Genomic DNA, 115,343 nt, shown 5'->3' with positions numbered 1-115,343 from the left:
TATGTATTGACTACAATTGATAGTTCGTTGCCTTATGACCCGTGGGGAATTGGAGAACAAATTGATGAACGTGATGGTGGGTTAGCTCCGGGCGCAGCTGGATCTACTGCTTTGCGTTGGATGGATGATCCAAAAGCAAATACAGATCCCGACAGTTATGGAGGTAAATTTTGGTCTGACCCACAATGTGTACAACCTAGCTTAGCGAATGACCAATGCGGAGTCCATAGTAATAGTGGAGTTCTAAATAAATGGTATTATTTATTAGTAGAAGGTTCTGGAAAGAGTTTTACTCGTGGGAAAGCTAAAGCGGCTGCAGATGATCAAATAAATGATGCTTTGAAGGTCTACAGTGTCAAAGGTTTAGGTTTTCTTATTGCTGAACAGATTACTTTTAAGGCCGAAGTGCTACTTACTCCAAACGCTACTTTTCAAGAGATGAGAGATGCAAGTATACTTGTTGCAGGACAAGAATATGGAACGTTTTCTAATGAAGTGAAACAAGTAACGAATGCCTGGTATGCGGTTAATGTAGGGAATGAATTTATTGCGCCTGATCCAAACCAACTTTTCTTTGAATCGGCTAATGTTTCTGTAGTCAACGAGCAGACAGCAACACAAGGGTGTGCTGTTTTTAATACAATAGAGGTTAAGGTTACTGGGGTAAACATCACTTCTCCTCAAACCATTAATTTAGACTTCTCAGGTTCTACAGCAACTATTAATAAAGACTTTACTACATCAGCAACTAGTTTGTCTTTTGATAAAGATGGGACTAAAACAATTTTACTCAACATTTTTAATGATGGTATAGTTGAAGGTGTAGAAAATATTATAATCAAGTTTAATGTAAATACTCCTGTAGCGCAATCTAGAATTCAAAACATCACAATTGTTGATAATGATTATGTACCAGCTATTGGTATAGGTACGGTAGAGATTTTTAAAGAAACTTTTACTACTTCAAATATTCCATCTGGTTGGGAAACTAAAAGTGTAATAGGATTGGATCCCAATGTTTGGCTTTTTAATGGGCCAAATACTTTAGGAAAAGCATACGTTTCAAATGGCACTGCATCTCAAGGCGCCACTTATGATTCAACCCAAAACGGAAATCTACTTCTCATAAGCAAATTGATTGATACAAAAGGGATGAGCGATGTTACTGTAGCTTTTGACTGGGAAGCAGGAGGAGAAACGGACCAAGTAGATAATACTGCGTTGTTTGATTATGGTGAATTTGTATACTCTTTAGATGGCGCTAATTATAATTCTTTAGCCTTTTTTGCAGGTACAGCATCAGGAGCTGTTATGTCTTCAGGTAAGTATAATAAAGCGACACCGGCATTAAATAACACACAATTTCATTTAGCTTGGAGATGGTATAATGATGCTTTGCTAGGTACTGCTTTTAGTTTTACTTTAGACAACGTTGTAGTAAGCGGAACACCGGCTTCAGTAGAATCTGATTTGATGCAATTTGATAGTGAAACCGTGAAAATTGGAAATCAAGTATACTTTTTGAGCGATCAGGATGGAGATGTCATTGGGATGATAGAAAATGCGACTAAGGATCTGGGTTGTGTTACGCTAACTATTAGTGAATCAGGTAGTAAATCTAACTTTACTAATATAGCAGGATCTCATTCAGGGAAAGTTATCAAAGTAGAAGCAGATGGATTGAATGCACCAACAGCTTCCTATGACTTAACACTATTCTTTACAGATGCTGAAACAAGTGAGTTTTCAGACCCTAGCGGGTTAAGAGTTATAAAAGTAAATAGCAACTCTATCAATGATGCTAAAAATTACCCTAAGAATTTTCAAATAAACGGAGGGTTAGGTGCTGCATATTCTGCGGAGCAATATCGTACTTATAAAGGAAATCATACCGGATCTGGAACTTTTGCTTTGGTAACACAAGCGACTTTATCTACGCAAAAAATTAATGGGGAAGAATTTAAAATATACCCAACTGTTTTATCGGCTGATAAAGTAATTACAATTTCCAGTGCAAGAACTCCAATTGATCGAGTTGACATTTATACCCTAAATGGAGGTTTAATAAGCGCTTTGCAATTAGAAAGTAGTAATGAAGCTAAAATACCTGTTAGTAAATTATCCAGCGGAATGTATTTTCTTGTTATAAATGGTAATAAATCAGATACATTTAAGTTTCTGATGCAATAAATAATTGATTCAAAATCCCCCATCGTAGAAATGCAATGGGGGATTTATTTTTTACCTAAATTTAAAGATAATGAATACTAAAAATAATTTTCTTTTACCCCTACTGTTTTGTTTTTCCTTAAGCATATCATGGGGGCAGAATAAAAGTGATTGGACCGCTTTATCCGAAAACAGTCGGCTCAAAATTAATAATATTAGTTTTGATAAAGAAAAAATGCCTACAAAATTCAAACTTTATACCGTTGGTATAGCCTCTGTTAAAAATAAACTACAGAATGCTCCTAAAAGAGGTGTATTTTTTGGGACTTCTCAAAACATAATTAATGTGCCTAATGAAGACGGTTCCATTGAAAATTATCAAGTTTTAGACGCCCAAATTTTGCATCCGGATTTGGCTGCAAAATTACCAAATATTAAAAGTTATGCCGGAAGTTCATTAGTACATCCTGGTAAATATATTCGGTTTAGTTTATCGCAAGCCGGATTTCATGCTCAGGTTTTTGAAGCTGGAAAATCAACTTATTTTATAGATCCCTATACAAGTGATAAGTCAGTATATATTGCTTACAACAGAGATGATCTAGTCAATAATTCATCTGATGTTTTTACTTGCGAGACTGATAATTCACTTTCTAAAAAAACTGGAAATACGCAAATAAATAAAACGATAGGTGCTACTGATGATAGTAAAATTCGGTTGTATGAATTAGCAATGTCGTGTACAGGAGAGTATGGTGCCTTGTTTATTGGTAATGCTACTACCGATTTTGAAAAAAAATCAAATATCATGGCGCAAATGGTTGTCACAATGACACGAGTAAATGGTATTTATGAGAAAGAATTAGGTATCACATATCAGTTTGTACCTAAGAATTTTGATGTAATGTATTATGATGGAACTACTGACCCTTGGGGTACAGAATATAATAAGCAAACTCAATTGACCATAGATGCTAATATTGGAGACGCAAACTACGACATAGGGCATAATTTTAATACAGCTGGCGGCGGTAATGCAGGTTGTATTGGTTGTGTTTGTAATTCCGGAAATAAAGGAAGCGGTATGACTGGTAGATCAAATCCTACTGGAGACTCTTTTGATGTTGATTATGTAGCACATGAAATTGGACATCAAATGGGAGGGTATCATACCCACAATGGGACAACTACCTGTTTGAAAAGTGGAAATAATACCGAAGTGGAACCCGGAAGCGGATCGTCAATAATGGGGTATGCCGGAATTTGTACGGGGCAAAATGTACAGGAAAATTCGGATGATTATTTTAATTATGTAAACATACGAGACATAAGTGCTAACATTCAAGGGGGTGTGAGTTCTGCCTGTTTTGATGAAATCAAGGTTAGCAACTTACCGCCAAAAGCCAATGCGGGAGCTAATTATAGCATTCCTGTAGGTACCGCATTTCAGTTGTCAGGAACAGGTTCTGATCCTGACTCAGGAGATCTTCTTACTTATACGTGGGAACAAAATGACAATGAAGAGATGCAAAGTCCTGTTCAGCCTGTCCCAACGGCTATTCAAGGTCCTATGTTTAGAACCCGAAGAGGAACCACAAAACCTAATAGGTATTTCCCCCAATTAACTGATATTTTAAGTAATAATCTGATGCCTACTTGGGAGGTAATTTCCCAAGTTCAACGGAGTTTTGAGTTTGCTTTTACGGTTAGGGATAATGTTGTTTATGGCGGACAAACGGCAGCTGATTTGATGACGTTAAATACAATCCAAACGGCAGGACCCTTTAAAGTTTCAAGTCAAAACTCAAACACGACTTGGATACAAGGTGAAACTCAACTGATAACTTGGGATGTTGCGAATACCAATTTACTTCCGGTAAACTGTTTGTTTGTAAATGTTTTATTTTCGGCTTTAGGGGATTTACCGATACTATTATATTAGCGGATAAGGCTTTAAATAGTGGTTCTAAAAGCATCATTGTACCCTCTTCTTTAACGGAATCAGGGCGTTTAATGATAAAAGCGGCTGACAATGTTTTCTTAGATGTAAATGACGCAACTATAATAATTAAGCAAGTTACAACTCCAACATTCTTTTTGACAGCGCTTGAAGTCTCAAAAATCCAATGTGCTAATGATAATAAATCAACTTTTAGTTTTGATTATATTCCTTCTGCGGGTTTTACGGGGGTAGTGAGATTTGCTGCGACAGGTTTACCATCTGGTTCCACAGCTAGCTTTACACCAACAACAGCAAGTACCTCAAAAGAAACAATACTAATGACCGTTAGCGGATTTTCTAATTCAAACCCTAAGGATTATTCTATCACTTTCGCGGGTACTTCTCCGTCAGAAACCAAAACTCAAGTTGTTGTATTAACGCTAAAGGGAGGTGTTTTTTCGGAGCCTGTGCTGAGTAGTCCAGCTAATACAAGTGTGAAACAATCAACTTATCCATCCTATATCTGGTCTAAAGATGGGAATAACAGTGCTGAATTTTTTGATGTGGAAGTTGCTTCTGATTCAAATTTTCAATCTATAGTAGAAACCGCAACTGTCTCAAAAAATGGATATAATCAAAATAAAGGGTTAAGCGAAAATACGTTATATTATTGGAGAGTTAGGCCTAAAAACGAATGTGCAAACGGTGTTTTTAGTAGGCCAAGTAGCTTTACAACTGGTTCAAACAAGTGTTTTAGTAGGACTAACACTAATCCTTCTGTAATAGTATCAACCTTAACGACAACAAGCACAATAAATATAGCAACTGATATCCCAATTTCAGATATTAATGTTTCGATGAAAATTACCCATAGTTATATAGGAGATATAGTTGCGGTACTGACAAGTCCATCAGGGACCAATGTTTCACTCATAGCTAGTAAGTGTGATTCTAATCCAGATTTGAATGCTACTTTTGATGATCAAGGGTTGGCTGTAATAAACTGTTCTTTAACAAGTCCAGCAATCTCTGGTGTTTTAAAGCCGGCGCAACCGCTTTCTGCTTTTAATGGAGAAAGTGCTAAAGGCGAATGGAGACTTAATATAACGGATACAGGATTAGGGGATGATGGTATACTGACATCATGGGCAATAGCGTATTGTGGAGTAGAAAGCTTAAGCCTTAGCGCTAAAAATTTTGATACTTCCCTAATTCAGGTCTATCCAAATCCTGCAAAAAACAGCATTACGGTTCAATTTGAAAAAACACAGCACTTAGATGTTGCAGTATTTGATTTGTTAGGAAGACAGATTTTAAGTACAGTACTAAAGTCTTCTAGTAATACAATAGATGTTTCTTCTCTTTCGTCTGGAACGTATATCATGCAGCTAATTGATGATGAGAATAATAAAACCAGTAAAAAAATTATTATTGAATAATTTCAAAATGTGATAAAAGCGTTATGCTGAAGCATTATTGATTTTCTCAATTATTATAAATAAGTCGAAAGTTTAAAAGTCGTAAAGTCAAAAGAATTAACTTTAAGTAAAGCAGCTTTAAATCAGATTGTTATGTAATTTTATCTTGATTTTAAAATACGACATTATACCATGGTTATTACTTAGTACCCATTTCAATTATTATTGGAATGGGTATTTTGTTTTAATTTAAAATTAGAACAAATAGTGAACTGTTTGGTGGTAAATATTAAAAACAACTTAGTGTTGATTTATTCTAAGGTTCTGCATAAAATATAGAGATTCAACACAAAGTAAAAAAACGCGGGTAAAGAAACCAATAAAGAATCTTTCATCTTTATTCTTACCCCTGTACCAAGAAGCATAAGCAAAGCTAGGCCTCCGGAAGCAAGAACTAAAACAGTATGATTTTGAAGCCCAATAAATAAACCGATAGCCCCTGCCAATTCTAAAACAGCAATTAATGGTCCAAATTTTTCAAGTCCAAAGCGTTTAAATTCATTTTTCATATTCGACGAGGCAAAATACGCCATTCCATAGATAAGAAAGGAGGTTGCCGAAAATAAAATAAGTAAATGCAATAAATTCATGTTTTGATTATTTGGAAGCGCATAATGCAACAAAAAGAGATAATGCTAAAAGGAATAAAGAAGGAAGGTGTTTAGACCATGGGTTTTTTGCTTTAAAATGAAAAAATTGTGCGCTTATCATTAGAAAGGCCATTATAAGTGCCGGTATAAATACTAATTCAGGATACCAAATTCCTGTTATTAACAAGGTTGATAAGGCTATTTTTGTGGCTCCAACAACATTTCTTGTCAAATCCGATATGCCGTATTGTTTAAATTCGTTAACAATGTTATCAAACCTAAAAATCCATACGTAACCTACGGACACTGCGATTACAAGCTGAGCGATAATAGAATAAGTATTCATGGTTTTATAATTAAAGGGTTTTATCTTTTGTTGTGATATACAAATTAATTAGCAGCTGTATGTCTCTTAGAATTTATGTTATTCAAAGATACCATAAACTTATATTATTATAAGGACTACCGAATTGATTTATTTGTAAATCGAGAGGTTTCTTTATTATTCTATCGGATTAGCTCTCAATTTGAAACTAAAACAGGTTGGTTTTTTTGGGTCAAAAATGCATCAGAATTTATCAGGCGTTTTGCGTTGCATATTTTGCCTTAACGGTTTGTCAAAATCCGGCATTACGATTTTTTGAGTAGCACTTGTAAGCCCTAGCTGTTAGCGGCAGTTGTTATTTTTAGTTAATGTATAATTTAGCAATTTCTTCTATAAAAGCTTGAGGATGAGAACCCATTAAATTTGTCAAAATTACTATTGAAACATTTTTATTAGGATAAATAAATAATGCATTTCTTGCACCACCCATTGAAGCAATTATTGGATTTTCAGCTCTTGAACTTAATGAAAAACCAATTGAAGTTCTGTCGAGCAAACCATTCTCTTCATATGGTTTTCCGTTTTCTAATTCAATAGGTTTTAAAAGAATTTTAAGATTTTCAGCATTAATTAATTGATTAGTTTGTAATGCAATTACCCATTGTGCCATTTCGGTTGCTGTTGCATATATCCCACCTGCAGGCAATAAATTTGAAGGCATTGGTTGATAAACATTAGTTAGAACATTATTTCTAAAATAAGTATATGGTCTTGATGAGTTATTAATAATGTTATAAAAATCCCCAATTCCTGCCTTCATGGCGTTTTTCATTCCTGCTTTTTTGAATTGGTTTTCCATAATAAATTTTTCAAACGACTGTCCACTAATTTTTTCTATAAGCATTCCTAGAAGCATGTAATTTGCCAAGCCTTCTCTCACATGTTTTCCAGGTTCAAAAGCAAGGGGTAGCTTTTTGACGTTTTCGAACAAAATATTACCATCCTCGGAAAGCATATTGCCTTGTGAATCCCAAACATCAGGAAGTCCCGATTTATGGGTTGCAAGCTGTTCTACGGTAATTTTTTGCCAAGTTTGGGGTAATTTATCTAAATAATTTGAAATAGGTTCTTCTAGATTTAATTTTCCGTTTTCTACTAATTGCATGATTGCAACTCCTGTGAATGCTTTGGTAATAGAATTAATGCTAAAAACGGTTTGACTATTTACAGCAATTGAATCTTGAATATTGGCGAATCCATAATGACTTGTTTTTACAATAACATTTTCTTTAATAACCGATAATTGTAAACCGACAATTTTATTTTTTTGAATAAGTTCTTTTATTGCAAGATCGACTTTGTCTTCTTGTGAATAAGTATTATTAAAAACCGTTAAAAGAGCGATTAAAAGCAATGTTTTTTTCATGTTTTCTTTTGTTTGATTTTACGGTTATAGTGGGTGCGATTCCCGCTAACGTCAGTTCGTCTAAAAACCTCCAAGGGAACTGTATTTTGTTAATCATTGAGTAAATATATGTTATTTAAACTACAATTAAAATTCGTTCTGGCAAAAGTCGCTGATGATTATTAAAATAAAACAGTCCGTATAAAGGGTTAAAATTGCTCTTAACATCACAAAATACAACGCCAGTATTCTTAGATACTGTTTTAGTAGATTGTGATCAATCAGGTTGAAGATTCGGCGCAGGTTGTAGGCTGTAAAAATCAATCCAACATCAGCTGCGGCGCGTTTTATGGTTTTCGTTGCCATGATATAATAAAAATCCCATTGCCGCTTTATTACTCTCTTGCAAAGAGCGGGACAGGCTGCCGGATGTTTGACGATGGCTTGTCGTCTGCGGTATATTTTATAATTATTTTGGATTCTGACTTTATTTTGATAAATAAAATCGGCATATTGGAAGCGTTCAATGAGTCTGCCTTTGGCATTTTTGGTGCATTTTTTAAAAGTTCACAACTCAGACAAGCACTAGATTTATAATGCTTCATCTGGCTTATTGACGTGCCGTTCTTTTTGGCGTACCAATTTCCATTGGTCGTTGGGGTTTCATTAGCAGGGCACGTATAAGTATCCGACCCGTAGTTTTTGCGAAGGGTCACGGCCAAAAACAAAAAACCCTTGCTCCTGAAACTTCGGGACTGCAAGGGTTTGTATTATAATAGTGAGAATTGCTTCGTTTCCTCGCAATGACTCGACTAGTATCTGTAATATTCTGGTTTGAACGGGCCTTCAACTGGAACGCCAATGTAATCCGCTTGATCAGTACGTAACGTCTCTAATTCAACACCCAATTTAGCTAAGTGTAACATGGCTACTTTCTCATCAAGATGTTTTGGTAACATGTACACATCATTGTTGTATGCCGCACTGTTTTTCCATAATTCGATTTGAGCCAGTGTTTGGTTAGTAAAGGAGTTACTCATTACAAAACTTGGGTGACCTGTAGCACAACCAAGGTTTACCAAACGGCCTTCAGCCAATACAATAATATCATTTCCAGCAATAGTGTATTTATCAACTTGAGGTTTGATTTCGATTTTTGATGCACCGTGGTTAGTGTTCAACCAAGCCATATCAATTTCGTTGTCAAAATGTCCAATATTACAAACGATAGTTTTGTCTTTCATTTTCTCAAAATGAGAACCCAAAACAATATCTTTATTTCCAGTAGTGGTAATGATAATATCAGCAGTTGCAATAACTGTATCTAATTTTTTTACTTCAAAACCGTCCATCGCTGCTTGAAGCGCACAAATTGGGTCAATTTCAGTAACCGTAACAATAGAACCAGCACCTCTAAAAGAAGCTGCTGTCCCTTTACCTACGTCACCGTATCCACAAACGATTACTCTTTTTGCAGCAAGCATCAAGTCAGTTGCACGACGAACTGCATCAACTGCTGATTCTTTACAACCGTATTTGTTGTCAAATTTCGATTTAGTAACCGAGTCATTCACGTTGATTGCCGGCATTGGCAATGTTCCTGCTTTTACTCTTTCGTATAATCTGTGTACTCCAGTGGTAGTTTCTTCAGATAATCCTTTGATTCCTGCAACTAATTCTGGGTAACGGTCTATAACCATATTGGTCAAATCCCCACCGTCATCAAGAATCATGTTCAATGGTTTTCTGTCTTCACCAAAAAATAATGTTTGCTCAATACACCAGTCAAAATCAGGTTCGTTCAACCCTTTCCAAGCATATACCTGAATTCCAGCAGCAGCAATCGCTGCAGCAGCCTGATCTTGTGTAGAGAAAATGTTACAAGAACTCCAAGTCACCTCAGCACCAAGAGCGATCAACGTTTCAATCAAAACTGCAGTCTGGATTGTCATGTGCAAGCATCCCGCAATACGAGCACCAGCAAGTGGTTGTTCGTTTTTGTATTCCGCACGAAGCGCCATTAAACCTGGCATTTCAGCTTCTGCTAATTCAATTTCTTTTCTTCCCCAAGCCGCCAGGGAAATGTCTTTTACTTTGAAAGCCACAAAAGGCATAGTTGTAGTACTCATTTATAGTATATTTGTAATTACTTCGTCCGTTCGCCTTTCAGGCTCGGGTGAAAATTTTTTGCAAATTTACGCAATAACTTTAGAATTTTACGGTTTTCCAGAAGATTTATGAATTGTTTAATTCGCTAATCTTTTGAACATTAACTAAATAATTTCTTTAAGCTGAACTTGTTTCAGTTTCTGGAGCTATTTCCCGTTATTCGCTATATCTTTTTACACGCAAAAAAGCGTGAAAAAAGGATATCACTGCTACCGGGGCTAAAAATCAAGATCACAACACGATGCCACTTTATAAAATCATACGTCCTAATGCCGCCACCCAAATTTTAATTTGGAAAATAACGGAACCTTTCTCCGAATTAAACCAGCAGATTGTTCTTAATGTAAACAATCAAAATCGACTGGACGGAATGAAATCCGAAATGCACCAACGCGCCTTCCTGAGCGTTCGTAAGGCATTGCAACAAGCCGGATATACTGATTTTGATTTGTATTATGACACCTTCGGAAAGCCCCATTTACACGATGGAAAGCACATTTCCATCACACATTCTCATGAGTTTTCGGCCATTATAATCAGTACTGAAACCGTGGGAATCGACATTGAATTGCAACGAAATAAAATCATCAAAATAGCACATAAATTTTGTGATAGCGAGTTTCAATTCTTGGATATGGACAGTGAAGAATATATCCGAAAATTAACGGTTATTTGGGGTGCCAAAGAGGCTATTTTCAAAATTAGAAACGAAAAAGGAATCAGTTTCAAAGACCATATAAACGTTCATTCATTTGAATTAAATACTAAACAAAATAAAGCTAAACTTCATTTTAATAATGTATTGAAGGATTTCAATATTCATTTTGAAGAAATACAAGATTTTACGTTAGTCTATGCTTTCGAAAAATAGTACACAGTATTTCATCGCGCAGTTTGTCATTGCTTTGCCCGTACTGGTTAAGCAATGAAAAGACAATTAATAAGCAACAATATAAAGTATCAGAAATCCGTTTAAATCCACAAAATCCGCGTTATCTGCGTACCAAAAATGACAAACATTTATAACGAAATCATCCAATCTAAAGTCGAATGTCAAAAGCTCCTGGCGATTCTTCTGGATCCTGATAAAATAGTTTTGGAAAATTTACCTAGTTTAATTTCAAAAATCAATCAATCACCCGCAACACATATTTTCATTGGCGGAAGCCAGGTTGAAAACAACATTTTAGACGAATTAATTATAGAAATAAAAAAAAGCAGCACATTGCCTATCGTTTTATTTCCTGGAAACCCATCTCAGATTTCAGATAAAGCCGATGCAATTTTATTTTTGTCTTTAATTTCTGGTCGCAATCCTGATTTTTTAATCGAACACCAAGTAAAAGTGGCACCCATTTTAAAACAAACCCAACTCGAGATCATTTCTACCGGTTATATTTTGATTGAAAGCGGCACTGAAACCGCAGTAGAACGCATTAGTAAAACAAAGCCTTTAGATAGAAATAATCTGGATTTAGCATTGGCTACGGCACTAGCGGGAGAAATGTTAGGTAATAAACTGATTTATCTCGAAGCGGGAAGTGGCGCTAAACAAGCTGTTCCGTTAGAAATGATTGCATTAGTTACGCAAAATATTGAAATTCCGTTACTTGTTGGTGGTGGTATTGTAGATTTGCAGGGAATTCAAAACGCGTATGCTGCCGGAGCCGATCTAGTAATTATAGGAACCGCTTTTGAAAAGGATATTAATTTTTTTAACCTTAATTAATGATAGACTATTTTTTTTCGCAGTACAGCGAGTATTCAACATTAGATATTATCTTGGAAATTATAGCTGTCATTTTTGGACTATGGAGTGTTTGGTACGCCAAAAAAGACAATATTCTGGTTTTTCCAACCGGATTAGTGAGTACGTCCATATTTGTGTATTTGCTCTGGAAATGGACCTTGTGGGGTGACATGATGATTAATGGCTATTATTTTGTAATGAGTATTTATGGCTGGTACCATTGGACCCGAAAAAAAGGCGATACGGAAGAATTCCCAATTTCAAAAATTTCAAGTTCTGAAAAACGAATTGCGATAATTCTTTTTATATTTACGGTCGCTTTTGTGGTTTCAGTATATCACTATTTTGGTAAATTTACCACTTGGTATGCCTATGTAGATACATTTATTACAGGGATTTTCTTTGTGGGAATGTGGCTCATGGCCAAAAGGAAAGTCGAGAATTGGGTGTTTTGGATTATTGGAGATGTAATTTCCATTCCGTTGTATTTTGCCAAAGGCTATACCTTTACCAGTTTTCAATACATAGTATTTACAATAGTTGCCATTTTTGGCTATTTAGAATGGAAGAAAATCTCAGACAGCTCTCAAACGGAGTTACAAAAATAATTAAAATAGCTTTATTTGGTCCTGAAAGCACTGGCAAAACTACCTTGGCCAGACAGCTTGCAGACTATTATAAAACGGAATGGGTTCCGGAGTTTGCACGTGATTACCTGCAAGAAAAGTGGGATTCAAGTCAGCAAATATGTACCGTTGATGATATGCTGCCCATTGCTTACGGTCAAGCTAAATTAGAAAATGAACGAACGCTGATTGCCAATAAATATCTTTTTTGTGATACGAATCTAATGGTGACCAAAGTTTTTTCGGAGGTGTATTACAACTATTGTGATCCTTTGTTGCATGAAGCAGCTCGCGCACATGAATACGATTTGTTTTTTCTGACAGATATTGATGTACCCTGGGAAAAAGATGATTTGCGAGACAAAGCAGAAGGAAGAGAATCTGTTTTTGCCGTGTTTAAACAATCTTTAATCGATAATAATAAACCATTTATAACCCTTTCCGGAGACCAGGATTTGCGTCTCAAAAAGGCAATTGCAAGTGTTGATGACTTAACTTTAGCAAGGGAACTCGGGTTTTCCTCGGATGATTTTCTGTATATTCAGGAGTATGGAATCTCAATGAAAGACATTCAAAAGCAATTGAATTTTTTTAAAAACGGTATCCCCAAAGCAGATTTGGTTCGTCCGGCAACAGTGTCTAATGGTATTTTAAAGCTATCTGAAAAAGATTTTCAAGAAAAATCCCTTTTTTTTGATACCCATAAATCAAATCTGAAATTACAGAAATTTGTGCCTGCTTCCGGAGCAGCCAGCAGAATGTTTAAGTTTTTGGCGGAATTTATAAATGAATTTGATGTTGAAAATGAATCAATTAATTCCTATATCAACCGAAAAAAAGCAAATAAACTTGCTGTTTTTATCGTGGGAATGGAAAAACTTCCCTTTTTTGAAGCAATCGATAAACGACTCAGAGCCGAGTATGCCGCTTTTGATACTTTAGATCCAAGTTTGAAAAATTATTATTTTATAAAATTCATTTTATCATCTGATTATTTTGACTTTGCAAATCAGCCAAAAGGGACTCTTCCTTTTCATAAATACAAAACCCATATTGCAACTCCTGTGGAAGAGCATTTACAGGAATGTACGCATTATACGAGCACTAATAACTGTTCTTATTTGCATTTTACAGTGTCAGAATCCCATCAAAAAAAGTTTGAAAGCCGCATTGATGCAATTAAATCTAAAATTGAAAAGCAATCGGGTGTAACAATACAGGTTAGTTTTTCCTATCAAAGCAAGCGAACTGATACACTTGCGGTTACTATGAAAAACAAGCCGTTCCGAGATGAAAAGGGACAATTAGTTTTCAGGCCCGGAGGACACGGTGCTTTGATTGCCAATTTGAATGATTTAGAGGCTGATATAGTATTTATCAAAAACATTGACAATGTAATTCAAAACAATTTAGAGAAAATTTCTTTGTACAAAAAAGGGTTGGCGGGAATTTTGCTGGCAATACAGCAGCAGGTTTTCAGGTATTTAAACGCCTTGGATACTGTGGCAATTGAGTCCGCGTTTGTAGATGAAATTATTCTTTTTTTGAAGGAAAAATTGAATACTACAATGAAGGACGGTTTTCATACATATACTCTGGACAATAAAATCAAGGAAATAAAAGCGATTTTAAACAGGCCGATTCGCGTATGCGGAATGGTAAAAAACGAGGGTGAACCCGGAGGAGGGCCGTTTTGGGTCCGGGATCTTCAAGGAGGAATTTCATTGCAAATCGTAGAAGGTTTCCAAGTCGATTTGGCAAACGACAATCAAAAGACAATTCTGGATGCTGCTACCCATTTTAATCCGGTTGATTTAGTCTGTAGCCTAAAAAATTATAAAAAAGAGAAATTTGATCTCACTCAGTTTGTGGATTATAGTAGTGGTTTTATTGTGGAAAAAAATGTAGCGGGCAAAAACATCAAAGGGTATGAATTGCCTGGTTTATGGAACGGCGCAATGGCTAAATGGCTGACTGTGTTTGTTGAGGTGCCTTTGATTACTTTTAATCCGGTCAAAACGGTGAATGATTTGTTGAAACCGGCACATCAGTTCTAAAATTTACGCATCAATGGAAATAGAAAAAATCGTATCCGAATTAAGTTTTAAAGCAGTCCGGAGCAGTGGAGCCGGCGGTCAGAACGTAAATAAAGTATCCTCTAAAGTGGTGTTGACTTTTGATCTGCACCATTCTCTGGCTTTAACGGACGAAGAAAAACTTTTGATTGCAACTAAATTATCGTCCAGACTTACCACTGATGCTGTTTTAATTTTAAATTGTGAGGAAGACCGAAGTCAATTTAGAAACAAAGAACTCGTAATCAAACGATTTTTGGAATTAATAAAAAATGCATTGCTTGTTCCAAAAGAAAGAAAACCCACCAGAATCCCTAAATCAGTCATTAGAAAAAGAATAAAGGATAAAAAGACTATTTCTGAAGTCAAGAAAAACAGGAGAAAACCAAATTTAGAATAAGATTTTATTTTTTATTTTCTAAAATTCGAACAAAAAAAACTACTTTTGCGCTGTCTCAAAGGGGTGCTCTAAATAACGAGCTGAGATCATACCCAACGAACCTGGGCGAGTAATGTCGCTAAGGGAAAAAATGACAAAGAAAATAGCGTGCACACTATCTATTTGTCATAGGAAACAATCATTTATTAATTTAACAAAAGGAATAATTCCCCCTTTTATTCGTAATCTTATTTACGGATGAATACTATTTTAGTCTCAAAGTCTCAAAGTCTTAAAGTTTCAAAGTCCAAGAATCTGACATATTTTATGTCTTCTGTCTTTCTCTTTACATCATTTATCTCTTTTTCTCAAGTTAAAGACACTACGAAAGTAAACCAACTTGATGAAGTCTTGGTTTCGGCGGTGCGGGTCACTACTAAAACGCCGGTAAGTTTCAGTAATTTGGACAAAAAGGAAATCAAATTCCGAAACTTAGGACAGGATATTCCTATTTTAATGAATTATTTGCCGTCAGTTGTGACGACTTCTGATGCGGGAAATGGAGTAGGGTATACCGGAATTCGCGTACGTGGTAGCGATGCAACAAGAGTGAATGTCACTATCAACGGAATTCCTTACAATGATTCTGAAAGTCAGGGAACCTTTTGGGTAAATATGCCAGATTTTGCTTCATCATTAGAAAGTTTGCAATTGCAACGTGGCGTAGGAACGTCTACGAATGGAGCGGGTGCTTTTGGGGCGAGCTTAAACATGTTGACGGACAATTTTGCCAAAGAAAGCTCTGGTGAAATATCGAACTCTGTGGGTAGTTTCAATACCAGAAAACACACCGTAAAATTCAGTACGGGTTTGATGAACGACCATTTTGAAATCGCAGGAAGGTTATCAGCCATCAAGTCTGACGGGTTTGTAGATCGTGGCGCTTCTGATTTGAAATCCTATTTTCTGCAGGGAACGTATGTCGGCAAAACGACTTTGATAAAAGCATTGGTTTTTGGAGGTACTGAAAAAACGTACCAGTCTTGGAACGGAATAGATGCAGAAACGCTGCAGAATGACCGAGCGTTTAATTCATCAGGTGCTTTTACGGACGAGCAAGGAAATGCTCGTTTTTATGATAATGAAACGGATAATTACCAGCAAGATCACTCTCAATTGCATTGGAACGAAAAAATATCTGAAAACTGGAGTACTAATTTTGCTTTGCATTACACCAAAGGAAAAGGATTCTATGAAAATTATAAAGAAGATGCTAAATTTTCCAGCTATAACTTGACGCCAATTACTATTGGAGGAACAACAATAAATAGAACGGATTTAGTGCGTCAAAAATGGTTGGATAATGATTTTTACGGTACTACTTTTTCTGCTAATTATAAAGAGGAAAAACTGGATGTAATTTTTGGTGGTGGATGGAATAAGTATGAAGGCGACCATTTTGGAAAAGTGATCTGGGCACGAAATGCTTCACAGAGTGAGTTAGGAGATCGCTATTACGATGATTATGCCAATAAAACGGACGGGAATATTTTTGCGAAAGCCAATTACCAAATCACAGAACAGCTAAGTTTATTTGGAGATTTGCAATATCGTTCAGTGAATTACAAGGCTAATGGTGTTCAACCAACACTTGTGGATGATACGTTTAATTTCTTTAACCCTAAAACGGGATTGACCTATACGATCAATTCCGGAAATTCCGTGTATTTGTCTTATGCCAGAGCCAATCGCGAACCGAATAGGAGTGATTATGAAGGCGGAAACGTAAAGCCAGAGAAACTAAATGACTTTGAATTGGGGTGGAGATATGTTGCGGAAAAAGTACAATTTAACTCGAATGTGTATTATATGGCCTATAAAGACCAATTGATTTTGACAGGGAGTTTAGACGATGTAGGTGCTCCGATACGTTCGAACAGCGAAAAAAGTTACCGCTTAGGACTGGAAATAGATGCTACAATAGCGTTGACAGACCAATTGATTATTCGTCCTAATTTTACCTTGAGTGCCAATAAAAATATTGATTTAGCTGTTGAAGGTCAAAATTACGGAACTACTGAAATTGCGTATTCACCATCAATAATTGCGGGAAATATTTTGGTTTATACGCCCATTGAAAATCTTCATATTTCATGGTTGCAAAAATTCGTTGGGGAACAATACATGAACAACATCGAATTACCGGCTGCAAAGTTGGCGGATTATTTTGTGAATGATTTGAATGTTGCTTACACTTTTAAACCTAAAAACATCTTCAAAGAAATCGTATTGACCGGTTTAGTGAATAACTTTTTAGATAAGCAATACGTTTCTAACGGATACATGTATGACGTTTATCCATATTATTACCCACAAGCGGGAATTAATTTCTTGGTGGGATTGACGTTGAAGTTTTAGCAATAGTTCGTTAGTTCTATTTTTTTTAAATCCTGATGGCTTAGCTATCAGGATTTTTTGTTGTGTGTTTTTTGCGATGAATTCTGTTCTCAATCTAATGGAACTTTATTGTTTTTTTTTAAACAGGAATAGTTTGTGTAATCTTCGGGAATCCCTAGTGGTGTTAGCGAATTGAAATTTAGGGGGTTTGGTCAAGTGCTTTGTTTTTAAGTAATTATGGTTTTTATTTTAAAAAACACCTTGTTAAAGTGTAGTTAAACAATTCTTAAAAATAGTGTGAGGCATTTTAATTTTGTCAAGTTTACTATGGTTAGCCACTAAATATTTTATTAATTTAAACAATATTAAAAATGAAAAAATTATTATTTTACCGCTCTGGCAGTGGTAGCGTTTAGCGGAGTTGCAATGGCAGGAACTCATGAAGTTAAAGAAATGGAAGTATTGTCAGAAGAATGTTATGTAAAAGCTGCTGATTATGTAGACAATGAGTATGACCCTAATGGCACGCACACTGATGCACAAAATGAAGCTGCTTATCAGGGGTATTACGATGCTTGTGAAGCTAATAAAACACCTCGTATAACCGAAAATTAATGTAGTACTTATAACTAGCAAACAAAACTAAATTTTAGTTTTGCTTGCTTCTACAATGAAAACAATGAAAAAAGTAATAATAGGATTCTGTTGTTTGTTATTTACAGTGACAGTTGACTGCTACAGTCAATCAGTTTCAGGAAAAGTGATTTATAAAACTCAATTAGCTGGGTACGGTAGCGGTAATAAAAATTCAAAATTTCTTCCACTAAATGAAGCTATAATCAAGATTGCAAACAAGCAAACCCTTACGCTAAATTTTAATAGCGGGCAATCGAGTTCTGTTTTGGATAAATATTTAATTTCTGACGCGGACGACAATGAATTAAATAAAATGGCGAGGTCGTTGGCTTTTGTGGTAACTAACGGTAGCGATTATTTTTTTGAAAAAAGCACTAATACGGCTGTAGAGCGAAAAGACAACGGAAGTTTAACCAAGAAAATACATAAAAAATTAGAATGGGACATCACAACAGAAAGTAAGATGATTGGTGATTATTTGTGCTACAAAGCGATCTATTTAGAAAAATTTATCAATAGATTCGGTAAAAATACTAGTGTTCCCATTACCGCATGGTTTGCACCAAGTTTACCTTACGCTTATGGTCCGAAATATTTTAATGGTTTACCGGGGCTTATTTTAGAATTGGTGGATCGTGAGACTACTTTTTATGCCACATCAATAACGATTTCAAAAGATAAAGAATTAGTAATAGATTTTCCAAAAGGGAAAAGTATTAAGGAGGAAGAATATACTAAAAAAGTGATACCAATTAAATAAATGAATAGTATTTACCTCTTCCTTTTTTTTTACAATAGTAACCTTTTCACAATCCCACACCATAATTGGTGTAGTCTCTGACGATAGAAATAAACCGTTAGAATCCGCTAATGTAATTGCTAAACCGCAGCAAGAAGGAGCAAGCCTTAAATTTGCCATTGCGGATAACAAAGGGCGTTACCGCTTAGAACTGGATAAAGAAGAGTTACTTTTTTAGCATCTAAGATAACCACTTGTAACGAAAGTGAAGCAACCATCGATTTTCCAAAAGGAAAAATCACTCCAAAAGAAGAGTACGACAAGAAGATGAAATCTCAATATTAAATGTAATAGTGTAACTATGAAAAAAGCAATAATAACAGTAATGTTAATCGCCTTTGCAGCAGTGCAGGACTGTTACAGTCAGTCTCTTTCGGGGAAAGTGATTTATAAAATTCAATTGATAAATAATCAAGTAGACCTCAAAAACTCACCAGATAGAGAATTAATTGAGAACACAATTGAAATTGCTAACAAACAAACTACCACACTGCTTTTTAATAGGACGCAATCTAGTACTATTTTAGATCAATATTTGATCCAAGATACTGGCGGCAACACCGGTTTAAGGAAATGGGCCCAAAAAATGGCTTTTATACAAACTGTCGGGAGCGATTATTTTTACGATAAAGTTAGTAATACAGCTGTAGAACGAAATAATAGTGGGACGTTAGTTAAGAAAACAAACAAAAAATTAGAATGGGACATCACAACAGAAAGTAAGATGATTGGTGATTATTTGTGCTATAAAGCGATTTATTTAAATAAATTTATTAATAGATTAGGTAAAAACACTAGTGTTCCCATTACCGCATGGTTTGCACCAAGTTTGCCATATGGCTTTGGCCCAAAATATTTTAATGGATTACCGGGACTTATTTTAGAACTAGAAGACAGAGAAACCACTTTTTTAGCCTCATCTATAATTATTTCTAACGAAAGCGAAGCAACCATCGATTTCCCAAAAGGAAAAACAATCACAAAAGAAGAATTCGAAAAGAAAATGAAATCTCAATATGGATCCTAAGATCATAAGAAATTAAAAGCAAATCTCTATGTTGACGATAAACATCAAATACCTAGCACTCTTTTTTTTGATGTTATTTATCTCTCCGGCAGGCTTTTCACAATCCCACACCATAACCGGTGTAGTCTCTGACGATAGTAATAAACCGTTAGAATCCGCTAATGTAATTGCTAAACCACTACAAGAAGGAGCAAGCCTGAAGTTTGCCATTGCGGATAATAAAGGGCGTTACCGCTTAGAACTGGATAAAGAAGTAGCGTATGAAATCACGGTTTCCTATATTGGTTTTGTCGAGGAAATGCTTTTTTTGGACCCCAATTCAGTAATTGCTAACTATGATTTTAAACTCAGACCTACCGGTGTAACACTCAAGGAAATTGTCATCAAGCACGAGTTTAAACCCATTATTATCAAAAAAGATACGCTGATATTTGATGTAAAAAGTTTTGCTAATGGGAACGAACGGAAAATGAAGGATATTCTCGAAAAACTTCCAGGTGTAGAAGTCGATAAAAACGGTGGAGTAACAGTTCAGGGAAAAAGAGTTACTCAAATGCTTATCGAAGGGAAATCATTCTTTGGTGGTGGATCAAAGTTAGCAGTCGAGAACATTCCTGCTGATGCGCTGGACAAAATTGAAGTCATTGATAATTTCAATGAAGTGGCATTCATGAAAGAGGTTTCGGATAGCGATGAACTCGCGATAAATGTAAAATTAAAAGAAGATAAGAAAAATTTTGTTTTTGGAGATGTCGAAGCCGGTGCCGAAGTAGGAACTGAAGACAATGGTTTTTATCTGGCACATGCGGCGTTATTTTATTATGCGCCAAAAACCAATTTGAGTTTTATTGGGGACATAAATAACATAGGTAAGAGTACTTTTACGTTTGATGATCTCACGCGCTTTGGTAGTGGAGCAAGTGCGTTTTTGACGGGCAGGAGATCGTTATCTAATTTGTTTTCTTTTGCCAATGATAATAGAGATGTGGTTCAGAATAAATCGCAAGTTGGCGCTTTCAATTTTAGTCATGATACTTCCTCAAAGCTTTCTATTTCTGGTTTTTCTATTTTTTCGAAAGTATTGACGGCTACACGAACAGAAAGCGCTAATGAATACTTGCAAAATAGCGCTATCGCCTTTGAGAATAAGTTACAAAATGGGGACAATCGCTCGGTTTTGGGAATTGCCAATGTAAAACTGGATTATTCGCCCAGCGCTAAAGAAAAATGGTATTATAACGGACAATATCAATCGAGTACTAATAATTTTTCAAGTACCATTAACTCTATAACCAATCTTAATGCTAGTATTTTTGAAACCATTAACCAAACGGATAATGTAGCAATAAAACAATTTATTGAGTGGCATAAAAGTTATAATGCACATCATACCACCACATTTGTAGTCAATCAGTCGTATGATTACAACACGCCACAAACACAATGGTTTACGGATCAGCCTTTTTTGACAGGACTGATTCCACTGCAAGACGATGATTCCTATACCATTGAACAAATCAAGAAAGCCAAAAATAATAGTGTGGATGCGTTGGTTAAACATTATTGGGTCATTGATAATTTCAATCATTTGTATACTAATGTGGGAAATAATTATGGAACATCTCGTTTTGAAACTTCAGAGAAACAACTATTGACCAATGGAACAGTTAATGATTTTGCGTTGGCTGGTTTCGGGAATGACGTTAAGTACCAATTGAATGATGCATATATTGGAGTCGAATACAAATTCCGTATTGGTAAATGGACTAATAAACCTGGTTTATACATGCACTGGTACCATCTACAGACAGAACAGCAATTAGGAGTGCGGACATTGTCTAAAACACTCTTGCAACCGCAGTGGGACAGCGAATTTGAATTTAATAAATCAGAAACGGTAACTTTTACGTATAAACTTGAGAATAGTTTTCCGCAGGTGAGCCAAATGGCGGATCAGTTTAGCTTGCAAAATTATAATTTGGTGTACAGAGGAAATGCGTTGTTGCAAAACGAGCGCTATCATTCGGCAAATTTGCGGTATTCAAAAATTAATAGTTTTAGAGGCATTAGGATGGATGCCACAGCTAGTTTTAATAAAAAAGTAAAAACGATTCGGAACGAAATCCTATTAGATGGAATCAATCAATTTAGCACACCCATTCTAAGCGATAATCCTGAAACGAATTACAATGTACATGGTTCTATATCTAAGCAAATATACCGTTTCAGTTTGCGTTTCAATACGAGTTTGCGTTGGTTTAATTATTTACAAACATTGAATAATGTATTAACGGTAAATGACAGAAACAATCAAAGAATGGGTGTTTCCTTTCGGACAGCCCATAGGAAATGGCCTAATTTGAGTATTGGTTACACTAAAGGTTTTAGTCAGTTCTCCGGTTTGACTCAATCGAATTTTCAGACGGATGCCTTAACTGCTAATGCTGACATAACCTTTTTTAAATTTTGGACCTGTAAATTTGAATACGAAAATCTCACGAATACGAATAACAACAATCAAAGTAATTTTTATGATATTGCTAATACATCATTGCGATATCAAAAGAAAAATAGTCCTTTTGGCTTTCAATTGACTGTCAATAACCTATTTGATATCAGAGTGAAAAATGATTATTCATTCTCAGACTTTTTAATCAGCGAGCGAACTACTTTTGTTTTACCACGAGTGTTTTTATTTTCAGTGAGTTATAAATTGTAGTTAATTATAAACACAAATCGGTTTATAAATTAATTATTTTGACCGGTTTAGTGAATAACTTTTTAGATAAGAAATACGTTTCTAACGGATACATGTATGACATCTATCCGTATTATTATCCACAAGCAGGAATTAATTTCTTAGCGGGATTAACGTTGAAGTTTTAGTATAATGATTATAATTGACAAAAAACCATCACGAGCAATTTTGATGGTTTTTTTGGTTCTATTATAAAGGATTACTTTTCTGACTTTCTGATTCAAATAAATATTTACTATTCCAGTATCTATAATTAAACACTAAAACCCCAAAAGCTCAAAACTGAATTGATTAATTTTGTATTATAAAATTAATTTTTGAATTTAATTAAAGGAAAATGGGAAATACATTAAAAATACAAATCTGGTCGGATATCATGTGTCCGTTTTGTTATATTGGAAAAAGAAGAATAGAAGGTGCTTTACAGAATTTTGAGCATAAAGATGCAGTTGAAATTGAATGGAAAAGTTTTCAGTTAGACGCCGGCTTTGTTGCTTCTCCAGAGGATGATATGGTTGAGCATTTGGCCGAAAAATATAGAAAAGATAAAGATTGGGCACAAGAGATGCTGAATAATATGACTGAAAATGCTAAAAATGCAGGATTGGATTTCAATTTTGAAAAAGCGGTTATGGCCAATTCGCTGCATGCACATCGCTTGTTGCATTTGGCTAAAAAATATGATTTGGCAAATGACTTAGAAGAATTACTGTTCAAAGCCTATTTAACGGATGGTAAGAATATTAATGATTTGGATACATTGAAAGCGTTAGGACTGGAAGTAGGACTGAATGGCGAAGCTATTGATGAAGTGCTAAATTCTGATGCGTACGCAAATGAAGTGCAGCAGGATATAAATGAGGCGCAATCTGTCGGGGTTCAAGGAGTTCCTTTTTTTGTTTTCGATAATAAATATGCAGTTTCGGGTGCGCAACATGTGGAAACCTTTGTGAAAACACTTGAAAAAGTATGGGAGGAAGGCAAATTTGATTCGAAAGTCACGGTATTGAATACCACCGATGGAGACAGTTGTGGAATTGATGGTTGTGAGTAAAACGAGAATTTCAAACGATAAGCAATTAAGTTCCATCCAGCGTTTTATCTACAAGAAGCATAGTTTCTTTCTGGTTAACTATTACGCAAAACAGTCGCAGTAGCGCACAATCGTCTGAGACAATGAAAAATTATCATTATGAGTGAACCTACAAAAGTAATCCGCTGGGGAATATTAGGCTGTGGCGATGTTACCGAACTGAAAAGTGGTCCTGCGTACCAGAAAACGGATGGTTTTCAAGTGGTAGCAGTAATGCGAAGAGATGCGGTTAAGGCTGCGGATTATGCTAAAAGACACGGAATCAGCAAATATTACACAAATGCCGATGATTTGATTAATGATCCTGAGATTGATGCGATTTATATTGCCACGCCTCCGGATGTGCATAAATTGTATGGACTCATGGTGGCTGCAGCCGGTAAAATATGTTGTATCGAAAAACCTTTGTCTCCAAATTATCAAGACAGTCTCTCGATTTGTACTGCTTTCGCAGCAAAAAAAATTCCGTTGTTTGTAGCCTATTATCGCCGAACATTACCTCGTTTTGAACAAATAAAAGCGTGGCTTGATACCAATAGCATTGGTGACATCAGACACATAAGATGGCATTTGAGTAAACCTGCAAGTTCTACGGATTTATCAGGCGAATACAATTGGCGAACTGATGCGTTGATTGCTGCAGGAGGTTATTTTGATGATTTAGCAAGTCACGGCCTGGATTTATTCACGCATTTACTGGGAAATATAAAAGAAGTTTCGGGGCTTAGTATTAATCAACAGGGATTGTACGCTGCTAAAGATGCCGCGACTGCCTGTTGGTTGCATGAATCTGGAATTACAGGTACCGGAAGCTGGAATTTTGGGTGCTATGAACGGGAAGATAAAGTGGTCATTTATGGAAGCAAAGGAAAAATAACGTTTTCTGTATTTGAAAACGATCCTGTAGTGCTTTCGAACGCACAAGGACAAACAGAAGTACTCATTGACCATCCTGAAAATATTCAGTTGTATCATGTACAGCAAATGCGAGAGGACCTTCTTGGGCACAGTACACACCCTTCTACAGGTTTGACAGCAACGCATACGAGTTGGGTTATGGACCAAATTATGGGGAATTTGTAGTGTTTTCAATTGTTCAAACAAAAATCCCGTTGATACGAATACCAACGGGATTTTTCAAACAAACCATTTATAACTAACAAACTATCTTCTATTGATTACGATGGCTAGGCGACCGGTTCCTTTCGTTTTTTCAATTTTTGCTTTGGGACCATTTGTTCTGTAATAGTAAGAGTCGTCGTCCTCTGAGTTTTGGTTGCCACCAAAATCATTGTCGTAATCACGATCATTTCTGTTTTGACCGTATTGGTAACTTCTACCACCTTTTACAGCGCCAACAGTTTCAACAATCTGGCCATGACGGTTGTAGATTATTTCTAAACCTCCTACGCGTTCCAATGCAAATCGGTTGTAGGTCATATACACGGAACCCACTCGTTTGATGCGGTCATTTGAATCATAGTTGATAAACACATTTCCTACTTGTCTTACTCTCCCCATATTATCGTGTGCTACTTTTACCCCATAATTCCCGTTTCGCACATTGCCTGGCGCACCATAGGTTTTGTTTACCCCATTTTTTCGGCTTGACTTATAATAGATATCCCGTCCAATTGTAGGACGTGTATTAAAATCTAATTGTCCGTCAGGGAAAATAAAAAACTCAATTCCTCTTTCTGTGAATACAATTGGGTCGGCATCTCTAAAATCTACTGGAGATCTTCTTTCTACAGAAAAATCGATTTTTTCTGTGGCATTCGCTATACTACCTCCCAATATGAAGATACTAGCTACTAAAAAGGTAATTTTTTTCATGATACAGTTCTTTTGAATTTTGCCTACTCTTGAGCTTTTCGGCTTTCGCTTTTTGTGTTATTTGATAAGGGATATTCAAGGAGCATGCCAAAATTTTTAATCAAGGGGTTGTGTCTTTAAAGTACGGCCTGATTTTGTAGACTTAATCCACTTAAAATCAGTACTTTAATTTGAGTGAAGGACAAAAAATAATTTTATTGAAAAGCAATTATTATGATTTTTTTTCATAAAATTACTGTACCTGTTGATGTTTTTCATAAAAGAAGAATGCCAGTAAAGGAGCATTAGCTACTTTTAAATCCTTTTCACTACAAAAACTACTTATCAACAGTGCTTAAAATTAACTGTTGTTACGAACTCGCTTCAACTGATATTGAGTAATTTTGCAACATGTATGCTTTAGTTGATTGTAACAATTTTTACGCTTCCTGCGAACGTGTTTTTCAGCCGAAATTCAACGGAAAGCCGGTTGCAATATTATCAAATAACGACGGTTGCGTGATTTCCAGAAGCAATGAAGCAAAAGCGGCCGGGATTCTTATGGGTGCGCCGGCATTTCAGATTAAGGAATTGGTAAAAGAGAAAAATATAACATTATTTTCATCCAATTATGCACTGTATGGAGACTTGAGCAATCGGGTGATGGCTATTTTAGGGCAGTTTACACCAAATCTAGAAATTTACAGCATTGATGAAGCCTTCCTGAATTTTGATGGTTTGACGATTTCCGATTATCATGAGTATGGAATCCAAATGAAAACCCGGATACGAAAATGGGTAGGGATTCCGGTTTGCATTGGCTTTGCCGAAACCAAAGCATTGTCTAAAGTAGCCAATAAAATTGCCAAGAAATTCCAAGACAGAACGCAAGGCGTTTACGTTATTGATACGGAAGAAAAACGAATCAAAGCCTTGAAATGGACAAAGATTGAAGATGTCTGGGGCATTGGTTACCGGATGAATAAAAAGATGAAAGCTAAAAATATTGTGACCGCTCTGGATTTTACGGCACCACAACACGAAGCTTGGATCAAAAAAGAAATGGGTGTGATTGGGATGCGTTTAAAATATGAACTCGAAGGAAAATCAGTATTGGATTTAGAGCCCATTGTTGACCAAAAGAAAAGTATTGCTACGACCAGAAGTTTCCCAAAACAAATTGCTGATTTTGATTTGCTGCGCGAACGTGTAGCAACTTTTGCCGCGGTTTGTGCAGAGAAATTACGCAAACAAAATTCCTGCTGTCATACCATTATTGTAATGTTAGTGGTGGATAAACATACGGTACAAACCTCAAAATATTATTTTAATATGGCGATTACATTGCCGTATGCGTCAAATTCTACATTGACAATTTCTAATGTTGCTATCGCAATGTTGAAGAAACTGCACCAAGGAAATGAACATTTGAAATTCAAGAAAGCGGGAGTGATCGTCACGGAATTGATTGATCAAAACAAGAAACAATTGCAGCTGTTTGACGAAGAAAACCCAAAACATTTGCTGCTGATGAAAGTGATGGATGGTCTCAATAACAAAATTGGAGACAAGAAAGTAAAGTTGGCTACCCAAAATTTAAGTCTGACCTGGAACATGAATCAGAACCATTTGTCACCCGGATACACCACTAATTTTAAAGACATACTCGAAATCAAATGCCAATAAATAACGGACAAAAACTAATGTTCTTTCTACCTGATTTTGAAAGTGAATTGCAAATTCCTTTCATAAACGAAGGGGTTTCGGCGGGATTTCCATCACCGGCCGCAGATTTTATGGAAATGAGCATTGATTTGAACAAGCAATTGAGTGAAAACCCATTAGCTACTTTTTACATCAGAGTCAAAGGAAATTCTATGATTGATGCTGGAATCAATGATAAAGATGTTCTTGTTGTGGATAGAAGCTTGGAGCCACAGAACAATAAAATTGCAATTTGCTTTATCGATGGAGAATTTACGGTGAAACGCATACAACTGAAGAAAGACTGTTTGTATCTGATGCCTGAAAATCCCAATTATGCTCCGATAAAAGTCACGGAAGAAAATCAATTAATCATCTGGGGAATTGTGACCTATGTGATTAAGAAGGTGTAAAAGCCAGTTGTTGCTATTGTTAAAATTGAATTCTTAATGGATTTTTAGCCATAAAAAAACCTGTTCAAACTAATGAACAGGTTTTATCTTTTATAATAAATTCAGATTTTAAACGGTATGTTTTGGATTAAATCCATCTTCACTTAGTTCTTTATGCTCATAATCGGCAACCATTTCAGCTTCATAATCAACTTTTTCTCCTTTCGAAAGTCTACTGATGGCTTTTTCCATAATTTGGTAAATTACCGGAACTACTACTAAAGTCAAGAATAATGAGGAAATTAATCCCCCAATAATTACCCAAGCCAAACCGTTTTTCCATTCCGCTCCAGCTCCAGAGGCTAGCGCAATGGGGAACATACCAAATACCATCGCGATAGTGGTCATCAAAATTGGACGAAGACGCGCATGATTTGCTTGGATTAATGCTGTTCTGACCGTTTCGCCAGCTTTACGCCTTTGATTGGTATAATCTACAAGCATAATCGCATTTTTACACACCAGACCAATAAGCATGATGATACCTAAAATGGTAAATATATTCAGTGTATTATTGGTTAAAGCCAAAGCCAACATTGCACCAATAAAGGAAAGCGGGATGGCAAACAATACCACAAATGGATGTACAAAACTGTCGTATAACGAAACCATTACCAGGTAAACCAAGACAATCGCAGCTAATAGCGCAATTCCTAATGTACCAAAACCTTCGGACTGGTTTTCCTGATCACCACCCCAAATATAATTTACACCGGTTGGTTTTTTTAATTTTTCAATTTTTTCTTGCCATTGTGTTACAATAGTTCCTGAAGCCACACCCACATTTTGGCCTTTTACAGTTACCGATGCTGATTTGTCTCTTCGTTCTAATTCACTTGGACCGGAACCTTCGGTTACGGTTGCAAATTGATTCAGTTTTATTTGTTGACCACTATCGTTTATGAAAATTAAGTTTCTGACATCTGCGATACTTTTTCTGTCGAATGCATTGTATTTAATATTGATGTCATATTCGTATTCACCAGCTCTAAATCTACCATCAGTATTTCCGCTAAAAGCAGTTTGCATGGTCATACCTACTGTTTGCAAACTCAATCCTAAAGCGGCCATTTTATCTCTATCGACTTTTACGTTTACTTCTGGATTTCCATCTTCTACAGACAATTCGATTTCTGTTGCTCCAGGAATGGTACGTAATTCTTTTTCAGCTGCTTTTGCAAATTGCATGGCGCTTTCTACATTTGGCCCCGTTACAATTAATCCTAAAGTAGCATCTTCTGCAGTTCCTAAAATACCAACTGGAACTGTTTTTACTTTGGCACCAACTAGTATTTTTTCTAATTTGCGTTTGGTTTTTGCAGCATACACATTTGCAGGTTCATTACGTTTGTCTAATCCAACCATTTTTACGTTTATCTCCGATTTGTAAGCAGTGGCTTGCGAAGCACCAAGACCTTCACTGGTTTGACCAATCGTTGTAATTTGACTAAAAACATACTCTTCTTTCTGCAAGAATGCTTCTGCTTTTTGCGTCATGAAATTGGTTTGCTCTAATGAAGCATCTTTTGGCATTTCTATCTGAACTAAAAACTCACCACTATCAGACGCGGCAAAGAATTCCCCACCAATAAATCCACCGCCAAATAAACTAATCATCGATCCAAAAAAGAGTACTAAAACGATAGCTAGTGTTTTAAAATAATGATCCAAACACCATTCCAATAATCTGGAGACCCAATTTGTAAATCGTGTTAAATAGCTTTCAAATCCAAGGATGATTCTTCCAAAAAGATTTTTACCTTGAATGTGTTCTAATTTCCCGTATCTTGAAGATAACCATGGAATGATTGTAAATGAAGCGACTAATGACAGCAATGTTGAGATAATAACAGTTACACAGAATTGTGTAATAATGTTAGAAACCAATCCGGTACTCATTGCAATTGGTAGAAACACTACTACAATTACTAAAGTAATCGATACAACAGTTCCACCAATTTCTGCAGTTCCATCATAAGCAGCTCGAACTTTATTTTTACCCATTTCCATGTGCCTGTAAATATTCTCGAGAACTACAATGGCGTCATCCACAAGAATACCCACCACAAGAGAAAGTCCTAATAAACTCATTAAGTTTAAGGTATACCCCATCAAATAAATTCCAATGAACGTAGCAATTAATGAAGCAGGAATAGAAACCATTACAATCAATGAGTTTCTAATGCTGTGCAAGAAAAACAACATCACAAGAGCCACTAAAAGTACCGCAATTAGTAAATCATGCACAACAGCATCGGCAGCTTCTAATGTGAAAATAGTACTGTCTTTTGCTATTTCAAGTTTTAATCCGTTAGCTTTATAATCCGTTTCCAGTTTAGCAATTGTTTTAACTAACTCTTCACTTACCGCAACCGCATTGGCATCCGATTGTTTGATGATTTGTAAAATAATAGCACTTTTTTGATTGACACGCGCTATTTTTTCAGGAATTTTTTGAGTATCCTGAACATCAGCAATAGCATCTAAACGAACTTGTATTCCGTTTTTAGAAGATACAATTAAGTTTCTTAATTCATCAACAGTTTTATATTTTCCGGCTAAACGGATTAGTATTTTTTGCTCACGAGTTTGAATGTTTCCTGTTGGAAAATCCAAATTAGAAGATAAAATAGTTTGTTGCACTTGCGGAATCGAAAGTCCGTAGGCTTGCATTTTTACCGCATCAAGATTTACTTGAATTTCTCTTTCTTGTCCGCCAATAATATTTACTTGTGCTACACCTTCTACTCGAGAAATAACGGGTGCTAATTTTTTATCAATTAAGTCGTAAAAAGCAACTTCATCCATTTTTCCGTTGGCACCAATAGTCATAATTGGTAAATCGCTTAAAGAAAATTTAGTCAATGAAGGCGTTTCAACATCATCAGGCAAATCACTAAGAATAGCATTTATTTTACGCTGCGCATCGTTCATGGAAATATTAACATCAGCCGAAGACGTTAATGTAATGGACACTGTTGATAAACTTTCGTAGGACTTCGAGTCTATTTTTTTAATATTTTCTAAGGATGCAATGGCATCTTCAATTTTTTTGGTAACCGTATTTTCTACCTCACTTGGTGATGCACCCGGATAAATAGTGGCAACAGTAATTACATTGGTTTCGAATTTTGGAATCAATTCGTAACCCAATTGGCTGTAACTGAACAGTCCACCAAGTGTTAGAATCGTAAACAATACAATTACTAACGAAGGACGTTTTATGGATATTTCTGCTAATTTCATATATTTATATTTTTAGGTCTTAACGTATAAGGTCATGCCGTTTTCTGCTTTTGACCTTTGGCTTTACAACTTTCGACTATTTAATGACATCCACTTTAGATCCGTCCTGAAGGTTGATTTGACCTGTGACAATTACAGTTTCGCCATTTGAGAGTCCGTTTAGAATTTCTACTTTGTCCCCAAGAATTCTTCCAGCTGTAACTGTTTTCAATTTGGCAGTTCCGCTTTCAATTACAAAAACCTGATTGCTGCTTACACCTCCTACAAAAGCATCTCTAGGAACAATCATCAACGATTGTTTTTGTTGTTTCGATGCAAATTCAGCGGTTCCGTACATACCCGCTTTTAAACCGTTGGAAGCGTTGTTTGTAATTTCAATCTCGATGGGGAAATTTAAAATTTCGTCCGCTTTTGAGGCGATAAAAGTGATTTTCCCTGAGAAAATTTGGTCTGGATAAACGCTTGCTACAACTTTTGTGACGGTACCTACTTTTAAACTGGCCACTTGGCTTTCGTTAACGTTAACTTTTAGTTTTAGTTTGGAAACATTTACAATATCAAACAATTCCGTAGCAGGTGTAGCAGAAATGATTGATCCAACCTCGATGTATTTCTTATTGATAAACCCACTAATTGGCGCTTTGATTCTTGTATCTCCAACATTGATATTTGCTTGTGTTAACTGGAATTTAGCATTTACCATTGCTAGTTTTACCTGATCTACTTGTTGTTTAGTTACGCCGCCTGTTTTGTATGCATTTTCAAATCGGGTGTAATCAGCCACCGCATTTTGATACACCGCATTAGCGTTTTGCGCATTTACGTTTATAACATCGCTTCGTACAATGGCAAGTGTTTGTCCTACTGAAACATAATCGCCTTCTTTTACAAGTATCTTTGTTATTTTACCTGATTTTTCAGCAGAAAATTTTAATTCTTGTATGGGTTCAAAATTTCCATTGGATGAGAAATCTAATGAAACAGCTTCGGTTTTTACGGTTTCAACTCTAACAGAAACGGAGGCGTTTTTCTCCGCAACAATAGTTGTTTTGGCTTCGTTTTCTTTTTTATTATTGGTTAACACGTAGGCAATTAGTCCTAAGGATGCTACAATTACTACTACTGTTATTATTATTTTTTTCATTTTGATTATTTATTGGTTAGTGTTTTTAATTCCCCTTTGGATTTGACTAATTGTATTTCTGCCAGTTTGTACTCTAATATAGCTGATGTGTAGTTGTTTTGAGCTTCGGTCAATGAGTTTTCAGCATCCAGTAAATCAGTCAGTGTGGTTAATCCTTGTATATAGTTGTTTCGGGTGTTATTTAAAACCTCTTTGGCTAATTGGGCATTTTCTTTCTGATTGTTGATTGTGGTTAAGCTGTTGTCAATTTGCGTTTTTGCATTGGCAAAAGCCAGGTCAAGTGACAACTTGGTATCAACCAACTCTTCGTGGATAGTTCGTAGGTCAACATCGGCTTGTCTCACTTTTGCACGAGTGCCAAATCCAGTAAATATCGGTACTTTCAAATTCAAGCCAATCGAAGAGAAATCAGACCAGTACACTCCTTTAGAAGGTTTTCCGCCCAAAGGCATTACAGGACCCTGACCAATATAATTGTACCCGGCATTCAGTGATAATGTTGGGTAATAAGCAGCTTCAATAGCCTTTTTTTGATAAAATAATAGTTGTTCTTGTTTTTTCAAAAGCAAGTATTCCGTTCTGTTTGCCGTATTTGGAATTTCAGACAATGCTTGTGGCCCTACTTCAAAGGCAGTTTGTGGAATCTCGATTTGGGTTTCTATGGGCATTCCCATATAAAATTTCAAGGTATTTTCTTGTATTTGTACGGCATTCAGTACCTGTTGACGTTGTGTATTAATGTTTGAAATTTTTACTATAATTCGATCCAAATCAATTTTCTTGGCTAGACCATTGTCATATTGTCCTTTGATGATGTTTCTTACTTTGGTGGTATTTCTTAAAGTGCTGTCAATCACCGTTAGTTTTTGTCGCTGCACATAGACTTGGTAATAATTATTGGCCACACGCTCAATTACTTGCTCTTCTGTTAGTTGATTGTTGATCTGGTAAAATTCTCTGGTAGATTTTGCTGCTTTTAGGCCGGTAAAAACGGTTTGGTCGAAGATAGCCTGTGTCAGAGAAACTCCGGCAGTTGAAATCCATGGTTGGCCAAAAGCGGCTTGGATGGTAGTTCCCGGAGCGCCAAATCCTGCTCCGTCAATAACAGTTGTTTGTATTACAGGATTGTACGTCAAATTGCCATTAGCTGAAATTTGAGGCAATGCTCTGGAGCGTATTTCCTGAATTTGGTACTCACTGTTCTCTACTTGTAATTTTGCTTTTTTGGCATCTGCTTTGTTTTCTAAAGCATAGTTGATGGCTTCCTTTAGCGTAAGTGTTTGTACGGGACTTGTATTTGCGTTGCCAATTTTTTGTGATTGAGCCGAAATCCCATAGGTTAGGACGGCTAGTAAAATTATAGTTTTCATTTTGTAATATAGTTAAGTAAATGTTTTTCAAGTTCAATTATCCCGCTGGGTGTTGCCATAGCTCTGGTATGGTATTCTAAAATCTCAAGTTCTATCTTTTGCGCTTCTTTTTCGGAACTGGTACAGCCCTTTATACTGAAAATTAAATAATAATAAAATCGCGTGTAACTTTCAATATTTATATTGTCGCGGTAAAAACCTTGTTCGATTCCTTTTTTTATGTTTTGTTCAAAAGTGGTGTTGCATTCATTGATTTCTCTTGTCATCACTTTCTCATAAATTTCAGGATAATGTTTTTTTAATTGGTAAATGGGGGAGTCGTCTGAGGATTGAAACATTTCTTTAAACATTTTTCGTATTTCAAAATTTTCTGCGATAGCATTATAATTCTGGGCAATAATACGGTCAATAATTTGATGGATTTGTTTGTGAATTGCAGTGGTGCTTTCCTCAATAAGTAATTCTTTATTGCAGAAATATTTATAAATCGTTTTTTTAGAAATACACATTTCTCCTGCAATATCATCCATGGTGATGCTCTTAAAACCTAGTTTTAAAAACATCTCACTTGCTTTAGTTATAATTTTTTCTTTCATTTTTAAGGCTGAAATGGTTTCAGTATTTTTTAATTAAATTCAAATTTGTTGATTTGAACGATTAATTTCGAGTGCGAATATAAGACGGAAACTTTAAACACCAAAATAGTTTCCGATGTATTTTGGTTTATTTAACATTTGAAGGTAAAACGATGTTTGTAATACAATTTGAATAGAGTAAATTAGCCAAAAATTTATTTTATGCATTCCATTTATCAATATCAGGGGTTTCTTTCGGAGTATTTGCAGGCACAATATGAAACCAAAGAACCAAGAAATTTGTACGAGCCCATCCGGTATATTTTAGACCTTGGCGGAAAAAGAATTCGTCCGGTACTGACCTTAATGAGTGCCGAAATTTTTGATGCGCCGTATCAAAAAGCATTGCCTGCCGCATTAGCCGTTGAAGTTTTTCATAACTTTTCGTTGGTTCACGATGATATTATGGATGATGCGCCACTACGAAGAGGAAAAGCAACGGTTCATGAGAAATGGAATATAAACACCGGAATTTTATCTGGGGATGCGATGCTGATTTTAGCCTATCAATATTTTGAACAATATGAGCCCGTTATTTTTCGGGATTTGGCCAAGTTGTTCAGCAAAACAGCGCTTGAAGTTTGCGAAGGGCAGCAATGGGATGTCGATTTTGAAGAACGCAATGATGTTACCATTCCAGAATACCTGATGATGATTCAATACAAAACGGCTGTTTTGGTAGCAGCAGCCATGAAAATGGGAGCGATTATTGCAGAAACTACCGAGGAAAACGCAAATCTGGTGTATGATTTCGGCCTCAATTTAGGCTTGGCTTTTCAATTACAGGATGATTTCTTGGATGCTTTTGGGGATCCAGAAACCTTTGGAAAACAAGTAGGCGGTGATATTATAGAAAATAAAAAAACGTATTTGTATCTAAAAGCAGTAGCTTTTTCAAAAGAAGAGGAAGCTAAAGAATTGCGGTATTTGTTTTCTGTTCAGCCGGAAAATAGTACGGATAAAATAGAGACGGTGAAAGCACTTTTTAATAGTTCTGGTGCGGCTACGGCAACACAGGAAGCAATACAAGATTTTACTTTTAAGGCGTTTCAGACCTTGGATAAAATGAATATTAGCGCCGATAAAAAAGCAATGTTGAAATCTTTTGGGGAGAATTTAATGGGCAGAAAAGTGTAATTCAATTTCAACATTGACTTTGAAAGTTTATATTTAAAATTTAACAAGAAGTATAGTGTATAATAATAACAATATTGAAAATTGACATTCATATTGCCATTGATATTTAAAGATATGTTTATAGTTCCAAAAAATACCGATTTACTACTTGCTGAAGCCGCGGGTGAAAACTTATATTTGAAATTAATCGAACAAATGAATAAGGATTTCAATCTCGCTAACGAAGCAATTGATTTTCCGTTGGGTATTTCTCCCAGTGAATTGAAGTTGCAGCTTCACGAAAAAATATATCGACTTATTCAATACAAATTTGCTGAATACCTCAATTTATTATACATAATTGATGTTTCCGAAGAAGAAATAAAAAAACTAGACGGATCTGATTTAGTAGTTCTGGCAGAACAAGTCGCTTTTTTGATCCTAAAAAGAGAATGGCAAAAAGTGTGGTTCCGGAATAAGTATTAGTTATTGTAAGTCTTTTTTTAAGATTGTTTTATTCCATAATTCAGTTCCCGCAGTATCAAAAACAGTTAGTTTTATTTGGCGGTTTTCCTTTGAACCCAAGAATGAAATCATACCAAAATTATGTTGCGTAATTAAACTGCCTTTGGATCTGTAAATATTGTTTTCCTTTAATGCCCCTTCAGCGGCAACACCGGAAGTTAGCGGTGAAACGGTCCAGTCAAATAAAGAGTAGGCATTCTCGCGGGGAACTTCGGAAAATTCAGTAAAATGCCTATCACCGCTTAGGAATAAAACGCCCTTAATTTTATTATCAAGAATTTCTTTTAGCAATTTTTCTTTCTCTTTGGGGTAGTTGCTGTAGTTTTCCTTTTCCGCTACGGAATTTAATACTTGTACGCCCATTACAATTATTTTAAAACTGGCTTTAGAGGAACTTAGTGCGTTAATCAGCCATTCTAATTGGGTATTTCCTAAAACCGTTCTTTCGCCCGTAATTCTGTTATTTGGGGTCTTGAAAAACCGATCGTCCAATAAAAAAAACTGTGCATCACTCCAGCTAAAGGTAGAATAAATACCCTCGTTTTGTTCAGCATTCATACCGTAGCTTTTATTTGCCCAGAAATCTTTAAACGCTTTTTGAGTTAGAAATTTGTTATAAAAACTGCCATCGCTATCATCCGGACCAAAATCATGGTCATCCCAAATGGCAAAATTTTGAGTTTTTGCCAGCAAAGGCTGAATTTCTTTTACCGACCTTGAATGCGTATACCGATGATAAATCCCGGTTTTACTATCCCAGTCCGCTTCTCTGAGATAAATATTGTCACCACTCCATATCATGATTTCTGGATTTTTTTTGGCAATACTTTCAAAAATGCCATACTCACTTCCGTAGGCTTTTCCTGGTCTGTCCAGCGGAGTTTCATTAAAATAGGAACAACTTCCAATGGCTACTGTGAAATCAGGAGCATCTTCGCGCCATTCCCAAAGTTTCTTTGATGAAAAAGAAGTCTCGTAGGGCAAGATGATTTTTTTGTCATTTATGAAAACAGCATACGTATATTTTTTTCCGGGTTCTAATTGATCTAAAATAATATGATGCGTGAAGCCAACTTCTTTTGAAGATGAATACACGTCGGAGTAGAATATATTAGTAGGATTGTCAAGGGCAAAATAAGCTATTTTCACCGAAGCTTTTTTGTTGGTTTGCAACCAAATCATCGCTTCGGTCATTTCGCAATACCCCACCATGGGCCCAGATTGTAAAATATTGTTTTGAGCAAAACTGTAACTTATAAATAAAATACAGCATAATTGAAAAGTTTTTTTCATCGCAGATAATTAAAAATACACTCTAATAAAAGGCATAAAGGCACTGCCGTAAATGTTGTTTTTGTCAGTCAAAACATTATATCGCCCACCAATAGTGGCGTTTCCAGATCTGTAACCAAGGCCGATGAATAAACCGGTATTCCAGTAGTTTTGAGAATTGCTATTGGATCCATCCAGATTTACATTGACTCTTAATTGTTCCAGTTCCGTCGAAAGTTGGATTTCGGGGATTGGATTAAATAATCCTATAACACTACCGCCATACAAATGAGAAGCAAAAAAATCGCGTTGCTTCAAATATTTATACTGCACTCCCAGTCCCAAAGCCACATATTCATTAAAATTATAAATGGCACTTGGCGCTAACGAAATGTCCGTGTAGCCGGAACCAAAGCCTAAACCCAGTCCACCTCCAAATTGTACATTTCTCCAAAACTGGTTTGGCATAGTGGTATACATTGTATTTTGTTGTGCAAACAGAGCACTTGCAAAAAACAAGGCAATAAGTACTAAAAACGATTTGGTAACCTCGAAAAAGCGCTTTTTTGCCATAAGTTTCTAGATTTTTAACAATTTAAGATGTAAAAGTATCTTAAAATAAATTATAAATTTATTGTATTATTGTACTTTTGCCAAACTATTTTAATCAAAAAGGTATATTCACTAAATATTATGGATAGGTTTTCATTTTTAAACGCAGCACATACAGAATTTTTCGCTCAATTATACGATCAATATATAGAAAATCCAGACAGCGTTGAGCCTAGTTGGAGAAGTTTCTTTCAAGGTTTTGACTTTGGGATGAGTTCTTACGGCGAGGATCATAAAGTCGAGCAAATTGCAAATTTTGCGGCTAATAATACAGATATTAGCTTGGTTTCTGACAAGCTTCAAAAGGAGTTCAATGTATTAAAATTAATAGATGGATACCGCTCTCGCGGTCATTTGTTTACTAAGACAAATCCGGTTCGAGAAAGACGAGTATCATCACCAACTCTAGAAATCACAAATTTTGGACTTTCATCAGCAGACTTAAATACTGTTTTTGATGCAGCCAAGGTTATGGAAATACAGCCTTGTACGCTTCAGGAAATCATAACGCATCTTGATACAATATACTGCCAGCACATCGGGGTGGAATATATGTATATCCGTAAACCGGAAGTAGTGGAGTGGATTCAGAAAAAATTAGGCTACAATGACAATCAGCCTAAATTTTCATTGGATGAAAAAAAATCCATTCTTAATAAATTAAACCAAGCCGTTTCTTTTGAGAATTTTTTGCACACTAAATATGTAGGTCAAAAACGCTTTTCTCTAGAAGGTGGGGAATCAATTATTCCTGCATTAGATGCTTTAATCGAGAAAGCAGCTGAAAAAGGAGTTGAGCAATTTGTTATGGGAATGGCACATCGTGGTCGTTTGAATGTGTTGGCAAATATTTTTGGCAAATCGACCCAAGACATCTTTGGAGAGTTTGACGGCAAAGATTACGATCAAGAATATTTTGACGGCGATGTAAAATACCATTTAGGACTTACAGCGGATAAAGTGACCAGTACCGGTAAAAAAATTAATATCAATTTAGCTCCTAATCCGTCGCACCTTGAAACAGTAGGTGCAGTAATCGAAGGAATCACAAGAGCCAAACAAGATAAATATTTTCCTAACGATTTCTCAAAAGTATTGCCAATCGCCGTTCACGGAGATGCTGCAATTGCGGGTCAGGGAATTTTGTATGAAATTGTGCAAATGGCACAATTGGATGGTTATAAAACGGGAGGAACTATACATATTGTTATCAATAATCAAGTAGGTTTTACCACCAATTATCTGGATGCTCGTTCCTCTACCTATTGTACTGATGTTGCTAAAGTTACCCTTTCGCCCGTTTTGCATGTCAATGCAGATGATGCTGAAGCAGTAGTTCACGCGATGTCCTTTGCATTGGACTTCAGAATGGAATTTGGTAGGGATGTGTTTATTGATTTATTGGGATATAGAAAATATGGACATAATGAAGGCGATGAGCCTCGTTTTACCCAACCCGTATTGTACAAAATCATTGCAAAGCATAAAAATCCAAGAGACATCTACATGGAGAAATTGCTTGCCGAAGGAGTTGTTGACAGTACTTTTGTAAAAGGATTAGAAAAAGAATACAAATCAAATCTAGAGGTGAATTTAGAAGCCTCCCGTAAAAAAGATTTGACTATTATAACGCCATTCATGAAAAACGAATGGAAAGGTTTTGAACAGGTTTCGGATGTTGAAATGCTCAAAAAAGTAGACACTACTTTTCCAGTAGCCGGACTTACTGAGGTTGCAAACGTAATTTGTAACTTACCTGCAGACAAAAAATTTATCAGCAAAATAGAAAAACTGGTCAAGGATAGAAAAACAATGTTTTTTGAAACCAACAAGCTGGATTGGGCCATGGCAGAGCACTTAGCCTATGGTTCACTTTTAAAAGAAGGATATGATGTTCGTATTTCGGGACAAGATGTAGAGCGAGGCACGTTCTCTCACCGTCATGCCGTTGTAAAAGTAGAGGATTCAGAAGAAGAAGTGACTTTGTTGAGTACTTTAGAGGGCGCAACAGGGAAATTCAATATATTCAATTCGCTGTTGTCTGAATATGCTGTTTTAGGGTTTGATTATGGGTATGCTTTAGCCAACCCAAATACATTAACCATCTGGGAAGCACAGTTTGGGGATTTTAGTAACGGTGCCCAAATTATAATTGATCAGTATATTTCTTGTGGCGAAGATAAATGGAACAATCAAAACGGAATTGTTTTATTGTTGCCGCACGGATACGAAGGACAAGGAGCGGAGCATTCATCAGCCAGAATGGAGCGATACTTACAACTTTGTGCCAGACACAATATGTATGTGGCAGATTGTACTACACCAGCCAACTTCTTTCACTTATTGAGAAGACAAATGAAAACAACGTTTCGTAAACCACTTGTTGTGTTTACGCCTAAAAGTTTGTTGCGGGATACAAGGGTAGTATCTACCGTTGAAGAATTTGCAACAGGGAGTTTTCAAGAAACATTTGATGATGAAACAGTGAATAAAGCGCATGTGAAAACGCTGGTTTTCTGTACCGGAAAATTCTATTATGACATTACTGCCGAAAGAAAAATTCTGGACAGAAATGATGTGGCTGTAGTTAGAATCGAGCAATTGTTCCCATTACCGGTAGAACAATTAAAAGCCATTATCGCTAAATACCCTAATGCAGATGATTATGTTTGGGCACAAGAAGAACCAAAAAACATGGGAGCTTACAGCTTTATGCTAATGAATTTTGATTTAGTAAAATGGAGATTGGCTTCACTAAAAGCGTATGCGGCACCGGCCTCAGGAAGTTATACAAGAGCAAAACGCCGTCAGGCTGATGCCTTGCGAATGGTTTTTGATAAAAATTTATACCGATAATAAGGAGCTATTTCCTGCTGTACGCTATATCTTTTCCTAGCTAAAGAAGCTAGAAAAAGGATGTCGCTGCCATCAGGGCTAAAAAACAATACATCTAACACACATAAGTTGTTCAAGAACAATTTAAAACTTAAAATTCATAATTTAAAATAATAGAACATGATTTTAGAAATGAAAGTCCCATCACCAGGGGAATCTATAAAGGAAGTTGAAATCGCAACTTGGTTGGTAAAAGACGGAGATTATGTAGAGAAAGACCAAGCCATTGCTGAGGTTGATTCTGATAAAGCAACATTAGAATTGCCAGCAGAAGCCAGCGGAATCATTACTTTGAAAGCGGAAGAAGGAGATGCAGTTGCAGTAGGAGCAGTAGTTTGTCACATTGATACGGACGGCGTAAAACCAGCAGGCGATGCGCCAGTTGCTGAAGCTACAAAAACAGTTGAAGCGCCAAAAGTGGAAACTAAAACAGAAGCACCAAAAGCCGCACCAGCAGCAGCAACTTACGCTTCAGGAACTCCATCTCCGGCAGCACGAAAAATATTAGACGAAAAAAATATAGCAACAATTTCAGTAACAGGAACTGGAAAAGACGGAAGAATCACTAAAGACGATGCCGTACATGCGGCGCCTTCAATGGGGACGCCTACCGGTGGATCTCGTGGATCCGAACGTTCAAAATTATCAATGTTGCGTCGTAAAGTGGCAGAACGATTAGTGGCTGCTAAAAACGAAACAGCCATGTTAACTACTTTTAATGAAGTAAACATGACGCCAATCAACTTGATTCGGAATGAATACAAAGACGCATTCAAAGCAAAACATGGCGGAATTGGTTTAGGGTACATGTCTTTTTTTACTAAAGCAGTGACCAGAGCATTAAAATTATTTCCAGATGTAAACTCAATGATGGATGGGGATCATAAGATCGCTTTCGATTTTTGCGACATTTCTATCGCAGTTTCAGGACCAAAAGGATTAATGGTTCCTGTAGTTCGTAATGCGGAGAACTTGACTTTCCGTGGAGTTGAAGCCGACATTAAAAGATTAGCCCTTAAAGCGCGTGACGGACAAATCACAGTGGATGATATGACTGGTGGAACGTTTACGATTACTAACGGTGGTGTTTTTGGAAGTATGTTGAGTACGCCAATTATCAATCCGCCACAGTCAGGAATTCTTGGAATGCACAACATTATCGAGCGCCCAATTGCCGTAAACGGAAAAGTAGAAATTCACCCAATGATGTATGTGGCGTTGTCTTATGACCATAGAATTATTGATGGTCGTGAGTCTGTTGGTTTCTTGGTGGCCGTAAAAGAAGCCTTAGAAAACCCAATGGAATTATTGTTAGAGAACAATCCTAAAAAAGCATTAGAATTGTAATTGAATTAATTCATAAAATAAAAAATCCGTTTAGTTCTAAAACTAAACGGATTTTTTATTTTTTTATTAAAATTCCTTTGAATTCCACAACATCAAAAAGTGCGTAATTTTGGCTTTTCGGAATGTGGTCGCCTATAAATTGTAAATTTTCGACACTGCAATAGATGTTAAATTTGGTGTTTTTACCATAATTAAGTCGGACACTTGCCATAATTGCATCATTGATTTTCCAACTTACATTGTATCGCCCATTAGAAGTAAGGGATAATTGTAGTGTAAGATTATACCATTGTCTTCTTTTGATTTTCCTTTGAACAGATTGGAACGGATTGCCCTGTGAGATCATGTATACGATAAGATCGTCTGGTTCTGCTGCTAATTGATTTCGAATGGCTTGTGATCCATAGCCAATCTCAAAATCAAGTTCGTGTGTGTCATTATTATATAAAAAAGCTCCAATGCTAGCCATGTCACCAACGCCCATTTCGGGGATATAAACATTCCAGCTATAGGTTCCAGCGGCAAAACTTGAAATCGTTTTTACTTTTGATCTTTCCCACGTATTTGGATTTGTGAAAATACGTAAATTCCCATTTTCAATCCAGTAATTTGGATTGCCAACTTGAGTAGCATCTTCCCATTCCGTTAAATTATCGAAGTCCCAAATTTTTGAATAGCTGGTTTTTAAAATACTGAGATTGTTGGAATCTGAATTAGTTATTGTTTCATCTTCGTTAGTTAAGTCGGCGGGAGAACAAGAAAATAAAAGTAGTCCCATAAATACCAATAATTTTTTGAAAATATTTTTCATGTTTCTTTAAGGTTTTAAGGTCGTTTTTCTATTGTAAATATAAGCAATAATTAAAATAGTCCACGATTCCTTTTCCTTTCATTAAAACATCGGCTCCTATGATTCCATGAACGGGTTTTGATTTGTGTTGTGTTAAAGCTTCGTTTATATGAGATAAATCGAAAATTACGACGTCAAAAGCACTGTCTTTCCAAGTGCCTAGTTGCAATTGATTTTTTGTAGCTATTTGTGTCAACATTCCGGAAGCTCCAGCTCCTGAAGCTTTAGTTTTTGATTTTTTAGCTTCCAATAGAAACAAATCAACACATTCAAATCCGATACAACTACTTGAAGCACCTGTATCTAAAATGAAATTTCCTTTGATACCGTTGATTTTGGCTTTAATCAAAAGGTGTTGGGTTTTAGTAATCTTAAATTTTACTTTTTTGTAGTTTTCTTTTTTAAGGATTTTGTGGAGGTTTTTCATCTAGGCAGAATTTGTTTTCGGAATTATAGTGTCCCTTTTACAAAGATACAAGTTGTTGTATGCAGTTTTGGAATCTTTTTTCTGTCGCAATCTTTGTTAAACCATTTTTTTGACTAGTTTAATTCTTGTAATTTTGTATTCTTAAAAGACGACACTTGGAAACAAAAGTAATAATTACCGATACCCATACTCATTTATATTCTGAGGAATTCAATCAAGACCGAGATGAAATGATGAAGCGCGCCATTGGAGCGGGTGTGTCGCGTTTTTTTATTCCGGCAATCGATTCGACGTGCACGGAATCCATGTATACTTTAGAAAAAAAGTATCCTGAAAACGTATTCTTGATGATGGGCTTGCATCCCACGTATGTGAAAGAGAATTATCTGAAAGAATTACAGCATGTGGAAAACGAACTGGCGAAAAGAAAATTCTACGCTGTTGGTGAAATTGGGATCGATTTGTATTGGGATAAAACCCATTTGCCTCAGCAACAAATTGCTTTCAAAAAGCAGATTCAATTGGCTAAAGAATATAAGTTACCTATTGTGATTCATTGTCGGGATGCATTTGATGAAATTTTCGAAATTCTGGAACAAGAAAAATCGGATGATTTATTTGGTATTTTTCATTGTTTTTCTGGAACGTATGAACAAGCTTTAAGGGCAATTTCGTATAATATGAAGCTTGGAATAGGCGGGGTTGTTACTTTCAAAAACGGAAAAATCGATCAATTTTTGAAACAGATCGATATAAAGCATCTTGTTTTAGAAACAGATTCCCCATATTTAGCCCCAATTCCTTTTCGTGGAAAAAGGAATGAAAGTAGTTATATAGTCAGCGTAGTCGATAAGTTAGCCCAGATTTATGGCCTTTCAACACATGAAATAGCAATGCGAACCACCGAGAATTCTAAAGCTATTTTTGGGATTTAAAGTAGAATTCACTTTATTTTGACTTTTTTTTTGTTCATTTGCCCACACAAATATAGAAAAATCAACAATGCAGAAATTTGACGCTATTCGGCCATTTTATGATTCCGAAATAAACGAAGCACTTCAAGATGTGATTAATCACCCAATGATGAAAGCATTGATGAACTTTACTTTTCCGGGTGCTGCTGACGAAGTTTGGAAAGAACAACTCAGGAAAACGCACTCCATTCGGGATTTTCAATGTAATTTTATATACCAATCGGTTCAAAGAATACTAGAAAAAAGTTCAGAAGGAATGACCACTTCCGGTTTTGAAAAGTTAAAGAAAAACACTTCTTATTTGTTTGTCTCAAATCATCGGGACATCCTTTTGGATACTACGTTATTAAACACAGCTTTATTTGAACATGGGTTAGTGATGACAGCCTCAGCGATTGGGGATAATTTAGTAAAAAAATCGTTTCTGAATACCTTGGCAAAACTGAACCGTAATTTTTTAGTACAACGGGGATTGACTCCAAGAGAAATGCTGCAGAGTTCAAAACTATTGTCGGAATATATAGGGAATTTATTGCTTCATGAAAACCGTTCTGTATGGATAGCACAGCGAGAAGGAAGAACGAAAGACGGCAAGGATGAGACCAATCCGGGTGTTTTGAAAATGGTGGGTATGGGTTCTGATGAAAAGAATTTAATGGATTATTTCAAGAAAATTAAAATTGTACCCGTATCTATTTCGTACGAGTATGATCCTACTGATGCTCTGAAAATGCCACAATTGATGGCTGAAGCCAATAATGAAGTGTATGTCAAGGAAAAGAATGAAGATTTCATGACGATTCTGAGTGGTGCTCTAGGGCAAAAGAAGAGAATACACATTCATGTTGGGAAAGTTTTAGATATTGAAATTGATGCCATTATTACAGAAAACGAGAACTCAAATAAGCAAATAGTAGCTTTGGCACAAGTAATTGATAATGCCATATTGAGTAATTACAAATTATGGCCAACGAATTTTATTGCTTTTGATATTGTAAATAAGACCGATAGATATTCCCATTTGTATACTGAAAATGAAAAATCATTGTTCGAGCGCAGACTGGAAATGCGAATTGATCATGACAATCCAGTGGCTCTTGAAAGTTTTTTGGCCATGTATGCAAATCCAGTTGTGAACAAATTAAAATACCACGATGTTGTATAAAGCCAAAATACTTTTAATATATACCGGAGGAACTATTGGTATGCGAAAAGATTTTGAAACAGGAGCCCTCAAGGCATTCAATTTTAGTAAATTGTTACAGCGAATTCCAGAATTGAAACAATTGGATTGTGAGATCGAAACCGTTTCTTTTGAAAATCCTATAGATTCCTCGAACATGAATCCTGAAAAATGGGCAAAAATGGCTATAATTATTGCAGATAATTATACTTCATTTGATGGATTTGTTGTGCTTCATGGATCCGATACTATGTCGTATTCTGCTTCAGCGCTGAGTTTTATGCTTGAGAATTTGTCAAAACCAGTTATTTTTACCGGTTCACAATTACCCATAGGGGATTTGCGTACCGATGCTAAAGAAAACCTGATTACAGCCATTCAAATAGCTTCTCTGCAAAATAATAATCATCCGGTTATCAGTGAAGTGTGTCTTTATTTTGAATACAAATTATACCGAGGCAATAGAACTACAAAGATTAATGCGGAACATTTTAAAGCATTTACGTCTCCAAATTATCCTGAATTGGTGGAGTCTGGGGTGCATTTAAAGTTGAATCCTGAATTGTTTTTGCCTAAAAAAGGAACGGAGGAATTCAAAGTGCATAAAAATTTAGACAATAATGTTGCCATTATAAAGATGTTTCCTGGAATCAGTGAAGCAGTTTTATCCGCTATTTTAAATATTCCGAATCTTAAAGGTGTTGTTTTAGAAACCTACGGAGCTGGGAATGCACCTACAGAGGATTGGTTTTTAAACCTCTTGAAAAAAGCGATTGCCGGCGGGTTACATATTGTTAACGTTACCCAATGTTCTGGCGGGAGTGTCAGTATGGGGCAATACGAAACCAGTACCGGACTGAAAGAAATTGGTGTGATTTCCGGAAAAGACATCACCACCGAGGCGGGAATCACAAAATTGATGTATTTATTGAGCAAAAAAATAGCCCCAAAAGACTTCAAAACTATTTTTGAAACTTCTTTACGAGGAGAAATGACATAATATTTAGATTTTACTTTTCTAACTCGTTTTTTTTCGTGTTCTTTGCAGCCGTAATAAAATAGAGAGGTGGCCGAGTGGCTGAAGGCGCACGCTTGGAAAGCGTGTATATGGCAACATATCGAGGGTTCGAATCCCTTCCTCTCTGCCAGTAGAAATACAAAATGAAAAAACCCCTCTAAATCTTATGATTTAGAGGGGTTTTTTCATTTACGGTAAATCAAATTATTCATTAAATCTCAAAACTTAGGTGTCTTTTGAGGTGTCACTGAAATTATATTTTTTAAGTGACACCTATCTCAAAAGATACCAGTTCAACATTTGTTCAAATACCTTTTCACTATTTGAACATCTTGTTTGGAAGAATTACAAAGTTTAAATTTAATAATAACTAAAAGGTCACCAACCATGAACACAGCCGTATCCGTTCTCTTTTATATAAAGAGATCAAAAGTCAATAATGATGGCATCTGCCCTATTTATGTACGTGTCACCGTACAATATGGGAATTTATAAATTTACATAATACAGTAAGATTAACATATTTGCATCGTTTTATTGATGTTCTATTTCCAGCTAATACTCCACAAACTGATTTAGTTGTTGAAGAATTACAAACTTGGCTAACTGGTTTAGAAAAACTATAATTATTACTGGAAAAAACACCCATTCCTACCCCAACATTCGTTTATAATGGAAAAAAAAGCCCGATAAATACTTTTTAGTGGAAAATAAAGTATAGTTTTACTTCAATAAAGCACCACTAATGGAAAATTTTGTCCCAACACACCTTCAAGAAATTATTTATTCATCGAGCGATAAAAAAGTAAGAAAACAAATTGCTTTGCTTGAAAGTACAGGTAAAATTAAAAAAATTGCTCCTCGTATCTTTACTTCCAATTTTATTGATACGGACGAGGTTATTATCAAAAGAAATATTTTTTCTATTCTGGGCAATTTATATCCCGGGGCATTATTAAGCCACCGTTCCGCAATAGAATTCAAACCAACTGCAACAGGACAAATATTTGTTACCTATACCTACACCAAAAAAATAGAGTTGCCTGGAATAACCATTCGTTTTATGGAAGGTATTGGAGCAATTGAAGGTGATAATTCATTTTCGGGGGAGTTATTTGTTTCACAACAAGAAAGAGCATTTTTAGAAAACCTACAACCGTCCAGAAAATCGGGTCCAGAATCTAAAACTATTTCAATTGCTGAACTCGAAAACAAACTAGAGAAAATAGTACAAGTTAAAGGCGAAGAAGGACTAAATCAAATTAGAGATAGCGCAAAAGTAATCGCCGATAAATTAAGAATGCAAAGTGAGTTTGAGAAATTAAACAAACTAATTAGTGCCTTATTATCTACACAGCCTTCCAAAATATTATCGTCTCCACGAGCCATTGCACGAGCATTTGGAAATCCTTATGACCAATCAAGAATAGATTTGTTTGAGATATTATTTTTAGAGTTAAAGCAAAGAGAATTCAAAAATGCGATAGATAGAAATACAACTAATACAGCTTTTCAAAATTTCGCTTTTTTTGAAGCCTATTTTTCAAATTATATTGAAGGAACTCGATTTGAAGTGATTGAAGCAAAAAACATTATCGAAACCGATACCCCAATGTTCAATCGTGATGAAGATTCACACGACATATTAGGAACGTATAAATTGGTCAGTAATAAAATCGAAATGAATGTTACGCCAACTTCTCCGGAAGAGTTCATTAGCATTCTTCAATACAGACATCGATTACTTTTGGAAGCAAGAATATCAAAAATGCCAGGCGTATTTAAAGATAAAAACAATCGTGCTGGAGAAACATTTTTTGTCGATTTCGAATTAGTAAAAGGCACATTAATAAAAGGGTTTGATTTCTACAAAGTACTAACAGACCCATTTGCAAAAGCAGCTTACATTATGTTTATGGTAAGTGAAATACACCCATTTTTGGACGGTAACGGAAGAATTGCAAGAGTAATGATGAATGCCGAATTGGTCAAAGCTGAACAAACAAGAATAATAATTCCAACAGTATATCGTGATGATTATTTAGGAGCTTTACGAAGATTAACAAGGCAACAAGATCCATTAGCCTATATAAAAATGCTACAACGAGCACAAGATTTTAGTGCAACATTAAAAGCAGATACTATGGAAGATTTAGAATTGCAATTAAACTCAAGTAACGCTTTCAAAGAACACGACGAAGCCAAATTAAAGATTATCGTATAAAAAGACACGGGCAATCCTTTCGATTGATTATGAAACAAATTTTAGTCAATTAAACCACATAAAAAAGACATCACTATTCCATGTGTCACTTTGTGACATAAATGGCAGAAATACTCATCATAAATAGAAGTAAATTGCCGCTTCTGAACGAAAGGAATTATTTACTATTTTTATTGAGTGCCAGAACTTGAATCATAGAGGTTTCAAGTTAGGCAACGCCCAATCAAAGCCATAGATAGAGTATGAGAACCGAAAACAAGAGATTGTGTATCTACCCGAAAGACATACAACGCATAACAGGAAAGAGTTATCGTCAAAGTATTAGACTGCTTCAAAAAATCAGACAAGACCTCAATAAGCTCCAAAATGAGTTTGTATCTATTGAGGAATTTTGCCAATACACCAGCCTAAAAATTGAACAATTTGAACCCTTGATAATTGGATAGAAATTAAATTTTAGGCAACTAAATTTTGAACTTTACCAGTTCAAAAAATATTGTCTAACCAGTTCAAATTATTATAATTAATCATTAATTCCAGCAAAAAAATCCTTATATTTGAATAATTGAAATTTAGAACAATTTGCTAACATATTGAGAGGTGTCAGTTGAGGTGTCACTTAAAATAAAAGCTTTGCAAAGCCTTATTTTAAGACACTTTATAAAAACAAACAACTCCTTCCTCTCTGCGATGAAATAATGCTTCCTAAAAGGGGAGCATTTTTTGTTTTAGGGCGTGGTCAATTTTTTAGTTTGTCAAGAGAGTAAACAAAAAAAGATCAGCAGGCAATACCAGTATTAATTTTTTGTGAGCCGTCCTTCCTTTAGGTCAACAAGGGTAGTTCAGTCCTTTCTGTCAAATAGAATTCCGTGGCTGCAAGAACTGTAGAGCGTTTTTATCTTTAAAGGTCTTAAAAAGGATTATTTGTGGTTGTTATTTATCACAAAACGATCAAAAGGGTATATTTGTATCGTTTTAATGAGAATTGGAAGCCAAGGGTGTTTGATAGAATCATTGAGCGATTTAAAACCAAAAAATTATGCGAATTTTTCTTAGTTGTTTTCTGCTGCTAATGGTTGCTACTGTTTTTTCTCAGGAAAATACACCATCACAAGATACTCTAATTATGAAAGTGGATTCCTTGTATCGTGAGGATCAGTTCTATTTTGGGATCACTTACAATATATTGACGGACGGCCCTTCGGGGTTGTCACAAAGCAAATTTTCGTCGGGTTTGTCAGGTGGTTTTTTGCGGGATATGCCTTTAAATAAAAAGAGAACCGTTGCAATAGCTTCCGGTATTGGATTTACATATAATAATTACAATCAAAACATAGCCATTTCTGCAACAGACGGTATGCCAGTTTATGCCCTGATTGATGCCAATAGGGATTATAATAAAAATAAGTTTTCCCTACTTTCAGTTGATGTTCCTGTTGAGTTTAGATGGCGAACCTCTACTTATGAAAGCCATAAATTTTGGCGCATTTATACAGGAATAAAGTTTAGTTATTTGCTCTACGACAAGTCCGTTTTTGATAGTGCTCAAGGCAAAGTGGTGGTTACAGGAAATAAAGATTTTAATAAATTACAATACGGGGCTTATGTCTCTGCAGGATACAATACAATTAATTTGTATGCCTATTATGGTTTAAATTCAATATTCAAATCGGCAAAAATAGAAGACAAGTCAATTACCATGAAAGCATTAAATATTGGCATAGTATTTTATATTTTATAGCCATAAAACCAATAGAAGCAATTGTGGAATAATTCCCAGAACAAAACCTAAAAGGAGTTCTTTAATGGTATGCGCTTTCATTTCCAGTCTGGAAGTCGCGACCACGCCATTCAACAGTAGTAGTAATGCAATAGTAAAAATATTTTGAATTTGAAGGTGCAGGCTTAATCCAATGATAAATACAGTCAAAGAGCTGAAAGCTATCATGTGCAGGCTTGCTTTTATCTGCAGAAATAATAGGATTAGAGCTAATAATGAACTCAAAAGTCCCCCCAATAAAAAAAAATGCAACTCTGGATAGGAATCAATAGTGATACTTTTTCGAACTAATAAGATGATCAAGAAACAATGAAGTATTAAGGGTATTTTACGCTGGGATATTTTAGAAACCATTATGGAATCTATATTTCCTGTAGCGCGTAAGAGAAAAAAGGCCAAAACAGGAATTAACACCGTCACAATCAACACCTGAAAAAAAATGAATATCTTTTCTTGACTCACAAAATCAGATCCATTAAAAAAAAGGTAGAACAATGTTGCCATTGCCGGAATGAATATTGGATGGAAAATATAAGAGAAAAGGGGAAGGGTTTTTTTCAATAGTTTTGATTTTGTATCAAACAAATATAGGTAATCTGTCAAAATTAGTAAAGCATATCAAAAGAGTTTCTTGTTTTTAATAAACGAAATTGCTCATAATTATCGTATATCTGTCGCTTCGTTTTGAAAAGAAGTGCTATTTTTGAGGAAGTTTTGCAAATAAACAGCCTGTTGAAAGTATCATTTTCAAAAAAGAAATTCACCTCAATCTTTTTTTTATTCCATGAGCAAAAAAATTCTAAATAGCATACAAAATATCCCCGCAAAGTTTATTGGAACCAGCAGTACGATGGCTATTGATTCTATTTCTATAGACAGTCGTTCTTTGCAAAATGGCCCGAAAACGCTGTTTTTTGCATTGGTTGGAGCCAATACGGATGCTCACCTTTATCTCAAAAATTTAATTGCAAGTGGCGTCCAGAATTTTGTAGTTACCCATATTCCTGAAGATTGTGAAGGGAAAGCTAATTTTTATGTAGTGACCAATACCTTGTTGGCTTTGCAACAATTTGCCGCAGCATATCGCAGTTTCTTTGATTTTCCTGTCATTGGGCTCACGGGAAGTAACGGTAAAACGATAGTCAAAGAATGGCTTAATTTTTTATTAAGTCCGGATTATAACGTTATCCGAAGTCCAAAGAGTTACAACTCTCAAATTGGTGTTCCGCTGTCTGTGATTGCGATAAATGAAAAACACAATTTAGGAATTTTTGAAGCCGGTATTTCTACGGTTTCAGAAATGGAAAAACTCGAAAAAATCATTAAACCTACGATTGGAATTCTCACGAATATAGGGACGGCACATGACGAAGGTTTTGCTGATATCAGTGACAAAATCAAAGAAAAATTGAAACTTTTCCAGGATGTCCAAGTCATTATTTATCATAAAAATCCAACAATTGATTTGTTGATCCGTCCCGATACCGCCGTTTTTTGCTGGAGTTATAACGATGCTAAGGCTTCGGTTCTGATTGCTAAAAAGGGAGTTTTAGACAAGACCGTTTTGACGGTGCTACAAAACAACAACAAGTTTGACATAAAAATACCATTTCAGGATGAGGCGTCGATAGAAAATGCAATTTCCTGTTTGATGGTTTTGTTGTATTTTAAATACGATGACAGAACGATTCAAAACCGCATGGAGTTGTTGTATCCGGTAGAAATGCGATTGAAAGTCAAAAACGGAATCAACAATAGCAGTATTATTGATGACAGTTACAGTTCTGATTTTCAATCCTTAAAAATTGCGTTGGATTTTCTTGAAAGTCAAAAACAGTATAAAAAGAAAACAGTCATTCTATCTGATATTTTTCAAAGCGGTTTGCCTAACGATGTGTTGTACTCGAAGGTGGCTGAGCTAATTGTTTCCAACCGGATTACACGGGTAATTGGTATTGGCGAAACCATTTCAGCATTTAAAAACAAGTTTGCTAACTGCAGTACTTTCCAAAACACAGCTGCATTTGTCGCTGATTTTGAAAACTTGGACTTTGGTAATGAAACCATTTTGATAAAAGGGGCGAGATCGTTCCAGTTTGAAGAAATTGTATATTTATTAGAGGAGAAGACACATGAAACGGTCCTAGAAATCAACCTGAATGCTATTAGTTACAACCTGAATTTTTTTAAATCAAAGTTGCTACCAAAAGTAAAAATTATGGTTATGGTAAAAGCATTCGGGTACGGAAACGGCGGACTCGAAATTGCTAAATTACTGGAACATCATAAAGTAGATTATTTGGGCGTGGCTTTTGCCGATGAAGGAATTTCATTAAAAAACGGGGGCATTAATTTGCCTATTATGGTCCTTAATCCAGAGAATACTAGTTTTTCGGCTATTATTCAACATCAGTTGGAACCGGAAATTTACTGTTTAAAAGGTTTATATGCGTTCTTGAAAATAGCAAAACAAAAAAATTTAAAGCATTTTCCAATTCATATTAAATTCGATACCGGCATGCATCGATTGGGCTTTGAAGAAAATACCCTCGATGAACTGATAGCTGCGCTAAGAGGAAACAGTACCGTGCAAATAAAAAGTATTTTATCACACTTGGCTACGAGCGATGATCTTGAACACATGGATTTTGCTCATTCCCAAATTAATTTGTTCGAGAAAGTATCCTCTAAATTGATGTCTGAATTGCAAATAAAACCCTTGCGTCACATCCTGAACACCTCTGGGATAAGTAATTTTCTGGATTCGCAATACGATATGGTTCGGCTAGGAATTGGTCTTTATGGAGTTTCAAATGATGCCCAAGAACAAAAGCAACTCGAAAATGTGGGGACACTAAAATCCGTGATCTCACAAATAAGAACGATTGCTGCTGGAGAAAGCGTAGGCTATGGCCGCCGATTTGTAGCCGAAAAACCAACAAAAATTGCTACAATTCCCATAGGATATGCTGATGGGATTTCCAGAGGCTGGGGAGATGGTTTGGGATTTGTTATGGTAAAAAACACCAAAGCCTATATCGTTGGGAGTATTTGTATGGACATGCTGATGGTTGATGTCACCGGCATTGAATGCAAAGAAGGTGATTCAATACTTATTTTTGGCGAAAATCCAACGGTTTCTTTTATAGCCCAGAAATTAAATACAATTCCCTATGAAATTTTGACCAGTATTTCGCAACGGGTGAAACGCGTGTTTTATAGGTAGCGATTAAATTTAGAAGAAAGGACTGTTACTACTTTTAAAATTTTTATTAAATTCGTTTGTCAGAAGTAAATTTTAACCTAAAAAAATAAATTATGGGATTTTTTAGTGATTTCAAAGCCTCTTTGATGAAGGGAGACGTTTTAAGTTTAGCAACTGCGGTTGTTATTGCTGGAGCATTTGGCAAAATTGTAGGCTCAGCTGTTGATGATGTCATAATGCCAGTTGTTGGTTTGTTAACCGGAGGAATTGATTTTACCCAAAAATTCATCACCTTAGACGGAAATAGTTACGAAACCCTGGCTGCTGCAAAAGCTGCGGGTGCCGCCGTGATTACCTACGGTAATTTGGTCCAAGCCATTATCAACTTCATAATAATTGCATTCTTTATTTTTGTGGTTTTAAGAGCTGCTGAAAAGGCCAAGAAAAAGGAAGTTGTTGCCGTCGCTGCTCCAGCTGGACCAACACAGGAACAATTGCTGACTGAGATTAGAGATTTATTGAAAAAGTAATTTCGACTACAGTATAGCTAAACCGCTTTGGAATAGAGGCCTTTTTTCTTTATTCAAAAGGTTATATAAAACAAGATGATTTTCATCCTTAACATAATAAGGTGCCGGGAGAAATACTTTACAACTTAGTTTTCTTAATCTCTTAATGGTTTAAAATACTATTTATAGGTTTGCGATTAAAAAAGAGCAGATTTTTTAATGGGAAATTTGAGGTTGTCTTTTAATTTGTTGAAAATATAACATTTTGTTATTTTTTGTTAACCTCCTTGTTTTGATTTCAATATTACTTACTTTTGTACTTCAAATTTAATATTCACCCGAGCCTGAAAGGCGAACGGACGAAGTAATACTAAAAATATACTATGAGAATAGCAGTTGTAGGAGCTACCGGAATGGTTGGCGAAGTAATGTTGAAAGTTTTGGCAGAAAGAAATTTCCCTGTAACCGAGTTAATTCCCGTTGCTTCACAGCGCTCAGTGGGTAAAGAAATTGAATACAAGGGCAAAAAATATAAAGTGGTAGGCATGCAAACTGCAGTAGATATGAAAGCAGATATTGCTTTGTTTTCTGCAGGAGGCGACACTTCACTGGAGTGGGCTCCAAAATTTGCAGCAGCAGGAACAACCGTTATCGATAATTCATCGGCTTGGCGAATGGATCCGACTAAAAAATTAATCGTTCCGGAAATCAATGCAACAGAATTGACCGCCGCAGATAAAATCATTGCAAATCCAAATTGCTCTACCATTCAAATGGTATTGGTTCTGGCTCCGTTGCACAGAAAATACAACATCAAACGGGTCATTGTTTCTACCTACCAATCCATCACTGGAACAGGCGTAAAAGCAGTGCAACAATTGGAAAATGAATACGCAGGCGTTCAGGGTGAGATGGCCTACAAATATCCAATTCACAGAAATGCGATTCCACAATGTGATTCTTTTGAAGAAAATGGGTACACGAAAGAAGAGATGAAATTGGTACGTGAAACCAAAAAAATATTAAGCGATAATACAATTGCTGTTACAGCGACTGCGGTACGGGTGCCAATTGTAGGCGGACACAGTGAAGCGGTAAACGTAGAATTTACGAACGATTTTGATGTAAACGAAGTACGAAACATTTTGCATCATACCGATGGCGTAGTCGTACAGGACAATAATGACACCTACACGTACCCAATGCCAATGTATGCGCAAGGAAAAGATGACGTTTTTGTAGGTAGAATTCGTCGTGACGAAAGCCAAGAAAATACTTTAAATATGTGGATTGTTGCGGACAACTTGAGAAAAGGAGCAGCGACAAATACCATCCAGATTGCTGAATATTTGATCGCAGCCAAATTGGTATAAATCGATTTTTATTTTTAAAATGAAACCATTTGTTTCGCAAAAATATATTTTGTGAGATAAATGGTTTTCTTTTTTCCTGTTTTTGTTACCTTTGGCTCGAATGAAAAAGAATAAACTCATAGTAAGTCTTTCTCTGGTTGTTACAGTCTTGTTCTCAATGCTGTTTCAGTCACTGCACACCTATGAGCATTTGGCTAAACAGCTTTCCGAAAAGCAGTGCCACCATAAATACAATGTTACCGGTACAGAGATAACACACCAACACCAGAAAGTTGACCATTGTTATGTTTGTGAATTTGCTTTTGGCAGTTACATTACGCCAAAAGATTTCTCCTATCAATTGTACTCCAGTATTGAAGAAATCCCTTATTTTTTTACTGCAGCGGAAACAGTTATTTCGTTTTCCGGCAGTTTGTATTCCCTCCGAGGTCCACCCGTAAATAGTTTAAGCTGAATTTATTTCAGCTTCTGTTGAATTCATTTCAGCAAGTTTTACACGTTTTATCTACTAAATAATTCCGGTCTCGGCTCTCTCTCCTTTGGAGAGGGCTGGGGAGAGGAAAAACTATACAATCATTTTCAATGAAAAAATTTATCATAGCCCTGTTTTTAGGGTTTTCGGCGATGCTTCAAGCGCAAAATACGTTATCGGGAACCGTAACCGATTTAAAAAACCAACCCATAAAAGGCGTTTCAGTATACGCATCAGAATTGCATAAAGGAACTACTACAGATGAGAACGGAAAATATACATTTTCTAATCTGCCAAATAGAAACTTAAAAATAAGCTTTACACTCATAGGATTTGCAACCCAAAACAAAACCATAAGCAGTCTTCAAAAAGAAAATATATTAGATATTATACTTGTGGAAGCAATTTTCGAGATGGATGAAGTAATCGTTTCAACCGCTTTTAATAAAATACAATCGCAAAACGTGATGAAAGTGGAGCACGAAAGCATCAAAAATTTACAACGAAAAGGAACCGCCACTTTGATTGAAGGATTGGCGACTATTCCCGGAGTTTCTCAGGTTTCTACCGGAACATCTATCGGGAAACCGGTAATTCGTGGTTTGAGTGGCAATCGTGTTTTGGTATATTCACAAGGTGTTCGAATAGAAAATCAACAGTTTGGTGACGAACACGGTTTGGGATTGAACGATTCAGGAATAGAAAGTGTTGAGGTAATAAAAGGACCTGCTTCGTTGTTGTACGGTTCTGATGCTTTGGGTGGTGTTTTGTATTTTAACCCCGAAAAATTTGCTGATGCGAATACCTTTAAAGCGAATTTCAGTCAAAAATATTTCTCGAATACCGCAGGAAGCAGTTCTTCTTTGGGTTTGAAAACATCCACAGACAACTGGAAATTCATGGTTCGTGGAAGTTACAATTCTCATTCGGATTATAAAAGTGCTTCGCCAGTTCGGTCTTCGACCTCGGGTGCCGATGGTGACAGAGTAACAAATACCCGTTACAATGAAACCGATTTCAAAACAGGAATTGGCTACAGCAATGCTAAATTTTCTAGTGTATTGCGTTACAATTACAATGAATTGGATTTAGGAATCCCGGAAGATGGTATAGCAGGCCAAACGACAAGCAAGAAAACCGGATTTCCAAAACAAGGCGTTTTCAATCATTTATTAAGTTTAAACAATGTTTTCTTTTTCGAAAAATCAAAATTGGATCTTGATTTAGGGTATGTTGCCAATGATCGAAGTGAGTTTGAAGACAGCAATGTGGCAGTTCTACACATGAAATTGAAAACTTTCAATTACAACGCAAAATACCATTTACCAAAAATGGGAAAAATAGAAACCATTGTGGGAGTTCAAGGAATGCACCAAACCAATACAAATTCAGGGGAAGAATATTTAATTCCGGATGCGGTTACCAATGATTTTGGTGTTTTTGGGACAGCTAATTATGAGTGGAATACGAATGTTTTGCAAGCCGGATTGCGTTTTGATAATAGAAACATCACTACGGATGCACAAGGAATTGCAGGTGAAGAAGGTTCATTTGAAGCCATCAATAAATCATACGACAGTTTTAATGCATCGTTGGGTTACAAAACTAATCTGGCCGATGATTTGACGTTACGTTTGAACGTGGCTTCCGGATTTAGAGCGCCAAACCTTGCTGAATTAACTTCTAATGGAGTTCATGAAGGAACGAATCGTTATGAAGTAGGAAATAGTGATTTAGAAACCGAGCAAAACGTTCAAACGGATTTAAATTTAGAATATAAAACGGATCATTTTGAGTTTTTTGTAAACGGATTTTACAATCACATCAACAATTATATCTACACTTCGCCATCTGGAGAAATCATTGCAGATAACGCTGTTTTTGATTATATCCAGAATAACGCTAAATTGTATGGAGGCGAAATCGGACTGCATTTTCATCCGCATCCATTGGATTGGTTGCATTTTGAAACGAGTTTTGAAACGGTAACCGGCGAAAAACAAAACGGAGATTACTTACCGTTAATCCCGGCAAACAATTGGAACAACACCATTAGAACTGAATTCAAAATCAAAAACTGGTTAGAAGATGGTTTTGCAACGCTGAATGTCTCCAGCACGTTCCATCAAAAAAAGGTAAGTGGATTTGAGACAGCATCGAATGGGTACAACTTAGTGAATTTAGGTTTTGGCGGAACTGTAAAACTGGGTAAAACCGCTTTTGATGTTAACATCAACGGGAATAATTTATTTGATAAAAGATACATTGCGCATCTTTCCCGTCTTAAAACAGATGGTATTCCAAACATTGGAAGAAACATCATTTTGGGTGTGAATTTTAATTTATAAGCTCGAGCCATTACATTTAATTAATTTTTTTTACCACATAAGGAACGTAGATTTTTTTAGTTTTTAAAAGAAAATATAGCCATTTCACTTTCACTAGCCAAGCTATGCGAAGAATAGAACTATTTTCTATGCTTTCTTTAACTGTTAGTCAGAAATCTAAGTAATAACCATGGTATAATGTCGTATTTTAAAATCAGGATAAAATCAGGATAAAATCTGATTTAAAGCTGTTTTACTTAAAGTTAATTCTTTTGACTTTACGACTTTTAAACTTTCGACTTACTTATGTTTCTATGTGGTTGATTTTTTTTAACTTAATTAGTATTTTTAAACTTCAAAGAAATATTTTATAAAATCACCTTTCTCCAAACACTATTTTTTAGTTTTATTAAAGACTTTCACACCGTTACAAGACTAACTATTTTTCCTATTTTTGTAACAACCTAAAACAGAATCTAATGAAAAACACTTTTTTAATAATGGCTGTAACTTCTGCAATGGCGACTTTCGGCCAAAACCCAAATCCAAAACCGCTAACCTATCCCACTACAAGTAAAGGGGAAACCGTGGATGTGTACTTCGACACTAAACTTCCGGATCCATACCGCTGGCTCGAAGATGACAAATCAGCGGAAACGGGTGCCTGGGTAAAAGCCCAAAATGAAGTGACCTACGGGTATTTGGCGCAAATTCCGTTTCGCGATGTCTTGAAATCAAGAATGGAAAAACTGTGGAATTACGAAAAAATAGGAGCGCCTTTCAAAGAAGGAAATTTCACGTATTACTATAAAAATAACGGCTTACAAAACCAATCAGTGTTGTACAGAAAAGACGCCAAAGGAACTGAAACCGTATTCTTGGATCCCAATACGTTTTCTAAAGACGGAACAACTTCGCTTGGCGGATTAGATTTCTCTAAAGACGGTTCTAAAGTAGCCTATTCTATTTCAGAGGGCGGAAGCGACTGGAGAAAAGTTATTATCATGGATGCCATTACCCAAAAAATAATCGAAGACACTATAGTCGATGTAAAATTTAGCGGTGTGTCTTGGAGAGGAAATGAAGGTTTTTACTATTCCAGTTATGACAAACCAAAAGGAAGCGAATTGTCTGCAAAAACTGACCAGCATAAACTGTATTTCCATAAATTAGGGACTGCACAAAAACAGGATCAAGTGATTTTTGGTGCCGACCAAAAACGACGTTATGTAGGTGGTGGAGTTACGGAAGATGACCATTATCTGGTAATCACAGCGTCTAATTCTACCTACGGAAACGAATTGTACATTAAAGATTTGACAAAGTCAAACAGTCCTATTGTGACTATAGTGGATAATTTCAAGAGCGACAACAACATTATTGAAAACGAAGGCGGAAAACTATTCATAGAAACCGACTTAAATGCGCCCAACAAACGCATTGTTACCGTAGACGTAAAAAACCCGAAACCGGAAAACTGGAAAGATTTTATTGCTGAGACGGAGAATGTGTTGTCTCCATCCACAGGTGGCGGGTATTTCTTTGCTAATTATATGAAAGATGCCGTTTCGGTGGTGAAACAATATGACTATTCCGGAAAACTAGTTCGTGAAATTAAATTGCCGGGCGTAGGAACTGCCGGTGGTTTTGGCGGAAAGAAAAAAGAAAAAACGGTGTATTATTCCTTTACGAATTATATTACTCCGGGTTCTACTTTTTCATTCGAGCCAGCAACCGGAACTTCTGCGGTGTATGAAAAACCAAAAGTAGATTTCAACAGCGAGCAATACGAGTCCAAACAAGTGTTTTACACTTCCAAAGACGGAACCAAAATCCCGATGATTATCACCCACAAAAAAGGATTGAAACTCGACGGAACAAATCCAACAATGCTTTACGGTTACGGAGGATTTAACGTGAGTTTGACACCAAGTTTCAGTATTGCCAATGCCGTTTGGATGGAAAACGGAGGCGTTTATGCCGTGCCCAATTTACGTGGTGGTGGCGAGTACGGGAAAAAATGGCACGATGCGGGAACCAAAATGCAAAAGCAAAACGTATTTGATGATTTCATCGCAGCGGCTGAATATCTGATTGCTCAAAAATATACATCTTCACAATATCTTGCCATTCGTGGTGGGTCAAACGGAGGATTACTAGTGGGAGCTACCATGACGCAACGTCCTGATTTGATGCGAGTTGCATTACCAGCAGTGGGCGTGATGGACATGTTGCGCTACCACACCTTTACTGCAGGAGCAGGTTGGGCGTATGATTACGGAACGGCGCAGGACAGTAAGGAAATGTTCAGTTACATCAAAGGCTATTCTCCAGTACACAACATACAAAAAGGGATTCAATATCCAGCAACCATGGTCACTACAGGGGATCACGATGATAGAGTAGTGCCAGCACACAGTTTCAAGTTTGCAGCCGAATTACAAGAAAAACAAACCGGAACAAACCCCACACTAATCCGTATTGACATCAATGCAGGACACGGTGCCGGAAAATCCGTAGCGGCAACCATCCAGGAAAATGTAGATCTTCAGGCCTTCACGTTGTACAACATGGGAGTGGTGTTATTGCCAGAATTGGAATAATAACAATTGTGATACCGATTTTACCCTGAGCGATCCCGAAACTTCGGGAGAAGGGAGGAGCTTATTCCTGCTGTACACTGTATCTTTTCCTCCGCCGAAAGTGGCGGAAGGAAAAGGATGCCGTTCCCATCAGGGCTAGGGCATTCGATTCCTTAGATAATTGTCATTACGAGGAGTTGCGAGGCACGCGGAAAAGCAGTCACATCACAAATTGATAAATTTTTAAAAAACGCTACTCGAAAGAGTAGCGTTTTTTTTTGTGGAATGAATTTACTTATCAAAAAATCAAGTTGAAAACTAAAAATCAATGAGGACAATTGTAAGCAGGTCAATTGTCCACGCAAAACTATTTTTATAGGTTATGAATATTAAGGAAAAATTCGGTTTTAAAGTCAAACAATTACGAGAACAAAAAGGCTTCTCGATTGAATATTTGGCCAATATATCAAATGTAGACAGAACCTATATTTCAGATATAGAAAAAGGAAAAAGAAATGTTTCAATAACAATAATTGAAAAAATAATCCTTGCGCTAGATACTGATTTTGCAACCTTCTTTAGTAATAATAGTTTTAAAAAATGATAATGGAAGAGAATATATCAATTGAAGAGTTCGACAACAAGAAATTGATTGTGAAATATTTTAATAAGAAACTAATAGTTAGTGTTTGGCACGTTATTCATTTCCACTTTATTTAGTTCTGCCATTAATGCTTTTTTTACATCAAGAACAAACTCTTTCTTCAGTGGGATGCCGCATATAAAAATATTGTTTGTTGATTGATTTATATTATTCTTGTAGCTGATTTTTTTTATTTCAACTTTATCAGAAGGATAACATAAAAACCCATATTTATTGTCGGTTTTGCTAAATGATGAATAAGCCATAATCTGATGTAAATCATGTCTATGAATATCTTTTAAATTCTCACTTTTGTCAAATTTGTTGTAAAGATTTGATTTGTATTTAGCATCAATAAATACAATAAGATTTTCTTTTTGGTAGATTGCATCTGGCTCAATATGTTTCAATTCCCAAGAATATCGATTAGAGGTTTTGGAATGAAATTTGTAATTTGAAAATAAATGACCTCCGGTTTCTTTTGAAATTTCTTTAAATATATATTGAACAAACTTTTCAAAAACATCAGAGAAATCCACTCGCCAAGCCGTACTGTCTATGAAATTAAAATTTAATATTCTATTTGCTTGATCTTTACAGTTTTTAACTTTAAGATTATCAGCGGATTTTATTACAATATTATTAGTTGAAATAGGTTTGTGTAAATAAAGCTTTTCGTCAATAAAGGTTAGTCTGTTTCTAATCGAGCTTTTTATTCTTTGTGGTGTATTTGAAGATAAAAGTTCCAATTTACACAAATCATAGACATAGCGAATTTCAGAATATTCTTTATGAAATTCACTTAGGATATTTTTCCGTGCTGGGAATTTTAACCGATTTTCGATTTTATATTCTTCATTTATATATTTATTCCAATTTACTTGTCCTGTTGGTTGAGAAGTGATCTTTTCAATATTATCAAATTTTCTCCAAGGAGTTTTTATTAATTCTTCAAGAGAATCAATAAATTTTATAGCTTCTAAATATAATGGAGGTCGGAAATTCTTTCCTGAAGCTAAAGGTAAACTGTCGATTACTTGAGGACTGATTTCAGTCCCTAAAAGATTAAGAATTTCAATGTAATCTTCAAATCTATCCCGCCCAGTGAATCTGGGCATCACAACAAAGTCACCAATCTGCTTACCAGTATCTGATGCTCTTAAAGGAATAGTCCCTATGAATTCTGAAGTACGAAAAGTTAAAGAAGTATTTTGGTCTGTACCTATGATTAAGGGCTGAACACCTAAAAAGCTAAAATTAGTTGAATTATAATTAATGAATTTTTGCAGGTATTGGCCTATGATTCTTTTGTCGGCGGATTTAAACCATTTTTTTTGTAAAACAAGACCGTTCAACAAAATTGATTTTTCTGTTAAACAGGGTATTTCACAAAAAACATCTAAAGGCTTATTCATTCAAAAAGAGATTTATTAATTCTAGTTGTGAAATAATTATTGAACTCTTCTTTAGCATTTCTGATTAACCCTTCTTGTAAGTATTCTTTAATTAATGGGAATATTTCATATTTGATTCTATTATCCATTTCTTCAACCGAAGAAGAAATGAAATAACCTTGCCCTGGCTGTAATGAAAGTTCATTACTGTTTGCATACCAGTCAAATATTTCTTGGATTCTGCTGAAATCGTCTTTGAAGAATTGTTTTGAGTTGATTGGTTTTGGCTTCAAAGTGTACCATGCAAATCTTCTTCTTAAAGCAAAGTCTACAACTGCCAAACTTCTGTCGGCAGTGTTCATTGTTGCAATTACATTAAAATTTTTTGGAAGTTGATTAATCTTAAAGCCTGGGTAAATTTCTATTTCAATATCAGAATCTTCCATTTTGTGTTCAAATAGATAAAATATTGGACCCAAAACGTTGGATAAATTTGCTCTGTTTATTTCATCGATTATCAAAACAATTTTCTCTGTTTGATGCTCTATGGCATATTTTAAAGCTATGGTAAAACTTCCTAGGTTCTCAATATAACTTAATTCTTTACTTTTAACATCGGGTCTAATTCCATAAATAAAATCAGAGAAACTAGTCTCAGCGTGAAATTGTGTAAAAAATGTTTTAGCTTTTATTTTAGCTGACACTAATTTAGCCGTTCTTGTCTTTCCAGTGCCTGGAGGACCTTGAAGAACAATGAATCTTCTTTGGTTGAGTAAACTTTCGATTTCTTCAGCTTCATCAATTTCCTCTATTTTCAAAAAAGGTTCAAGAGCTTCAGTAATTGCTTTTCTATGCTCTTTGTTTGATGGCCATTCTCTTAACTTTGCATAACCAGCAACAAAAGCAGCAATTATTTCCTTACCTTCTTTAGATTCGGGATTATCTACTATTTGGCAAACCGGCAATACTTTTGAATAGATTTTAATAGTGTTTTTTATATGCTGTAAATCATTGTTTCCAGTAATTGTTTTTGGTAAACTGGTTTCAATATCTGAAAAATCAGATTTACAAAAGCCTCTTTCGTTAATTAGATTTGAAAACAATCTTCTGAGTCCAGGATAAGTTGCTAATTCATAATCATTTTTAAATCCACTCGAACCAATACCTAAGCAAACTAACCATGGTTTATTCTGTTCGTTGGGAAAAATAGTCAATGAAAAATCGTGAAACGGACCAGAAGTATCTTCGTCAGGATGAATAAAACCAAAATATGCACCGTTATCTTTCAATGCCTCTTGTCCAGTATTCTTGCGTTCAACGTATGGTTTGTTAAATTCATTTTCGGCTTTGGCACCAAATTGCTCTGCTTTGTCTTTTATAAATTGTCTAATGTTATCTATAATCATTTTTCTGTTTTAAGTATTATATTATTCCAACTTAGATTAATAGTCGGTTTTAAATAATAAGCTCTATTCATCAAACAAGTCTTTAATTTTTACATCAAGAGCTTTTGCTAATTTTTCAACTACTTCAATTGAAACATTTCTTTCTCCTTTTTCAATAGTTGGTAAATAGGTTCTGTCAATTTCTGCAAGGTTGGCAAGTTTTTCTTGTGAAAGACCTTTTGCTTTTCTTAGCTCTTTTATTTTTAGACCGAGTTTCTGCTTAATATCCATGTTAACAAATATTACAAAATGTGGTCTATAATGCAACGGAGTATAGTCCGGTTTTCTTTATTTTTGACAAACATTATAAATCACATGAGCTACCACACTAAAATAATATTTGGGAAAGACCAAGTAAGAAAGTATCATAATAATGAGGAGTTTTCTGATTTCGAAAAAAGTATCAATTTTAAAAAGTATGTTTTTGAGACTAAAGCAGAAATGAATGCTTTCTATAAAGGCGTCGTTGAATCGATGGGTCGTCTAGAGTTTGAAGTGATTAATGAATTTGAAGATAAGAACAACCAAGAAAAGGAAGATGAAAGTGAATTTGACTATTGGGGGTTCATCGAAAAATACTATCCAAAATACTATTCTTGTAATAATGTTTTACTAAGTGACATTTTAACAAGAAAGCTTGATGGAGAAGAGATCTGTGAAAAAGATTTGGATTATGTAAAAGATTGGGATGTTAGGAAGGAGTTATTTGAACTTGATAAAGAATTACTTTGTAAGGCTTTTGGAAACTATTTCGATATTATTTATCCTGAGAAATTTCAATAATTAAATACTGTTTCTTTTCACAATGTTTTATTAATTGGTTCGTTTTTTCATACTGCAATGGGTAAATTTGAAAGACAACATTAAATTAATAAAAACATGACAGTACAAATCAACACAGACAACAATGTAGAAGGACACGCACGTTTGAAAGCGTATATTACCGAGGAATTGGGAACGGCTTTGGTGCGTTTTGAAGATAAAGTAACCCGTTTAGAAGTACACCTTGGTGACGAGAACAGTGATAAAGGTGGTTTCAACGACAAACGATGCTTGATTGAAGCCCGACCTATAAATATGCAGCCTGTAGCAGTTACCAATCATGCTGATACTACCGAAAAAGCATTTCATGGTGCCTTAGACAAAATTAAAAAAGTGTTGGAAACAACTTTCGAAAAAAAGAAAACTCATTAAATAGTTGCCATTTGGCAAACAAAAAAAGGACACTGTCTCTATAGGATAGTGTCCTTTTTTTTGGTTGAGATTCTTTAGAATTTGGATAGTGGTTTTAATAATTTTAGCAGTAAATTAGTACTTTCAATATAATTCCGAAAAGCGTTGAAAAGTTGCAATTTGAGAAAATGAAATTTATAGAATAAAATAATGAAAAACATAAAATTATTTGAAAGCCAAAAAATCCGTTCATCTTGGGATAACGAACAAGAGAAGTGGTTTTTTTCGATTGTAGATATTATTGCCGCTTTAACAGATAGTAATAATCCACAAGTGTATTGGCGAGTTTTAAAAAAACGACTTTTGGCTGAAGGAAATGAAACCGTTACAAATTGTAACGGTTTGAAAATGGTAGCTCCTGATGGTAAGATGCGTTTAACAGATGTTGCGGATACGGAGCAATTATTCCGTTTGATTCAATCCATTCCTTCGCCTAAAGCTGAGCCTTTTAAACAATGGCTAGCTAAAATAGGCTACGAACGGATAGAAGAAAGTCAAGATCCTGAAAAGGCTATTGATCGTGCTATGGAAAATTATTTGAAATTAGGATACTCCACAGCCTGGATTAATCAGCGGTTAAAAAGCATAGAAGTTAGAAAAGAACTCACCGATGAATGGGAAAATAGAGGTGTTAAGAAAGGACAGCAATTTGCTTCACTTACCGATATAATTACCCAAGCTTGGAGTGGGAACACGGTAAAAGAATACAAGGATTTAAAAGGTTTGAAAAAAGAAAATCTAAGAGATAATATGACCAACTTAGAATTGGTATTAAATATGTTAGCAGAAGCAACCGCAACAGAAATTAGCAAAGAAAACAATCCTAAAACCTTTGCAGATAATAAAAAAATTGCCCGAAAAGGTGGTGAAATTGCCGGCGATACCAGAAAGCAAATAGAAGCACAAACGGGTAAAAAAATTGTTAGCCCACAAAATGCTAAAGTTTTAAAAGAAGATAAGAATAAATTAAAAGAATAGTTCAAACAATAGACAGGATAAAATACTAGTTCTAAGTTAGTCTCAAATTTACTTTAAACCGATATTTTTGTCGTATGTCGCTTTCCGTTTTAAAAATATTTACCGCAAATTCGTAAATTATAGATATGGATTCGATATTTTTAATTAGCGAATTTGCGGTTTTAATGATTATTTAAACAAAATAAATTTTACTTATCAAACAGTAAGTTTGCTAAAGCTTCGTCTCTTTTGTACACATCTTCATAAAAATGAACCACACCTTCCGCATCAACCCAAGCGGTGAAATAACCAATATATACTGGGATTTTGTTTTTAAGCGTGTACCAGTATTCCTCTTCGCCATTCATTGCGGTTTCTATCTTTGCAGGATTCCATTCTTTGTCTTCTTTCATAATCATCGCAGCAAGTTCTTTTGGCTTGGCCACACGTATGCATCCGTGGCTGAACGCGCGGTCTTCTTTACCAAATAAACTTTTTGCCGGTGTATCGTGCAAATATATCGCATTCGAATTGGGAAATAAAAACTTCACTAATCCCAATGAGTTCTCCGGTCCGGGTCTTTGTCTCACATAATTGTCTTTCCATTCCATGTCGTGCTCGGCCAAGTAATTGGGATTCTTTTCAATGGCAGGAAGAATCTCTTTTTTGAGAATACTTGCCGGCACGTTCCAATACGGTCTGAATACAATGTATTGCATTGGCGCACTAAAAATTACGGTTTTATGCATGGCTTTTCCTACCACAACCTTGGAGCGTAATTCTGGTTTCCCATCTCTTAAAAAAGTCAGTTCATAGGCCGGAATATTCACCACGATTAATTCCTTGGATTTGGTAATATCATTCGAAATCCATCGGCAGCGTTCCATATTGACCATCACAGTTTTGATGCGGTCTGCAACAGATACATTCATGTAGCGGATGTGTTCCGGCAGTATCGTTTTGTTCAGTAGATTGCCACTTCTCTTTTTGAATTTCAATACTCCAGCCGCTAATTCAGCATCATATACGGCACTTTTAGAATCTCTGGCAAGATCATCCGTGACAAACAAACGTGTTCTGATTTGTGCAATGGCAGTGGCACTGTCTCCGGGTTTATAGGATTTTACACTTGGGTCTAATTCAGTGGTTTTCCATCCACCTTTAGTTTCTATTTTGCGGTATTCCTGCAGTACAGCTTTAAGGAGGTAATACTGTTTCAATACGCCTTTTTCGTCTTTGTGAATTAACGATGGATTGATCAATAGTGAATCCAGATAATCGCCATACGATTGTTTTTTTCGAGGCAAAAACCACTCTAAATTCTTCGATTTTTGAGTATCGATCCCATCATATACTTTATCCGCATAAAAGAAGTATAACACAGAACTCAACAACTCAGTATCGATACTTGCTTTTTGATTGTCTTCTGGATTGTCATAAATGTCATCTAGTTTTTCCTTGTACGGAATCGCAGTTTCAATTCCTTCCTGCGTCAGATTATTCACTTTGTTGTATAATAAACCTGCAAATTCATTGAGGCCATCCTTGTCAAACCAGATGTAATGAAACTGATGCTTGCGGTATAACTTTTCTACGTCTGTTTGGTAAGGCTGCAGTTTAGGATATTTTTCAAAAAACGTTTTGATTTGTGTACTGTCAAAAGCAACTGCAACGGTATTTAAACTCGTTTCCTTTTTAGTGTCATTTACATCTTTCTTTTTACAGGAAACGAGGGTAAATAGTAGTGCAAAAATAATAAGTAGTATGGAGGTGCTTAACTTTCTCATAATCTTAACTTTAAATCTTACATTTTACTGTCTAAACAATACAAAAATACGTCAAAACTCGATGTGTAATACCGCCTTGGTTTGGGCGGTTCTTTTTAGTTTGAAATCAGATTTGTAATTGAAGTGTCTAGATTAAAAATAAATTACATTCAATAATCTTTTAATCAATTGGTTACGGTATTTTTTTTGTTTCTAAAACTAAAGTTGAAATCAAATAGGATTGTCAAAATCCAAAAATTATGAAAGGAATTAAGGAAATATTCTAAGTTTTATTTCAAAAGGGTAAAGGTGTATTTTTGTGATATTTAGTCTAAATTATTTTTTAAAATTATTTCTTTCGGCTGCGTTCTATGAATCAACACAACCACTTTACAAAAAATAGAGCTATTGCTTTACGTATTTTGGACCTTGTGGTTTGGATCTCAAATGACTTTCAGTTGTTTGAATAATTAGTTTCGAGCTATTCATTGCTATATCGGATGTTTTTATGCTACCTTGTAATTCAAACAGAAAAGGACTACGAGGAGACCAGTAGCTGTTGATCGAAAAATAAAAATAAGATGGAATAAAAAACCATAAATAAATACCGAATGAAATGAAAAAACTACTAGCTTTTTTGATAGTAATAACCGTGTCTGGTTGTAAAAGTGTGATGGTAAAACAAAGCGATTCGAAAAACGAAATCAATGTTACATTAGATACTTGGCATAAAGCTGCTGCAGATGCTAATTATGACGCATACTTCGGCTTGATGTCAGATGATGCAATTTTTATAGGTACTGATGCAACAGAGATTTGGAATAAAACAGCTTTTCAGGCCTATGCAAAACCACATTTCGATAAAGGAAAAGCATGGAGTTTTACAGCTTTAGAACGTCATATTCATTTTGACAAAACAGGTAAAATAGCTTGGTTTGATGAATTACTGAATACTCAAATGAAAATTTGTCGCGGCTCAGGCGTGTTAGTCAAAATAGGGCAAAAATGGAAAATAAAGCAATACGTTTTGTCTATGACAATCCCAAATGATAATTCAGGTGAAGTGATTAAAGTTAAAACTTTTATCGAAGATGCCATGATCAAAAAATTACAAGTAAAGCAATAAAATTTTTAGTTTTTGTTTTATTCTTAAGTAGCAAGAAAGATATATTGTCGCAATTATTAAAAAGAGTTTTTGCCACAGATTGTAAGGATTAAAAAGATTTTTAAAATTACATAACGAATTAATCTGTGCTAATCTGTGGCAAAGAAATTTAGTGCTTTATTAAAATATGACATTAAATTTGAGTCATTACTTAGTTTAAAATTTCTTCATAAAATGTACTGTTGTTTAAAAGCCATCTTTAATTAAATAATAGTTTAAAGGGTGCATTAAATGTTGTTTTTAAAACGTTTTTCATTTTTTGGTCCCTAGTTCGCTCCGTCTTATATATTTCCTTAATTTTGCCAAAATATACTAAAAAAGTGGGAAGCAAAAACAAATTAAAAAGATTCAAGGAAAACGAGACATTCAACAACGTTTTTCAACCAACGAGGGAAGAAGTAGTAGGTGATTTATTTCCGTTGAAAGGGAAATGGAATACAGAATTTTTCAAAAATGAAAATCCATTGGTGCTGGAACTAGGCTGTGGGAAAGGAGAATATTCAGTAGGACTGGCAGAAAGGTATCCCAATAAAAACTTTATCGGAATTGATATCAAAGGCGCACGTTTCTGGCGTGGTGCTAAAACTGCTGTGGATACCGGATTGCATAATGTGGCTTTCATTAGAACTCAGATCGAATTGATCAATCATATTTTTGATGAAAATGAAGTAGACGAAATCTGGATTACTTTTCCCGATCCCCAAATAAAATACAAACGGACCAAACACAGAATGACAAATTCCGAGTTTTTGCAATTGTATAAAAAAGTACTTAAAAAAGACGGTGTTGTAAATCTTAAAACAGACAGTGAATTCATGCATGGATATACCTTAGGTTTGCTGCATGGCGAAGGGCATGAAGTATTATATGCCAATCATAATGTGTATGTAAATGAAGGAAGTCCCGAGGAAGTAACTGCTTTTCAGACATTTTATGAAAAACAATATTTGGAAGTTAATAAAGCAATTACGTATATTCGATTTAAAATTAAAGAATAGTTTTATATTTGGGATTGTTTTTTTGAATACTGGTACCGTTTGCTTATGAATTTAATCACTTCCTTGTTTTTGGGTTTTGTTACTGCCTTTGTGGGGATTACTCCCCCGGGACTTCTCAATATGACAGCTGCTAAAGTAAATCTGAAAGAAGGGAAGAAAAGCGCTTTTTGGTTTGTTTTGGGAGCAGTAATCGTAATTTTTGTACAAGCCTATCTCGCTATTTTATTTGCACAATTTATCGAAGTGCGCCCGGATGTGATTGTTTTATTGCGAGAAGTAGGATTTGTCATCTTTACTGCGTTGACTATTTTTTTTTTGTTGGTTGCTAAAACCCCAAAAATTAAAAAAGGCAAAATAAAAAAGAAGAGTACTTCCACTCGTTTTTTCTTAGGAGTTTTGCTCTCCTCTCTTAACTTTTTCCCGATCCCTTATTATGTTTTTGCAAGCATTACTTTGGCTTCTTATAATTTGTTTCTGTTTGATTTTTCAAATGTTTTTGTTTTTGTGACAGGAGTGGTGTTGGGCTCTTTTTTGGGGTTTTATTTGTACATTACTTTTTTTCAAAAAATACAAGAGAAGTCGGATTATATTATGCGAAACATGAATACAATTATTGGTAGCATAACCGGGTTTATATCATTAGTTACTTTGATTAATATTGTCCGTTATTATATGGGGTAATTGGCTCACCGGGTCTCCCATAAAACCTTTTTTCACTAGATTTAAAATCATGTCAAACGATACTTTTTTTGAACGCGTGTATGACATCGTCAGGCAAATTCCATACGGTAAGGTTACTTCGTATGGCGCTATTGCAAAGGCCTTAGGAACGGCACGCTCTGCCAGAATGGTAGGCTGGGCAATGAATGCCTCCCATGGTCTGGAGGATGTTCCGGCACACCGTGTAGTCAACAGGAACGGTTTGCTTACGGGGAAATTACATTTTGACGGCACCAATCTGATGCAGCAATTATTGGAAAGCGAGGGAATAATCGTGACCAACAATCAAATTGTAGATTTAGAAAAATATTTTTGGCAACCGGAAGTCAGGACAGAATGATTTATAATAGTTCAGATTCCGGGGTTCTAATCTCAACAAATACCCAATAACGACCAGCAATCTGTGCATCAATAAATGCGATGCAAATCCTTTATAATAAGAACTTTTCATAGTATCTTTGTAATCTGAAATCAGTTTAAATAAAGATAATATTCTGGTGGTATAAGCCAATAGAAACAGTAAACTAAAAATGAAATTAGAAAGAAAAGAAATTCTTAAAGCCTTAGAAACAATTACTATAGCCGGAGAAGGGAAAAATATGGTTGAAAGCGGAGCAATTGCAAACGTAGTCACTTTTGGCGATGAAGTAGTGGTAGATCTAGTATTACATACCCCAGCAATGCACATCAAAAAACGTGCGGAAGACGACATCAGAAAAACAATTCTTGAATTAGTATCTCCGGAGGCTAAAATCAAAATTAATAGTAAAGTGGAAGTGCCGGACAAACCAGAAATCAAAGGGAAACAAATTCCAGGTATAAAAAATATTATCGGAGTAGCCTCTGGTAAAGGCGGTGTAGGTAAATCTACCGTTACTGCAAATCTTGCAGTATCATTAGCTAAAATGGGATTTTCAGTAGGGATTCTAGATGCGGATATTTATGGTCCGTCCATGCCTATTATGTTCGACGTAGAAAGTGAAAAGCCCATTTCTGTCATGGTAGACGGAAAATCAAAAATGAAGCCCGTAGAAAGTTATGAGGTAAAAATTCTTTCGATAGGATTTTTTACAGCACCAAGTCAAGCAGTAATATGGCGAGGGCCCATGGCTTCTAAAGCCTTGAACCAAATGATATTTGATGCAGATTGGGGGGAATTAGATTTTATGTTAGTCGATTTGCCACCAGGAACAGGAGATATTCACCTTTCTATCGTGCAATCCTTGCCAATTACAGGAGTTGTCATCGTAAGTACTCCTCAGGCCGTAGCTTTGGCCGATGCCAAAAAAGGAGTTTCAATGTTCCTCTCAGAAGCTATAAATGTACCAGTTTTAGGAATTATAGAAAACATGGCGTATTTTACACCGGAAGAATTGCCTGAAAACAAATACTATATCTTTGGAAAAGAAGGGGCCAGAAATCTTGCCGAAGACTTAGATGTTCCATTCCTTGGTGAAGTGCCCATCGTACAATCGATTCGGGAAGCAGGTGATTACGGTCGTCCCGCAGCCATGCAAACCGGTTCAGTTATCGAAACAGTTTTTGAGGAAATCACAAAAAATGTAGTGCAGGAAACCGTCAACAGAAATAAAAATTTACCTGCTACCGAAGCTGTGAAAATTACAACTATGGCAGGTTGTTCCGCAGTAAAAAAATAAAAAATTAGAACGCATGAAAATAATTTTCAATCGTTCAATTTTCTAATCTTTAAACAAAGACAATGACAACAGAACAATTAACCCTAGAAGTTCAAAAAGCGCTAGAAGAAATAAGACCTTTTTTGAATTCAGATGGTGGTGATATTACCCTTATTTCCATAGAGGACGGCAAACACGTAAAAGTGCGTCTCGAAGGAGCCTGTACCAGTTGCAGCGTAAATCAAATGACATTGCGTGCCGGAGTAGAAACAACCATCAAAAAGTTTGCACCACAAATAGAAACTGTTGTAAATATCCTATAAATTAACAGGGCGTGCCCCTTTTAAGAAAAAAGGCTACTTGTTTTAACGGGTATAGGCCTTTTTTCTTAAAACGGTCGGGCTATCCGCGCTACTTCGGTAGCCAGCTTCTATCCCTCACGCAGTCCGTATTTAATAACCAACACCGATTGCCTAAAACCAAACACCCACAATCATATGGATGTATTAATAAAAATAAAAGATCGAGAAGGAGTCGTGCATGAGTTACAGGCTCCCACGGATATGGCCATGAATATCATGGAATTATGCAAAGCCTATGAGCTTCCTGTAGAAGGAACCTGCGGCGGTATGGCCATGTGTGCTTCCTGTCAATGTTATGTTCTTAATGATGTTGCCTTGCCAGAAATGGGCGATGATGAAGAAGCAATGCTTTCAGAAGCCTTTTATGTAAAAGCAAACAGTCGTTTGGGCTGTCAGATCCCAATTACCGAAAGCCTCGAGGGATTAGAACTCGAATTGGCTCCTGAAAATTAATAAAAAAGCATCTTGTTACTAAAACAAGATGCTTTTTTTAAGGGTATTTTCTAAAGAAGTGTTGCGTTATTTGAAAGTATTAGTTTTATGCCAATTCAACATTCATTAGGATAGTTTCTTCGATGGCGTCCCAAAGACCAATGCGTTTCTCTAAAGCTAATTTTGATACTTCCTCAACATCAGACCATTTTTGAGCATCTGTACCGCAAAGTTCTGTTATCATTTTCATCGCCATTGGCCCATGTTCATCCGCATCCAATTCGATGTGTCTTTCAAAATAATAAATCAGTTTGCTCAAATCCGTTTCAGGGAAATTCTCCTGAAAGTTTTTCAAAATAGCGGTAAACATACTCGGTATCAAATCTTCTCTTCCAAAAGTAAAAGCCGCTGCAATTTCATGGGATTTCCCTTCCTCAATAACCCTGAATGTGAAATCCAGGAATGCTTTAATATTGGGGTGTAAAGTGCTGGTTTTTATAGCGACAAATATGTTTTGAAGGGAATCTACTTCAGTTAAAAAATGTTCAATACCTTCAGTATTTGCTCCACAGGATTGCATGGCTTCAATATACATTTCATAATGACTCAAACGGCGTCCGTCTAATGTTAAGTCAGATTCTTCAGCAAGGACAATTTCGTTTATTAAATATCGGGTTTGTGGATTTTCCGTTGCAAACCAGGGTGTTGTTGTACAAGTTAATTTGGATTGTAATGCTTTTAATAAAGACATGAAATCCCAAACAGCATAAATATGATTTTCTAGAAAACATTGTAAATCCTCAATAGTTTTTACTTTTTTATATAAAGGATGGTGTAACAACAGTTCTTTTTGAGGCTGAATACTATTGTTGATGGTTTGGATATTCATAAATGAGTATTTTTGTGTAAATATAAAAAAGCTTCTTGGTATCAAGAAGCTTTTATTATCAATTTTATTAATAGTTTAATAACTGTTTACCACTACTTGAAAGCAGGAATTCCAGTGATGTCCATACCGGTAATTAACAAGTGTATATCGTGAGTCCCTTCATAGGTGATTACAGATTCCAGGTTCATCATGTGACGCATGATCGAATATTCTCCAGTAATTCCCATTCCGCCTAGCATTTGTCTGGCTTCTCGGGCAATTTCCACAGCCATCATTACATTATTTCTTTTGGCCATTGAGATCTGGGCCGTTGTCGCTTTACCTTCATTTCTTAAAACACCTAATCTCCATGTTAATAATTGCGCTTTTGTGATTTCAGTAATCATTTCGGCTAATTTCTTTTGTTGTAATTGGGTTCCTGCAATTGGTTTGTCAAACTGAATTCTTTCTTTGGCATAACGCAAAGCCGTATCGTAACAATCCATGGCAGCACCAATAGCGCCCCAGGCAATTCCGTAACGTGCTGAATCCAGACAACCAAGCGGCGCTCCTAATCCAGACTTATTTGGCAATATATTTTCCTTAGGAACTTTAACATTATCAAAAATTAACTCTCCTGTAGATGAGGCACGAAGTGACCATTTGTTGTGCGTTTCCGGAGTGGTAAAACCTTCCATTCCGCGTTCTACAATTAAACCGTGAATTCTTCCTTCTTCATTTTTTGCCCAAACAATGGCAATATCAGCAAACGGAGCATTTGAAATCCACATTTTGGCACCATTCAATAAATAATGGTCGCCCATATCTTTGAAGTTGGTAATCATACTTCCTGGATCTGAACCATAGTTAGGTTCCGTTAAACCAAAACAGCCCATGTATTCTCCAGTGGCTAACTTAGGTAAATATTTTACGCGTTGTTCTTCATTTCCGTACTTCCAAATAGGATACATCACTAAAGAGGATTGTACAGATGAAGTGGAACGAACGCCAGAATCACCGCGTTCTATTTCTTGCATGATCAAACCATAAGATATTTGGTCTAGACCCGCACCGCCGTATTCTTCTGGGATGTAAGGACCAAAACCGCCTATTTCGCCCAAACCTTTAATGATTTGTTTTGGGAATTCGGCTTTTTGAGCATATTCTTCTATAATAGGTGATACTTCACGTTTTACCCAAGCACGAGCAGAGTCACGTACTAGTTTGTGTTCTTCTGTTAGTAAATCGTCAAGGTTGTAGTAATCTGGAGCTTGAAATAAGTCTGGTCTCATGGTTATTAATTTTTATGGAACAAATTTACAGAAAGAAATATAACAAAAGCATTAACAAATGTTATATTTTTTTATTTGAAATAGAAATAAGTAAACCGAAAGTTTAAAAGTCGTAAAGTCAAAAGAATTAACTTTAAGTAAAACAGCTTTAAATCAGATTTTTACATGATTTTATTCTGATTTTAAAATACGACATTATACCATGGTTATTACTTAGCTTATTTTTTAACAAATAAGTCCTTTTATATACGGGATTTTATTAAAAAAGGTATTATCCTCTAAATTACAATAAAAATTAACTTTAGCAGAGATCAAAGGTGTTTTAAATAAGATTACGGAATGATTTAGGTATTATTTAGAATCATTTTGGACTTACATCTTCATATAAAACTCTTTAGTCAATGCAATGTATTCGGGAGTATAAATGTGTCTTGCAGTTTCGATAATCAATTCGTCAACGGGATAGTTCGAGCTTTCTTCTCGGCTAAAGGCCAATAAACTGCGTTTAATTTCGGTAGTTGGAGTTCCTTTTACGTGTGTAATTTTAATTGGATACAATTCGTATTCTTTGGCAAGAGCCAAGAAATTTTCTTCTTCTTTGAAAGGAATTATAACTGTGAATATTCCGTTTTCTGAAAGCAATAAATCAGCAGCCTCGATTAAATCCTCAAAAGGCATTGCGTCAGCAAAACGGGCTAAATCACGTTGTTCGTTATCAGATTTGTAATCATCAGTATAAAATGGAGGATTGGAAACAATTAAATCATACTCGTCTTCCGGTTCTTCGACGAATTCATCTAAACCGGCATGAAAACAAAATAAGCGATCACTCCAAGGGGAGTTTTCAAAATTATCTACGGATTGTTCATACGCTTCTTCGTCTATTTCCAAAGCGTCAATTTGTTCCGCGTTACTTCTTTGTGCCAGCATTAGTGCGATTACTCCTGTTCCGGCTCCAATATCTAAAATACTAATAGGATTGTTTTCAATAGGAGTCCATGCACCAAGTAAAACGCCATCGGTTCCAATTTTCATGGCGCAACGATCTTGCTGGATTGAGAATTGCTTGAAACTAAACATAGGAAATTTTGATTTCAGATTGTAGATTAACGATTTTTGAGGAATTGAACACTAAAAACTGAATACTGAACACTAATTTAAAGGTACATCTCAATAAGTCCTTCTGGTAGATCCATGATAACTTTTTTGTTTTCACGGTCAATTTTAACCAAGAAAAGATCAATCATGGGGATAAGAATCTCGACATCACCGTTGAGGACTTCAAAAAGGGGTTGGGCAGTGGTATCATTAATGGATTCGATCTTTCCAACAACACCAAGACGTTTGTCTTCAACTTCAAAACCAATTACTTCGTGGAAATAGAATTTATTGCCGCTAAGTTTCGGCAACATCTTCAAAGGAAGGTAGATGGCATTACCTATAATGGCGTCTGCCTCTTCTTCGGTAGTCATGTCTTCAAAACGAATTCTAAGTAAATCGTTTTTGTGCAGCGAACTACTTTCAATAAAAAAAGGAACCAAGTGTTTGTTACATTCAACAAACACTGATTCCAAGTTTTCATATAACTCAGGTTCGTCCGTGTCTAAATAGGCTAGAATTTCCCCTTTGAAACTAAATTTTTTAGCGATTTTACCTAAATAGAAACAATCTTCTTTACGCATAGTCGCCTTCTAAAATTATGCTTCAGTTGTTTCGTTATTTTCTTCTGCGGCAGGAGCTTCTTCAGCTTCAGCAACTTCTTCTTCAACAGCTGGAGTTGCAGCAGCGATAGCGTCAGCTTCTGCTTGAGCAGCTGCAGCTAAACGTTTTGCATTCACATCTTGTTCTGCTTTGAAAGCTTTAGCTTTAGCATCCGCTTGCACTTTTGTTAAGCCGTCTTTTTTAGCATCTACTTTTCCAGTTTTTGCCTCTAACCAAGCATTTAATTTAGCATCCGCTTGTTCTTGAGTTAAGGCTCCTTTACGGATACCACCGTCAAGGTGATGTTTCAATAAAGCTCCTTTGTAAGAAAGAATCGCTTTAGCAGTATCTGTTGGTTGAGCACCATTGTGCAACCATTTTACTGCACTATCAAGGTTTAAGTCGATAGTTGCTGGGTTTGTGTTTGGATTGTAAGTACCAATTTTTTCTAGGTATTTACCATCTCTTTTTGAGCGTGCATCTGCAGCTACAACCCAGTAAAAAGGTTTTCCTTTTTTACCGTGTCTTTGTAATCTAATTTTTACTGACATAATCTTGTGATTAAATTTTGAGGTACTCGACCTCTGTTAATTAAGGGTGCAAAGATACCTTTTTTATTGATAAATACTAATTGGATTGTGGTTTTAATCTGTGGCAGTGCACTGTAGGTGGTTTTGATTCGTATTTTTTTGTCCTGTTATGTTTTTTTTAGCATTAATGCCCTATTTTTGTTAGTAAAAGAAGGTTTTATGAAAAAACATTTGATATTTCTAGGGGTACTTTTTTTAATGATTTCATGTGCGGAAGAGGTGAGTTTTAATACTCCTTCTTTACAAGGAAGGAAAGACAATGTGTTTTGGAGAGCGACAGCTTCCAAAGCGACTTTAGCTTCTGATGGTTCACTAGTAATTGAAGGGTTTACTGGAAATGAGGTTTTGACTTTGAAGACAACCTCCATATCACCTCAAGTGTATCCATTGGGAACCAGTAATTCCAAGACAGCTGTTTACGTATTGACTGGAGGAAGCGATGTTTCATTTGCAACAGGTATTGACATGGGTAGCGGGCAAATAGTAATTACTGATTATGATGAGAAGGGTCTTACGGTTACAGGTACTTTTAAATTTAGTGCAGAAAATGCAAATGGCAACCCATCAGCAGGGACTGTTTTGAATTTTCAACAAGGCGTATTTTATAAGGTTCCGGTAAGTCTGCGGGTTCCCTAAATTCACACGGTTAAGATTCTTAAATTGCAGGAGTTGGGTATTTTAGTAGCTTCATTTTCTTTTTGAATTTAAAATAAAAACATAAATAAGCTAATCTATAGTAGATTGCAAAAAAAATAGCAGTACATTTGTTTTATTATTTAAATAAGAACATATGAATATTTTTGTTGGAAGTCTTCCATTCAGTATTGAGGAAGCAGATTTAAGAGAGTCTTTCGAGGCTTATGGAGCAGTTGATTCAGTTAAAATTATTACTGATAAATTCACTGGAAGAAGTAAAGGATTTGGTTTTGTTGAAATGCCAAATGATGAAGAAGCTCAAAAGGCTATTGATGAATTGAATGGTGCTACTGTTCAAGGACGTGCAATCGTTGTAAACAAATCGGAGCCTAAACCAGAAGGTGAAAGAAGAAGTTTTAACAATAACAGTCGTGGTGGAGAATCTCGCGGTGGTTATGGTGGTGGAAACAGCCGTGGTGGAGAAAACCGTGGTGGTGGAAACAGAGGTGGATATTAATATTTTTCTCTACAACTATAAAAAAAGGTGTCAATGTAAATTGACACCTTTTTTGTTTCCTCACCCCAGCCCTCTCCCAGAGGAAAGGGGGTTGGATTTTACAAATTAGCAACTAACCAGTCACCTACTTCGCTAGTTTTGTATGTCTTAGCCCCTTTAGCAACTAAATCTTCAGTTACAATTCCTTGTTCGAGTGATTTGTTGACTACAGCTCTAATCGCAGCCGCTTCTTCTTTTAAGCCGAAGGCATCTTCAAACATCATTGCAGCAGATAATACGGTCGCTAATGGATTGGCAATATTTAGGCCTGTGGCCTGTGGATAGGATCCGTGAATGGGTTCGTACAATGAAGTATGTTCTCCAACGGATGCAGAAGGCATTAATCCCATTGATCCGGATATCACTGAAGCTTCATCAGTCAAAATATCTCCAAATAAATTTTCTGTAATCAAGACATCATATGAATTTGGCCATTGTACTAAACGCATCGCTACGGCATCCACAAATTCATAACTTACCGTAACTTCGGGATAGTCTTTTTCCATTGCTTGTACGGTTTCTCTCCACAAACGAGAAGTTTCCATTACGTTGGCTTTGTCTACACAACATAGTTTTTTAGTACGAGTCATTGCTAGTTCAAAACCTTTTTTAGCTAAACGTTTTACCTCTGATCTGGTATAGGTACAAGTGTCAAACGCTGTTTCACCACCGTCTTTTCTTCCTTTTTCTCCAAAATAAATTCCGCCGGTAAGTTCCCTTAAAAAGATTAAATCAGTTCCTTCAATACGCTCTCTTTTTAAAGGAGAATTGTCAATCAAAGAGGGGAATGTAAATGTTGGGCGAACATTAGCAAACAGCCCTAGTTTTTTACGCATTAATAACAAACCTTGTTCTGGACGAACCGGAGCGCTTGGATCATTATCGTATTTTGGATGGCCAATGGCTCCAAATAAAACAGCATCAGCAGCCATACAAATTTCGTGAGTCTCATCAGGATAAGGAACTCCTACGGCGTCAATGGCACAAGCTCCTGTAAGTGCAGGAGTCCAGATGATTTCATGGTTGAATTTTTTAGCGATCGCATCCGAAACTTTTACGGCTTCATGGATTACTTCTGGTCCAATTCCGTCTCCGGCTAAAAGGGCTATTTTTAATTTCATATTAATTGTGTTTTCCTCCTCCCAGCTCCCTCCAAAGGAAAGGGAGACTGGGTGTTGAAGGATTGGGTTTGTAGTTTGTGTTGTATTTCTTTAATTTTATTTCAAATTTTCAAGCTCCAATTTCGGCTTGGCTCCCTCACCTTCGTGGAGGGCTGGGATTACGTTCAGCATTTTTTGGGTTGCTATAATTGCGGCAACTGTTTGGTCAGAGTCCAGCCCTCTGGTTTTGAATTCTTTTTCATTATTTGTCCAGGTGATTATGGTTTCGCATAAGGCGTCAGAACTGCTTCCTGGTGGAATTCGTACGGCATAATCAATCAGTTTTGGCAATTCTAAGTTTTTGCTTTTATATATTTTTGCCAATGCATTCATGAAAGCATCAAATTGTCCGTCTCCTTGTGCGTGCTCTTCAATGATTTCACCATCTATTTTTAAAGATAAAGTAGTCGATGGACGCATGCCTTTTGCATGAGATAATATATAGGACTCAACAACAATTTTTTCCTGATAGGTTTGGCTGTCCAAAACATCAGAGATAATATAGGGTAAGTCTTCTTTAGTAACGGTTTCTTTTTTATCTCCTAATTCAATGATTCTTTGGGTAACTAACTTTAAATCCTCAGGGTTTAATTGAAGGCCTAATTCTTGAAGATTTTTCTCGATATTGGCTTTTCCAGAGGTTTTACCAAGGGCATACTTTCTTTTTCTGCCAAAACGCTCCGGTAGTAAATCGTTAAAATACAGGTTGTTTTTATTGTCACCATCGGCATGAATACCAGCAGTTTGTGTAAATACATTGTCGCCCACAATAGGTTTGTTTGCAGGGATTCTGTATCCGGTAAACGTTTCTACTAATTTGCTAACAGAATATAACGAAGATTCTTTTACGCCAATTTCTATTTCGGGTAAGAAATCATTGATTACCGCAACAGTGCTTTCAAGGGGTGCATTTCCAGCCCGTTCTCCCATCCCGTTAACAGTTACGTGAAGCCCTTGAATACCAGCTTTTACGGCTTCCATTACATTGGCGATACTTAAATCGTAGTCGTTGTGCGCATGAAAATCAAAATGAGTATCAGGGTATTTCGTTATAATTTTTGCAATAAATTCAAAAGTTTCAGAAGGGATTAAAACCCCTAAAGTGTCCGGTAATAAGATTCTTTTGACCGGTTGCTTAGTTAGAAAGTCTAAATATTGAAATACATATTCAGGGGAATTACGCATTCCGTTACTCCAGTCTTCCAGATATACATTGGTTTCAATATTATTTTCCTGAGCTAAGGCTATGGCTTGCGCAATTTCAGAAAAATGTTGTTCGGGTGTTTTTTTTAACTGGTGGGTTAAGTGGTTGAGCGATCCTTTGGTTAGTAAATTCTGAACTTTAGCTCCGGTATTTTTCATCCATTCAATAGAAAGGCCGCCGTCTACAAAGGTTAAAACTTCAATTCGGCTGCTGTATCCCTTTGTTTCGGCCCAAGCCATAATTCCTTTCACTCCTTGAAATTCACCCTCGCTTACACGAGCCGAAGCAACTTCGATTCGGTCAATATGAAGCTCTTCCAGTAATAATTGTGCAATGGTTAATTTTTCTGCAGCAGAAAAGGAGACTCCGGAGGTTTGTTCACCATCACGGAGCGTCGTATCCATTATTTCAATTTTTCTTTTTTTCATTATAAATGGGATTCGATTTCGATTTCATGAATCAGAAATCGGGATATCTTGTTTTTATCAAAAACTAAAAACAGTTGCTTCGGGGAGAACCCAAAGAAAATCTTTAGCCAATACCTTTTCGGATTATGTTTAGTAAGGAAGTTGATTGGCAAATTCCACCACTTCTGATTTTATATTTTGCAAATAATCAATATCGTCAAAACCATTGATCATATTGTCTTTTTTATAACCCGAAATATCAAAAAATTCTTTTTCGCCAGTTGCTTTAATGGTAATGGTTTGTTCTGGAAGATTAATTTCTAGTTCCGTTTTTGGATCTTCTTCGATAGTTTTAAATATTTTTTCTGCAAATCCAGCACTAACCTGAACTGGTAAGACGCCAACATTCAGGCAGTTATTTCTAAAAATATCAGCAAAAAAACTAGAGACCACACATCTAAAACCATAATCGTAAACCGCCCAAGCAGCGTGTTCTCTTGAGGAACCTGAACCAAAATTTCTGCCTCCAACAAGAATTTTTCCGCTGTAGATTGGATTATTCAGTACAAAATCAGCTTTCGGAGTTCCGTCATTATTGTATCTCCAGTCACGGAAAAGGTTGTCGCCAAAACCAACACGTTCGGTTGCTTTTAGAAATCGAGCAGGAATAATTTGATCCGTATCTACATTTTCGATAGAAAGCGGAACTGCGCTACTGGTAAGAATATTAAATTTATCGTAAGCCATTTGATTTTTGATTTTTGATTAACGATTTTAGATTTTTGATTTCCTGTTTTGAAAATAAATCTTTAATCGCTACTATTTTTATTTTTTTACTATTTTAATCTGGATTTTAAAAATTCAAATTGGATTTTGACACTAACGAAATCTGCAATCAAAAATCGTTAATCTTCAATCTGAATTCTTTTAAAGAAGTTCTCTAGGATCTGTCAAAACTCCAGTTACAGCGGCAGCAGCAGCCATAAACGGACTTGCTAACAACGTTCTTGAGCCAGGTCCTTGACGTCCTTCAAAGTTTCTGTTGGAAGTACTTACCGCATATTTTCCGGCAGGAACTTTGTCGTCATTCATTGCTAAACAAGCGGAACATCCTGGCTGACGCAAAACAAAACCAGCTTGGGTTAATACCTCAAGAATTCCTTCTTCTTTAATTTGTGCTTCTACGACATGTGATCCTGGAACCAGCCAAGCGGTAACATTATCCGCTTTTTGGCGTCCTTTTACAATGGAGGCAAAAGCTCTGAAATCTTCAATTCGACCATTGGTACAACTTCCTAAGAAAACGTAATCAATTTGTTTTCCAATCATGGCTTCTCCTTGATGAAATCCCATGTATCCTAAAGATTTTGCATATGTTTCTTCTCCTTCGGCAACGTCTTTTGAGTTTGGAATGCTTTTAGAAATTCCCAGTCCCATTCCTGGGTTTGTTCCGTAGGTAATCATAGGTTCAATATCCGATGCTTCAAAGTTGATTTCTTCATCAAATTTGGCATCAGTATCTGTTTTCAATGTTTTCCAATAGGCTACTGCTTTATTCCAAGCATCCCCTTTTGGAGTATACAAACGTCCTTCTAAATAATCAAAAGTAGTTTGGTCTGGAGCGATCATTCCGCCACGAGCACCCATTTCGATACTTAAATTACAAACGGTCATACGGCCTTCCATGGTCATGTGTTCAAAAACTTCACCTGCATATTCCACAAAATAGCCGGTAGCCCCTGAAGTCGATAATTTAGATATAATATAAAGTGCCACATCTTTGGGAGTAACCCCAAATTGAAGATTACCGGCAACATTAATGCGCATTTTTTTAGGTTTAGGTTGCATAATGCATTGGGTAGAAAGTACCATCTCAACCTCAGACGTCCCAATTCCGAAAGCGATGGCGCCAAAAGCTCCGTGAGTTGATGTATGTGAATCACCACAAACAATGGTTGCTCCGGGTAAGGTAATTCCGTTTTCAGGACCCACCACATGAACAATTCCATTTTTTTGATTTCCTAAACCCCAATGGCTAATGCCGTATTCAGCAGCATTTTCTTCTAATGCTTTGAGTTGATTGGCAGACAATGCGTCTTCAACCGGTAAATGTTGATTTATAGTTGGGGTGTTGTGATCCGCAGTAGCAAAAGTGCGCTCTGGATATAATACTGAAATTCCTCTTTCTTTTAAACCTAAAAAAGCTACAGGACTAGTAACTTCATGGATGAAATGACGGTCAATAAAAAATACGTCTGGTCCGTCTTTAATTTTGCGCACCACGTGCGAATCCCATACTTTGTCAAATAATGTAGTACTCATTTTAATATGTTTTAATGTGTTTTGTTTATAGCCCAAAAGGCTACGATGATAACAATAAAGACAAAGCTAAAAAAACAATCAAGGCTTTACGTATCAATATTCCATTATATACGATACCCAAAATCCCATTCGGATATTTCTTTGTTGATTTTTGTCTTTTTACTTTTTTTTTGTACGGTACTTTTTTATTTAGATCTAATAAAAAATCAATTTGTTGAGTTTTTTGATGTTTATTGAATCGTTAAATTAGGCTTCTTAAATGCAGTTATATTTACGAATATTTAATTAAATGGTATGAAAAGTAACTTTTTTTTAATTTTAAATTCACTAATTCACTTTTGTGACAGTTGTTTTTCAAAATGGTTTTCGTAGTAAACAACATTTTTTTTAGCGGTATTTCATTGTTTTTTTTTGATGAAATACTACGACATCCAAAAAAGCAATATGTCGTCTTTTTATCTTTTAATAAGATGCAATCAAACTGATTTGTTGAAAGTGATCGTAGTTTTAATAGGAGAATAGCCTTGGAAAATAATTTTGTTTTTTGTTGATAATTTACTTCTATTCTACTCTAAAAAAACTAAATTTGAAATTCATTTTTCGCGATTTTTTAAAATCACAAACTCTTCAAATCCAGCTATGTACTTAATATTCGATACCGAAACCACAGGATTACCAAAACGTTGGGGCGCACCCATTTCAGATACGGATAACTGGCCACGATGTATTCAAATCGCGTGGCAGTTGCACGACGATATGGGTAAACTGATTGAGCATCAGGATTATTTGATCAAGCCCGAAGGGTTTAATATTCCGTTTGATGCCGAACGAATTCACGGTATTTCTACAGAATTGGCGGAAGCCGATGGGATTTCGTTGGCAGAAGTGCTAGAAAAGTTCAATGCTGTTTTAGGTAAAGCTAAATTTATAGTGGGTCAGAATTTAGGTTTTGATATCAATATTATGGGGTGCGAATTTTACAGAATGGGAGTGGAGAGCCAAATGAGCTCGATGCCAATTCTGGATACTTGTACAGAAGTTACGGCTTCGTTATTAAAATTACCAGGTGGCCGTGGCGGTAAATTTAAACTGCCTACGCTAACGGAATTGCATTCGTATCTTTTTAATAAACCTTTCGGTGAAGCGCACAACGCCACTGCCGATGTGGAGGCAACTACGCGTTGTTTCTTAGAGTTAGTTCGTCGTGATGTTTTTACAAAAGAGGAGCTCGACGTTCCGGGCAGTTATTTTCAAGATTTTCAAAGCAAGAATCCAAGTGAGATTAAACTCATAGGTTTAAAACATATTAATCTAAAGGAAGCGTCCGATAAAATTCGTCAGCAGTTTGGCGAAAAACAAGCGCCGACAGTTTCGAAAGCAGAACTTTCAGAGAATAAAAAAGTACTTATTGATGCGCCTTTCGTGCATTTGCATAATCATACGCAGTTTTCGGTATTGCAATCGACGATCAGTATTGCAGCATTGGTAAAAGCGGCGGCACAACAAAAAATGCCGGCAGTTGCCATGACCGATCATGCGAATTTGATGGGTGCTTTTCATTTTGTCCGCGATATTTTATATCATAATAAAGTGGCTGAAGCCAAGAATAAAGAGGCGATTGAAAATGGGGATGAACCTACTGAAGTTCCGATGAAACCTATTGTAGGTTGTGAATTTTTTGTATGTGAGGACCATAAAAACAAAAAAATTAAAGACAATGGTTACCAGATAGTACTTTTGGCGAAGACCAAAAAAGGGTACCATAATTTGGCTAAAATGTCTTCCATTGCGTATACCGAAGGTTTTTATTATGTGCCAAGAATCGATAGGAAAGTCATTCAGGAATTCAAAGAAGATATTATTGTTTTATCCGGAAATCTTTATGGTGAAATTCCAAATAAGATTTTAAATATTGGTGAAAACCAAGCTGAAGAAGCTTTGCTTTGGTGGAAAAACGAATTCAAGGAAGATTTTTACATTGAGGTGATGCGTCATAATCAGGAAGATGAAAATCGGGTGAATGCGTCTTTGATTTCATTGGCCAGAAAGCATGATGTCAAGATTATAGCGACAAACAATACCTTTTATATAGATAAGGAAAATTCGAATGCGCACGATATTTTGCTTTGTGTGCGTGATGGCGAAAAGCAAACCACTCCTATTGGTCGTGGTCGAGGGTATCGGTACGGATTGCCCAATCAGGAATATTATTTCAAGTCGGGAGACGAAATGAAACAACTTTTTGCAAATTTGCCCGAAGCAATTTCAAATATTTCGGAGATTGTGGATAAAATTGAAATTTTCGATTTGGCACGGGAAGTTTTATTGCCAAAATTTGAAATTCCGGTTGAATTTAATAATCCGGAAGATGCTGTTGATGGTGGGGTGCGAGGAGAAAATGCGTATTTGAGGCACCTTACTTTTGAAGGAGCAACAAGACGATATCCCGTAATGACCGAAGAAATTCAAGAACGACTTGATTTTGAATTGTTGACGATATCTAATTCAGGATATCCAGGATATTTCCTGATTGTGCAGGATTTAATTGCTGAGGCGAGAAGCATGGGCGTTTCTGTAGGGCCGGGAAGGGGTTCTGCGGCGGGATCGGTGGTGGCGTATTGTTTGAAGATTACCAATATTGACCCCTTGATGTACAACCTGCTTTTTGAGCGTTTCCTGAATCCGGATCGGGTGTCTTTGCCCGATATTGATATCGATTTTGATGATGAAGGACGCAGTAGCGTAATGGATTATGTGATCCGTAAATACGGTTCGAAACAGGTGGCGCAAATTATCACGTATGGTAAAATGGCTACCAAATCAGCGATTCGAGATACTGCTCGTGTATTGGATTTACCTTTGTTTGAAGCCGATAAAATAGCCAAATTGATTCCGGGAATGATGCCTTCTAAGTGGAATTTAGCTCGTTTTTTAAATGAAAAGGACGATGTAATTAAGAAGGCCGTTCGTCCCGAAGAGTATGATAAAATAAAAGAATTAATAGGACTTGCTAATGAAGATGATTTGGGCGGAGAAACCATTCAGCAAGCCAAAGTTTTAGAAGGGAATCTTAGAAATACAGGAATTCACGCCTGTGGTGTCATTATTACGCCAAGTGATATTACTGATTTTGTTCCTGTAGCAACCGCCAAAGATTCGGATTTGTATGTGACCCAGTTTGATAACTCGGTGGTGGAAAGTGCCGGTTTGTTAAAGATGGACTTTTTGGGTTTGAAAACCCTTACTCTGATAAAAGATACGGTTAAATTAGTAAAATACAGAACTGGAATTGACCTGAACCCGGATGAGTTTCCTATTGATGATTTGAAAACCTACGAGCTTTTCCAGCGTGGAGAAACTGTAGGAATTTTTCAATATGAGAGTCCGGGAATGCAAAAATACATGAAGGAATTAAAGCCTACAGTATTTCCCGATTTGATTGCCATGAATGCCTTGTATCGTCCGGGGCCAATTGCCTATATTCCAAGTTTCGTCAAGCGAAAAAACGGTGAAGAGGAAATTATTTATGACCTTGACGCCTGCGAAGAATTACTAAAAGACACCTACGGAATTACCGTTTACCAAGAACAAGTAATGCTTTTGTCCCAGAAACTAGCGGATTTCTCAAAGGGGGATGCGGATGTTTTGCGTAAAGCGATGGGAAAAAAACAAAAGGATGTTTTGGATAAAATGAAACCTAAATTTATCAGTCAGGCTGCGGCCAAAGGGCATCCTGAAGATAAACTGGAGAAAATCTGGAAAGACTGGGAAGCCTTTGCAGAATATGCGTTTAATAAATCACACTCGACTTGTTATGCCTGGATTGCCTACCAAACGGCATTTTTGAAGGCGAATTATCCGGCTGAATATATGGCTGCGGTTTTGTCCAATAACATGAGTGATATCAAGCAAGTTTCTTTCTTTATGGAAGAATGCAAACGCATGGGATTACAGGTTTTAGGACCGGATGTGAATGAATCGTTTTATAAATTTACGGTAAACGATGATTATGCGGTTCGGTTTGGGATGGGAGCTGTAAAAGGTGTAGGTTCTGGCGCTGTGGCTACGATTGTGGAAAATAGAAAAGACGGAAAATACAAATCTATTTTTGATTTGACCAAACGGATTGATTTGCGTGCGGCCAATAAAAAAGCATTGGAGAATCTGGTTTTGGCGGGTGGTTTCGATTCGTTTTTAGGAACTACTAGAGCACAATATTTTCATGATGATGGCGATGGAATTACCTTTTACGAAAAAGCAATTCGGTACGGAGCTAAATTTCAGGAAAATGAAAATTCAGCTCAAGTAAGTTTGTTTGGCGAAAGTAGTGATGTGCAAATTGAAGAACCTGTTGTTCCGCCTTGTGAGGATTGGAGCACAATGGAAAAATTAGCCAAAGAAAAAGAAGTGGTGGGGATTTATATTTCTGGGCATCCGCTGGACGATTACAAATTTGAAATGAAATATTTTTGCAATGCCAAGTTAGAAGCACTCAAGAACATGGAATTGCATGTCAGTAAAAATTTGACTTTTGGGGGGATTATCAATAATGTACAACATCGTGTTGCCAAAAACGGAAAAGGCTGGGGCATATTTACATTAGAAGGGTACGATGAAAGTTATGAGTTTCGGATTTTTGGGGAGGAGTATTTGAAGTTTCGCCATTTTCTGATTCAGAATAATTTTACGTTCATGAAAGTAATGGTCAAGGAAGGCTGGACGGATCGGGATACTGGAAAAAAAGGGGATCCAAGATTACAATTTGTGCTGGTGCAATACCTGCAGGATGTCCTGACTACATTTGCTAAAAAGCTAATTTTACTGTTGAATATTAATGATTTAGAGGCGGAATTTATCCATAAGTTAAATCATATTTTTCAAGAAAACAAAGGCGATAATACTGTAGCTTTTGAAATTATGGAGTTGGAAAAAATAAAGCGATTAGTAGAAAATGTGGTGGTACTTCCGGAAAATGAAGAAGCCGTTTTTGTAGACGAAAATGAGGAAACCGATTCTCTAGAATCAGGAAATCCCGAAATTAGTACGGCAACTGAAGTAGAAGAAATAAAAGTAGTGACTAAGCTGACCATGCCAAGCAGAAAATTGAAAGTGAAAATTTCAAATGAATTGTTGGTTGAACTGGAAAAAATGCAAATTAATTTTAAGTTAAACTGATTTTTTAACAGTTAAATTTAATTTTTTTTAGTGTTGTTTTTGTTAAAATTATGCGCGCACAGTAAAAATTTAGCTTGGCGTTTGACAGAACTATTGTTTGCGCTTTTTACGGCCTAAAAAGCCCGGAATCGTTGGATAAATTTACATTATGTTTGTGTGAATTAAACAACAATAATCATGAAAAAGAATTTATTTTTATTTGGATTTATGTTTTGTTCTATGATTGTGATAGGGCAAACGGAAAAAAAGGAAAGTTGGTATTTTAAATTAGGAGGATCCTATTTTCTTCAGACAGCCGCAACTGAATTCCCTACTGTTGGAGGCCAGTCTGCACTAAGTACAGTTTATGTAGGAGGCGATTTAGTTTCAGAGGAGAGTGTTACGGGGTCTTTTGGAGAAGGCTTCCGCACATCTGGCAGTGTTGGATACCGTTTTACGGATCGTTTGGGTCTGGAAATGGGAATCAATTATTATAATAGTACGGATAAAACAATGGTCAAAAGAGTCGATGATGGCGCTACAACACTGCGATCCGTTGGGCAAATTAGAGCTTTTGATTTAGCTCCTGCAATTGTGTTTTTTCTGGGAGAAGTAAAAGGATTTGAAACCTACTCTAAAGTTGGGGTAATTGTGCCTGTTCACGGGGATTTGACGATTGAAACAAATGCCGTTGCTGGCGCTGGTGTAAATGTATTTAGCAAGGATGTCATCAAGCCAAATCCTACAGTAGGTTTTCAAGCGGCGTTAGGGACTTCGTATAAATTGGCCAAAAACCTTTCGGCTTTTGCAGAATTGGAATACCGTAACTTTACTGTTCATGGAAAAGATAAAGAAACAACAGAATTTACGGTTAATGGAGTAGATCGATTGAATACGCGTACAATATCTCAGATACATTCGAATTATTCAGACCGTTTAGACAGTAACTCTAATAACGCTCAGTTTAATACCGTGGATACTTCCAGACCTACGGATGAGCTGAGTTCTTATGTTGGAATCAGCGGATTGGGATTAACACTTGGAGTAAAATACAGTTTATAAACACAAAAAGTTAGATTTTTTAAAAAGACTATCTGAAATGACGGTCTTTTTTTAGGAATAAATATTCTAGTTTTCAGGAAACCCCTAGCCCTGATGGGAGCGGCATCTCCCGATTTAGAAAAACAAGGCTTTTTTAGCCGTAGTTTTTGTTAATCTGGAATACAGCGTACAGCAGGAAATAGCTCCAAATAAGTAATAAATGGAGGCACACTGAATGTATTGAATAAGAATTGGCAATGTGTTAATAGTCAAAACTAATTCAGGAATAGTGTTTGATTTGTTTTTAATTTCTAAATTTGTACTTTAGTTTAAAATTTTAAACATTCAAAAGATAAACATTAAATAAAATAGTATGGCATTAGCAATAACAGACGCGAATTTTGAAGAATTGGTTTTGAAATCTGACAAACCGGTAATGGTGGACTTTTGGGCTGCTTGGTGTGGGCCGTGTAGAATGGTAGGGCCAATCATTGATGAATTGAGTACGGAATACGAAGGAAAAGTAGTGATAGGAAAAGTAGATGTGGATGCAAATCAAGAATTTGCTGCCAAATACGGAGTAAGAAATATACCGACTGTTTTGGTTTTTCACAACGGAGAAGTAGTAGGAAAGCAAGTAGGAGTTGCTCCAAAGCAAACCTACGCGGATAGTTTAGACGCATTGTTGTAATCAGTAGATTATGATTTATATAGGATCTGTACTGGATTCAGAGAAAAGGTTTGGCGAGAGTCAAGCCTTTTTTTTGTTTAAGCTGAATTTATTTCAGTTCCTAAATTGAGTTTCTGTAATAGTTTAATTTTTAAATCGTTCAATCTTTTAATATATTTGGGATATGAAGATCGAATCGCAAATAGAGAAAATTTCTAGTTTCCAGCATCTGGAATTGCTGGCGCATCAAGTGGTGGAAGGATTTATTTCTGGAATGCATAAAAGTCCGTTTCATGGATTTTCGGCTGAATTTGCGGAGCATAAAGTGTATAACGCAGGCGAAAGTACCAAACATATTGATTGGAAGTTGTTTGCCAAAACGGAACGCTTGTACGTCAAGCGATTTGAAGAAGAGACAAATATGCGGTGTCATATTATCATTGATAATTCCTCATCGATGCATTATCCGAAATTGAAAGAGAATCAGAATTTTTTTGAGAATAAGATTGGTTTTTCAGTTTTGGCTTCGGCAGTATTAATGAATCTCTTGAAGAAGCAACGTGATGCTGTGGGGCTAAGTGTGTTTTCGGACAGTTACGAGTACTACGCGCCTGAAAAAGGCAGTGATCGCCACCATCGAATGATTTTGAATGCGCTTGAAGGACTTTTAGAGAAATCTGCGACTACTAAAAGTACGGATGCAATTACTTTCTTGCATCAAATAGCCGAGAAAATCCACCGCCGTTCGATGATTATTGTATTTACCGATATGTTTCAATCCGGTAATGAAAAAGCGCTGTTTGATGCCTTACAACATTTGAAACACAACAAGCATAAAGTGGTTTTGTTTCATGTTGTTGACAATAAAACAGAGCTTAATTTTGACTTTGATAACGCCCCGCGAAAGTTTATTGATATAGAAACAGGAGAGGAAGTAGCAGTTTTTGCCGATAATGTGAAGGAGGAATATGAAAAACAAGTAGAAATGTACTTCAATAAGTTGGCTTTAACGTGCTCTCAAAACCGAATAAAGTACATTCCGGTGAGTGTGAATGAAAGTTTTGAAAAAATAGTACTGACGTACTTGGTTGAAAAACAAAACTTTGGGTGATAGTACGGTTTTTTATCAATTATTTTTTCAAAAAACACTTGCGTAAACGGAAATCTATTGTATCTTTGCCACCGCAATAACGCAGAGGTTTGGTAGTTCAGTTGGTTAGAATACATGCCTGTCACGCATGGGGTCGCGGGTTCGAGTCCCGTCCAGACCGCAATATTGGGGAAAGCCTTTCGTAACAGAAAGGCTTTTTTGCCCCTAAAAGGTTTTTAACGTTAGTTGTGTTGTTTGCTGCGAATTTGTAACTCGTAGCGGGTTTAGTAGTTAGACCAATGAAAAGCTTTCCACTTTGTGGATAGCTTTTTTGATTTAATGGCTGTTTCTTAACGGCTAAAATTTCTCAATCTCAGGAGGAAAAAGGCTCACTTTTAGGTGTGCATCCTATTAGAAGATTTACTTTTTGATGGCGTGGAAAGAGGTACAAGAGAGGATTTTGTTAAGGAGTACGGACAAGAACCACTTGGCATATTCATTAGAAGTATTATTGGTCTAGATGTAAAAGCAGCACAAGATGCTTTTGCAGACTTTCTAAGCAATGGAAACTTAAGAGCAGACCAAAAACCTTTATTCAAAACATCATTTCGTACCTTACTAAAAACGGCACCATAGAGCCTAGTATGCTCTTTGAATCACCATTTACAAATGCAAATGACAATGGTTTATTAGGGGTTTTTGATGATGGCGATGCTCATAAAGTAATCAGCATAATAGAAAAAATCAGTGAGAATGCTATGATCGGGTAAAGCAGATAGAAATAAATAACCTTTTTAGGAAAACAAAGAGGATGTTACAAATAGCCTACAACCTATTGTTTTTAAAGTCTTTGCGAATAACATAAGATGTAATTGAGGAAGAAACAAGATTTTATGTTAATAACTAAGTTTCCATAGTATTGTAAAATCATATAATTTTGCTAAAAAATAAACCTATAAGTTGATTTTATGAAAATAGTTCCTATATTTGCCCAAGAAAATAAGCAGGGATTATTTTCTATTCACCTTCCAGGAGAACCAGAAGATGAAGCAACTAAATGTATCGACCAATGGTTATTAGACCCTCAATATTTACACGATTTTTTCACTTTGCATCAAAACGATTTGAATAGTGGTTATTATGGAAAAACTATCAGCATTCAACAAGCAATTTCATACACAAGGGATGAAGCCTTATTTTTATTTGAAAGACTCAAAGAATTGGCAATTTCTGGAACAAAAAGTAATGACGAAACATTATCATTAGCTTTTAAACCGTTACGAGACGGTGACTATTCTCAAAAAGAACTTCAACAAGAAAAAGCCAAAACAAACAGCCAGAAGAAATGGTTACGTATATACGCCATTAGAATAGCACCTAATACATTCATAGTTACCGGAGGAGCAATAAAGCTCGTAGGCACGATGAATGACAGACCACATTTACAAAAAGAATTACTAAAATTGAATGACGTTAGAAATTATCTAAAAGAAGAAGGAATTCTAGACCAAGATGATTTTGAAACGTTTGAAATTTAAAGCCATGACACAAAACGAAAGATTAGAAAAATTTGCAAAATTAGTAAGTAATGAACCATCTAATTTTCTTGCAAAGTTGGACCATTATAAAACCAACAAAAAAAGATTAGATCAATCAGCAAAAGTAGCAGTTAATGTTCTTGAAGCATTAAAAGACAAAGGTTGGTCACAAAAAGATTTAGCAGAAAAAATGAACGTTTCTGCACAGCATGTGAATAAAATTGTCAAAGGCCAAGAAAACATGACTTTTGAAACGGTTGATAAGTTAGAAACCGCATTAGGAATTGTCTTGATGGAAATTATTGATTACAAGTCAGTAAATGAAATTGAAATTAAAGCAGAAAATATAAAAGCAATTCAAGAAAGTTGGTCGGAAGATTTGGCTTCAACTGGCAATTCATATAGTAAACCATTGAGTAATTTTAAGAAAAAAGAAGGTTCAAATATGAAAGTTGTTTATAACATATTAAATCAAACAACTTTTCAACCTTTAGAAAAGGCAATGTAATGGAAGATAATAATAAAATTAGTTTCAGCTTAATTCAGATAAAAACTGAGCAGTTTGCTTTATTTCCAGAAAATCATTCTGAAAAAGGTAAAATTAAACTGAATACCAACTTAACTTTTGGCTTAAATTCGGATGACAAAAGATTTTCAGTTACAACGAAATTTACTTTTGAAATGAAGCAAAAACCATTTATGAGTATTCAGGTAAGTTGTTTTTTTCAAATTGATAATTCCGCATGGAAAAGTTTTGCCAAGGAAGGTAAAATGATTTTTCCAAAAAATTTTGTCGCTCATATGGCAATGCTTACAATTGGTACAACTAGAGGAGTTTTACACTCTAAAACAGAAGACACACCCTTTAATCAGTATATTTTACCCACAACGAATGTTGCAGAAATAATTGATGAAGATGTAGTTTTTGATTAAAACAAAAAGATATAGCCATTATTAAATCAATAAAATAGACATACAATTCGGAAACATAAAAAAGTAAAACAACTTAGATTACTGATAACAAAACACATAGATTAGTCCCGTCCAGACCGCAATATTGGGGAAAGCCTTTCGTAACAGAAAGGCTTTTTTGCCCCTAAAAGGTTTTTAACGTTAGTTGTGTTGTTTGCTGCGAATTTGTAACTCGTAGCGGGTTTAGTAGTTAGACCAATGAAAAGCTTTCCACTTTGTGGATAGCTTTTTTGATTTAAATGTAGCAGGTTTGGGAGTTCAGTGGGTTAGCATACATGCCTTTCATTTCGTATTTCCCTTAAAATAACTCAGATTTATAATTCCAGACAATCCACACAAACAATCCTAAATACATCACGCAAACCACAAATTTCATAAAGCTGGATGCCAGAAACCCTATAAAGGAACCTGTAGCCGCTCTCAAAGCTCGATTATGGCCTTTAAAATCATAAATAAGTTCACCTATCAACGCACCAACAAAAGGGCCGATAATGAATCCAAAAGGGACAGGAGCAAGAATACCCACAATCAATCCGATGTTAGTGCCCCAAATACCATAGGAGCTTCCGCCAAATCGCTTAGTTCCCTTTGCCGGAATCACGTAATCTAAAACCGACAAGATCACGGTGATCAATAAAGTAATTCCTAAAATCCAATAATTTACCGGAACAGCATTTGTGAAATACAGTAATGCCAATCCAACCCAACTGATGCCAGGTCCGGGCAGAACCGGTAAAAAACTACCAAAAACGCCTAAAATCATACACATAAAACCAAGAACCAAAAGCAGTACATCCATAAATTTATTTTTACTAATTTTGAACACTCAAAAGTATTGAATTTTTATTTGAAAGAGTTTGATGCGCTTTTTTTGATTTTTTCGATAAAAAATCAGACCCAAACTCGGTATTGAATTAGGAGGAATTTTATAAATATACAATCCAAACTGCTGTTCTTCCAGATCGATTGGTGGCTTCGTATTCCGATCAAAAAGAAATTGCCGCTGCGATCAAAAAGAAATGGTTTGCTGAAAACTACGAAGATTATTTGCTTTCGAAAGCATCTCAAAAAAAATAATTGTATTTTTATAGAATATTAGTCCAATTCAAACACAAAACCTTGAAGCAGAATTACCTTTTTTTAGTATTTATATTTTTTAATTCCTGTCAATACTTAGACAAGCAAATTCCCTCGGAAAAAGAATTGTTGCAAAAGGAACTGAAATCCATCAACTGGAAAGAAGTCGATGAATACCCATCAGTAGTAGATTGTGAAAAAATAGAAGATAAAAAGCAACGCCAACAGTGTTTTTTTGATGTTTTAACCCAGCTGATTCAGGAGAAATTGAGTGTGGATACCCTTGCAATTCTTTATCCGGAACTGGATACGATTGAAGTTAAGGTCACGGTTTTTCCAAATGCAACGATGCAATTTGAGCCGCAGTTTCCCAAAGATTCCGTGGCTTATGACAAAATCAAAATTGACAGTATTCTTAAAGTTCGTTTAGTTGATTTTCCAAAAATTAACCCAGCTATAAAGCGCGGTATTCCCGTAAAAATACAATTTATTCTTCCGGTGATTCTCAAAGTAGAGTAGTTCTTAAAAGGATTTTCGAATGAAGAGTAGCTATTTTTGATTTCAGATTACGTTAGTATTTACTTTTTGGCTCGGATCAGGATTCTAAAATCTTCTGCCTTTCCATTCGTATTTTCCAAACACAGAATACAAAGCCACGCTTGTACTAAAAAAAGGATAAAACAAACTGCTCAAAATCAAATAACGTATTTTGGTTTTGGTTAAAAAAGAGTTGGTTTCGTATATCAAAACAGCATCAACAAGAAATTTTAAAAGGAACAGTAAAACTATATTTAGAAACGGAATAACGCCCAACACCCAACACCCAGCGCCTATCACCAAACACAAATTCCCCGCAAATACTAACAGTCCCAATCCTTTCCCGAAAGTACTTTGATACGAACTTGTTTTAGAGGCCCAGCGAACGCGCTGATGGAATAATGATTTCCAATTGTTCAATGGCTTTGTGGTGACAATAGTATTTCGAGATTTTAGATAATGCACCTTTTCAGGGGATTTTGCAATCGCTTTTTGCAACAGGAACACATCGTCGCCACTGGCAATGCTGTCATTTCCTTCGAAGCCATTCAGTTTTTGGAAAAAGGATTTCGTGTACGCAAAGTTGGCGCCATTGCACATAAATCCTTTGTTAATACCAAAACTCCCAATGGTTGCGCCTTGTAAACTCGCCAAATCCAATTGCTGAAAATGATGCAAAAATGAATTGCCACAATCATACGTTACTGCCCCGGCAATCATCGCCACATCATGGAGCTGAATGTAATTGTCCAAGGTCAATAACCAGTTTTTATCAACTACACAATCGGCATCGGTGGTGATAATCCAGTCTGCATTTACAATTTGCATCGCATTTACAATTGCATCTTTCTTGGGTGAGTTTGAAATCCGAATGTTCTTTATTATCCGAACACGGAACAATGAGCACGGGACACTGAACACTTCTTCCGATTCATCATCGACCAAAATCACTTCGAACAATTCCATCGGATAATTCAGCTTCGACAAACTGTCTAATAGAATGGGTAAATTTTCAGCTTCATTCCGAAAAGGAACGATAATTGAGAATTTTGTTTTTGGCTGTAAGCCAATATAATCAATTGTATTCACTTTAATGAGACCATAAATCAAAAGTCCAATAAAAACGGCATAAATCAAAAGTACCAAAAATAAAATATTTGTAATCATAATTATTTTAATAAGTTTTATCTCTCTCACCTTTAGGGAGTCCCGAAGCTCCGGGAGGAGAGAGGATTTTAAAGTTCAACACATAATAAGTGCCAATTATTACGGGTAAAACCACATTCAAAAACCACATTAAAGTCGAAATGAAAATAACAATCCATTCATTTACACCTAAAATCCCAAAGAAATAAACCGCAACACTTCCTTTTACGGCAAAGTCTAAAAATTGAAAAGTAGGCAAGGAAGAAGCTAAGAAATAAACAGAGGAAATGGTGGCAATTAGGGTAAAATAAGGCAAATCAACATCAAAAGCCAGAAACAAAAAGTAGTATTGGTGCGAGAAAACAAGATAGCGACAAATACCCAAAAAGATATTTTTTTGATGAATGGGTTTTGGAATTTCATTAATCTTATGGATCAGTTTTTCGATCGAATACCCTTTGATAGTAATTTTTTTGGCCGAAAATAAAACAATGAAGAGAAGTATCAGAAATCCAAAAAGTAACGCTACTGTTTTTGTGGTAATCACATGGTACTGCGCATTAAAAAATAGCAATCCGAAAACCCCAAAAATAACGGTCAATATCATTTGGATTCCGTTGCAGATCAGATTTAAGAATATGACTTTTTTAGTGTTTAATTTGTCAAAAAATAACGCTTTTCCGGCATATTCTCCAACTCCATTGGGTGTAAAAAGTCCCGCGGTTAATGCGCCAAGAACTTGTTTGGTTGCTGTTCCTACTGAGATTTCATGAATGAATTCAACTAAATTTTGCCATTTCAAAATTTCAAAAAACCGATTCAAAACACTCAGTAGTAAAATAAAGGCGATTCCGCCAATAGACTGATTTTTCTGGAATAAAACGATGAATTTCTGCCAATCCAGTTTGTCATTATTAGCCAATTGATTGTAAATAAAATAAAACGCACCGCACACAATCAAAACTTTGATTAGAAGTACGAGGAATTGCTTAGTTTTGTGTGGAATTGTAATCATACCGCAAAGAAAAGAAAAAGTATTTTGAAAAAGCTATTTCACAAAGATTCACAAAGAAATTACTAAGCAGTGCAAAGTTTTTTGTTTGGTCGATTGTAAAATTAATCTTTGTGTACCTCTGTGTTCCCTTTGAGTATCTTTGTGTAATAAAAAACTAAAACTTTTGGCAAACGAACGCATCATATTAGGAATTGACCCCGGAACGACGATTATGGGTTTTGGATTGATAAAAATTGTCAATAAAAAAATGGAGTTTTTGCAACTGAACGAATTGCAATTGTCCAAATACGACAATCATTATCAAAAACTCAAAATCATTTTTGAACGCACCATTGAGTTAATCGATACCCACAATCCAGACGAAATTGCGATTGAAGCGCCTTTCTTTGGTAAAAACGTACAATCGATGCTAAAGTTAGGACGCGCGCAAGGCGTGGCTATGGCAGCGGGACTTTCGAGAGACATTCCCATTACGGAGTACGAACCTAAGAAAATAAAAATGGCGATTACCGGAAATGGAAACGCCAGCAAAGAACAAGTTGCCAAAATGCTACAGCAACTTTTAGGATTAAAAGAATTGCCTAAAAATCTTGACAGTACAGATGGATTAGCAGCTGCGGTTTGTCATTTTTTCAATTCTGGGAAAGTGGTGGGAGAGAAAAGTTATACCGGTTGGGATGCTTTTGTGAAACAAAACGAAGAACGAATAAAAAAGTGATCAGTGTTCAGTACTTTAGTGTTCAGTTGTGTTGGACTGGGATGAGTAGTCAGTTTTCAGCAGTTTTAATTAAGTAAGAGTATTCCGTTTTTTAAATTGTATCATATGAGATTCCAAGATTTATTAGCCTATAAAAAATCATTTCCAAAGGAAGAAACCTATTCATTAACGGATCAAATTCGGCGTTCTTCAAGGAGTGTTCCTGCAACTATTGCCGAAGCCTATAGAAAGAGGATTTACCCTAAACATTTTTATAGTAAGTTGACCGATTCTGATGGAGAAAATTCAGAAACACAAGTGTGGTTAGAGTTTTCTGTGTCTTGTAAATATATTTCTGAAGCTATTTATCAGGAATTTATCTCTGAAAGTTTAGAAATTGGAAAACTTGTTAATTATATGATATTGAACCCTGAAAAGTTTGGAGTTAAAAAGGAGTGATTAGTGTTCAGTTTTTTAGTATTCAGTACATATATGATTACTAAATAACTGCTCACTGAACACTTTCTTAAGGCTGAACACTAAAAATCTGACCACTGACCACTTTCTTAAAACTGACCACTACTAAATGAGCGGAATCTACATCCATATCCCTTTTTGCAAGCAGGCGTGTCATTACTGCGATTTTCATTTTTCAACATCGATGAAGAAGAAAGAAGAAATGGTTTTGGCTATTGCCAAAGAAATTCAAATGCGTAAAAGCGAATTTAAAAACGAAATTGTCGAAACCATTTATTTTGGCGGAGGAACGCCAAGTGTTTTAACTTCAGCAGAAATTAATTTCCTGATTGCGGAAGTGTACAAATACTATTCTGTTTCAGATAATCCTGAAATTACACTGGAAGCCAATCCAGATGATTTGTCAAGTGAACGAATAATCGAATTATCTAAAAGCAAAATTAATCGGCTAAGTATTGGGATTCAGTCGTTCTTTGAAGACGATTTACAATTGATGAACCGAGCTCATAATTCGGCGGAAGCCAGAAAATGTTTAGAAGTTGCTACTCAGTATTTTGACAACATTTCTCTCGATCTAATATACGGAATTCCGGACTCGAGCCAAAATGGCGAACAGGCGCAGCAAATGAGCAATGAGAAATGGAAACAAAATATTGAAACAGCATTGAGTTTTGGGATTCCGCATATTTCGAGTTATGCTTTGACGGTAGAGCCTAAAACAGCGTTGAATAAACTGATACAAACAGGAAAAATTGCCGCTCCTAAAGATGATGTCGCGCAAGAGCACTTTGCTATTTTAATCGAAATGCTCGAAGCCAATGATTTTATTCACTACGAATTGTCAAATTTTGGGAAGGAAAACTATTTTTCGAAGAATAATTCAGCGTATTGGTTGGGGAAAAAATACATTGGTATCGGTCCTTCGGCGCACAGTTATGATGGAGTTTCGAGAAGTTGGAATATTTCTAATAATGCGCTGTATTTAAAATCCATACAAGAGGACAAGTTGCCCAACGAAATAGAAATTCTTTCAATTACGGACCGATATAATGAATATGTTATGACGGGCTTGCGAACGATTTGGGGTGTTTCTTTGGATAAAATTGAAAGCGAATTCGGAAGTGGATATTTGGAATATTTGAACAATCAATCTCGAAAATTTCTTGATGATGATTTGCTTTTTATTGAAAATGGGATTTTAAAGCCAACCAAAAAAGGAAAGTTTTTGACGGATGGAATTGCTTCAGATTTATTTATCGTGAACTAGTTTCAGGATCTATTTAATTTTAATTGATTTTGTGTGGAAAAAGGATTTACATATATTTTGACGAATAAAAACAGTACTGTTTCGTAGGTGGGTGCCACAAAAAATTTAAAAAACAGAATTGATTATCATAGAAATGGTACCGGCGCAGTTTTTACAAAAAAATAGAATGCTACAATTTTAATCTATTTGGAAGATTTTGAGGATTTAAATGATGACTAAAATTTAATGTCGTATTTTAATAATTGCGACAATATATCTTTCTTGCTACTTAAGTGCTATCTTTAAAAGAGAAAAACAACTTAAAAATTGGCATAAAGACTGGAAATGGAATGTTGCAAAATTTTTAAATCCTGAATTAAAAGATTTATATTTGAACTTATAAAGCATCTCCAGATGAGATGCTGAAATAAATTCAGCGTAAATGTTAGCAACAATCCAACATAACAACCAAGCCATTGAAGTCGATTTATCAAAACCTATTGATATTTCGATTCCATTAACAAATACAGACGAGAATCCAATTGCTTGGTATATCGAGAAACCAGTCATTGAACCCGTTATTTTTGGGGATTGGATAGGGAAAGTTTCGGAAGGAAAGTCGTCTACTAATTTCAATAATATTTTCTTCAATCCACACGGACACGGAACGCATACGGAATGTTTGGGACATATTACACGTGAATTTTACAGTGTTAATCAATCTTTAAAACAGTTTATTTTTTTAGCTGAGTTGATTTCGGTTGTCCCGGAAATGCAAGGAGGAGATTTAGTGATTACACTGGATAACATCTCGACTGCGCTCGATGTGACACTGAAATTAGGTGTTCCAAAAGAAGCCCTAATTATTAGAACTCTACCTAATTTTAAAATAAAAAAATCTTTAAAATATTCGAATACGAATCCGCCTTATCTAAATGAAGATGCTGCGTTATTCATTCGCGAAAGCGGAATTCAGCATTTATTAATTGATTTGCCAAGTGTCGATAAAGAAAAAGATGAAGGGAAATTATTGGCACACAAAGCTTTTTGGAATGTGACCGATGTCAACAATCTGAATGCAGAAGCCAGATTGAATTGTACGATTACGGAGATGATTTTTGTGGCTGATGAAGTGAAAGATGGCGGTTATTTGTTGAATTTACAAATTGCCTCTTTTGAAAATGATGCGAGTCCGAGTAAGCCGGTTTTGTACGCTATTTTAAATGATTGAATGAAAAATAATTTCAAGAGATGAACCTGGAAACGTACTACGAATATTGCTTGTCTAAAAAAGGAGTAACGGAACACTTTCCTTTTGACGAAGATATATTGGTGTTTAAAGTGGGTGGAAAAATGTTTGCATTGTCTTCTTTAAGTCAGTGGGAGAAAGGACAGTCATCAGTTAATTTAAAATGTGATCCAGAGCGTGCTCAGGAATTGCGGGCTGAATACGTTGACATTCAACCGGGTTTTCACATGAGTAAAACCCATTGGAATACAGTTGCTGTAAATGAATCAGTTGCGGATGCATTACTCAAAGAGTTGGTGGATCATTCCTATGATTTGGTTTTCAAAAGTTTAACAAAGAAATTGCAGAGTGAAATTCAAGAATTAGAAGATTAGGTGTTACTTTTGCCAAGAAAAGTCGAATAAAATTATAAATGCGTAAGGAATAAATTCAGCATATCACATGAAAGAACAATTTAAAAAGTTTTTAAACGAAGAACAAGACCCAAAAGCCATTGAAAAAATCGCTTCAAAACTGAGTGACTTATTGATGAAAAATGAAGAAATCGGATATATTGCCGTTCAAAAAAAACCAGCGATTACTGTTTTGCCGGATAGTATTGTGATGACGAATAAAAGAATTATCATTTGTCAGCCTAAAAATCTGGGACTTTCAATGAATTTTATTGATTACACTTGGGATGAGGTTGAAGGAACTTTTGTAAAAGAAAATATTTTGGGTTCTGAGTTTTCATTTATAACCAAAACAAATATGGAGGTTTCCATTGATTATATTCCTAAAATCCAAGCGCGCAAGATTTTTACGTATGCTAAAGAACAATTGGATATATTGAAAACAGGAGCAGTATTAAATGCAACACTTGTAGATGCAATTCCGTTTTCACCAATGGCAGAAGATGAAATTATTGAAGAAATGGAAACAGAAGAAGTGACAAGTTTTGCTGAAATAATGCCTGTTTCACAACCTAATTTTACTGCTGAAAATCAGGAATTTGAGGAGGTTTCGGTAACGTCAAAAGACAAATCATTAAGTGATTTTTCGCAAGACGAACTTTTTGAAAAATTGCAGAATTATAAAAAATTGTTAGATAACGGATTGATTTTACAAGGCGAATACGACGCTTTTAAAAAAGAAATTTTGAGTTACATGTAATTAGTCTTAAAGTCATAAAGTCAAAAGATATTTACTTTCTTTTGACTTTAGGACTTTCGACTTAAAGTGTTCTTTTCTGCTTCTCTACAAAATTATTGGATTGTAATTCTAGTAAATCGGTAGCATTTTTTCGTTGTAAATCATACAATTTGGTGTCGTCAGCAATATCTCCGTAGACTTTATCATGCATCATAGCACTAGTTTTTACGAGTAAAGTACGTTGGTATTTGTCTTGTTCGATTGTTGCTTTCAACGCTGTTTCCAGATCTTCTAATTTATAGTCGTATTCGCCTTTTGGAGAAAGTAATTTGGCTATAATGGGAGAGGTTTCAATGGCTAAAAATAGTAGCATAATAAAAAACGAAGGAAGCCAAGGTAATTTGTCCAAGGCGTTGATTCGGGCCATTAAACCATCAAATCCGTCAATAATAGGTTGGGTTTCGGTAACTTTCTTGTCTAAATCGGTTTGTAGCGTTTTGGTATTTTTCTCCATCGTAGCAATTTTAGCTAAGTTGGTTTTTTGTAAAGTGTCCAGTTCCTTTTTGGCCAGATCATGTTTGGCGATTTTTTCATTAAAAACAGGACCTTTTCCTAATTTTTTCGTTCCTGCAGTTCCTTCTGCTTCGGTGATGTAAGTTTCATAAAGTGTATTAACTTCTTTCTCTTTCTTTGTGATTTCCGATTTCAAACCGGCTATTTCAGCTTTGTTTTTATCCAAATCTGATTTGAAATAACTGGCCACTTCTTTTTTATTATTCAAAGCCATCACATTTTTTTCTTTCAATAAAACAGTATTAATTTCTTTTTCGAAGATTTTAATTTCCAATGGTTTTGAAATCACTATTGCGATTATTACCGCTAAAATAATTCGTGGAGTTGCCTGCAGAAATTCACTTCCAAATTTATCTCTTTTTCGAATTGTTGAAACAATAAAACGATCCAAATTAAATAGGAGTAAACTCCAAACGATACCAAATGCGATTGCGGGATACATACTGTCAAAGACGGTGAACAATGCATACGAACTGGCAAGAAAAGCCATGACCGCAGTAAAGAAAACAGTGGCGCCAATACCTACATATTTGGTTTGTTCGCCCTCGGAACAGCCTACGAGTAGGTCTTTGTCTGAGCCGGAACACAGAATGAAAAATTGTTTTAACATAATTGATTTTTGATTGCTTCACCAGATTGCTATTCCGGCGCGGATGATTGATGAATATAAATTTAACGACAAAAAACGGATTGTGGTATAAATACTTGATAGGTATTTATTTATGGCTTTTTGTTACGGTTTGTCCTAAATAAAATAGAGCCGCTCTTTACGAACGGCTCTATTGGTTTTTGAATTAATAATACCTTATGTTAATGGTGCTCCTGCCATAATTTCGGCATTGGCAAATTCTTCAAATTTGGTGAAGTTGGCTTTAAATTTTTGAGCTAATTCTATTGCCTTTTTATCGTAAAGTTCTGGGTCTTCCCATGTATTTCTGGGATTTAGAATTTCGCTAGGAACATTTGGACAGGTTTGCGGTTTTGCAATTCCAAAAACGTGGTGGTTCTCATACGGTACATCGTCCAATTCTCCGTTTAATGCAGCGGTAATCATGGCACGGGTGTATTTTAATTTCATTCGGCTTCCTACTCCGTAAGGGCCACCAGTCCATCCTGTATTGATAAGCCAGACTTTTACATTGGCATCTTTCATTTTTTTAGTTAACATTTCAGCATATCTTGTTGGGTGTAATGGCATAAATGGCGCTCCAAAACACGTCGAGAAATTGGGTTGAGGTTCTGTGATTCCTGCTTCAGTTCCGGCAACTTTTGCTGTGTATCCTGAGATGAAATAATACGCTGCTTGTCCCGGAGTTAGTAGTGCAATGGGAGGTAGGATACCATACGCATCCGCGGTCAAAAAGAATATATTTTTAGGATTTTCTCCAATGGAACCTTGCTGAATATTATCAATATGAAAAATAGGATAACTTACTCTCGTGTTTTGTGTAATGGAAATATCCTCAAAATCAACGTCATTCGTATCTTTATTGATAATTACATTTTCCAGAATTGCTCCTTTTTTTATAGCGCGAAAAATGTCAGGTTCATTTTCTTCAGAAAGGTTGATGACTTTTGCATAACACCCTCCTTCAAAATTGAAAACGGTATTTTCATTCGTCCAACCATGTTCATCGTCGCCAATTAATTTTCTGTTAGGATCAGCTGATAAAGTTGTTTTTCCGGTTCCTGATAATCCAAAGAAGATAGCTGTATCACCATCTTTACCAACGTTGGCACTGCAATGCATTGGTAAGGTGTTTTTGAAAACTGGCAAAATGAAATTCAAGGCAGAGAAAATCCCTTTTTTTATTTCACCTGTATATCCGGTTCCGCCTATTAAAACTACTTTTCGTGTAAAATCAAGAATTGCGAAATTGCTTTGACGTGTTCCGTCTATAATTGGATCTGCCATAAAGCTAGGCACGCAAAGTAAAGTCCATTCGGGGTCGAAGTCTGCTAATTCCTCCGTTTCAGGTCTTAAAAACATGTTGTAGCAAAATAAGTTGGCCCAAGCGGTTTCTGTCACTACTCTGACATTTAATCTGTAATTTTGGTCTGAACACACATAAGAATCTCTCACAAAAATTTCTTTGCCGGATAAATAAGCGGTAACCTTGTTGTATAATTTTTCAAAAGCTTCTGGCGAGAAAGGGATGTTTACTTTTCCCCACCACACTTCGTTTTCAGTGACGCTGTCTTTCACGATAAAACGATCCAGCGGAGATCTGCCTGTGTATTCGCCTGTGTTGACCGCTAATGATCCACTTGAAACTTCGATTCCTTGACCAGATTTGATGGTGATGTCGTGTAATTCATCGGGAGATAACTGGTAATGAATTTTTGCATTTTCAATTCCTAATTCTTTTAACGAAATCGATTGCGTGAAAAGTGTGTTATTGTCCATAAATATTTTGTTGTGTAGTTTGTTTTTATAGACTGCAAAAGTAGATATTAAATTTCAGATAGAATTTGTTTCGTCTAAATTTGTGACTTTTTATTTAAAATATTTATCAATAAAACGCCCCAGGCCAGTATTAATAGGAGTCCGCCAATAGGAGTTATAAATCCAATGATGCTAAAATCAAACGAAGTAAGGGTGTTTGTTGCCAATAGATAAATGGAGCCAGAAAATAGAATTACACCGAAAAGCACTAAATTATAGAGCGTTTTTTTTGTTTTTTGAGAGAGGTCTTTCAGGAGTCCAAGAAACAATAAAAACAGTGCATGGTACATTTGGTAGCGTACGCCTGTTTCAAAAGTATTTAATTGCTCAATAGACAGTACTTTTTTTAGGGCATGTGCGCCAAAAGCACCAAAAATTATTGCAATCATTCCCAGAATAGTTCCCGTTGTAAGTATCTTTTTGTCCATGATAATGATGTTTGATGCAAAAGTATTTCATATCTCCTAACTTTAAAAGTATTTGGCACGATACTTTCAAATGAACTTAATTTAACGGTACACTAAGCAGACTAATTTTTTTATTTTTAAAACGTAAAAGAAAGAACGAAAAGAATAAAAGCTTTCTCAGTAAATTATTTTGAGTTATTTGTTATAAATACAACATTTTTGTATGTTTGTGTTGTAAATAAATAAAAATGAGAACAATTTTAATCATCGGGGCGGGAAGATCAGCTTCCTCTTTGATACATTATCTTTTAGACAAATCCGAAAAAGAAAACTTGCATCTAATTATTGGTGATTTGTCTTTGGCTTTAGCTCAGCGTAAAACCAATGATCATAAAAACGCAACTGCAATTGCTTTAGATATTTACGATAATGAGCAACGAAAAAAAGCAATTGAAAATGCTGACATTGTCATCTCGATGTTGCCGGCTCATTTGCATATCGAAGTGGCTAAAGATTGTGTAATATATAAAAAGCATTTGGTTACCGCCTCTTATGTGAGCGATGCCATGCAGGAATTAGATGCTGCCGCCAAAGAAAACAATCTCATTTTCATGAATGAAATTGGACTTGATCCAGGTATTGACCACATGAGTGCGATGAAAGTGATTGATGAAATTAAAGAAAAAGGCGGAGAAATGCTTCTTTTTGAATCTTTTTGTGGTGGACTCGTAGCGCCGGAATCCGACACGAATCTTTGGAATTATAAATTTACCTGGGCACCACGCAATGTGGTTTTGGCAGGACAAGGAGGCGCTGCCAAATTTATTCAGGAAGGAACGTATAAATACATTCCGTATTGTAATTTGTTTCGCAGAACGGAATTTCTAGAAGTGGAAGAGTTTGGCCGATTTGAAGCCTATTCTAATCGGGATTCCTTGAAATACCGAAGTGTGTATGGCTTGGATAATGTACTGACTTTATACCGAGGAACAATCCGTAGAGTTGGTTTTTCTAAAGCTTGGAATATGTTTGTGCAATTAGGAATGACGGATGACAGTTACGTCATGGAGGATTCGGAGAACATGAGTTACAGAGAATACGTGAATTCTTTCTTGCCGTATCATCCCACGGATTCAGTGGAAATTAAGACTCGTTTGATTCTTAAGATTGATCAGGATGATATCATGTGGGACAAATTGTTGGAATTGGACTTGTTCAATCGCAATAAAATTGTAGGCTTGAAGAATGCCACGCCGGCACAAATTCTGGAAAAGATCTTGACTGATAGTTGGACGCTTCAGCAAGATGATAAAGATATGATTGTCATGTATCACAAATTTGGATACGAATTAAATGGCAAAAAAGAACAAATAGATTCCAAAATGGTTTGTATTGGGGATGATCAAACCTACACTGCGATGGCAAAAACTGTAGGCTTGCCTGTTGCAATGGCAACCTTATTAATACTGAATGGTAAAATTACGACTCCCGGAGTTCAATTACCGATTCGTAAGGAAGTGTATGTGCCTATTTTGAAAGAATTAGAGGAATACGGTGTTGTTTTCAAAGAACAATCCATGCCATATTTAGGATACAATCCTGATAAAGAGTTTAGTTAGTAGTTTGTTTTTAGATTTTTAGTTTGATAAATCCGCTCCTTTTGAAGCGGATTTGTTTTTTTATACTATTATGATTTTGAGTGTAAAGTTATTGGGAGGCTATACATTACTCTCACAGGGACGCCGTTCATTTTCCCGGGAATCCATTTCGGGCATATTTTCAAAACACGTATGGCTTCTTCACCGGTTCCAAAACCAATATCTCGTATGTTTTTTATGTCGCTTAAACTGCCGTCTTTTTCTACTATAAAGGTGATGTATATTTTTCCTTTTAAGTTAGGTTGTGTTGGAGTTTTAAAATTATTGCCGACAAATTTGTAAAATTCTGATATTCCTCCGGGAAAATCTGGTTTTTCGGTTATTCCAGCAGTATTGTAGACTTCATTTTCCCCTTTTTGGACAAATTGATTTTCAGAATTGAATGTGTCTATTTCAATTACTTCAGGCGCTCCTTTGCTTAAAGTCGCCAGAAGTTCCTCGTTTGTAGGTAATTTTTTTTGTTTTGATAAGATAGAAGGTATAGATCTCTTTTCGATAGGAGTTAGTTCATTGTATTTTTTTTCGCTGGTAATCTTCCCTTTTTCATCTTTGATTTTAAAAGTAGTTTTGTCGTAATACGTTTTAAATAAATTTCCAGGTTTTACAGGAGTAGTTTCTTTTTTCACATTGGTTTCTTGCGCAACGACTTTCGTACACAATAAAAATAATAAGGCAGTTACTACCGGAATTAATGTTGCTTTTTTTAATAAAGCTTTCGTTTTTGATGTGGTTTTTGTCATCATAAGTAATCGTTTTTTAGTTATTAAATAATTCAAATTACTGGCCAAGTAAAAAGTTTGGTTCTCGTTTGCTTTCGATAATAATAAAGATTGGTAAAACGGAACATTGTTGTAGGAGGTCACTACCTTCTCGTCAGCAAGAAATTCGTGATTGAGTTGTATTGCTTTTTTGTAAAAAATAAAAATTGGGTTGAACCAAAAAACGGTTTTCAATAGTTCGATGAATAAAATATCCAAAGTGTGTTTTTGGGTCACATGTGTGAGTTCGTGCGTGTACAATTCAGCTTCAATTTGACGGTTGTTGTACTCCGTTTCGTTGATGAAAATCGTATTCAGAAAAGTATGCGGCAACGTTTTTTCGGGTAGCAAAATCAATTTGGCATTCTTATAATCAATTGGCGAATTCGACTTCATTTTAGATGAAATCTTGATGATATTACTGATAAAACGTATCGCCAAAACGAGTGTTACTGCCGCATACAAACTCCATAATCCTATTGCTAGATAGTTTGTTTCTTCAAGTAGTACAGCGCTTCCTTGCAGTATCTGGATATTTCCCGGATTGACTGTAGGTTGTGCTATTTCCTGAATAACTTCAATAGTAATAAAGGGAATCACCATTGAGAAAACAAGGCTGAACAACAGGTAAAACCTATTGAAAACGTGTATTTTTTCTTTTTCCAAAAACAAATAATACACTGCCAGTAGCACAAATAAAGTGATTGTCGATTTGATTAGAAAGTCGCTCATTTTTTCTTTTTTTGAATTTCACTGTCGATTATTTTCTTGAGTTCTTCCAGTTCCGTTTGAGACAAATTCGTTTCGGTGGTAAAGAAAGAAGCAAATTGCGATGCCGAATTATTGAAAAAACTACTTATCAATCCGTTGACGTGTTTGGAGAAATAATCCGTTTTTTTGACCAATGGATAATATTCCCGGGAGTTCCCAAATTCAGTATACGCTACAAATTGCTTGTCAATCATTCTTTTCAATAGGGTAGCCACGGTTGTGGTTGCTGGTTTTGGTTTTGGATAGGCTTCCAGCAAGTCTTTCATGAAGGCTTTCTCGAGTTTCCAAAGGTGTTCCATTAGTTGTTCTTCGGCGTTTGTTAGTTGTTGCATGTTATTTAATTTCTATTTCGGAAACTGATTCTCCGTTATTGTATTTCTTTATTGTTATTAGTTTTCCATGTTCATTAAAGAACTTCCAGTCACCAAAATAAAACCAATGCGCGTACTTATCACTCGTTTCCATTTTTGTTTTTCCTTTGGACTGTATTTTTCCGTTTTCATGATAAAAAGTAGTGTTGCAGATGTTGTCTTTGTATTTTTCTCTTTTAATAATTTTGCCATTTAAGTAATAACTCCATTTTTTTACGGGATCACCTTTTCTGTATTTTCCAATTGATTTATAATGGGAACTATCCTGTGAGTATTGTTCAATCCAAAGTCCTTCTCTAAGTTTATTTTTCATTTGATTGGTTTTGCAACTAAAGAGGAAAAATAACAAGCCGATTACAATAACAGTTTGTCGCATAAAATGATTTTGTTCTACGAAAATAGAGTTAGCTCTACAAATGTAGAATATAAATTGAAATAAACAAATTTTTATGAAAAATATTTTGGTAGTCAGCGGTTTGCGTTAAGGATGGGAGTGGAAATCCTTTTTATTTTTTTGTTTCAAAAAATAAAAAGATTGAGAACGGACAGCCTGACCACGCTGGAACGATAGTGGAAGCGTGGGAACGCCCAAAAAAAATCCGCCCTGTTTAGAGCGGATGTAGGTTCTCGATACTTTTTTGTTCCGTTTCTTTTTACAAAAAAACTCGAACGGACGGTATCGCCAACTATTATTTAGAAAGTTCTACAAAATATTTGTAAAACAACGGAATGGTTTCAATCCCTTTCAGGTAATTGAAGATTCCGAAATGTTCGTTTGGCGAGTGAATGGCATCACTGTCCAGACCAAATCCCATCAAAATAGTTTTGCTTTTCAGCTCTTTTTCGAATAACGCCACGATAGGAATACTTCCTCCGGAGCGCACGGGAATTGCGGGAACGCCAAAGGTTTCTGTATACGCCATATTCGCGGCTTTGTAGCCAATACTGTCTGTTGGCGTTACATAACATTGTCCGCCATGATGTGGTTTTACTTTTACGGTAACGCCGGCAGGAGCAATGCTTATGAAATGTTTTGTGAATAATTCCGTGATTTGTTCCCAATCCTGATTAGGAACCAAACGCATCGAGATTTTAGCGAAAGCTTTGCTTGCAATAACGGTTTTGGCACCTTCTCCGGTGTAACCACCCCAGATTCCGTTGACGTCCAGTGTAGGGCGAATGGAGTTTCTTTCGTTTGTGTTATAGCCTTTTTCGCCGTAAATGTCATTTAAGTCTAATGCTTTTTTGTAATTGTCTAAGTTGAAAGGCGCTTTGGCCATTTCGGCTCTTTCTTCCAAGGATAATTCTGCTACATTATCATAAAAACCAGGAATGGTAATGTGGTTGTCTTCATCATGAAGCGAAGCAATCATTTTGGCTAAAATATTGATTGGGTTGGCAACCGCTCCTCCATATAATCCGGAATGTAAATCACGGTTTGGTCCCGTAACTTCGACTTCTACGTAACTCAATCCACGTAATCCTGTTGTAATTGACGGTTGTTGATTAGAAATCATTCCGGTGTCCGAAATTAAAATCACGTCATTTTTTAGTTTTTCCTGATTGCGTTCTACGAACCAACTCAAGCTTTTGGAGCCAATTTCCTCTTCGCCTTCAATCATAAACTTCACATTACACGGCAAAGTATTCGATTGAACCATATATTCCAATGCTTTTACGTGCATGTACATTTGGCCTTTGTCATCGCAAGCGCCACGGGCAAAAATAGCGCCGTCGGGATGAGTTTCGGTTTTCTTAATTACGGGTTCAAATGGCGGCGAAGTCCATAATTCAACTGGATCTGCGGGTTGTACGTCATAATGGCCATACACTAAAATGGTTGGTAAATTTGGGTCGATTATTTTTTCGCCATACACGATTGGGTTGCCTGGGGTATCACAGATTTCAACGAAATCGCAGCCTGCTTTTTCCAAACTTGCTTTTACGGCAGCAGCAGTATTGATGATATCTAGTGAGAAAGCAGGATTTGCGCTCACGGAGGGCATTTTTAATAATTCGATTAACTCGTTGATAAAGCGGTCTTTGTGTTCTTGAATGTATGCTTTAATATTTTCCATTATTTAATTATTTTATAATCTCAAAAGTACAAAAAACTGAGTAAATAATTTTTTAAGAAATTCCTTTGAACTTAAGAAGTAATGCTTATATTTGCACTCAGAATTTCGCGGATATGGTGAAATTGGTAGACATGCCAGACTTAGGATCTGGTGCCGCAAGGCGTGTAGGTTCGAGTCCTATTATCCGCACTTTTAAAACCCAAAGTACTAATTATTAGTGTTTTGGGTTTTTTGTTTTTTAAACTTGACCTAATAACAACTCCGTTTCGTGTTGTGAAACTAAAATGAACCTATTTTAATGTAATATAATTAGATTGATACAATAAGTTAAAAACTGTTAAACAGTATCTTTATAACATCGTTTATCTGTTTCTATAGTCTTAACTTGGAATAATAAAAGTTTAGCTGTTTGGTTTTTTGTCCTTAAATAAATGTCTTAGTTTCGTTTTCTGTGTAAATCACTTTATTATGGTGGTTTCCGTTCTTAAATAAAAGATGGGGAGTACCTCAAAAAAAATATTTTACCTCCGTAACTTTTCTTTTTGGTGGTTCTTGTGGGGGGTATGAATTTAATTTTTTTCAAGAAATTGTATTTTTTGAAATCACTACAATATCAAAATAAGTTTTCTAACTTTGTGAATCAATCACATACAATGACAGAAAATTTTACTTTGCAATCCTTACCGCCTAAAGACTTTACAGAATCGATTGCTATATTGAAGCAATTGGCAAAATCACATCGGTATTTAGCTGAACTCAAAGGCACGGCAAAGACTATTCCAAACGAAAGTATTTTGATTAATACGCTTACACTCCAGGAAGCAAAAGACAGTAGTGAGATTGAAAACATCATCACTACTCACGACGATTTATACAAAGAAAATGTATTGATTGACACCAAGAAACACGCCAGTAAAGAAGTTTTTAATTACGCACAAGGTTTGAAACTTGGTTTTGAAATTGTGCGAAAAGAGAAATTACTTTTAAACAAACATATCTTAACCATTCAAAAGGAGCTGTTACAAAACAATGCTGGATTTAGAACGCAAGCGGGAACAAAATTAGTAAACTCGCTAGGGCAAACGGTCTATACTCCACCACAAAGGGCCAATGAAGTTTTGGACTTAATGGGCAACCTAGAAAAGTTTATAAACGACAATGATTTTTCGGATATTGACCCACTTATAAAAATGGCAATTATACATTATCAGTTTGAAAGTATCCACCCATTTTATGATGGTAACGGACGGACGGGGCGTATTATCAACATTCTCTATTTGGTTTTATCGGGATTGTTAGATATTCCTATTTTGTATTTAAGCCGTTACATTACCCAAAACAAAGCCAATTACTACAAAGTTTTGCAGGGCGTTAGAGAAACTAACGACTGGGAAGCGATGGTGTTGTATATGTTAAAAGGCGTTGAGGTAACTGCAGAGCAAACTATTGTTCTGATTACTAAAATTCGGGATTTAATGGCAGATTATAAAGGTAAAATGCGAACTGAATTACCTAAAATATACAGTCAAGATTTGATAAATATTTTGTTTAGAAATCCTTACACTAAAATTGAGTTTTTGGAAAAAGAATTGAATATTACGCGCCAAACGGCTTCAATTTATTTAGATAAAATTTCAGAAATAGGATTTTTAGAAAAAACCAAAGTCGGAAAATCTAACTATTATATGAATACCGAATTGATAAACGTTTTAATGAATAGTTAAATATGGTAAAAAACCATTGAAAATTTACCGCATAAAAACAACGTGTTAGAAAAATGCTAAAAACTTACCACGTTATGTAAACGTGTTAGAAAAATTGAAAAAATTTAACACGTTAGAAAGTCGTGTTAGGAAAACGACTAAAATGTAACATTACTTTTGAATTTAACTACTGATCAAATTATTAATTACGACGGCAAAATTCCAACCGAAGTTGTAATGGAAGATAAAACAGCCGTTGAGCAAATGAGACTCATACAACAGCTAGAAGATGATGACAAACAAACCATCTTTAAACTTATTGATAAAATGCTTACCAATAAAAAATTTAAAGATTTCTTCGCTAAAAATGTAGCGACTTTATAAAGGGAAGAAAGCCGAGCATTTGCTCGGCTTTTTTTTAAATATTATGATAATGGATCAAACCACTCTTTTCTTTTAGCTACCATTACCATATGAGCAATGGTGATAGATGGTTTTTTGACATATTTTTTTTCAATTTTTTTTCTAAAAATATTAATTAATAAAGCATCTAAAAAATTTAGTTTGTAAAAATATTTATTTGTATCAAAATTAGAATACCCTGATTCTATCTCAAACTTATTTAAAAACTCTTCAAAAATCATTATTGCATCTTCTTTGTCTAAATCTATCGTATTTATAATTGTATTTAGATTATACTCTTTTTTACTAAATAACCATTCATTAAAAAAATCACAAACTTTAGTCTCCAAAAATTCCATATCTAATTATTTGTTAATCCTGCTGCACCTGCTGTTGCTCTTGTTCCTCCAAAAAGCGCTGCGTTTCTACCATAAAACGAAGACCAATTTCTTACCATACCAACTCCGAAAGGAGAAACATAAGGAAGTCTTGTAACAGCTCCTCCAAATAAGCTGATTTTAGCATTACCATAAACTGATTTATAAAAAACTGACGATTTTAAAGTTCCTTTTGAAGCTCCTCCTAAAACCTTTAAACCTAACGAAGATTTCGACAGCATCGTAACACCCATTTTTAATTCACCTGCTCCAGTTATTAAATTGAATGCGTCTAGTACTAAATCAGTTAATCCCATTCCAACTCCTTGCGGACCTTTCATTGATATTGAATATCCATTATCTCTTAACTCTGGACCTAATGCGCCTCTAGGAGTAGCCATAACTTCAACACCATCAACAAAAATTCTGTCGTGACCATCGCCTGTTCTTGTAACTTCTGCCGTTTTATTTTTAGTGTTAATTCGCACATCGTCATCTGGACTATCCATCTGATGCATTGCATGATTGAGTCCACTAACCACTAAACCCGTAACTGCGCCTTGCCAAAAGTTTCCTCCAGTTAATGCTGCACCAGC

The 115,343-nt window shown here is 35.7% G+C and carries 104 protein-coding genes and 3 tRNA genes (1 of these 107 running past the window's edge); 68 read left to right on the top strand and 39 right to left on the bottom strand.

The window, feature by feature from the left end; translation table 11 throughout:
- The 3 genes from EKM03_RS11910 to EKM03_RS11900 form a co-directional block, all read left to right on the top strand.
- Window positions 1-2,190 carry the 3' portion of a M4 family metallopeptidase gene (locus tag EKM03_RS11910; protein WP_158615209.1) on the top strand. 1,398 nt of this gene lie to the left of the window's left edge, so only the last 2,190 of its 3,588 coding nucleotides appear in the window; the start codon falls outside the window, past its left edge; its stop codon occupies window positions 2,188-2,190.
- Between the two features lie 70 nt (window positions 2,191-2,260).
- Complete coding sequence (locus EKM03_RS11905; RefSeq protein WP_126740473.1) at window positions 2,261-4,111, top strand: reprolysin-like metallopeptidase; 1,851 nt, start codon at window positions 2,261-2,263, stop codon at window positions 4,109-4,111.
- Entirely contained in the window at window positions 4,015-5,550 is a 1,536-nt protein-coding gene (locus EKM03_RS11900) for a T9SS type A sorting domain-containing protein (RefSeq protein WP_126740472.1), read from the top strand. The genes EKM03_RS11905 and EKM03_RS11900 overlap by 97 nt, the downstream gene beginning before the upstream one ends.
- A 290-nt stretch (window positions 5,551-5,840) precedes the next feature.
- Here the strand turns inward: EKM03_RS11900 and EKM03_RS11895 are convergent, their stop codons facing one another.
- The 3 genes from EKM03_RS11895 to EKM03_RS11885 form a co-directional block, all read right to left on the bottom strand.
- A complete protein-coding gene (locus tag EKM03_RS11895) occupies window positions 5,841-6,179 on the bottom strand; it encodes a DoxX family protein (RefSeq protein ID WP_126561469.1) in 339 nt (112 codons plus the stop codon).
- A gap of 7 nt (window positions 6,180-6,186) precedes the next feature.
- Window positions 6,187-6,525, bottom strand: a complete 339-nt coding sequence (locus EKM03_RS11890; RefSeq protein WP_126553940.1) for a DoxX family protein — start codon at window positions 6,523-6,525, stop codon at window positions 6,187-6,189.
- 340 nt (window positions 6,526-6,865) lie between these two features.
- Entirely contained in the window at window positions 6,866-7,930 is a 1,065-nt protein-coding gene (locus EKM03_RS11885; protein ID WP_126553938.1) for a serine hydrolase, read from the bottom strand.
- Between the two features lie 252 nt (window positions 7,931-8,182).
- On the opposite strand from EKM03_RS11885, the gene EKM03_RS11880 reads away from it, so the two are divergent.
- Window positions 8,183-8,506 (top strand): hypothetical protein, encoded by a 324-nt coding sequence (locus tag EKM03_RS11880; protein WP_126740471.1) that lies wholly within the window; start codon window positions 8,183-8,185, stop codon window positions 8,504-8,506.
- A gap of 215 nt (window positions 8,507-8,721) precedes the next feature.
- Here EKM03_RS11880 and ahcY read toward each other — a convergent pair whose 3' ends face one another.
- Complete coding sequence (gene ahcY, locus EKM03_RS11875; RefSeq protein ID WP_126457562.1) at window positions 8,722-10,038, bottom strand: adenosylhomocysteinase; 1,317 nt, start codon at window positions 10,036-10,038, stop codon at window positions 8,722-8,724.
- A gap of 281 nt (window positions 10,039-10,319) precedes the next feature.
- Here ahcY and EKM03_RS11870 point away from each other — a divergent pair, with 281 nt between their 5' ends.
- From EKM03_RS11870 to EKM03_RS11810, 12 genes are all read left to right on the top strand, one after another.
- Window positions 10,320-10,949, top strand: a complete 630-nt coding sequence (locus tag EKM03_RS11870; protein ID WP_126516305.1) for a 4'-phosphopantetheinyl transferase superfamily protein — start codon at window positions 10,320-10,322, stop codon at window positions 10,947-10,949.
- Window positions 10,950-11,087: 138 nt separating this feature from the next.
- Window positions 11,088-11,807 carry a geranylgeranylglyceryl/heptaprenylglyceryl phosphate synthase gene (locus EKM03_RS11865; protein ID WP_126553936.1) on the top strand — a complete coding sequence of 240 codons (720 nt, stop codon included), beginning with the start codon at window positions 11,088-11,090 and terminating at the stop codon, window positions 11,805-11,807.
- Window positions 11,807-12,436, top strand: coding sequence for a nicotinamide riboside transporter PnuC (pnuC, locus tag EKM03_RS11860; RefSeq protein WP_126561472.1), 630 nt, complete (start codon window positions 11,807-11,809; stop codon window positions 12,434-12,436). The genes EKM03_RS11865 and pnuC overlap by 1 nt, the downstream gene beginning before the upstream one ends.
- Entirely contained in the window at window positions 12,391-14,511 is a 2,121-nt protein-coding gene (locus EKM03_RS11855; protein ID WP_126740470.1) for a DUF4301 family protein, read from the top strand. Before pnuC ends, EKM03_RS11855 begins: the two co-directional genes overlap by 46 nt.
- A gap of 13 nt (window positions 14,512-14,524) precedes the next feature.
- Entirely contained in the window at window positions 14,525-14,929 is a 405-nt protein-coding gene (gene arfB / locus EKM03_RS11850; protein WP_126457557.1) for an alternative ribosome rescue aminoacyl-tRNA hydrolase ArfB, read from the top strand.
- 306 nt (window positions 14,930-15,235) lie between these two features.
- Window positions 15,236-17,326 (top strand): TonB-dependent receptor, encoded by a 2,091-nt coding sequence (locus EKM03_RS11845; RefSeq protein ID WP_233584087.1) that lies wholly within the window; start codon window positions 15,236-15,238, stop codon window positions 17,324-17,326.
- A gap of 405 nt (window positions 17,327-17,731) precedes the next feature.
- On the top strand, window positions 17,732-17,920 hold the full coding sequence (locus tag EKM03_RS11840; RefSeq protein ID WP_233584086.1) for a hypothetical protein: 189 nt from the start codon (window positions 17,732-17,734) through the stop codon (window positions 17,918-17,920).
- A 64-nt stretch (window positions 17,921-17,984) separates the two neighbouring features.
- Complete coding sequence (locus EKM03_RS11835; protein WP_126457554.1) at window positions 17,985-18,701, top strand: GLPGLI family protein; 717 nt, start codon at window positions 17,985-17,987, stop codon at window positions 18,699-18,701.
- 340 nt (window positions 18,702-19,041) lie between these two features.
- Window positions 19,042-19,767, top strand: a complete 726-nt coding sequence (locus tag EKM03_RS11830; protein ID WP_126457553.1) for a GLPGLI family protein — start codon at window positions 19,042-19,044, stop codon at window positions 19,765-19,767.
- Between the two features lie 28 nt (window positions 19,768-19,795).
- Window positions 19,796-22,486: a TonB-dependent receptor gene (locus EKM03_RS11825; protein ID WP_126740467.1), complete on the top strand. Its 2,691-nt coding sequence runs from the start codon at window positions 19,796-19,798 to the stop codon at window positions 22,484-22,486.
- A gap of 376 nt (window positions 22,487-22,862) precedes the next feature.
- Window positions 22,863-23,579, top strand: a complete 717-nt coding sequence (locus tag EKM03_RS11815; protein WP_126455170.1) for a DsbA family protein — start codon at window positions 22,863-22,865, stop codon at window positions 23,577-23,579.
- Between the two features lie 138 nt (window positions 23,580-23,717).
- Entirely contained in the window at window positions 23,718-24,701 is a 984-nt protein-coding gene (locus EKM03_RS11810; RefSeq protein WP_126457551.1) for a Gfo/Idh/MocA family protein, read from the top strand.
- An 81-nt stretch (window positions 24,702-24,782) separates the two neighbouring features.
- On the opposite strand, the gene EKM03_RS11805 is transcribed toward EKM03_RS11810, so the two are convergent.
- A complete protein-coding gene (locus EKM03_RS11805; RefSeq protein WP_126740466.1) occupies window positions 24,783-25,454 on the bottom strand; it encodes a hypothetical protein in 672 nt (223 codons plus the stop codon).
- Between the two features lie 390 nt (window positions 25,455-25,844).
- Here EKM03_RS11805 and EKM03_RS11800 point away from each other — a divergent pair, with 390 nt between their 5' ends.
- A complete protein-coding gene (locus tag EKM03_RS11800; RefSeq protein WP_126457549.1) occupies window positions 25,845-27,119 on the top strand; it encodes a Y-family DNA polymerase in 1,275 nt (424 codons plus the stop codon).
- Window positions 27,110-27,550, top strand: a complete 441-nt coding sequence (locus EKM03_RS11795) for a LexA family transcriptional regulator (protein ID WP_126457548.1) — start codon at window positions 27,110-27,112, stop codon at window positions 27,548-27,550. Before EKM03_RS11800 ends, EKM03_RS11795 begins: the two co-directional genes overlap by 10 nt.
- Window positions 27,551-27,658: 108 nt before the next feature.
- Here the strand turns inward: EKM03_RS11795 and EKM03_RS11790 are convergent, their stop codons facing one another.
- From EKM03_RS11790 to EKM03_RS11775, 4 genes are all read right to left on the bottom strand, one after another.
- Entirely contained in the window at window positions 27,659-30,835 is a 3,177-nt protein-coding gene (locus tag EKM03_RS11790) for an efflux RND transporter permease subunit (protein ID WP_126456161.1), read from the bottom strand.
- A gap of 76 nt (window positions 30,836-30,911) precedes the next feature.
- Complete coding sequence (locus EKM03_RS11785) at window positions 30,912-31,979, bottom strand: efflux RND transporter periplasmic adaptor subunit (protein ID WP_126457547.1); 1,068 nt, start codon at window positions 31,977-31,979, stop codon at window positions 30,912-30,914.
- Between the two features lie 5 nt (window positions 31,980-31,984).
- Complete coding sequence (locus EKM03_RS11780; RefSeq protein ID WP_126740465.1) at window positions 31,985-33,349, bottom strand: TolC family protein; 1,365 nt, start codon at window positions 33,347-33,349, stop codon at window positions 31,985-31,987.
- Window positions 33,346-33,945, bottom strand: a complete 600-nt coding sequence (locus EKM03_RS11775; protein WP_126740464.1) for a TetR/AcrR family transcriptional regulator — start codon at window positions 33,943-33,945, stop codon at window positions 33,346-33,348. The genes EKM03_RS11780 and EKM03_RS11775 overlap by 4 nt, the downstream gene beginning before the upstream one ends.
- A gap of 201 nt (window positions 33,946-34,146) precedes the next feature.
- Between EKM03_RS11775 and EKM03_RS11770 the strand changes: the two genes are divergently transcribed.
- Together EKM03_RS11770 and EKM03_RS11765 are read left to right on the top strand one after the other, a co-directional pair.
- Window positions 34,147-35,121: a polyprenyl synthetase family protein gene (locus tag EKM03_RS11770; protein ID WP_126457544.1), complete on the top strand. Its 975-nt coding sequence runs from the start codon at window positions 34,147-34,149 to the stop codon at window positions 35,119-35,121.
- Window positions 35,122-35,235: 114 nt separating this feature from the next.
- Complete coding sequence (locus EKM03_RS11765) at window positions 35,236-35,586, top strand: hypothetical protein (protein WP_126457543.1); 351 nt, start codon at window positions 35,236-35,238, stop codon at window positions 35,584-35,586.
- Here EKM03_RS11765 and EKM03_RS11760 read toward each other — a convergent pair whose 3' ends face one another.
- Both EKM03_RS11760 and EKM03_RS11755 read right to left on the bottom strand, forming a co-directional pair.
- Window positions 35,587-36,918, bottom strand: coding sequence for an alkaline phosphatase (locus EKM03_RS11760; protein WP_126576749.1), 1,332 nt, complete (start codon window positions 36,916-36,918; stop codon window positions 35,587-35,589).
- A 9-nt stretch (window positions 36,919-36,927) separates the two neighbouring features.
- The gene (locus EKM03_RS11755) at window positions 36,928-37,470 is read right to left on the bottom strand and encodes a hypothetical protein (protein WP_126457541.1); all 543 of its coding nucleotides are present in this window, start codon (window positions 37,468-37,470) and stop codon (window positions 36,928-36,930) included.
- Between the two features lie 120 nt (window positions 37,471-37,590).
- On the opposite strand from EKM03_RS11755, the gene EKM03_RS11750 reads away from it, so the two are divergent.
- Window positions 37,591-40,365 carry a 2-oxoglutarate dehydrogenase E1 component gene (locus tag EKM03_RS11750; RefSeq protein WP_126740463.1) on the top strand — a complete coding sequence of 925 codons (2,775 nt, stop codon included), beginning with the start codon at window positions 37,591-37,593 and terminating at the stop codon, window positions 40,363-40,365.
- A gap of 159 nt (window positions 40,366-40,524) precedes the next feature.
- On the top strand, window positions 40,525-41,751 hold the full coding sequence (odhB, locus tag EKM03_RS11745) for a 2-oxoglutarate dehydrogenase complex dihydrolipoyllysine-residue succinyltransferase (protein ID WP_126740462.1): 1,227 nt from the start codon (window positions 40,525-40,527) through the stop codon (window positions 41,749-41,751).
- 55 nt (window positions 41,752-41,806) lie between these two features.
- On the opposite strand, the gene EKM03_RS11740 is transcribed toward odhB, so the two are convergent.
- Window positions 41,807-42,562 (bottom strand): hypothetical protein, encoded by a 756-nt coding sequence (locus EKM03_RS11740; RefSeq protein WP_233584085.1) that lies wholly within the window; start codon window positions 42,560-42,562, stop codon window positions 41,807-41,809.
- Between the two features lie 28 nt (window positions 42,563-42,590).
- Window positions 42,591-43,028, bottom strand: a complete 438-nt coding sequence (locus tag EKM03_RS11735; RefSeq protein ID WP_126457538.1) for a retropepsin-like aspartic protease — start codon at window positions 43,026-43,028, stop codon at window positions 42,591-42,593.
- A gap of 155 nt (window positions 43,029-43,183) precedes the next feature.
- Here EKM03_RS11735 and EKM03_RS11730 point away from each other — a divergent pair, with 155 nt between their 5' ends.
- The 6 genes from EKM03_RS11730 (at window position 43,184) to EKM03_RS11700 (ending at window position 50,168) form a co-directional block, all read left to right on the top strand.
- The gene (locus EKM03_RS11730; RefSeq protein WP_126740461.1) at window positions 43,184-43,963 is read left to right on the top strand and encodes a TatD family hydrolase; all 780 of its coding nucleotides are present in this window, start codon (window positions 43,184-43,186) and stop codon (window positions 43,961-43,963) included.
- Between the two features lie 67 nt (window positions 43,964-44,030).
- On the top strand, window positions 44,031-45,167 hold the full coding sequence (locus tag EKM03_RS11725) for a 1-acyl-sn-glycerol-3-phosphate acyltransferase (RefSeq protein ID WP_126457536.1): 1,137 nt from the start codon (window positions 44,031-44,033) through the stop codon (window positions 45,165-45,167).
- The gene (locus EKM03_RS11720) at window positions 45,157-46,185 is read left to right on the top strand and encodes an asparaginase (protein ID WP_126553903.1); all 1,029 of its coding nucleotides are present in this window, start codon (window positions 45,157-45,159) and stop codon (window positions 46,183-46,185) included. Before EKM03_RS11725 ends, EKM03_RS11720 begins: the two co-directional genes overlap by 11 nt.
- A gap of 60 nt (window positions 46,186-46,245) precedes the next feature.
- A tRNA-Ser gene (locus EKM03_RS11715) sits at window positions 46,246-46,333 on the top strand.
- Window positions 46,334-46,948: 615 nt separating this feature from the next.
- Window positions 46,949-48,427 (top strand): Fic family protein, encoded by a 1,479-nt coding sequence (locus tag EKM03_RS11710; RefSeq protein ID WP_126553901.1) that lies wholly within the window; start codon window positions 46,949-46,951, stop codon window positions 48,425-48,427.
- Window positions 48,428-49,466: 1,039 nt separating this feature from the next.
- Window positions 49,467-50,168 (top strand): porin family protein, encoded by a 702-nt coding sequence (locus EKM03_RS11700; RefSeq protein ID WP_126454357.1) that lies wholly within the window; start codon window positions 49,467-49,469, stop codon window positions 50,166-50,168.
- Here EKM03_RS11700 and EKM03_RS11695 read toward each other — a convergent pair.
- A complete protein-coding gene (locus EKM03_RS11695; protein WP_126457532.1) occupies window positions 50,163-50,768 on the bottom strand; it encodes a hypothetical protein in 606 nt (201 codons plus the stop codon). The genes EKM03_RS11700 and EKM03_RS11695 overlap by 6 nt on opposite strands.
- Before the next feature lie 223 nt (window positions 50,769-50,991).
- Here EKM03_RS11695 and EKM03_RS11690 point away from each other — a divergent pair, with 223 nt between their 5' ends.
- From EKM03_RS11690 to EKM03_RS11660, 7 genes are all read left to right on the top strand, one after another.
- Window positions 50,992-53,433: a bifunctional UDP-N-acetylmuramoyl-tripeptide:D-alanyl-D-alanine ligase/alanine racemase gene (locus EKM03_RS11690; RefSeq protein ID WP_126740460.1), complete on the top strand. Its 2,442-nt coding sequence runs from the start codon at window positions 50,992-50,994 to the stop codon at window positions 53,431-53,433.
- A gap of 92 nt (window positions 53,434-53,525) precedes the next feature.
- The gene (mscL, locus tag EKM03_RS11685; RefSeq protein ID WP_126457530.1) at window positions 53,526-53,942 is read left to right on the top strand and encodes a large conductance mechanosensitive channel protein MscL; all 417 of its coding nucleotides are present in this window, start codon (window positions 53,526-53,528) and stop codon (window positions 53,940-53,942) included.
- A 362-nt stretch (window positions 53,943-54,304) separates the two neighbouring features.
- Window positions 54,305-55,294, top strand: a complete 990-nt coding sequence (locus EKM03_RS11680; RefSeq protein WP_126457529.1) for an aspartate-semialdehyde dehydrogenase — start codon at window positions 54,305-54,307, stop codon at window positions 55,292-55,294.
- Between the two features lie 100 nt (window positions 55,295-55,394).
- Window positions 55,395-55,748 (top strand): hypothetical protein, encoded by a 354-nt coding sequence (locus EKM03_RS11675; RefSeq protein WP_126740459.1) that lies wholly within the window; start codon window positions 55,395-55,397, stop codon window positions 55,746-55,748.
- A 128-nt stretch (window positions 55,749-55,876) separates the two neighbouring features.
- Window positions 55,877-58,114: a TonB-dependent receptor gene (locus EKM03_RS11670; RefSeq protein ID WP_126740458.1), complete on the top strand. Its 2,238-nt coding sequence runs from the start codon at window positions 55,877-55,879 to the stop codon at window positions 58,112-58,114.
- Between the two features lie 479 nt (window positions 58,115-58,593).
- The gene (locus EKM03_RS11665) at window positions 58,594-60,696 is read left to right on the top strand and encodes a prolyl oligopeptidase family protein (protein WP_231507416.1); all 2,103 of its coding nucleotides are present in this window, start codon (window positions 58,594-58,596) and stop codon (window positions 60,694-60,696) included.
- 361 nt (window positions 60,697-61,057) lie between these two features.
- Window positions 61,058-61,279, top strand: a complete 222-nt coding sequence (locus EKM03_RS11660; RefSeq protein WP_126562159.1) for a helix-turn-helix domain-containing protein — start codon at window positions 61,058-61,060, stop codon at window positions 61,277-61,279.
- A 71-nt stretch (window positions 61,280-61,350) separates the two neighbouring features.
- Here EKM03_RS11660 and EKM03_RS11655 read toward each other — a convergent pair whose 3' ends face one another.
- The 3 genes from EKM03_RS11655 to EKM03_RS11645 form a co-directional block, all read right to left on the bottom strand.
- Complete coding sequence (locus tag EKM03_RS11655) at window positions 61,351-62,733, bottom strand: hypothetical protein (protein ID WP_126740457.1); 1,383 nt, start codon at window positions 62,731-62,733, stop codon at window positions 61,351-61,353.
- Window positions 62,730-64,118 (bottom strand): AAA family ATPase, encoded by a 1,389-nt coding sequence (locus EKM03_RS11650; protein WP_126562157.1) that lies wholly within the window; start codon window positions 64,116-64,118, stop codon window positions 62,730-62,732. The genes EKM03_RS11655 and EKM03_RS11650 overlap by 4 nt, the downstream gene beginning before the upstream one ends.
- Window positions 64,119-64,181: 63 nt before the next feature.
- Window positions 64,182-64,388 carry a helix-turn-helix domain-containing protein gene (locus EKM03_RS11645; protein ID WP_126516536.1) on the bottom strand — a complete coding sequence of 69 codons (207 nt, stop codon included), beginning with the start codon at window positions 64,386-64,388 and terminating at the stop codon, window positions 64,182-64,184.
- A gap of 84 nt (window positions 64,389-64,472) precedes the next feature.
- On the opposite strand from EKM03_RS11645, the gene EKM03_RS11640 reads away from it, so the two are divergent.
- The 3 genes from EKM03_RS11640 (at window position 64,473) to EKM03_RS11630 (ending at window position 66,368) form a co-directional block, all read left to right on the top strand.
- Complete coding sequence (locus EKM03_RS11640) at window positions 64,473-64,940, top strand: hypothetical protein (protein ID WP_126562156.1); 468 nt, start codon at window positions 64,473-64,475, stop codon at window positions 64,938-64,940.
- Between the two features lie 96 nt (window positions 64,941-65,036).
- Entirely contained in the window at window positions 65,037-65,351 is a 315-nt protein-coding gene (locus tag EKM03_RS11635; RefSeq protein WP_126562155.1) for an HPF/RaiA family ribosome-associated protein, read from the top strand.
- Window positions 65,352-65,540: 189 nt separating this feature from the next.
- Window positions 65,541-66,368 carry a Bro-N domain-containing protein gene (locus EKM03_RS11630; protein WP_126740456.1) on the top strand — a complete coding sequence of 276 codons (828 nt, stop codon included), beginning with the start codon at window positions 65,541-65,543 and terminating at the stop codon, window positions 66,366-66,368.
- A 188-nt stretch (window positions 66,369-66,556) separates the two neighbouring features.
- Here EKM03_RS11630 and EKM03_RS11625 read toward each other — a convergent pair whose 3' ends face one another.
- A complete protein-coding gene (locus tag EKM03_RS11625) occupies window positions 66,557-68,134 on the bottom strand; it encodes a murein L,D-transpeptidase (RefSeq protein WP_126740455.1) in 1,578 nt (525 codons plus the stop codon).
- A 595-nt stretch (window positions 68,135-68,729) separates the two neighbouring features.
- On the opposite strand from EKM03_RS11625, the gene EKM03_RS11620 reads away from it, so the two are divergent.
- The 7 genes from EKM03_RS11620 (at window position 68,730) to EKM03_RS11590 (ending at window position 73,448) form a co-directional block, all read left to right on the top strand.
- Complete coding sequence (locus EKM03_RS11620; protein WP_126740454.1) at window positions 68,730-69,239, top strand: nuclear transport factor 2 family protein; 510 nt, start codon at window positions 68,730-68,732, stop codon at window positions 69,237-69,239.
- A 359-nt stretch (window positions 69,240-69,598) separates the two neighbouring features.
- Complete coding sequence (gene trmB / locus EKM03_RS11615; RefSeq protein ID WP_126454320.1) at window positions 69,599-70,276, top strand: tRNA (guanosine(46)-N7)-methyltransferase TrmB; 678 nt, start codon at window positions 69,599-69,601, stop codon at window positions 70,274-70,276.
- 45 nt (window positions 70,277-70,321) lie between these two features.
- On the top strand, window positions 70,322-70,957 hold the full coding sequence (locus EKM03_RS11610; RefSeq protein ID WP_126457519.1) for a LysE family transporter: 636 nt from the start codon (window positions 70,322-70,324) through the stop codon (window positions 70,955-70,957).
- 49 nt (window positions 70,958-71,006) lie between these two features.
- Window positions 71,007-71,336, top strand: a complete 330-nt coding sequence (locus EKM03_RS11605) for an MGMT family protein (RefSeq protein WP_126457518.1) — start codon at window positions 71,007-71,009, stop codon at window positions 71,334-71,336.
- 190 nt (window positions 71,337-71,526) lie between these two features.
- Window positions 71,527-72,654, top strand: a complete 1,128-nt coding sequence (locus EKM03_RS11600; RefSeq protein WP_126454314.1) for an Mrp/NBP35 family ATP-binding protein — start codon at window positions 71,527-71,529, stop codon at window positions 72,652-72,654.
- Window positions 72,655-72,716: 62 nt separating this feature from the next.
- On the top strand, window positions 72,717-72,956 hold the full coding sequence (locus tag EKM03_RS11595; protein WP_126454312.1) for a NifU family protein: 240 nt from the start codon (window positions 72,717-72,719) through the stop codon (window positions 72,954-72,956).
- A gap of 174 nt (window positions 72,957-73,130) precedes the next feature.
- Window positions 73,131-73,448: a 2Fe-2S iron-sulfur cluster-binding protein gene (locus EKM03_RS11590; RefSeq protein WP_039110363.1), complete on the top strand. Its 318-nt coding sequence runs from the start codon at window positions 73,131-73,133 to the stop codon at window positions 73,446-73,448.
- A gap of 85 nt (window positions 73,449-73,533) precedes the next feature.
- Here EKM03_RS11590 and EKM03_RS11585 read toward each other — a convergent pair whose 3' ends face one another.
- The 5 genes from EKM03_RS11585 to EKM03_RS11565 all read right to left on the bottom strand — a co-directional run bounded on the left by EKM03_RS11585 (window position 73,534) and on the right by EKM03_RS11565 (window position 77,839).
- Complete coding sequence (locus EKM03_RS11585; protein ID WP_126457517.1) at window positions 73,534-74,316, bottom strand: DUF3050 domain-containing protein; 783 nt, start codon at window positions 74,314-74,316, stop codon at window positions 73,534-73,536.
- Window positions 74,317-74,408: 92 nt separating this feature from the next.
- Window positions 74,409-75,587 (bottom strand): acyl-CoA dehydrogenase family protein, encoded by a 1,179-nt coding sequence (locus tag EKM03_RS11580; protein WP_126740453.1) that lies wholly within the window; start codon window positions 75,585-75,587, stop codon window positions 74,409-74,411.
- Between the two features lie 372 nt (window positions 75,588-75,959).
- Complete coding sequence (locus tag EKM03_RS11575; protein ID WP_126454304.1) at window positions 75,960-76,667, bottom strand: tRNA1(Val) (adenine(37)-N6)-methyltransferase; 708 nt, start codon at window positions 76,665-76,667, stop codon at window positions 75,960-75,962.
- Window positions 76,668-76,744: 77 nt separating this feature from the next.
- On the bottom strand, window positions 76,745-77,269 hold the full coding sequence (rimM, locus tag EKM03_RS11570) for a ribosome maturation factor RimM (protein ID WP_126457515.1): 525 nt from the start codon (window positions 77,267-77,269) through the stop codon (window positions 76,745-76,747).
- A 15-nt stretch (window positions 77,270-77,284) separates the two neighbouring features.
- The gene (locus EKM03_RS11565; protein WP_126454300.1) at window positions 77,285-77,839 is read right to left on the bottom strand and encodes a 30S ribosomal protein S16; all 555 of its coding nucleotides are present in this window, start codon (window positions 77,837-77,839) and stop codon (window positions 77,285-77,287) included.
- Window positions 77,840-78,037: 198 nt separating this feature from the next.
- Between EKM03_RS11565 and EKM03_RS11560 the strand changes: the two genes are divergently transcribed.
- Together EKM03_RS11560 and EKM03_RS11555 are read left to right on the top strand one after the other, a co-directional pair.
- Entirely contained in the window at window positions 78,038-78,514 is a 477-nt protein-coding gene (locus tag EKM03_RS11560; protein ID WP_126740452.1) for a DUF6252 family protein, read from the top strand.
- 154 nt (window positions 78,515-78,668) lie between these two features.
- Entirely contained in the window at window positions 78,669-79,031 is a 363-nt protein-coding gene (locus EKM03_RS11555; protein ID WP_126454296.1) for an RNA-binding protein, read from the top strand.
- 98 nt (window positions 79,032-79,129) lie between these two features.
- Here the strand turns inward: EKM03_RS11555 and leuB are convergent, their stop codons facing one another.
- From leuB to leuC, 4 genes are all read right to left on the bottom strand, one after another.
- On the bottom strand, window positions 79,130-80,191 hold the full coding sequence (gene leuB, locus EKM03_RS11550) for a 3-isopropylmalate dehydrogenase (protein WP_126740451.1): 1,062 nt from the start codon (window positions 80,189-80,191) through the stop codon (window positions 79,130-79,132).
- A 96-nt stretch (window positions 80,192-80,287) separates the two neighbouring features.
- Window positions 80,288-81,862: an alpha-isopropylmalate synthase regulatory domain-containing protein gene (locus tag EKM03_RS11545; RefSeq protein ID WP_126740450.1), complete on the bottom strand. Its 1,575-nt coding sequence runs from the start codon at window positions 81,860-81,862 to the stop codon at window positions 80,288-80,290.
- Between the two features lie 129 nt (window positions 81,863-81,991).
- Window positions 81,992-82,588, bottom strand: coding sequence for a 3-isopropylmalate dehydratase small subunit (gene leuD, locus EKM03_RS11540; protein WP_126457513.1), 597 nt, complete (start codon window positions 82,586-82,588; stop codon window positions 81,992-81,994).
- A 180-nt stretch (window positions 82,589-82,768) separates the two neighbouring features.
- The gene (gene leuC, locus EKM03_RS11535) at window positions 82,769-84,163 is read right to left on the bottom strand and encodes a 3-isopropylmalate dehydratase large subunit (RefSeq protein ID WP_126740449.1); all 1,395 of its coding nucleotides are present in this window, start codon (window positions 84,161-84,163) and stop codon (window positions 82,769-82,771) included.
- 639 nt (window positions 84,164-84,802) lie between these two features.
- On the opposite strand from leuC, the gene dnaE reads away from it, so the two are divergent.
- From dnaE to EKM03_RS11490, 10 genes are all read left to right on the top strand, one after another.
- Window positions 84,803-89,338 carry a DNA polymerase III subunit alpha gene (dnaE, locus tag EKM03_RS11530; protein WP_126568971.1) on the top strand — a complete coding sequence of 1,512 codons (4,536 nt, stop codon included), beginning with the start codon at window positions 84,803-84,805 and terminating at the stop codon, window positions 89,336-89,338.
- Window positions 89,339-89,515: 177 nt separating this feature from the next.
- Window positions 89,516-90,379 carry an outer membrane beta-barrel protein gene (locus tag EKM03_RS11525; protein WP_126740448.1) on the top strand — a complete coding sequence of 288 codons (864 nt, stop codon included), beginning with the start codon at window positions 89,516-89,518 and terminating at the stop codon, window positions 90,377-90,379.
- A gap of 352 nt (window positions 90,380-90,731) precedes the next feature.
- On the top strand, window positions 90,732-91,049 hold the full coding sequence (trxA, locus tag EKM03_RS11520) for a thioredoxin (RefSeq protein ID WP_126454285.1): 318 nt from the start codon (window positions 90,732-90,734) through the stop codon (window positions 91,047-91,049).
- A gap of 163 nt (window positions 91,050-91,212) precedes the next feature.
- Complete coding sequence (locus tag EKM03_RS11515; RefSeq protein WP_126740447.1) at window positions 91,213-92,139, top strand: DUF58 domain-containing protein; 927 nt, start codon at window positions 91,213-91,215, stop codon at window positions 92,137-92,139.
- Window positions 92,140-92,225: 86 nt separating this feature from the next.
- Window positions 92,226-92,299 (top strand) — tRNA-Asp (locus tag EKM03_RS11510).
- Window positions 92,300-92,517: 218 nt separating this feature from the next.
- Window positions 92,518-92,754 (top strand): hypothetical protein, encoded by a 237-nt coding sequence (locus EKM03_RS15105; protein ID WP_199739561.1) that lies wholly within the window; start codon window positions 92,518-92,520, stop codon window positions 92,752-92,754.
- Window positions 92,712-92,888, top strand: coding sequence for a hypothetical protein (locus EKM03_RS15100; protein ID WP_233579263.1), 177 nt, complete (start codon window positions 92,712-92,714; stop codon window positions 92,886-92,888). Before EKM03_RS15105 ends, EKM03_RS15100 begins: the two co-directional genes overlap by 43 nt.
- 198 nt (window positions 92,889-93,086) lie before the next feature.
- Window positions 93,087-93,656, top strand: coding sequence for a hypothetical protein (locus tag EKM03_RS11500; protein WP_126457508.1), 570 nt, complete (start codon window positions 93,087-93,089; stop codon window positions 93,654-93,656).
- A 4-nt stretch (window positions 93,657-93,660) separates the two neighbouring features.
- Window positions 93,661-94,164, top strand: a complete 504-nt coding sequence (locus tag EKM03_RS11495) for a helix-turn-helix transcriptional regulator (protein ID WP_158616371.1) — start codon at window positions 93,661-93,663, stop codon at window positions 94,162-94,164.
- A complete protein-coding gene (locus EKM03_RS11490) occupies window positions 94,164-94,589 on the top strand; it encodes a hypothetical protein (RefSeq protein ID WP_126457506.1) in 426 nt (141 codons plus the stop codon). The genes EKM03_RS11495 and EKM03_RS11490 overlap by 1 nt, the downstream gene beginning before the upstream one ends.
- Before the next feature lie 337 nt (window positions 94,590-94,926).
- Here EKM03_RS11490 and EKM03_RS11485 read toward each other — a convergent pair whose 3' ends face one another.
- Window positions 94,927-95,427, bottom strand: coding sequence for a DUF456 domain-containing protein (locus tag EKM03_RS11485; protein ID WP_126562142.1), 501 nt, complete (start codon window positions 95,425-95,427; stop codon window positions 94,927-94,929).
- Between the two features lie 320 nt (window positions 95,428-95,747).
- On the opposite strand from EKM03_RS11485, the gene EKM03_RS11480 reads away from it, so the two are divergent.
- Window positions 95,748-96,224 carry a hypothetical protein gene (locus tag EKM03_RS11480; protein ID WP_126457504.1) on the top strand — a complete coding sequence of 159 codons (477 nt, stop codon included), beginning with the start codon at window positions 95,748-95,750 and terminating at the stop codon, window positions 96,222-96,224.
- An 84-nt stretch (window positions 96,225-96,308) separates the two neighbouring features.
- Here the strand turns inward: EKM03_RS11480 and EKM03_RS11475 are convergent, their stop codons facing one another.
- The gene (locus tag EKM03_RS11475; protein ID WP_126740446.1) at window positions 96,309-97,409 is read right to left on the bottom strand and encodes a glycosyltransferase; all 1,101 of its coding nucleotides are present in this window, start codon (window positions 97,407-97,409) and stop codon (window positions 96,309-96,311) included.
- Window positions 97,410-97,416: 7 nt separating this feature from the next.
- Window positions 97,417-98,403: a lysylphosphatidylglycerol synthase domain-containing protein gene (locus tag EKM03_RS11470; RefSeq protein WP_126562140.1), complete on the bottom strand. Its 987-nt coding sequence runs from the start codon at window positions 98,401-98,403 to the stop codon at window positions 97,417-97,419.
- 163 nt (window positions 98,404-98,566) lie between these two features.
- On the opposite strand from EKM03_RS11470, the gene ruvC reads away from it, so the two are divergent.
- The 6 genes from ruvC to EKM03_RS11440 all read left to right on the top strand — a co-directional run bounded on the left by ruvC (window position 98,567) and on the right by EKM03_RS11440 (window position 103,224).
- Window positions 98,567-99,121 carry a crossover junction endodeoxyribonuclease RuvC gene (gene ruvC, locus EKM03_RS11465; RefSeq protein ID WP_091203117.1) on the top strand — a complete coding sequence of 185 codons (555 nt, stop codon included), beginning with the start codon at window positions 98,567-98,569 and terminating at the stop codon, window positions 99,119-99,121.
- A gap of 105 nt (window positions 99,122-99,226) precedes the next feature.
- The gene (locus tag EKM03_RS11460; RefSeq protein WP_126553859.1) at window positions 99,227-99,559 is read left to right on the top strand and encodes a four helix bundle protein; all 333 of its coding nucleotides are present in this window, start codon (window positions 99,227-99,229) and stop codon (window positions 99,557-99,559) included.
- Window positions 99,560-99,686: 127 nt separating this feature from the next.
- Window positions 99,687-100,844 carry a radical SAM family heme chaperone HemW gene (gene hemW / locus EKM03_RS11455; RefSeq protein ID WP_126576765.1) on the top strand — a complete coding sequence of 386 codons (1,158 nt, stop codon included), beginning with the start codon at window positions 99,687-99,689 and terminating at the stop codon, window positions 100,842-100,844.
- Window positions 100,845-101,265: 421 nt separating this feature from the next.
- Window positions 101,266-102,054, top strand: coding sequence for a cyclase family protein (locus EKM03_RS11450; protein WP_126740445.1), 789 nt, complete (start codon window positions 101,266-101,268; stop codon window positions 102,052-102,054).
- A 20-nt stretch (window positions 102,055-102,074) separates the two neighbouring features.
- Window positions 102,075-102,446, top strand: coding sequence for an MmcQ/YjbR family DNA-binding protein (locus tag EKM03_RS11445; protein WP_126740444.1), 372 nt, complete (start codon window positions 102,075-102,077; stop codon window positions 102,444-102,446).
- A gap of 67 nt (window positions 102,447-102,513) precedes the next feature.
- A complete protein-coding gene (locus tag EKM03_RS11440) occupies window positions 102,514-103,224 on the top strand; it encodes a PH domain-containing protein (protein ID WP_126740443.1) in 711 nt (236 codons plus the stop codon).
- A 61-nt stretch (window positions 103,225-103,285) separates the two neighbouring features.
- Here EKM03_RS11440 and EKM03_RS11435 read toward each other — a convergent pair whose 3' ends face one another.
- The 3 genes from EKM03_RS11435 to EKM03_RS11425 form a co-directional block, all read right to left on the bottom strand.
- Window positions 103,286-104,386, bottom strand: a complete 1,101-nt coding sequence (locus tag EKM03_RS11435; protein WP_126740442.1) for a DUF4407 domain-containing protein — start codon at window positions 104,384-104,386, stop codon at window positions 103,286-103,288.
- A gap of 195 nt (window positions 104,387-104,581) precedes the next feature.
- Complete coding sequence (pckA, locus tag EKM03_RS11430) at window positions 104,582-106,183, bottom strand: phosphoenolpyruvate carboxykinase (ATP) (protein ID WP_126740441.1); 1,602 nt, start codon at window positions 106,181-106,183, stop codon at window positions 104,582-104,584.
- A 74-nt stretch (window positions 106,184-106,257) separates the two neighbouring features.
- Window positions 106,258-106,650, bottom strand: a complete 393-nt coding sequence (locus tag EKM03_RS11425) for a DUF423 domain-containing protein (RefSeq protein ID WP_126457494.1) — start codon at window positions 106,648-106,650, stop codon at window positions 106,258-106,260.
- Between the two features lie 227 nt (window positions 106,651-106,877).
- Between EKM03_RS11425 and EKM03_RS11420 the strand changes: the two genes are divergently transcribed.
- Entirely contained in the window at window positions 106,878-108,248 is a 1,371-nt protein-coding gene (locus tag EKM03_RS11420) for a saccharopine dehydrogenase family protein (RefSeq protein ID WP_126553846.1), read from the top strand.
- A gap of 68 nt (window positions 108,249-108,316) precedes the next feature.
- Here EKM03_RS11420 and EKM03_RS11415 read toward each other — a convergent pair whose 3' ends face one another.
- From EKM03_RS11415 to EKM03_RS11400, 4 genes are all read right to left on the bottom strand, one after another.
- Window positions 108,317-109,777: an energy transducer TonB gene (locus EKM03_RS11415; RefSeq protein ID WP_126740440.1), complete on the bottom strand. Its 1,461-nt coding sequence runs from the start codon at window positions 109,775-109,777 to the stop codon at window positions 108,317-108,319.
- Window positions 109,774-110,148 carry a BlaI/MecI/CopY family transcriptional regulator gene (locus EKM03_RS11410; protein WP_126454249.1) on the bottom strand — a complete coding sequence of 125 codons (375 nt, stop codon included), beginning with the start codon at window positions 110,146-110,148 and terminating at the stop codon, window positions 109,774-109,776. The genes EKM03_RS11415 and EKM03_RS11410 overlap by 4 nt, the downstream gene beginning before the upstream one ends.
- Window position 110,149: 1 nt before the next feature.
- The gene (locus EKM03_RS11405; protein ID WP_233584084.1) at window positions 110,150-110,500 is read right to left on the bottom strand and encodes a hypothetical protein; all 351 of its coding nucleotides are present in this window, start codon (window positions 110,498-110,500) and stop codon (window positions 110,150-110,152) included.
- A gap of 376 nt (window positions 110,501-110,876) precedes the next feature.
- Window positions 110,877-112,265, bottom strand: a complete 1,389-nt coding sequence (locus tag EKM03_RS11400; protein WP_126740439.1) for a dipeptidase — start codon at window positions 112,263-112,265, stop codon at window positions 110,877-110,879.
- 107 nt (window positions 112,266-112,372) lie between these two features.
- Between EKM03_RS11400 and EKM03_RS11395 the strand changes: the two genes are divergently transcribed.
- The 3 genes from EKM03_RS11395 (at window position 112,373) to EKM03_RS11385 (ending at window position 114,352) form a co-directional block, all read left to right on the top strand.
- A tRNA-Leu gene (locus EKM03_RS11395) sits at window positions 112,373-112,454 on the top strand.
- Between the two features lie 464 nt (window positions 112,455-112,918).
- Entirely contained in the window at window positions 112,919-113,989 is a 1,071-nt protein-coding gene (locus EKM03_RS11390; RefSeq protein WP_126553836.1) for a Fic family protein, read from the top strand.
- Window positions 113,990-114,145: 156 nt separating this feature from the next.
- Complete coding sequence (locus EKM03_RS11385; RefSeq protein WP_199736775.1) at window positions 114,146-114,352, top strand: hypothetical protein; 207 nt, start codon at window positions 114,146-114,148, stop codon at window positions 114,350-114,352.
- Between the two features lie 41 nt (window positions 114,353-114,393).
- Here EKM03_RS11385 and EKM03_RS11380 read toward each other — a convergent pair whose 3' ends face one another.
- Both EKM03_RS11380 and EKM03_RS15000 read right to left on the bottom strand, forming a co-directional pair.
- The gene (locus EKM03_RS11380; RefSeq protein WP_126553834.1) at window positions 114,394-114,729 is read right to left on the bottom strand and encodes a DUF1493 family protein; all 336 of its coding nucleotides are present in this window, start codon (window positions 114,727-114,729) and stop codon (window positions 114,394-114,396) included.
- Window positions 114,730-114,731: 2 nt separating this feature from the next.
- The coding region (locus tag EKM03_RS15000) for a hypothetical protein (RefSeq protein WP_158614843.1) at window positions 114,732-115,343 on the bottom strand (612 nt) is incomplete at its 5' end.

Source organism: Flavobacterium sp. GSP6 (assembly GCF_003984855.1).
Lineage (GTDB): Bacteria > Bacteroidota > Bacteroidia > Flavobacteriales > Flavobacteriaceae > Flavobacterium.
Note: the sequence above shows the minus strand (reverse complement) of the source record. Positions and strands in the feature narration are given on the sequence as shown.

Coding starts and splice junctions, on each gene's coding strand:
- EKM03_RS11635 (WP_126562155.1), top strand. CDS start 65,037: ATGACAGTACAAATCAACACAGACAACAATGTAGAAGGACACGCACGT.
- EKM03_RS11405 (WP_233584084.1), bottom strand. CDS start 110,500: ATGAAAAATAAACTTAGAGAAGGACTTTGGATTGAACAATACTCACAG.
- EKM03_RS11495 (WP_158616371.1), top strand. CDS start 93,661: ATGACACAAAACGAAAGATTAGAAAAATTTGCAAAATTAGTAAGTAAT.
- EKM03_RS11620 (WP_126740454.1), top strand. CDS start 68,730: ATGAAAAAACTACTAGCTTTTTTGATAGTAATAACCGTGTCTGGTTGT.
- EKM03_RS11780 (WP_126740465.1), bottom strand. CDS start 33,349: ATGAAAACTATAATTTTACTAGCCGTCCTAACCTATGGGATTTCGGCT.
- EKM03_RS11440 (WP_126740443.1), top strand. CDS start 102,514: ATGAAAGAACAATTTAAAAAGTTTTTAAACGAAGAACAAGACCCAAAA.
- trxA (WP_126454285.1), top strand. CDS start 90,732: ATGGCATTAGCAATAACAGACGCGAATTTTGAAGAATTGGTTTTGAAA.
- EKM03_RS11650 (WP_126562157.1), bottom strand. CDS start 64,118: ATGATTATAGATAACATTAGACAATTTATAAAAGACAAAGCAGAGCAA.
- EKM03_RS11845 (WP_233584087.1), top strand. CDS start 15,236: ATGTCTTCTGTCTTTCTCTTTACATCATTTATCTCTTTTTCTCAAGTT.
- rimM (WP_126457515.1), bottom strand. CDS start 77,269: ATGCGTAAAGAAGATTGTTTCTATTTAGGTAAAATCGCTAAAAAATTT.
- EKM03_RS11810 (WP_126457551.1), top strand. CDS start 23,718: ATGAGTGAACCTACAAAAGTAATCCGCTGGGGAATATTAGGCTGTGGC.
- EKM03_RS11835 (WP_126457554.1), top strand. CDS start 17,985: ATGAAAAAAGTAATAATAGGATTCTGTTGTTTGTTATTTACAGTGACA.
- dnaE (WP_126568971.1), top strand. CDS start 84,803: ATGTACTTAATATTCGATACCGAAACCACAGGATTACCAAAACGTTGG.
- EKM03_RS11765 (WP_126457543.1), top strand. CDS start 35,236: ATGTTTATAGTTCCAAAAAATACCGATTTACTACTTGCTGAAGCCGCG.
- EKM03_RS11450 (WP_126740445.1), top strand. CDS start 101,266: ATGTTAGCAACAATCCAACATAACAACCAAGCCATTGAAGTCGATTTA.
- EKM03_RS11445 (WP_126740444.1), top strand. CDS start 102,075: ATGAACCTGGAAACGTACTACGAATATTGCTTGTCTAAAAAAGGAGTA.
- EKM03_RS11830 (WP_126457553.1), top strand. CDS start 19,042: ATGAAAAAAGCAATAATAACAGTAATGTTAATCGCCTTTGCAGCAGTG.
- EKM03_RS11525 (WP_126740448.1), top strand. CDS start 89,516: ATGAAAAAGAATTTATTTTTATTTGGATTTATGTTTTGTTCTATGATT.
- EKM03_RS11770 (WP_126457544.1), top strand. CDS start 34,147: ATGCATTCCATTTATCAATATCAGGGGTTTCTTTCGGAGTATTTGCAG.
- EKM03_RS11475 (WP_126740446.1), bottom strand. CDS start 97,409: ATGATTACAAATATTTTATTTTTGGTACTTTTGATTTATGCCGTTTTT.
- EKM03_RS11595 (WP_126454312.1), top strand. CDS start 72,717: ATGACAACAGAACAATTAACCCTAGAAGTTCAAAAAGCGCTAGAAGAA.
- arfB (WP_126457557.1), top strand. CDS start 14,525: ATGGAAATAGAAAAAATCGTATCCGAATTAAGTTTTAAAGCAGTCCGG.
- EKM03_RS11825 (WP_126740467.1), top strand. CDS start 19,796: ATGTTGACGATAAACATCAAATACCTAGCACTCTTTTTTTTGATGTTA.
- EKM03_RS11905 (WP_126740473.1), top strand. CDS start 2,261: ATGAATACTAAAAATAATTTTCTTTTACCCCTACTGTTTTGTTTTTCC.
- EKM03_RS11435 (WP_126740442.1), bottom strand. CDS start 104,386: ATGTTAAAACAATTTTTCATTCTGTGTTCCGGCTCAGACAAAGACCTA.
- odhB (WP_126740462.1), top strand. CDS start 40,525: ATGATTTTAGAAATGAAAGTCCCATCACCAGGGGAATCTATAAAGGAA.
- EKM03_RS11690 (WP_126740460.1), top strand. CDS start 50,992: ATGAGCAAAAAAATTCTAAATAGCATACAAAATATCCCCGCAAAGTTT.
- leuB (WP_126740451.1), bottom strand. CDS start 80,191: ATGAAATTAAAAATAGCCCTTTTAGCCGGAGACGGAATTGGACCAGAA.
- EKM03_RS11665 (WP_231507416.1), top strand. CDS start 58,594: ATGGCTGTAACTTCTGCAATGGCGACTTTCGGCCAAAACCCAAATCCA.
- EKM03_RS11870 (WP_126516305.1), top strand. CDS start 10,320: ATGCCACTTTATAAAATCATACGTCCTAATGCCGCCACCCAAATTTTA.
- EKM03_RS11890 (WP_126553940.1), bottom strand. CDS start 6,525: ATGAATACTTATTCTATTATCGCTCAGCTTGTAATCGCAGTGTCCGTA.
- mscL (WP_126457530.1), top strand. CDS start 53,526: ATGGGATTTTTTAGTGATTTCAAAGCCTCTTTGATGAAGGGAGACGTT.
- EKM03_RS11640 (WP_126562156.1), top strand. CDS start 64,473: ATGAGCTACCACACTAAAATAATATTTGGGAAAGACCAAGTAAGAAAG.
- EKM03_RS11775 (WP_126740464.1), bottom strand. CDS start 33,945: ATGAAAGAAAAAATTATAACTAAAGCAAGTGAGATGTTTTTAAAACTA.
- ahcY (WP_126457562.1), bottom strand. CDS start 10,038: ATGAGTACTACAACTATGCCTTTTGTGGCTTTCAAAGTAAAAGACATT.
- EKM03_RS11645 (WP_126516536.1), bottom strand. CDS start 64,388: ATGGATATTAAGCAGAAACTCGGTCTAAAAATAAAAGAGCTAAGAAAA.
- EKM03_RS11740 (WP_233584085.1), bottom strand. CDS start 42,562: ATGAAAAATATTTTCAAAAAATTATTGGTATTTATGGGACTACTTTTA.
- EKM03_RS11655 (WP_126740457.1), bottom strand. CDS start 62,733: ATGAATAAGCCTTTAGATGTTTTTTGTGAAATACCCTGTTTAACAGAA.
- EKM03_RS11755 (WP_126457541.1), bottom strand. CDS start 37,470: ATGGCAAAAAAGCGCTTTTTCGAGGTTACCAAATCGTTTTTAGTACTT.
- EKM03_RS11425 (WP_126457494.1), bottom strand. CDS start 106,650: ATGGACAAAAAGATACTTACAACGGGAACTATTCTGGGAATGATTGCA.
- EKM03_RS11855 (WP_126740470.1), top strand. CDS start 12,391: ATGGAAGAAAATCTCAGACAGCTCTCAAACGGAGTTACAAAAATAATT.
- EKM03_RS11610 (WP_126457519.1), top strand. CDS start 70,322: ATGAATTTAATCACTTCCTTGTTTTTGGGTTTTGTTACTGCCTTTGTG.
- EKM03_RS11410 (WP_126454249.1), bottom strand. CDS start 110,148: ATGCAACAACTAACAAACGCCGAAGAACAACTAATGGAACACCTTTGG.
- EKM03_RS11785 (WP_126457547.1), bottom strand. CDS start 31,979: ATGAAAAAAATAATAATAACAGTAGTAGTAATTGTAGCATCCTTAGGA.
- EKM03_RS11895 (WP_126561469.1), bottom strand. CDS start 6,179: ATGAATTTATTGCATTTACTTATTTTATTTTCGGCAACCTCCTTTCTT.
- EKM03_RS11675 (WP_126740459.1), top strand. CDS start 55,395: ATGAAAAAGAATAAACTCATAGTAAGTCTTTCTCTGGTTGTTACAGTC.
- EKM03_RS11750 (WP_126740463.1), top strand. CDS start 37,591: ATGGATAGGTTTTCATTTTTAAACGCAGCACATACAGAATTTTTCGCT.
- EKM03_RS11590 (WP_039110363.1), top strand. CDS start 73,131: ATGGATGTATTAATAAAAATAAAAGATCGAGAAGGAGTCGTGCATGAG.
- EKM03_RS11555 (WP_126454296.1), top strand. CDS start 78,669: ATGAATATTTTTGTTGGAAGTCTTCCATTCAGTATTGAGGAAGCAGAT.
- EKM03_RS11725 (WP_126457536.1), top strand. CDS start 44,031: ATGCAGAAATTTGACGCTATTCGGCCATTTTATGATTCCGAAATAAAC.
- EKM03_RS11790 (WP_126456161.1), bottom strand. CDS start 30,835: ATGAAATTAGCAGAAATATCCATAAAACGTCCTTCGTTAGTAATTGTA.
- leuD (WP_126457513.1), bottom strand. CDS start 82,588: ATGGCTTACGATAAATTTAATATTCTTACCAGTAGCGCAGTTCCGCTT.
- EKM03_RS11515 (WP_126740447.1), top strand. CDS start 91,213: ATGAAGATCGAATCGCAAATAGAGAAAATTTCTAGTTTCCAGCATCTG.
- EKM03_RS11630 (WP_126740456.1), top strand. CDS start 65,541: ATGAAAAACATAAAATTATTTGAAAGCCAAAAAATCCGTTCATCTTGG.
- EKM03_RS11700 (WP_126454357.1), top strand. CDS start 49,467: ATGCGAATTTTTCTTAGTTGTTTTCTGCTGCTAATGGTTGCTACTGTT.
- EKM03_RS11380 (WP_126553834.1), bottom strand. CDS start 114,729: ATGGAATTTTTGGAGACTAAAGTTTGTGATTTTTTTAATGAATGGTTA.
- EKM03_RS11485 (WP_126562142.1), bottom strand. CDS start 95,427: ATGGATGTACTGCTTTTGGTTCTTGGTTTTATGTGTATGATTTTAGGC.
- EKM03_RS11605 (WP_126457518.1), top strand. CDS start 71,007: ATGTCAAACGATACTTTTTTTGAACGCGTGTATGACATCGTCAGGCAA.
- EKM03_RS11420 (WP_126553846.1), top strand. CDS start 106,878: ATGAGAACAATTTTAATCATCGGGGCGGGAAGATCAGCTTCCTCTTTG.
- EKM03_RS11580 (WP_126740453.1), bottom strand. CDS start 75,587: ATGAGACCAGACTTATTTCAAGCTCCAGATTACTACAACCTTGACGAT.
- EKM03_RS11735 (WP_126457538.1), bottom strand. CDS start 43,028: ATGAAAAACCTCCACAAAATCCTTAAAAAAGAAAACTACAAAAAAGTA.
- EKM03_RS11585 (WP_126457517.1), bottom strand. CDS start 74,316: ATGAATATCCAAACCATCAACAATAGTATTCAGCCTCAAAAAGAACTG.
- EKM03_RS11625 (WP_126740455.1), bottom strand. CDS start 68,134: ATGAGAAAGTTAAGCACCTCCATACTACTTATTATTTTTGCACTACTA.
- EKM03_RS11390 (WP_126553836.1), top strand. CDS start 112,919: ATGACAGAAAATTTTACTTTGCAATCCTTACCGCCTAAAGACTTTACA.
- EKM03_RS11680 (WP_126457529.1), top strand. CDS start 54,305: ATGAGAATAGCAGTTGTAGGAGCTACCGGAATGGTTGGCGAAGTAATG.
- EKM03_RS11560 (WP_126740452.1), top strand. CDS start 78,038: ATGAAAAAACATTTGATATTTCTAGGGGTACTTTTTTTAATGATTTCA.
- EKM03_RS11720 (WP_126553903.1), top strand. CDS start 45,157: ATGTTGTATAAAGCCAAAATACTTTTAATATATACCGGAGGAACTATT.
- EKM03_RS11415 (WP_126740440.1), bottom strand. CDS start 109,777: ATGAGCGACTTTCTAATCAAATCGACAATCACTTTATTTGTGCTACTG.
- EKM03_RS11500 (WP_126457508.1), top strand. CDS start 93,087: ATGAAAATAGTTCCTATATTTGCCCAAGAAAATAAGCAGGGATTATTT.
- EKM03_RS11760 (WP_126576749.1), bottom strand. CDS start 36,918: ATGAAAAAAACTTTTCAATTATGCTGTATTTTATTTATAAGTTACAGT.
- EKM03_RS11795 (WP_126457548.1), top strand. CDS start 27,110: ATGCCAATAAATAACGGACAAAAACTAATGTTCTTTCTACCTGATTTT.
- EKM03_RS11545 (WP_126740450.1), bottom strand. CDS start 81,862: ATGAAAAAAAGAAAAATTGAAATAATGGATACGACGCTCCGTGATGGT.
- EKM03_RS11600 (WP_126454314.1), top strand. CDS start 71,527: ATGAAATTAGAAAGAAAAGAAATTCTTAAAGCCTTAGAAACAATTACT.
- EKM03_RS11470 (WP_126562140.1), bottom strand. CDS start 98,403: ATGATTACAATTCCACACAAAACTAAGCAATTCCTCGTACTTCTAATC.
- EKM03_RS11710 (WP_126553901.1), top strand. CDS start 46,949: ATGGAAAATTTTGTCCCAACACACCTTCAAGAAATTATTTATTCATCG.
- hemW (WP_126576765.1), top strand. CDS start 99,687: ATGAGCGGAATCTACATCCATATCCCTTTTTGCAAGCAGGCGTGTCAT.
- EKM03_RS11800 (WP_126457549.1), top strand. CDS start 25,845: ATGTATGCTTTAGTTGATTGTAACAATTTTTACGCTTCCTGCGAACGT.
- EKM03_RS11815 (WP_126455170.1), top strand. CDS start 22,863: ATGGGAAATACATTAAAAATACAAATCTGGTCGGATATCATGTGTCCG.
- EKM03_RS11490 (WP_126457506.1), top strand. CDS start 94,164: ATGGAAGATAATAATAAAATTAGTTTCAGCTTAATTCAGATAAAAACT.
- leuC (WP_126740449.1), bottom strand. CDS start 84,163: ATGAGTACTACATTATTTGACAAAGTATGGGATTCGCACGTGGTGCGC.
- EKM03_RS11400 (WP_126740439.1), bottom strand. CDS start 112,265: ATGGAAAATATTAAAGCATACATTCAAGAACACAAAGACCGCTTTATC.
- EKM03_RS11670 (WP_126740458.1), top strand. CDS start 55,877: ATGAAAAAATTTATCATAGCCCTGTTTTTAGGGTTTTCGGCGATGCTT.
- EKM03_RS11660 (WP_126562159.1), top strand. CDS start 61,058: ATGAATATTAAGGAAAAATTCGGTTTTAAAGTCAAACAATTACGAGAA.
- EKM03_RS11805 (WP_126740466.1), bottom strand. CDS start 25,454: ATGAAAAAAATTACCTTTTTAGTAGCTAGTATCTTCATATTGGGAGGT.
- pckA (WP_126740441.1), bottom strand. CDS start 106,183: ATGGACAATAACACACTTTTCACGCAATCGATTTCGTTAAAAGAATTA.
- EKM03_RS11575 (WP_126454304.1), bottom strand. CDS start 76,667: ATGTTTAGTTTCAAGCAATTCTCAATCCAGCAAGATCGTTGCGCCATG.
- EKM03_RS11885 (WP_126553938.1), bottom strand. CDS start 7,930: ATGAAAAAAACATTGCTTTTAATCGCTCTTTTAACGGTTTTTAATAAT.
- EKM03_RS11565 (WP_126454300.1), bottom strand. CDS start 77,839: ATGTCAGTAAAAATTAGATTACAAAGACACGGTAAAAAAGGAAAACCT.
- pnuC (WP_126561472.1), top strand. CDS start 11,807: ATGATAGACTATTTTTTTTCGCAGTACAGCGAGTATTCAACATTAGAT.
- EKM03_RS11865 (WP_126553936.1), top strand. CDS start 11,088: ATGACAAACATTTATAACGAAATCATCCAATCTAAAGTCGAATGTCAA.
- EKM03_RS11840 (WP_233584086.1), top strand. CDS start 17,732: ATGGCAGGAACTCATGAAGTTAAAGAAATGGAAGTATTGTCAGAAGAA.
- EKM03_RS11460 (WP_126553859.1), top strand. CDS start 99,227: ATGAGATTCCAAGATTTATTAGCCTATAAAAAATCATTTCCAAAGGAA.